This window comes from Pseudomonas sp. Tav-5-1A, assembly GCF_055755055.1.
Window position 1 is genome coordinate 3,943,674 of sequence record NZ_CM146901.1, and the last position, 112,686, is coordinate 4,056,359.

Here is a 112,686-nt window from a genome sequence, read left to right on the forward strand (position 1 = left end):
AAGCCGGTGGGCGAGATCGCGCGACTGTGCGGGTTCGCCGACGAGGCCTATTTTTCCCGGCGCTTCCGCCATATCCACGGCCTGCCGCCGGGGCAGTACCGGCGCCAGCAGCAGGCGGTTACCGGCCAGGCCGGCTAGCCCCTATACTGGCGGGCATCGCCCTAGCATCAAGGACAGTACATGCGCGTGATCGTCATCGGCGGGTTGGGCAACTTCGGCGCCCGCATCTGCCGCCGCCTGGCCATGGAGCCGGGCCTGGAACTGGTGGCCACCGGCCGCAACCCGGTCAGCGGCAGCGTCTTCTTCGGGCCGCTCAGCACCATCACGACGGCGCCCCTGGACATCGACAGCCCGCGGTTGCAAAGCCAACTGGCCGACCTGCGGCCACAACTGGTGATCCACTGCGCCGGCCCCTACCAGGGCCAGGACTACCGCGTGGCGCTGGCCGCCTGCGCGGTCGGCGCGCATTACCTGGACCTGTCCGACGGCCGCGATTTCGTCGCCGACTTCCGCGCCAACGTGCACACCGCTGCCAGCGCCGCCGGGGTGCTGGCGGTCAGCGGCGCCAGCACCCTGCCCGGCCTGTCCACCGCCGTGGTCGACCAGCTGAGCGCCGGCTGGACACGCCTGGACAGCGTGCAGGTGGCCATCGCCCCTGGCCAGCAGGCGCCACGCGGCGAAGCGACGATCAAGGCGGTGTTCGGCTACGCCGGCCAGGGCTTCAAGCGCTGGCACAACGGCCGCTGGGCCACCGTCCACGGCTGGCAGAACCTGCGCCGCTTCAGCTTCGAAGGCATCGGCCAGCGCTGGGGCGCAGCCTGCGACGTGCCCGACCTGGAACTGTTCCCGGCGCGCTACCCCGGCGTGCGCGAGGTGAGCTTCCATGCTGCCCTGGAGCTGCGCATCCAGCACCTGGGCTTGTGGCTGGTGGCGGCGTTGCGGCGGGTGGGCCTACCGCTGCCGATTGCCCAGCACGCCGCGCGCTTGAACCGCTGGGCCAATGTGCTGCTGGACCGCTTTGGCAGTGACCTGGGCGGCATGCGCGTGCGGCTCAAGGGCGTGGGCGCCGACGGCCGTGGCGTGGAGTGCACCTGGCAGCTGACTGCGCCGGGGGGCAATGGCCCGGAGATTCCGTGCATGGCCACGGTGTTGCTGGCGTGCAAATTGGCCCGCGGCCAATTGCATCAGACCGGCGCCATGGCGTGCATGGGGTTGCTGACGCTGGATGAGTTCGCACCGGAGTTTGCGCGGTGGGGGTTTGCGCAGAGGGTGGAGCACACGGTGACGTGATGCAACGAGGTGAAGCTGGTTTGTGAGTTGCTGTTGATCTTGCTTTTGATCTTGCTTGTGATCTTGATTGTATGCCCCGTAAAGCGCCCGGGCCGACTGGAGGCGTTGATCAAGCGGTCCCTGGCGTAGCCGGAGAAGACGGAACCGGAGGCGCTTCTATTCCGGGCCGTCGTCCGCTTGAGCGACGCCGGAGGGAGGGGACCCGTAGCGCAGCGGAGGGCCCAAGCAGGGGCGAGCCCTTTTTGCTTCCTTTTTGGGGCGACTGCCAAAAAGGGAGTCGCCGTAAGGGCGAAACGGTCGGTGATCGCACCGCGAAAATGGATATATCCAGAAACGTCAGAAGCGGGATCCGACCATCGTGAACATATCCATTTCCTAGGGCGATGCCACTTCACCTTTCCGCCCTTACGGCGGCTCACTTTTTGTCAAACGCCACAAAAAGTAAGCAAAAAAGGCTTGCCCCTGCTTGGTCCCTACGCTTCGCTGCGGGTCCCCTCCCTCCGGCGTCGCCCAAGCGGCCGACGGCCCGGAATAGAAGCGCCTCCGGTTCCGTCTTCCCCGGCTACGCCGTGGACCGCTCGGCCAACGCCTCCAGTCGGCCCTGGCGCTTTACGGGGCACACAATCAAGATCAAAGGCCTCACGGGATCAAGATCACAAGCGGTTCGCGGGGGACGCAGGTTACGCGCGCACAAGCGCGCAGTGTCACCGCGTACCCAACATCCGCAGCCACCTCCCCGGCGCCACCCCATACGCCTGCTTGAACAACCGGCTCATATGCGCCTGGTCATGAAACCCCGCCACCGCCGCCGCCTCCACCAGCGAACATCCCGCCAGCATCGCCCGCCGCACACCCTCCAGCCGCCGCTGCACGCTGTAACGGTAAGGGCTGGTGCCAAACAACGCACGAAAATCCCGCGACAGCCCCCAGCGATCACGCCCGCTGGCCCGCTCAAGGTCGGCCAGGCAGATGGCCTCGCCCAAGGTGGCATGGATGAACTGCCGCGCGCGCTCCGCCGCGACGAAATCCAGGGCGCCACGCGGGCGCTTCTGCCCGGCGGCGGCCGCCAGGGCCTGGGCCACGTCGAACAGGGCGTCGTCCTCGGCCAGCGGGTCGATGGCGCTGTGCATGTCGCCCAGCAGCACCTGGGTGGCCGCGAACAGCCGTGGGTCATTGCTCAGGCCGCCCTCGATGAAGGGCAGCGGCTGGCCACCCAGCACCTGCTGGATCAACGCCGGCTCCAGGTAGATCATGCGGTACTGGAACCCCGCCTCGGTGCCGGCCTGGCCGTCGTGCACCTCGTCCGGGTGCAACACCAGGGTGCCGCCCGGCAGGCTGTGGCGCAGGGCGCGGCGGTAGTTGAAGCTCTGCACCCCGGCCAGGGTGCGGCCGATGGCGTAGGTGTCGTGGCGGTGCGGGGTGAAGCCGTGGCCGGCGAAGCGCGCTTCCAGGCGCTCGAAACGCGTGGGGTGCGCGGCAGGCAGTACCCAGTCGGTGGTGGTCATGCTTCAGCTTCCTGCGGGTGATTCGCAACACTGCACGATCATACAAGACCCTGCCTGATGCCGCCCGCTAAGGTTCGCCCATCCACCACCAGAGCGAATCCAAGCATGCCAGCATCCATCAATTTCCAGCAGAAATTCAGCCTGTTCAGCGAGCAGTGGCAGCCCAAGGTGATTGCCGAGATGAACGACTACCAGTTCAAGATCGCCCGCCTGCACGGCGAATTCGTGTGGCACAGCCACGCCGACACCGATGAGACGTTCATCGTGGTCGAGGGCTGCCTGCGTATCGAACTGCGCGACGGCGCGGTCACCGTCAATGCCGGGGAGATGTACGTGGTGCCCAAGGGCGTCGAGCACAAACCCTGCGCTGCGCAGGAGGTAAAGCTGCTGCTGATCGAGCCGCGCGGCGTGCTCAACACCGGCGACCAGGGCGGCGACCGCACGGCCAGCAACGACGTGTGGGTGTAACCCGTAGCAGCTGCCGCAGGCTGCGTCCGCCGACACCGCGTTCTCCCAAGGCGACCGCGGTGGGGTGGGACGCGGCCTGCGGCCGCTGCTACGCGGAATTGTGATATTGAGATATATGAATATCTAGTTTACCCTATTGCCACTTTATCGCTGAACCACAGGCTCCCCCTTGAAAGACTCCGCGCTGTTCCGCCCCGCCACCCTCGGCCCGTTCACCCTGAAAAACAGCATCGTGCTGCCGCCCCTGACGCGCTCGCGCAGCAGCCAGCCGGGCAACGTCGCCAACGCGCTGATGGCCACCTATTACCGCCAGCGCAGCAGCGCCGGGTTCATGGTCACCGAGGGCACGCAGATCGAGCCCCGTGGCCAGGGCTATGCCTGGACGCCCGGCATTCACAGCGCCGAGCAGGTCGCCGGCTGGCGCCTGGTGACCGAGGCCGTGCACGCTGAAGGCGGGGTGATCTTTGCCCAGCTGTGGCACGTGGGCCGGGTGTCGCATACCTCGCTGCAACCCAATGGCGACGCGCCGGTAGCGCCGTCGGCCATTGCCGCGACAGGCGTCAGCGTGTTCGTGGAAACCGGCCCGGGCACCGGCGCCCTGTGCCCACCCTCGACGCCGCGGGCGCTGAGCCGCGAGGAAATTGCCGAGCTGGTGCAGCTGTACGCCAGCGCCGCGCGCAATGCCCTGGACGCCGGCTTCGACGGCGTGGAGATTCACTGCGCCAACGGCTACCTGATCAACCAGTTCATCTCCGCCCACAGCAACCAGCGCGACGACGAATACGGCGGCAGCCTGGCCAACCGCCTGCGTTTCCTGCGCGAAGTCACCCAGGCCGTCGCTGCGGTGGTGGGCAAGGAGCGCCTGGGCGTGCGCTTCTCGCCGCTGTTCGAAAGCACCGACGAGGCGCGGGTATACCTGGGGCTGGTGGAACAAGACCCGCGTGCCACCTACCTGCAGGCCATCCAGGTGCTGGAAGACATCGGCATCGCCTACCTGTCGCTTGCCGAGGCGGACTGGGACAACGCCCCGGAGCTGCCGGCGGACTTCCGCCAGGTGGTGCGCGACACCTTCAGCGGCGCCATCATCTACGCCGGCAAGTACACCGCCGAGCGCGGCAACCGCGTGCTGGACGCAGGCCTGGCCGACCTGATCGCCTTCGGCCGGCCCTTCATCGCCAACCCCGACCTGCCGCGCCGCCTGGCCTACGGCCTGGCGCTGAACCCGCTGGATGCGGCGAGCATGTACGGTGGCACTGAACGCGGCTATATAGACTATCCGGTCCATAGCGAGTAAACCCCTGACGCGCCAGGCACAAGTGTCGTAAAATCACGGGATTACCCGACTGTGTGATTTATGAGCATCGATATCAACGAAGCCCTCAAGGCGCTCGACAACCCGACCCGCCTGGCGATTCTTGGCTGGCTGAAAGAGCCGAGCAAGCATTTCCCCGAGCAACAGGTGAACCCCGACGAGGTGGGCGTGTGCGTGAGCATCATCCAGGCGCGCGCCAACCTTTCGCAGTCCACCGTGTCGCTGTACCTGGCGGCGCTGCAACGCGCGCAGCTGGTGACCTCGCAACGCATCGGGCCGTGGACCTACTACAAACGCCACGAACAGAACATCGAGGCGTTCCAGCAGGCGCTGCGGGCGTTGATCTGAATGGACGCGGCCGTCGTGTAGCAGCGGCCGCAGGCCGCGTCCCCAACCATCACCGCATCCGATACACCTTCACCAGCACCGCGTCCTTCGCCGGTTTGAGGCTAGTCAGGCTGCCCACGTACACCGCCTGGTTCAGCCACCCATACGGCCCGTCCGGCGCCTGGATATTCACCGTCGAATACGCATAGCGCCCGGCGCCACTGCCATGCACCAGCACCTGGTTGCGCACGGTCAGCACCGCGCCGTCGTCGGTCTGCATCTCATACAGCGCGTCCAGCTGCTTGACGCCATCGGCGCGCAGCAGCTGGCGGTCGGCGCCGCCGGCCAGGATCCTGCCCTTGAGCCCCGCGCCGTGGAACTCCCCGCCGGTGATCGGCACCCGAAAGCGCTCGCCCAACGGGCCCTTGCCCAGGGTTTCGCCCGGGGCGATGTCGATGACGGCCTCGTACACCGGTTCCAGCACCGGCGCGGTATCGGCGGCGTGGGCCAGGGTAACGGGCAGCAGCAGGCTTAAGGCGAGTAACAGCGAGTGACGGCGCATGAGTGCATCCTTTCGAGTTGTTGTAGGGAAGCGGCTTGACCAGCAAAGTAGTTAATAGTATTAACCATATTGCTCATTCCGCCACAACAACAAAAAGGATTTGCTCGTGAAACGACCTTTTGCCCCGACCCTACTGAGCCTGTGCGTGGTGGCTGGTGCTGCCCTGGCCGACGACGATGCCCAGCGCTGCGCGGCGCTCACCAGCAGCAGCGCCGACGTCACCCTGAGCCTGCACCAGTGGGTGGCCGCCGGCCAGCTACCCCAGGCCAACCCCGGCCGCGCGGCGCTGACCGGCGCCGCCCTGAGCAAGGCCGCGATGCCGGCCCACTGCCTGGTGCAAGGCGTGATCGGCGCGCGCACCGGTGCCGACGGCCAGGCCTACGGCAGCCACTTCGAACTGCGCCTGCCCAGCCCGTGGAACGGCCGCTTCCTGTTCCAGGGCGGCGGCGGCATGGACGGCGTGGTCGGCCAGGCCCTGGGCGCCATTCCGTTCCGCGGCGCCAGCGCCCTGCCCGCCCTGGACCGCGGCTACGCGGTGGTCAGCACCGACTCCGGGCACACCGGCAAGGACAACAGCGACTCGCGCTTCGGCGTCGACCAGCAGGCCCGCCTGGACTACGCCTACGCGGCCATCGGCAGCGTCACTGCCCAGGCCAAGGCGCTGATCCTCGCCTACTACGGCAAGGCCCCGGCGCACAGCGTGTTCATGGGCTGCTCCAACGGTGGCCGCGCGGCGCTGGTGGCCGCCCAGCGCTTCCCCACCCAGTTCGACGGCATCATCGCCGGCAACCCCGGCCTGCGCCTGAGCCGCGCCGCCGTGGCCCAGGCCTGGGACACCCAGGCCTTCAGCCGCGCGGCGCCGCGCACCGCCGACGGCCAGCCGATCCTGGCCCAGGCCCTGACCCAGGCCGACCAGGACCTGCTGGCCAAGGCCGTGCTGGACCGCTGCGACGCCCTGGACGGGCTCAAGGACGGCAGCATCGACGCCATGAGCCACTGCCAGTTCGACCCCGCCGTGCTCACCTGCAAGGCCGGCCAGGCCAGCGGCTGCCTCAGCCAGGCCAAGGTCGAGGCCCTGCACGCGGTGTTCAACGGCGCCCACGACAGTCACGGCCAGGCGCTGTACAGCGACTGGCCGTGGGACGCCGGCATCGCCTCCGACGGCTGGCGCGTGTGGAAACTGGGGCAGTCCACCACCGGCAAGGCCGACGCCCGCAACGCCACCCTCACCCCCGGCTCGCTGGGGCTGTACTTCATGACCCCGGCGCAGGCCAACCTCGACCTGGCCCACTTCAATTTCGACCAGGCGGTCGCAACCACCGCGCAGACGGCGGCGATCAACGACGCGGTCGCCACCCAGTACTCCAGCTTCACCCAGCGCGGCGGCAAGCTGCTGGTGGTGCAGGGCAACAGCGACCCGGTGTTCTCCGCCAACGACCTGCGCCGCTACTGGGCGCGCCTGACCAGCGACAACGGCGGCCGCCAGCAGGCCGAGCAATGGGCGCGGCTGTTCGTGGTGCCCGGCATGACCCACTGCGGCGACGGCCCGGCGCTGGATGACTTCGACCCGCTGACCGCCATGGAAACCTGGCAGGACAAGCAGCAGCCGCCGGCGCAACTGCTGGCCCGCGGCAGCGCGTTCCCCGGGCGCACGCGGCCGTTGTGCGCCTACCCGCAGGAGGCGCATTACCAGGGCCAGGGGGATGTGTTTGCTTGTCAGGAGCCTTGATGAGTGGGACGCGGCCGTTGGCCGCTGCTACAGGGGCGTAGCAGCGGCCAAAGGCCGCGTCTGCATTCAAAACAACTTGATCGGATACCCCACCGTAAACCGCGTCTCATCCAGGCTGCTCTGGAACGTCGACCGCAGGCTGTACAGGCTCAACGACAGGCTCAGATCCTTCCACTGCCCTGACTGAATCACATAGCGCACGTTGAAGTCGCGTTCCCACTCATGCCCGTCCACCGCGTTGCTGCGTTGCACGCCCCAGCCGTGCACGTACTTGGCCCCGGCCACCAGCCCCGGCACGCCGCTGGCGGCGAAGTCGTAGTCGTAGCGCAACTGCCAGGAGCGCTCGTGGGCGTAGCCGAAGATGTTGTTGACGTGGTTGGTCATCACCGTGGGGCTGTCCTGCAGGCCCACGAAGTCGTCCTTGCCGAACATTTTCTGCAGCCCCAGCAGGAAGGTATGGCCGCTCTGCCGCCAGCTAAGCCCGGCGTAGGCGGCGCGGTTATCGAGGTCGCCAGCCTTGGCCGCGCCCTGCTCGGTGCTCACGTACAGGCCGGTGTCCAGGCGCAGGATCCCGGTGCCCATGGGCTGGTCGTAGGTGAAGCGGTAGAGGTCCTGGGCGTAGATGTCCTTCAGCTCGGCGTGCCAGTAGGCCAGTTGCAGGCGGCCGTCCACCAGGCGGAATTCGCCGCCCAGATAATCGAAGTAATCACCGTCAATGCTGCTGCCGTGCATGTGCAGCTTTTCCTGGTTGGTGGAATCGCGGTTGCTGAAGCTGTCCAGCCGGCCGCCGTACAGCGTCGCCCATTTCACCGGGTCGGACACCAGGGTGGCGCCCACGTAGGTCTGCGGCAGCAGGCGCGCGTCGTTGGTGCGCACCACCGGCAGGCTGGGCATCTGCTCGCCCACCTTGACCAGGGTGTTGAAGCCCTTGAACTTCACCGCCCCGCCCAGCCGCCCGTATTCGCCGGGGGCGCCGCTGGCGGTCTTGGGCAACAGCCCGGAACCGGCGGTGCCGGGGCCGCTGTCCAGGCGTACCCCCCACTTGCCGATGACCTCGACACCAACGCCGACCACGCCGGGGGTAAACCCCGACGTGCCCTGCAGGATAAAGCCCTGGGCCCATTCCTGGCGCTTGTTCTGGGTGGCGTCGCTGTTCTTGAAATTGCCCTGGTAGAAGGCGTTGCGGGTGTTGAGGGTGGCGCTGGCGTCGTCGAAGAATCCTTCGGCCTGCACCCCGCTGGCCTGGGCCAGGCAGCCGGCACTCAAGGTGACGGCCAGGGTGCAGGCGCGACGCGGCCTGCGCGGCATGAAAGGCTGTGCCATGGGCAATCTGACTCCGTTTATTGTTTTTGTCGGAACACGTGCCGATATCCTTCGGCACACCCGGAGTATGACCAACCGGATAATATTATTAACCATTAAGAACATTAACTGTTCAATCATCGCCCGCTATGTGTTCGGCGCCTGCGAACCGGGCTGGTACACTGCCTCATCGTTTTTGCCCAAGGACCGCCATGATCCACATCCGCCCCATGACCGACGCCGATTTCGACGCGTTCTGGCCCACCTTCCAGGCCGTGGTCGCCGCCCAGGAGACCTACGCCTACGACCCCGCGGTAACCGCCGAGCAAGCCCGCCAGCTGTGGCTGGGCCTGCCGCAGCACACCCTGGTGGCCGAGGAAGACGGCGTGCTGCTGGGCAGCTACTACCTCAAGGCCAACGCCGCCGGGCCCGGCAGCCACGTGTGCAACTGCGGCTACATGGTCACCGAGGCCGCCCGCGGCCGTGGCGTGGCGCGGCTTATGTGCGAGCACTCCCAGCGCCTGGCCCGCGACAGCGGCTTCCTGGCCATGCAGTTCAATTCGGTGGTGGCCAGCAACGAAGTGGCCGTGGCGCTGTGGACCAAGCTGGGCTTCGACACCGTGGGGCGCCTGCCAAAAGCCTACCGTCACGCCCGCCTTGGGCTGGTGGATTGCCTGGTGATGTACAAATGGCTCGAGCCACAAAACCCGCAGGCCATGCTGATTGGCCGCAAGAACATCGAATCGGTGGTGTCGCGCCCGCGTCGCAAGCCTTCGGCCCGGTAAAAAACCACAAATTTGATAATCCACGGCATTGATGCCACTCTCGGGTTATCCGGTTTTTTCCATCATCGTCATCCGGTTCAAAGAGGAGGCTTTCTTCTGTCGTGCAGCAGTTCCGGCCCGTGCCAGGCCGGATTCACAACGTTTGAATGAAGCCAGCCGCGGGTTGGCTCCATTGCTCTCAAGGAATGTGCAATGACTCAACAACGACACGTAATCAATGCATCCGTCAGCCCCAAGGGCAGCCTGGAGACCCTGTCGCAACGCGAAGTACAGCAACTGAGCGAAGCCGGTTCCGGCAGCATCTATACCCTGTTCCGCCAGTGCGCCCTGGCCATCCTCAACACCGGCGCGCATATCGACAACGCCAAGACCATCCTGGACGCCTACCAGGACTTCGAAGTGCGCATTCACCAACAGGATCGTGGTGTGCGCCTGGAGTTGCTCAACGCCCCCGCCGACGCCTTCGTCGACGGCGAGATGATCGCCAGCACCCGGGAAATGCTGTTCAGCGCCCTGCGCGACATCGTCTACACCGAGAACGAGCTGGACAGCACGCGCATCGACCTGAGCACCTCCCAGGGCATCACCGACTACGTCTTCCACCTGCTGCGCAACGCCCGCACCCTGCGTGCCGGCGTCGAACCGAAGATGGTGGTGTGCTGGGGCGGCCACTCCATCAACAGCGACGAATACAAGTACACCAAGAAGGTCGGCCACGAGCTGGGCCTGCGTAAGCTGGACGTCTGCACCGGCTGTGGCCCGGGCGTGATGAAGGGCCCGATGAAGGGCGCCACCATCGCCCACGCCAAGCAGCGCATGAGCGGCGGCCGCTACCTGGGCCTCACCGAGCCGGGCATCATCGCCGCCGAGGCGCCGAACCCCATCGTCAACGAGCTGGTGATCCTGCCCGACATCGAGAAGCGCCTCGAAGCCTTCGTGCGCGTGGGCCACGGGATCATCATCTTCCCCGGCGGCGCCGGCACGGCCGAGGAGTTCCTGTACCTGCTGGGCATCCTCATGCACCCGGACAACGCCGGCCTGCCCTTCCCCGTGGTGCTCACCGGGCCGAAAAGCGCGGCGCCGTACCTGGAGCAGCTGCACGCCTTCGTCGGTGCCACCCTGGGCGAAGCCGCCCAGCGCCACTACCAGATCATCATCGACGACCCGGCCGAAGTGGCGCGGCAGATGACCCAGGGCCTCAAGGACGTGAAACTGTTCCGCCGCGAGCGCAACGATGCCTTCCACTTCAACTGGCTGCTGAAGATCGAGGAAGGCTTCCAGCGCCCCTTCGACCCCACCCACGCGAACATGGCCAGCCTGCAGTTGAGCCGCGCGTTGCCGCCCCACGAACTGGCGGCCAACCTGCGCCGGGCGTTCTCCGGCATCGTCGCCGGCAACGTCAAGGACAAGGGCATCCGCCTGATCGAGCAGCACGGCCCGTACGAGATCCACGGTGACCCGGCCATCATGCAGCCGCTGGACAAGCTGCTGAACGCCTTCGTCGAACAGCACCGCATGAAGCTGCCTGGCGGCGCGGCATACGTGCCGTGCTACCGGGTGGTGCAGTAAGCCCCGGACGCGGCCTGCAGCCGCTGCTACGCCCTGTAGCAGCGGCCGCAGGCCGCGTCACCCACCACCATCAATTCCATCGATAACCACCATCGCGCGCTTCGTCTTCCGCCTTTCCCCCAGCGGCGTAACATCCCCTGCATACACCACGTATCGGGAGGAACCGCCCCATGCTTATCCATCTGCTCACCTGCCTGGCCTTGACCGCCGTCACCCTGCACCTGTTCGTCCTCCCGGCCGTGGACATGGCGCGCGCCGCCGTTAGTAGCCAATAGCCATCAGCTTGTACATGCACAAACGTTCACTTGAGTTTCACCCGCCTGCGTTCGAAGCTCAGCCCAACGAATATCAACCACGTTGATGATTCCTACTGCCCCGGAGCCTGCCCCATGATCCGACCCGTGACCCTGAACGTCCGCTTCCCCCGTTTTGGCAAGAACTACTACGTGCAAGACGTGGTGTCGCTGAAAGCGCCGCTGCAACTGATCACCAACAACGGTTTCGACTCGGTGCTGATGCCCCAGGCCAGCCAGCACTTCAGCAACGAGGTGGTGGGCCTGAACGACCAGTTCCGTTTCCTCAACAACATCCTTGCCGCTCATCTGCTCGACGCGCCGCAGCCCCGTGGCAACGCCCGGTCTTGAGCCCTTGCCAGCATTTGTAGCATTCCAGATACCTTGATTAGCTTGCTATCTAACTAGTGGGTTCGCAGAATTGCGACTCTTTTCAACGAGTTAACGAAATGCGCATTCTTTCCGCCCTGGTACTTTCCCTGAGCCTCTGCAGCACCGCCGCCATGGCCAACGACGTCGTTGGCGCCGTGGTCGGTGCCGCCGGTGGCGCGGTCGTCGGCAATCAGGTTGGCGGCACCCAGGGCGCGGTCATCGGTGGTGTAGCCGGTGGCGTGCTGGGCGTGGCCGTTTCCAACCTGCTGGAGCATGATCACGGTGGCCACCACCACGATCACGGCGGCCCGGCCCCAGCGCCGATGCATGGCGGCCCAGGCCCAGGCCATGGCCCCGAGCACTTCCACCACGAAGGCGAAGGCGGCCCACGCCCTTGACGAAAAAACCCGGCGAATGCCGGGTTTTTTTATCGCTGCGCGGTAGCTTTTGACCTGGCTTTTGATCTGGCTTTTGCTTTTGATCTCGCTTTTGACCTGGCTTTTGATCTTGGCCCCGTTAAGCGCCAGGGCCGACCGGAGGCGTTGATCAAGCGGTCCCTGGCGTAGCCGGGGAAGACGGAACCGGAGGCGCTTCTATTCCGGGCCGTCGTCCGCTTGAGCGACGCCGGAGGGAGGGGACCCGTAGCGCAGCGGAGGGCCCAAGCAGGGGCGAGCCCTTTTTGCTTACTTTTTGGGGCGACTGCCAAAAAGTGAGTCGCCGTAAGGGCGAAACGGTCGGTGGTCGCGCCACGAAAATGGATATGTTCGAAATCGCCGAAGCGGGATTCGAAAGCCCTATGAATATCCAGCATTCAGGGTGATGCCACTTCACCTTTCCGCCCTTACGGCGGGTCACTTTTTTTCAAACGCCAAAAAAAGTAACCAAAAAACGCTTGCCCCTGCTTGGGCCCTCCGCTGCGCTACGGGTCCCCTCCTTCCGGCGCCGATCAACGGGCAGACGGCACCCGCTATAGAAGCCTGCGGGTTACCGTCTCTTCGGCCTGCGGCCTCGGCCCTTCGGGCAGCCCGTTGATCGACGCCTCCAGTCGGCCCGGGCGCTTTACGGGGCATACAATCAAGATCAAAAGCCAGATCAAGATCACAAACCAGAGCAAAAGCCAGAGCAAAAGCCAGAGCAAAAGCCAGAGCAAAAGCCAGAGCAAAAGCCAGAGCAAAAGCCAAGGCTAGCTGGGCCTTCCCCCCCCCGCGCAACTGCTGGGCAACCGCTGAAATCAGCGTTGCTGCGCAGGGCCCGCGCAGCCTTCAGCAGCGACCACGGGCCGGTCGCGCAGCTGTTTTTCCAGGGTGGCGATGGGCGGCGCGTAGAGGAAGCCGAACGACACGCTGTTGTGCCGGCCCTTGACCTTGTGGTGCATCAGGTGGGCCTGGTACAGGCGCTGCAGGTACGGATGCCGCGGGCTGGGGCGCACCGGCCAGTGGCGGTGGACGATGCCGTCGTGGAAGAACACGTAGACCAGCCCGTACCCCGCCACCCCGGCGCCAATGCACTGCACCGTGGCGCCGCCCAGCACCAGCAGGCCCACCGCCACCAGCGCCAGCACCAGCAGGAACAGGTCGTTGTGCTCCAGCGCGCCCAGTTGTGCCTCGTGATGGGAGCGGTGCAGCCACCAGCCGGGGCCGTGCATGATGTACTTGTGCGCCAGGGTGCCGACGGCCTCCATGGCGCACAGGGTACTGAGGAAGATGAGGAAGTGGGTGATCATGGGGTGGAAGAATACCTGTGCGCCAGGTAAATGTCCCGTGGGCGGCGCCCAGGAAGCAGCCTGCGGCAGCTGCTACGCATGACCTGTAGCAGCGGCGGCAGGCCGCGTCAGACGCGCCACCCCAGCCCCAGCGCCTTGTGCAACGCCGCGAAGTCCTTGAGCAGCTGCGCATCGCCGCTGATGCGGTTCTGCTCGGCATCGAAGCGCGTGCGCTCGGCGTCCAGCCAGTCCAGGGTGCTGGCGGTGCCGGCCTTGTAGCGCTCGCGGGTGAGGCTGGCGGCGCGGCCCGAGGAGGCTTCGATATCGCGCAGCAGCACCACGTTCTGGCGCTGGTGGCCGTAGCGCGCCAGGGCGGTGTCGGCGTCCTTGAGGGCTTGCAGCACCACGCTGCGGTAATGCGCCTGGGCTTCGTCGCGGCCGGCGGTGGCGCTGTCGACGCTGGCGGCCACGCGGCCGAAGTCCAGGGCGTTCCAGGTCAGGCGCGGCAGCAGCAGCCAGGTGCCGTTGTCCTTGCGCAATAGGTGCGAGGGTTCGGCGGCGCTGAAGCCCAGGTCGCCCATCAGCGACAGTTTGGGGAACCAGTCAGCCTTCTTCTCGCCGATCTGCGCGTTGGCCGAGGCCAGCTGGCGCTCGGCGGTGCGGATGTCCGGACGCGCCTTGAGCAGGGCCGCCGGATCCGCCACCGGCACCTGCGCCGGCACCTTGGGCAAGTCCTTGGGCTGTCCCAGTTGGGCGTCGAGCTGGCCCGGCTCCTGGCCACACAGCACCGCCAGTTCATCCAGCGACTCGACGATCTGCGCCTGCAATGGCAAGCGCTGGGCCTGAGTGGTCTGCAGCTGGGTGGTCACCTGCTCCAGCTGCAACTGCGAGGCCACGCCGCGGGCGCGGCGCTGCTGGGTGAGGTCGAGCACCTGGCTTTCGAGGTCGGCGGTGGCGTCCACCAGGGCCAGGCGCGCCTGGCGGTCGCGCAGGTCGACGTAGGCCTGCACCACTTCGGCGGCCAACTGCACCTGGGCGTCGGCGAGGTCGGCCATGGACGCGTCGGCGCTGGCCGACGCCGCCTCGATGGCGCGGCGGGTGCCGCCGAACAAGTCGACCTCCCAGCTGGCGTCGAAGTCGGCCAGGTAGAACTGCACCGGCCCACGGCCGCCGCCGCTGTCGCCACCGGTCAGCGACGACAGGTCCGGCGAGCGCATGCGCAGGCTGGTGGCGTTGGCGCTGAGCTTGGGCATGGCGTCGGCCTGCTGGCTGTGCAGGCCGGCACGCGATTCACGCAAGCGCGCCTCGGCCGAGGCGATATCGGGGCTGCCCTTCAGCGCGGCGTCCACCAGCGCGTCCAGCTGCGGGTCGCCCAGGCCGCGCCACCAGTCGGCGGCGGCAGGCATCGTCGCGGCACCGGCGTCGGCGTGGGGCAGCTTGCCGGCGGCCAGGGTCTTGTCGGCCACCGTGGGTGCGCCGTGGTAATCGGGGCCCACCGTGCAGCCGGCCAGCAGGGCCAGCGCCAGGGCGCCAATCAGGGTCTTGTCGAACTTGCCGCTGTCGCTCATGGATGGCTCGCCGGTTTTTTCAGAAGAAGCGCCAAGGGCACGCAGACCACCAGGGCAATGCCCAGCAGGTAGAAGCATTCGTTGAAGGTCATCACCGTCGCCTGGGTGGCGATGTTGCTGGCCAGCTGCGCCGAGGCCTTGAGCTGCGCCAGCGCCTGGTCGCCGGTCTGCGCCAGGAACGAGGCGGTCTGGCTGGCCATGTAGTCCTGGCCCTGCGCACTGTTGGCGGTCAGCGACTCGCGGATGACGTCGTCGTGGTAGGTGTTGCGGCGGTCAATCATCACCCCCATCAGCGCCAGGCCGATGGAGCCCCCCAGGTTGCGCGACATGTTGTACAGCCCCGCCGCATCCCCTGCCTCGTGGGTGGCCACCGCCGCCATGGACGCCTGGTTCAACGGCATCATTGCCAGAATCTGCGCGAAGCCGCGCAGCAGCTGTGAGCCGTAGAAGTCGTGGCCGACGCTGAGCGCCGTGAGGCCGACGTCCATGGCGCAACTGATGGCGAACATCACCAGGCCGATGCTCACCAGCCAGCGACTGTCATAACGCTGCAGCAGCGCCGGCAGCACCGGCATCAGCAGGAACGCCGGCAGCCCCGACAGCAGCATGATCGAGCCCGCCTGCTGGGCGTTGTAGCCGGCCACGGTGCCAAGGAACTGCGGCAGCAGGTAGGAGATACTGTAGATCGCCGCGCCCACCGTCGAAACGATGAGAATGACGCTGGCGTAGCGCGGGTTGCGCAGCAGATTCAAGCGCACGATGGGCTTGCTGGCCGTGACCTGCCCCACCGCCACCAGGCAGAAGCCCAGGAACGACAGCAGGCTCAGCCACACGATCATGTGCGACTCGAACCAGTGCTCGCGCTGGCCCTCCTCCAGCACCACGGTCAGGGTGCTCAGGCCCAGCGCCAGGCCGAGGATGCCGATCCAGTCAGCCTTGATGAATTGCTGCAGGTCGGCCTTTTCCGGACGCAGGCCGCTCCACAGCAGCGCCACCAGCGCCAGGCTGATGGGCAGGTTGAGGAAGAAGCACCAGCGCCAGCTGGCGTTTTCGGTCAGCCAGCCGCCCACCACCGGCCCCATCAGCGGCCCCAGCAGCACAGTCAGGCCGAAGATCGCCATGCCCGCCGACATCTGGTGCTTGGGCAGCCGGGTGCGGATGATGGTCTGCGCCGTGGGGATCATCGCGCCGCCGGCAAAGCCCTGGCCGATGCGCCCCAGCACCATGGCCAACAGGCTGGTGGACAGGCCGCAGTACATGGAAAACAGGGTGAAGATGATGGCGTTGCCCATCAGGAAGCGGCGCAGGCCGAACACCCGGGTCAGCCAGGCTGCCAGCGGGATCATGACGATCTCGGACATCAGGTAGCCGGTGGAAATCCACGTGCCTTCGGTGCCCGAGGCGCCGATCTGGCCCTGGATCTGCGGCAGCGCCGAGTTGGTGATCGAAATGTCCAGCGTCGCCAGCAGCGCGCCCAGGGAGCCGGCGGCCACGGCCACCCAGTCACTGAGCGAGGCGTTGGCCTCGCGCGGCGCCGCGGCCGGTGCAGCCAGTGCCTCAGCCATGGGTGCGCACGTCCACGTCGACGGTCACCGACAGGCCTGGCACCAGCACCTTGCGCACGTCATCGGGCACGTCCATCTGGATGCGCACCGGCACCCGCTGGACGATCTTGGTGAAGTTGCCGGTGGCGTTCTGCGACGGCAACAAGGCGAACTGCGAACCGGTGCCCGGCGACAGGCTGTCGATGTGCCCGGCCAGGTCCTGGCCCGGCAGCGCGTCGACGTGCACGGTGACCTTCTGCCCAGGGCGCATGTCGCCGATCTGGGTTTCCTTGAAGTTGGCGGTCAGGTACAGCGCCTGCACCGGCACCACGGTCAGCAGCCGCGTGCCCGGCTGGGTGAACTGCCCGACCCGCACGCTGCGGTCGGCCACGCGGCCGGCCAGGGTGCTGACCACGGTGGTGTCGTCCAGGTCCAGCTGCGACTGGCGGGCGCTGGCCTGGGCCACCACCAGTTGCGCACGGGCCTGCTGCAGCTGCGCCTTGAGAATGCCGGTGCGCGTCTGCGCCGACTCCAGCGCTGCCTGGCGCGCGGCCTGGCTGGTGCTGGCCTGGGCCAGTTTGTTGGTCAGCTCGGCCAGGCGTTCTTCGGTCTCGGCGCCGGACTTGGCCAGCGGCGCGTAGCGGTTGACCTCGGCGCGGGCGTGCTGGGTGTCGGCCCCGGCCCCGGCCAATTCGGCACGGGCCTGGGCGATGCTGGCGTCCTGCTGCACCAGGTCGGCCTGGGCCTTGGCCACGTCAGCCTCGCGCGAGGCCACGGTGGCCAGCGCCTCGTCCAGGGCCGCCTGGTATTTGCGCGCGTCCAGGCGCACCAGCGGCTGGCCCACGTCGACGGTCTGGTTGTCGGCCACCAGCACCTCGGTCACGTAGCCGCCCACCTTGGGCGCCACGGTCATGCTGTCGGCGGCCAGGTAGGCGTCATCGGTGCTTTCGATGAAGCGCCCGTGCAGCCACCAGTAGCCGCCCCACACCAGCGCGGCCAGCACAATCAGTAGCCCCAGGCCCAGCAGCACCTTGCGCGGGCCGGCGCGCTGGGGCTCCTTGGGGTCTTCGGCCACGGGGGAAAGTTGCTCTTGCGGACCGAGAGGGCGATCGACGGACATGCCAGGGGCTCCAAAATATTCCAGTCGATACAAAATGTGACGGTAGCGAATTTATGTCAAGTGATATATTTTGCACCTGACTCACTCAAGGCACTTCGACATGGCACGACATCGACCGGCTAAGGAAGGCGGCTACCAACGCGGCGAAGAGACGCGCTCGCGCATCATCGACGCCGCCCTCGGGCTGTTCGCCGAACGCGGCTTCGACGGCGCCTCCACCCGCGACATCGCCACCGCCGCCGGGGTCAACGCCCCGGCGCTGCAGTACTACTTCGACAACAAGGAAGGCGTGTACGTGGCCTGCGTGGACCACATCCTCACGCACATCTGGGAACAGCTGAGCGGCGTGGTGCTGCACGCCGAGGCGCTGCTGGAAGACGCCGACGCCAGCGATGAGGCGTTGATCGACGCCTACCTGGAGGTGCTGGGCGGCTTCGTCAGCTTCATCCACGACACCCCGCAAAGCAGCGACTGGCGCCGTTTCATGGCGCGCGAGCAGGCCGGCCTTGGCCCGCCGGCGGCGTTCGAGATGATGAACCAGGGCTTCAACCAGCGCCTCAGCGCGGTGACCCGCGGCATCCTCGGCCGCCTGACCGGGCGCAGCGCCGACGACGAGGTGACGATCATTCGGGCGATGGCCTTCAACAGCCAGGGCATGGCCTTCCGCGTGCTGCGCCGGCCAGTGCTGCGGGCGCTGAACTGGGACACCATCGACCGGGCGCGCATGGAGACCGTGCGCGACACACTGCTCTCGCAGAACCGCCTGACCCTGGAAGCGCTGGTGCGCGAGCGCAACGCTAGCCGATGACCACCTGGTTGCGGCCCTGGGCCTTGGCCTGGTACAGCGCCTGGTCGGCGACAGTGAAACTGTCCCGGGGCACGCTGGCCGGGGTGGCGAAGGCGGCGCCGATGCTGACCGTGACGTGGCCGAAACTTGAGCGCCGGTGTTCGATGCCCAGCTGCTGGATGCCCTTGCGCAGGGCCTCCAGCGCCTCCCGCAACGCGTCCGGCTGGGCGCTGCTGGCCAGCAAGCCGAATTCCTCACCGCCCAGGCGCCCGGCGATCATATGGTGCGCGTCAGCCACCGCCTGGATCACCGCCGCCACCTGGCGCAGGCAATCGTCGCCGGCCGGGTGGCCGTAGGTGTCGTTGTACTGCTTGAAGTAATCGATATCCACCATCACTGCGGCCAGGGGCTGGCCCGCCGGGGCTTCCTGCCATTTGCGCTGGATGCTCTCGAGCATGAAGCGGCGGTTGAACAGCTGGGTCAGCGGGTCGATGGCGGTGGCCGTGCGCAGGGTCAGGTCGTTCTCGATCATCGCGCGCAGGTGGCGGAACACCTCGCGGCGCGGCTCGTCCAACTCGCCCGGCTGCGGGTCCATGGCACACAGCGCACCCACCAGCTCACCGCCGGGGGCGCGCAGGGGAATGGCGGCGTAAAAGCGCACGAAAGGCGCGCCGCTGACCAGCTGGCACTCGGCGTAGCGGGCGTCCTCGCGGGCGTCTTCCACCACGAACACATCCTGCTGGCGCACCACGTGGTCGGCCAGGGAGCGCCCGCGGGGAATGCTGTCCAGCACCACCCCGGCTTCGGCGCGGTAATGCTGATGCTCGGCGTCCAGCAGAATCACCGCGCTGTAGGCAGTGCCCAGCACCGTCTTCAAAATCGCCACGGCGTGGCGGAAGCATTCGCGCATCACCTGGTCGTCGTGCAGCAGCCATTCGATGACCCCGTGCTCGGGCTCGGGCGGCGCGCTGGCGGCGGTGTGCACACGGCTGGCGGGGCGATCCAGGGAGGAGATGAGACTCACGACATGCCTCTGAACGGATGGGGATGTGATCGTATCGACATGCGTTCGACAAGCTTGAGTCCGGTGGTCGGGTATGGCGATGACGATACCGTCGAATCAACCACCCTGATCGCCTCTCCAAAAGGCAGACACATCGTGAAAATATAACGCGAAACAGCATATGCTGCGAAACGTTATAGTGCTACCGTATTCAATCAGGCACGGACCGATGATCAAGACTTTCAGGGACAAGCAAACCGAAGCGGTCGCCAGCGGATTGGTCGCCAGAAGATTGCCCCGGGACATTCAGCGCGTTGCCTTGCGCAAACTTCGCCAGCTGGAAGCCGCCAAGGCACTGGACGATTTGCGTGTACCACCGGGTAATAAGCTGGAGCCGCTGCATGATGATCGGGCGGGTCAACACAGCATCCGAATCAACGCTCAATGGCGCGTCTGTTTCCGCTGGATCGACGGCGATGCTTACGACGTGCAAATCGTGGACTACCACTGAGGACATAACATGACAATCCGCCCAGACCTGCTGGCCGAAACCTCTGGCGAGCAATTGCCCAACATTCACCCTGGTGAAATCCTGATGGAGGAATTCATCACGCCTCTGGGCCTTACCAAAAATGCAGTAGCTACCGCCATCGGCGTACCCGCCACTCGCATTGGCGAAATCGTTCGCGGCACCCGTGCCATCAGCGCCGACACTGATCTTCGGCTTTCACGGTTCTTTGGCACCTCGGAAGGCTACTGGCTGGCGCTGCAGTGCACCCATGACCTGGAGGCTGCCAAACGTGCGGGGCACTATGAAAACATTCCTCGCTATGCTGCGTAGGAGCGCACCTGATCGAATTCATTGCGACCCTGACGCAGCCTGCGGCAGCTGCTACGCCGACTTGTAGCAGCGGCCGCAGGCCGCGTCACGGCGTCAGCTCTCCCCTTCCACATCCTCAAGGCTGAACGTTTCGGTGTGGTCGTCGTAGGAGAAGATCTCCGCGTACCGCCCCCAGCTGATCACGCTTTCCAGGGTCTGCTCGACGAAGGCTTCGGTCAACGAATCTTCCAGCTCCTGCTCGAAACGCACGCGCGGGGCGTGGTGGCCGCGGCGTTCCTGCAGGATCAGGCGGATGCGCGCCGCCAGGGGTACGTTGCGCACCAGGTGCTCGGCGAACAGGGTCTTGCGCTCCTGGGTGCCGAAGTCGGCGAACAGCTTGCCCGGCTCGGTCAGGGTGATGTCCGCGCCCTTGAGCTCGACGAAGCCCAGGTGCTCGAGCATTTCCGCCACCGGGAACAGGTCGTCCACCTCCAGCAGCAAACGCTCGGCCACCATGGGCATGCCGGCGTGGCCGTGGTACGGCTCGGCAGCCAGGGCTTCCATCAAACCGGCCATGAGGTTGGTGGACACGTCGGGCAGCGGGCTGCCGACTTTCAGCTCGGCCCTGCCCTTGCTGGCGTCGGCGCTGCGGCGGTCGGTCATCAGCGCGTAGATGTCGTCGATCATATTGCGGAAGGTGGGGTCCAGGCGGTTGCGCGGGTGCGCGAACGGCACGCGGATCTGCGCCACCACGCGCCCGGGGTTGGACGACAGCACCAGGATGCGGTCGCACATCAGCACCGCTTCCTCGATGTTGTGGGTGACGATCAGGATCGACTTGATCGGCAGCTGCTTGTCGCTCCACAAGTCCAGCAGGTCGGTGCGCAGGGTCTCTGCGGTGAGCACGTCCAGCGCCGAGAACGGCTCGTCCATCAGCAGCAGCGTGGGGTTCACCACCAGCCCCCGGGCGAAGCCCACGCGCTGGCGCATGCCGCCGGACAGCTCGCGCGGGTAGGCGTTCTCGAAACCGTCCAGGCCGATCAGGTCGATGGCCGCCAGGGCCCGCTGGCGGGCTTCCTTGCGCGGCACCTTGAGCGCATGCAGGCCGGCTTCCACGTTCTCAAGCACCGTCAGCCAGGGGAACAGCGCAAAGGTCTGGAACACCATGGCCACGCCCTCGGCCGGGCCGGTCAGCGGCTCGCCGCGGTACAGCACCTCGCCCGCGCTGGGCTCGATAAGGCCGGCGATGATGCGCAGCAGGGTCGACTTGCCCGAGCCGGAACGCCCCAGCAAGCCAACGATTTCACCCTCGCGCAGGGTCAGGTCGACGTCGCTGAGCACCTGCAGGGTCTCCTTGCCCTTGCCGAAGCCGCGGCTGACGTTGCTCAGCGAGAAAATCTGCGCGGTGTTGCCCGGGTGTTGGTTCAAGGTATTCATCCACGGTTCCCCATTCAATTCATGCGCAGCTTGTTTTCAGCCATGGCGTACATCGGGCGCCACACCACCCGGTTGAACAGCACCACGAACAGCGACATCACCACCACCCCCAGGGTGATCTTGGGGAAGTCGCCGTCTGCCGTGGTTTGCGCGATATAGGCGCCCAGCCCGTGGGCCACGACCTTGTCCTGGCCCCAGGCGACGAATTCGGAAACGATGCTGGCGTTCCAGGCACCGCCCGACGCAGTGATCGCACCCGTCACGTAATACGGGAAAATCCCCGGCAGCATCACCGTGCGCCACCACTGCCAGCCGCGGATGCGGAAGTTCGCCGCCGCCTCGCGGAAATCGTTGGGGAAGGCACTGGCGCCGGCGATCACGTTGAACAGGATGTACCACTGGGTGCCCAGCACGATCAGCGGGCTCAGCCACACGTCCGGGTTCAGCTGGTAGCGCAAAATGACGATGACGAACACCGGGAACAGCAGGTTGGCCGGGAACGCCGCGAGGAACTGCGCCAGCGGCTGGACCTTCTCCGCCCACTTGGGCCGCAGGCCGATCATCACCCCCAGCGGCACCCAGATCAGCGACGCCACGACGATCAGCAACAGCACCCGCAGCAAGGTGATCAGGCCCAGGCCCACCACGTGCAGGCATTCATCCAGGCCCACTTCACTGCCCACGTACTCGACGATGTGCCACAGCGCATACAAGGTCAGCGCACCGATGGCCAGGTTCCACACCCAGTCCACCAGCCGCGACGCCGCCGGGTTGACGCTGGCCCGGCGTTGACGGCGTGGCAGGCTGAAGCGGCGGTTGCCCAGGCGGCCGATGGTGCGGGTGACGGGCCGCAGCATGCGCTGTACCAGGCGCGTGCGCTGGATCAGGTTGAGCACCCAGGACTCCGGCGCGCCGGCCTGGGAGGCGGTGTTTTCCATGCGGAACTTGTCGGCCCAGGCCACCAGCGGGCGGAACAGGAACTGGTCGTACAGCAGGATCACCACCACCATGGCCAAAATCACGTAGCCCACGGCCTTGAGGTCCTGCTGCAGGATGGCGGTGGCCAGGTACGCGCCCACGCCCGGCAGGGTGATGGTCTTGTCGCCCACGGTGATCGCCTCGGACGCCACCACGAAGAACCAGCCGCCGGACATGCTCATCATCATGTTCCACACCAGGCCCGGAATGGCGAACGGCACGTCCAGCTTCCAGAAGCGCTGCCAGGCCGACAGCTGCATGTTGCTGGCCACCTCGGCCAGGTCGTTGGGCACCATGCGCAGCGACTGGTAGAAGCTGAACGTCATGTTCCACGCCTGGCTGGTGAAGATGGCGAAGATGGCCGCGCACTCGGCGCCCAGCACCCGGCCGGGGAATAGCAACAGGAAGAAGGTCACGGTGAACGAGATATAGCCCAGCACCGGCACCGACTGGAGAATGTCCAGCACCGGCACCAGCAGCTTCTCCGCACGCCGGCTCTTGGCCGCCAGGGTGCCATAAATCAAGGTGAACACCAGCGACGCGGCCATGGCCGCAAGCATGCGCAAGGTAGTGCGCACGGCGTACTCGGGCAGGTCGGCCGGGTCCAGGGAAATCACCTGGGTCTGCAGGGTGGAGATCGGTGCCCAGGTCTGGTGGGCGCCAATGGAGAAGAACAGCAGGAAGCCCACCACCAGTGGCAGGGCCATGAGGTCCCAGCGGTTGGGCAGCAACCGTAGCGTCGACGCCGGAATGTAGTGACGCAGTACCTTGTTCATAGGGCAAGTTCCGGCATTAACCTGCGCGCACGCCGCACGGCCACGCGGACCGTTACAGCACAGCACAAGATCAGGGGTTGGTAAAATAATGTCGGCGCGGCGCCGGGTGGGCGCCGTCGCCGCGGAGTATAGGTAGGTGATTGTTACAATGGCGTAAAATAAGCGTCACGTTTGCCGTTCGTTCAGGTTCGGCGCTACCCCTGCCCTGCCAGGCTCGCCGCCAGCACCTCGACAATGCGCGCGGCGCTGTGGCCATCACCGTAGGGCGACACGCCACGGGCCATGGCGGCGTAGGCCTGGTGGTCGTCCAGCAACAGCTGCACCTGCTCCACCAGGTGCTGGGTGTCGGTGCCCACCAGTTTCACCACGCCACAGGCCACCGCCTCCGGCCGCTCGGTGTCCTCGCGCAGCACCAGCACCGGCCGGCCCAGCGCCGGCGCCTCCTCCTGCACGCCGCCCGAGTCACTGATGATCAGGTAGGCGCGCTGCATGGCGGCCACGAACGAGGCGTAGTCGAGCGGGTCGCACAGCACAATGTTCGGGCAGTCGGCGAGCATGCCATAGGCCACTTCGCGCACGTTGGGGTTGGGGTGCACCGGGTACAGGAACTGCAGGTCGGCATTGCGCTCGGCCAGCAGTTTGAGCGCCGTGCAGATCGCCACGATGGGCGCACCGAAGTTTTCCCGGCGGTGGGCCGTTACCAAAATCATCCGCGCCCCCGGCGCCAGCTTGACGTCGAGGGTTGGTTGACGAGCGCTGACGGCCAGCAAGGCGTCGATCACCGTGTTGCCGGTCAGGGTGATGGCCGCCCGGTCCACCCCCTCGGCCACAAGGTTAGCCACTGCCCCGTCGGTGGGCGCGAAGTGCCAGCGCGCCAGGCGGCTGGCCATCAGCCGGTTGGCCTCCTCGGGAAACGGGCTGTCGAGGTCGAAGGTGCGCAGCCCAGCCTCGATGTGGCCGAACGCAATGCGCTGGTAGAAGCTGGCCATGGCGGCGCTCAACACCGTGGTGGTGTCACCCTGGGCCAGCACCACGTCGGGGGCTTCGTCGCGCAACACCCGGTCCAGCTCCAGCAGCAGCCGGGCGTTGAGGCTGGCCAGGGTCTGGTTGGGCTGCATGATGTCCAGGTCGATATCGGGCTGGATGTCGAACAACGCCAGCACCTGGTCCAGTAGCCCGCGGTGCTGGGCGGTGGCCACCACGCGGCAGTCGAACCGTGGATGTTGCTTCAATTGATTGATCACCGGCGCCATCTTGATGGCCTCCGGGCGCGTGCCGATGACGCAGACTACCTTGTGCCGAATCCTGTCCACTGTCATATCCCTATGCCATCTGCACCGCGCAGGATGCCAGAGCGGGCAAGCGCGTCAATTGCCCCGCCGCAGCCAGGGCCGGCCGCCAATGGCTTGCCACCCTGCAACGTCCTGCACAACCCGTTGAATTTTATGCAAAATATTTCAAAAAAAGCTTCTTCGGCGAATATGTCGTCATTTGGCTAAACTTAGTAGCAAAATGGATACATTCAAGTATTTATTCTATTGTTGATCCAACGCACTTGCGCAGCCTCGCGGCTCGGCTAACATGGCGGCCATGTGTGCGGGACGCATGCTCCAAAGGGTCGGCTTCAATGATTGAAGAGTTGCAGGCAGGGATGTTCAGCAGCCCATGGCGGCACCGCGAATTGCTGGTGGCGATGATCAGGCGCCAGGTCAGCGGCCGCTATCGCGGCTCCATCGCCGGCACCTTGTGGTCGCTGCTCCACCCCATCTTCCTGTTGTCTATCTACACGCTGGTGTTCAGCGCCCTGTTCAAGGCGCGCTGGCAGGGCAGCGACTCCAACGCCAGCTTCGCCCTGATCGTGTTCGCCGGCTTCCTGGTGTTCAACCTGTTTGCCGAGTGCGTCAACGCCGCCCCCGGGCTGGTGGTGGGCAACGCCAACTACGTGAAGAAAGTGCTGTTCCCGCTGGAGATCCTGCCGTGGGTCAGCCTCGGCGCGGCGCTGTTCCATACCGTCGCGGGCCTTGCGGTGTGGCTGCTGTTCCACCTGTGCGTGGCCGGTTGGCCACCGCTGACGGTGCTGGCCCTGCCGGTGCTGTTGCTGCCGCTGGTGCTGTTTACCCAAGGCCTGTGCTGGGCCCTCAGCTCGCTGGGGGTGTTCCTGCGCGACATTGGCCAACTGACCGGGGTGCTGACCACCGCGCTGATGTTCGTCTCGGCGATCTTCTACCCGCCTTCTGCCCTGCCCGGCAGCTGGCAGCACTGGCTGTTCCTCAACCCCATGGCGCTGTTCATCGACCAGGCACGGGCCGTGCTGATCCAGGGCCAGCTGCCCAGCCTGCAAAGCTGGTGCATTGAACTGCTGGCGTGCACGGCCGTGGCCTGGCTGGGCTTCCTGTGGTTCCAGAAAACCCGCAAGGCGTTTGCCGATGTCCTCTGAACTGCTGATCGACGCCCAGGCACTGAGCAAGTGCTACCAGATCTACGACCGCCCCAGCCATCGCCTGCTGCAATTGCTGCTGCGCAACCGCAAGCGCTTCTACCGCGAGTTCCATGCGCTGCACCAGGTGTCGCTGCAGATTCGTCGCGGCGAGACGGTGGGCATCATTGGCCGCAACGGCAGCGGCAAGTCGACCCTGCTGCAGCTGCTGTGCGGCACCCTCACGGCCACCAGCGGCAGCGTGCGCCGCCAGGGCCGGGTGGCGGCGCTGCTGGAGCTGGGCTCGGGCTTCAACCCCGAGTTCACCGGCCGCGAGAACGTCTACATGAACGCTGCGGTGCTGGGCCTCAGCCGTGCGCAGATCGACGCGCGCTACGAGGAAATCTGCGCCTTCGCCAACATTGGCGAGTTTATCCACCAGCCCACCAAGACCTACTCCAGCGGCATGCTGGTGCGCCTGGCCTTCGCCGTGTCGGTGTGCGTGGAGCCCGACATCCTGATCATCGACGAGGCCTTGTCGGTGGGTGACGCCTCCTTCCAGTTCAAATGCCTCAACCGCCTGGAAAGCCTGACCGCCAGCGGCGCCACCCTGCTGTTCGTGTCCCACGACATGAGCATGGTCAAGCGCTTCTGCCAGCGCGTGTATTACCTGCGCGACGGCCAGTTGCTGGCCAGCGGGCCGGCGGAGGAAATGGCCGAGCTGTACCTGCTGGACATGCGCGACGAGCAACGGCGCTGGGCCAGCGGTGGGGGCACGCCGGTCACGCGCAAGGCCTTTCTCGACACCCGCGACGGCATGGCCTTCGGCACCGACGAGGGCCACATCAGCGCGGCCTGTTTCACCGTGACCGGGCAGTTGTTCTGCAGTTACCGCCACGGCGACGAGATCGAGCTCCAGGTGCAGGCGCGGCTGCGCGCCAGCGTGGCACGGCCCAACCTCAGCGTGACCATCCAGGAAGCGCGCCTGCTGGTGATCGGCGGCGCCAATTTCGCCCTGCGCCCTGGCCCCGAGGAAGACGGCTGGTACCCGGCCAGCCTGACCGTGCGCTTCCCGGCGCGCCTGGGGCCGGGGCGCTACCACATCACCCTGAAACTGATGAACGGCTTCACCGAAGACAGCTCGCAACTGATCGAAAAACAGGTCGGCCTGCTGGCCTTCGACGTGCTGCCCAACGACAAGCATTTTCTCGGCGTGGTCGACCTGGGGCTGCAAGGCCACGACGGCGCGAGCACCGGCAGTAAACGCCTGGACGAGGTAACCCCCCTGTGACTGAAGCGACCCGCCACATCGCCATCGTCGGCACCTTCGACGTGCAGAATTACGGCGACCTGCTGTTCCCGCTGCTGGCCGAGGCCGAGCTGCGCCGGCGCCTGGGGCCGATCCAGCTGCACCGGCTGTCCTACCACGCACGTGATGCGCAAACCTGGCCCTTTGCCGTGACCCCGCTCAGCGACCTGCCGGCGCTGGCCAGCTCGTTGGACGGGCTGCTGATTGGTGGCGGCTTCCTGATTCGCTTCGACAAGCTGGTGGCCCCCGACTACCTGCCGCCCCACCCCGGCATCCACCACCCCACCGGCTACTGGCTGACCCCGGCGTTGATTGCGCTGCAACAGGGTATCCCGGTGGTGTGGAACGCCCCGGGCATGCACTGCAACCCCATCCCGGACTGGGCCGCACCGCTGCTGCGCGTGGCCTTGGCGCACAGCGCCTGCGTGCGGGTACGTGATGCGCTGTCGCGCGATGCACTGCAGGCCGTATGCCCCGATGCCGCCATCGAGGTGCTGCCCGACACCGCGTTCGCCCTGCCCCGGGCGCTGGACATCGAGCAGCCCAGCGCCGCCTTCCGCCAGCTATGCGCCGAGGTGGGCCTGGGCCCGCGCTACATCGTCATCCACGCACTGACGCTGGCCGAGCCCTACGTTCGCCTGCTGGAAAGCGCCCCCCAGGCCTTCGCCCACCTGCAGGTCGTGCTGATTCCCATCGGCCCGGTGCTGGACGATGACTCGGCCCTGCTGGCCGCGCGGCTGCCCCAGGCCATTCGCCTGCCGTACTGGCCCGAACCGCTGCTGCTGGCCGAGATACTGGGCAACGCCCAGGCGCTGATCGGCTACAGCTACCACCTGGCGATCACCGGCCTGGCCTTTGGCGTGCCGGTGTTCTGCCTGGCCGACCTTGCCGGCGGCAAGTACACCGCCCTGGCCCCCTACTCGGGCCTGCATGCGCTGGCGCCCGGGCAGGCAGCGACGACGGCCTGGTTCCTGGCGCGCTGTGGCAAAACCCGCCCCAGCGCCCAGGCCCAGGCGGCCATGCAGGCGCTGGACCGCTACTGGGACCACGTCGCGCACCTGCTGCGCCAGGGCCGCAGCCGCCCGGCGCCGGCCCTTGGCGCGCTGTGGCAGGACCTGCCCAACCTACTCGAAGACCCGAGCCAGGCCACCGTGGCCAGCTTGCGAGCACAGCTGGCCCACAGTGAAGCCAGGGTCCGCCACCTGCAGGGGTCCAGGTCGTTGCGCCTGACCGCGCCCCTGCGCGCCATTGCCCGTGCACTCAGACACCTACGGAAAAATCGGGGGACCCATGCTCAATATTGACCGCATCCGCACTGCCGAACTCAACGCCCAGCCCTACGCCTGGGCGCAGATCGACCGCCTGTTTGCCGTGCACGACGCCGAGGGCCTGGCCCTGACCTTCCCGCGCGACCACTTCAAGACCGTGAAAGGTTACGGCGGTGAGAAAGACTACGAATACGAGGCCCGGGCGCTCAAGCCCATGGGCAGCGACGCCATCGCCCACGCCGAGCACTTGAGCGAGGCCTGGCGGGCGCTGGCCCGCGACCTGGGCTCACCCGCCTACCGCGCGGCGCTGTCGCACCTGACCGGCCGCGACCTGAGCAACGCGCCCATGGAGGTCAACGTCTTCCACTATGGGCCCGGCGCCAGCCTGGGCGCCCACCCCGACCTGGGCGACAAGGTGGTTACCCACATTCTCTACTTCAACGCCACCTGGGAACGTGCCGACGGCGGCTGCCTGAACATTCTGCACAGCAAGGACATCAACGCGGTAAGCGCTGTCATCGAGCCACGGGTGGGCAACTCGGCGGTGCTGGTGCGCTCCGATGACTCCTGGCATGCCGTGTCGCCCGTGGTGGAGGGCTGCAGCCATTCCCGGCGCAGCATGACCGTGACCTTCTACCGGCCCGGCTCGCTGAGCTCCATGTGGCCGGAAAACGACCCAAGCCCCCTGCACGAGTACCACCATGGCTGAGCAACACCCGCCTGTTTCCCTGGAAATCCTCGAGGCCGAACTCGCGTTGGCGCGCAGCGAGCGCGATGCCGCCCGCGCCCAGGTCGAGGACCTGCTGGGCAGCCACACCTGGCGCCTGGGCGAACCGCTGCGCAGGGTGTCTCGACGGGTGCGCCATGGTGTCTGGCGGTACCCTGAGCTACCCGTACGCAACCCGTTGACGGCCGCTGCCAGCCAACGCCTCGCCAACCACCCCGGGCGCGCGGCCCAACCGACCCTGCTGTGCTTCGCCAACATCCGCTGGGAGGCGCGCTACCAACGCCCCCAGCAGTTGATGGCGCAATTTGCCGACAACGGCTGGCGGGTGTTCTACATCGTGCCCTCAACCGAAGACCTGCGGGGCCAGCCCTACGAACTCGAACACCCGCGCACCAACGTGACGCAGGTGCGCCTGGACTGCCCCGTGCCCCACGACTACTACACCCAACTGCCAGACGCGGCGCTGTGTGGCCACTTCCACGACACCCTGCAAGCGCTGTACGCCGACCAGCAGATCAGCCACGCCTGGGCGGTGGTGCACCTGGCCTACTGGACGCCCCTGGTGCTGGGCCTCGGTTGGCCGGTGGCCTATGACTGCATGGACGACTGGGATGGCTTCCCCAATATCGGCCCGCAACTGCTGGCCGCCGAGCAACAACTGGTCACGGCTGCCGAGCTGACCAGCGTCTCGGCACGCCTGCTGCTGGAAAAGTGGCAGGGCCGCGCCCAGGCCTGCACCGTGGTGCGCAACGGCGTGGACTTCGGCTTCTTCCAGCAGCACTGCCAGCCCAACACCCTGCTGCCGGCCTTCCCCGGCCCGGTGATCGGCTATTACGGCGCGCTCGCGGCCTGGTTCGACTTCGGCCTGCTGGCCGAGGTAGCGCGCCAGCGCCCCGACTGGACCTTCGTGCTGGTGGGCGATGTGTTCGTCGATGACCTGGGCGGCCTCGACCAACTGCCCAACGTCAGGCTGGAAGGCCCCCGGCCCTACGCGCAGATGCCGCTGTACCTGCACCACTTCGACGTGTGCCTGATTCCCTTCCGGCTCTACAACGTGACCCACGCGGTGGACCCGGTGAAGCTGTACGAATACCTCAGCGCCGGCAAGCCGGTGGTCAGTGTGCCGCTGGAGGAGATTCGCCATTATGGCGAGCACGTCTATTTCGCCAGCGACGCCCCGGCCTTCGTCGAACAGATCGCCCGCGCCCTGGAAGAACCCGCCAGCCATCGCGCCGCCCGGGTGGCCCTGGCGCGGGACAACACCTGGCAGCAGCGCCGCCTGGCGTGCGAACAGGCCATGCAGGTGCAGGCGCCGAAGGTGTCGATCATCATCGTCACCCACGGCAACCTGGCCCTGACCGCCCAGTGCCTGGACAGCGTGGCGCGCAACAGCCACTGGCCGGCGTTGCAGGTGATCGTGGTCGACAATGGCTCCCAGGATGCCACCCCCACCTACCTGGCGGCCCTGCGCGAGCGCATGCCGGGCCTGGAGGTGATCCTCAACCCTGACAATCGTGGCTTCGCCGCTGCCAACAACCAGGGCTTGCGCCGAGCCGACGGCCAGGTCCTGTTGTTGCTCAACAACGACACCGTGGTGCCGCGCGGCTGGCTCAAGCCGCTGCTGCGGCGCCTGCAGGACCCCACCGTGGGCCTGGTGGGGCCGGTCACCAACAACGTCGGCAATGAAGCCAGGGTCGCGGTGGACTACACCGACATCGCCCAGCTACAAGGTTTCGCCGACCGCCACCAGGCCGCCCAGGCCAACGCCAGTTTCGACATTCCCATGCTGGCGATGTTCTGCGTGGCCATGCGCCGCGAGGTGTTCGAGCAGGTAGGCGAACTGGACGAGCAGTTCGGCATCGGGCTGTTCGAGGACGACGACTACAGCCGCCGCGTGCAGGCCGCCGGGTTGCGCACGGTGTGCGTGGAGAACGCCTACATCCACCATTACGGCCAGGCCACCTTCAAGCAGCTGATCGCCACCGGCGAATACCAGGCCTTGTGGGACCGCAACCAGGCCTACTTCGAAAGCAAATGGGGCGCCTGGCAGGCGCACCGGCCGCGTGGCGCCGAGCCCGCCGGCCCGTCGGCGGCCGAGCCCCTGCTACCGCCTCCGCCGCCCCGGCAACTGTTGCGCCAGCTCTATTACCGCTTGCCACTCTCGCCCAGCGCCCGCTATCACCTCGGCACCCTCTACCGGCGCCTGGTAAAGCCCGCGTTGCGCCCGGTGCGCCAGGTGCTGGAAGCCCGCACGCCGCCGGCCGACCTGCCCGCGCTGGCCCCGGCCGTGGCGGGCAGCCCCGACTACTTCTTGTGGGGCGTGATCGACTGGCACTTCCGCCACCAGCGCCCCCAGCAGCTGGCCAAGGTGCTGGCCAGCCAGGGCCACCGGGTATTCTACGTGTCCAGCGAGCTGCTGGACCGCGACGAGCCCGGCTTCCAGGCCGAGGCCCTGGACACCCAGGGCCGCCTCGTGCAGATCAAGCTCTTTGCCCGCCGCGCGCCGAACATCTACCGCGACGCCGCCAGCGCGGCGCACCTGCGGCAACTGCACCAGGGCCTGGGGCAATTGCTGCAATGGGCCGACGGCCAGGCCTGCGTATCGCTGGTCAACCACCCCTTCTGGACCGGGGTGGCCCAGGCCCTGCCCGACCATTGCCTGGTCTATGACTGCATGGACAACCACGAAGGCTTCGGCAACGACAACGCCCACCTGCTGGCCATGGAAAAAGCGCTGCTGGCCAGCGCCGACCTGACGCTGTTCACCTCGACCTGGCTGGAGCAGGCCTGGGCCGGCCAGGCCCGGCAAACGTGCGTGGTGCGCAACGCCGCCGACTATGATTACTTCGCCCAGGTACCCGCCCAGCGCTACCAGGACCCCGGCCAGCGGCGCATCATCGGCTACTACGGTGCCATCGCCGAGTGGTTCGACCTGACGGTGGTGGCGGCCATCGCCGAGCATTTCCACGACTGCTGCATCCTGCTGGTGGGCGCCGACACCGTGAACGCCGCGGCGCACCTGCGCGGCCACGCCAACGTGGTGTTCACCGGCGAGGTGCCGTACGCGCAGTTGCCCTATTACCTGCATGCCTTCGACGTGTGCCTGCTGCCGTTCCAGGTCATCCCGCTGACGCTGGCCACCAACCCGGTAAAAGTCTACGAATACCTGAGCGCCGGCAAGCCGGTGGTGGCCACCGACCTGCCCGAGCTGCAGCAGTTTGCCGGCCACGTCAGCACTGCACGGCAAATTCCCGAGTATCTGGCGGCCATCCACGCCGTGCTGGGCACCCCCGACCTGCCCCAGGCCCAGGCCGCGCGCCAGGCTTTTGCCCGCCAGCAGACCTGGGGCCATCGCGCCCAGACGCTGGTGCAGGCAGTGCAGGCTGCCACCCACCAGCCCAGCCTGAGCGTGATCGTGGTGACCTACAACAACCTGGCGCTCACCCGCCAGTGCCTGGCCAGCCTGGAAGGCGACGACGCGGTGCTGGAGGTGATAGTGGTGGACAACGCCTCCAGCGACGGCACACCGGCCTACCTCAGCCAATGGGCCGGCCAGGGCCAGGGCCGGCACATCGTGCTCAACGCCGACAACCGCGGCTTCTCTGCCGCCAACAACCAGGGCCTGGCCCTGGCCCGGGGCGCCTACCTGATGCTGCTCAACAATGACACCCAGGTGATGCCCGGCGCCCTGCGCACGTTGCAACAGCACCTGCGCCGCGACCCGGGCATCGGCCTGATCGGGCCGGTGACCGACAACATCGGCAACGAGGCCAGAGTCACCCTGCCCATGGCCCCCGGCGATGACCTGCGGCAAGCGGCGGCGCGCTACACCCGTGGCCACTGTGGGCAGCACTTTGACCTGCGCACCCTGGCCTTCTTCGCCGTGATGATGCCGCGCAGCACCTACGACACCCTCGGCCCGTTGGACGAAATCTTCGGCCTGGGTTTTTTCGAGGACGATGACTACTGCCGCCGGGTGGAACAGGCCGGGCTCAGGTGCGTGTGCGCCGAAGACGCCTTCATCCACCACCACCTGTCCGCCTCGTTCGACGCCATGCAGGCGCCCGCGCGCCAGGCGCTGTTCGAGCGCAACCGCAAACACTACGAAACCAAGTGGGGCCCATGGCAACCGCACACCTACCGCCCCTGAAACCAGAGCAACCGCACCCTGCGGGGCTGCACGAGCGCATGGTCTACCTGGCGCCCATCGCCTGGCAGAGCGTCACCCAGCGGCCCCACGAGATGGTCGCCTGCTTCCACCGGCAAACCGGCGGGCAGGTGCTGTGGGTAGACCCCTACCCCACCCGCCTGCCCAACCTGGACGACGTGCTCGGCCCGCCCCAAGCCGCCCTGCCACACGTGCCCGTGCCGCCCTGGCTAAAGGTGATCAAGCCGCTGGCGTTGCCCATCGAACCCCTGCCACTGTCCGCCTGGCTGAACCGCTGGCTGTGGCGAGGCACAGTGCGCGCCGTGCAGGCCTTCGCCCGCCAGCCTGCCTTGCTGGTAGTGGGCAAGCCCTCGCATCTGGCCCTGCAACTGATGGCCTGCCCGCTGCTGAGCGACAACTGCTACGACGCCATGGATGACGTGTCGCTGTTCTACAAAGGCTGGTCACGATGGGCCATGGCCCGCCGCGAGCAGCAGACGGTGCTAGCGGCGCGCAGGGTCTGGTGCTCGTCCAGCGCCCTGATGCAGCGCGTCCAGCAGTTGGGGGCAACGCCACAGTGGGTGGCCAATGCCTGTGCTGCGGAGCGCCTGCTGGCACCTTCCAGGTCAGCGCGGGCCGCGGGCACCGCACCGCTCATCGGTTACGTGGGGGCTATCGCCAAGTGGTTCGACTGGTCGTTGGTCATTGCCTTGGCCCAGGCGCGCCCCGACGCCTGCGTGCGCCTGATAGGCCCGGTGTTTGGGCAGGTGCCGGCACATTTGCCCGCCAACATTCACCTGCGCCCGCAGTGCAGCCACACCGACGCCATGCGCGCCATGCGCGACTTCGACGTGGGGCTGATCCCGTTCAAGATCGACACGCTGACCGAGTCGGTCGACCCGATCAAATATTACGAATACCGGGCCTTGGGCATTCCGGTCATCAGTTCGGCGTTTGGTGAAATGCGCCAGCACGCCAAGGCCGATGGTGTGTTTCTGGCCGACCCTGGCCAGCCATTGGGGCCGACGCTTGCGCGCGCCCTGGGCTACCGCGAGCCGCTGGCCAGCGTGCAGCGCTTTCGCGCCGCCAACGCCTGGTCGACGCGCTTTGCCCAGGCGCGGTTGTTCGTGCGGGCGCCCGCTACGGCTGACGCTTGCGCGCCTCGGCCTGCGTCGCTCGATACTGTTTGAGCTCGCCCAGGCGCAAGTCCTCGGGCAGTTCGCCGGCACGCCGCTTGCTGTGGCCCACGCGCTGGGCGTTGTAGATCCCGGTGTGCCCCGACACCAGGTAGCTGGCGATGCACGCCACCGCTGCCAGCGGCCCGATGTCGGCGCCGAACAGCTCCATGGCCATGATGATGGTCGCCAGCGGCGTGTTGGCGGCGCCGGCGAACACGGCGACGAAACCGATGCCCGCCAGCATCGCGAACGGCAGGTGCAGCAGCGGTGCCAGGGCGTTGCCCAGGGTGGCGCCGATGTAGAACAGTGGCGTCACTTCGCCGCCCTTGAAACCCGAGCCCAGGGACGCCACGGTGAACACCAGCTTGTTGGCCCAGTCCCACGGCGCCACGGGCACCTGGAAGGCCTGGACGATGCCGGGAATGCCCAGCCCGATGTAGTCGTAGGCGCCCAGCGCCCACACCGCCAGGGCAATGACGATGCCGCCCACGAACGGCCGCAGTGGCGGGTAGCCGATCAGGCGTTTCACCAGCGCGCCCAGGCGGTGGGTGGCGCTGGCGAACAGCAGCCCGGCGAGGCCGAAGATCACCCCGGCGATCAGCACTGCCACCAGGCTCCAGGCACCCACCGGGACGATCTCACCGATGGCGTAGTGCACGTGGTGCACGCCCCACAGCAGGCCCACCTGGTCGGCGACGATGGCCGCAACCATGCACGGGAACAAGGCGTCGTAGCGCATGCGCCCGATGGCCAGCACCTCCAGGCCGAACACCGCGCCGGCCAGCGGCGTGCCGAACACCGAGGCAAAGCCGGCGGCAATGCCGGCCATGAGGATGATGCGCCGGTCTTCGCGGCGCAGGCGCAGCAGGTGCGTGAGTTGGTCGGCCAGCGCCCCACCCATCTGCACCGCCGTGCCCTCGCGGCCCACCGAGGCGCCGAACAGGTGCGACACCAGGGTGCCGCCCAACACCAGCGGCACCATGCGCAGCGGCACAACGTTTTTCGGGTCGTGGATTTCGTCGATCAGCAGGTTGTTGCCCGCCTCCACCGACTTGCCCAGCCGGTAGTAGATCCAGCCCACCACGAAGCCAGCCACGGGCAGCAGCGCGATCAGCCAGCGGTGGCTTTCGCGGGTGCCGGTGACGTAGTCCAGGGCAAACAGGAAAAACGCCGAGGCACTGCCGGCCAGCACGGCCACCAGGCTTGCCAGCAGCAGCCATTTACCCAGGTAGGGCAGCAGTTGCAGTTGTTCGAAACGCTTGAATCTTGACATGAAGGGGTCAGCCACAAGGAAAAGAAGGTGCCTGACCAAGAGGGATTTGTTGCGCGTACGCCTACAGCCCCTGTGATCAGGTGTCTGTAGGCATCATCAGCTGCGGCCAGCGCGGCGGTTCAAGGAGGAATGCCATCTCCGGAGCGGCATCATAGCCAAAGAGCCCAGCCGCACACAACAGCGACCCCACCGCTCCCTACGGAATATTCACCCCCGTAGCAGCGGCCGCAGGCCGCGTCCCAGGTACCGCACAGGGCCCAGGACGCGGCCTGCGGCCGCTGCTACGGTGTTATAGGGCGGCGATGGGGACGGTTTCCCACACCGCGCGGCGCGCGGCGCCGAGGTAATCGCTGGCCACGCTTACCGGAGTGTCGAAGCGCAGGTAGGCCAGCGCCTGCGGCTCATGCCGTGGCCAGGTGGGCAGCGCCGCGGTCTGTGGGCTGCCGGTGTGGGCGAAAGCGATGAAGCTGTCGCGCATCTGCTCGGACAGCCTCTGCTCGGCCGCGGTGAAACTGCCACGCCCCTTGCCCGGCTGGCCCAGGCCAAAGGTGTAGGGAATATCGCTGCCATGGCACGGCCCGTAGGGCCCGGCATTGGCGTAGTCGAAACGATACGCCCACACCGGCGCACCCGCGGCGGCCAGGCGGTCGGCCAGGCGCAGGGCCGGCACGCCGACGAAGATGTCGCTGAACAGCTCACGCTGCCAGTCGCCCCCGGCGCCCGTGCTCTGCTGGTAGGTCTGCTCGACCTGCGCCCAGGTGGCCTCGCCGACCTTGGCGCGCACCCGCGCCGGCAACCCCTCCAGCAGGTTCACCGCCTTGCCGGCGACGAACAGCCCGCTTTCGTCGCGGCAGTGGCCAATCAGCGTCGGCACCGCGTGGAGCGCCTCCAGCGGGTGCACAGGCAGCAGGCTGCCGTCCACCGCCGGGTGGTAGGCCTCGCCGCCCAACAGCGGCGTATTCGACTGCTCCGCCACCTTGATGAACAGGTTGTTCAGCTCGGCCACCGGCATCTGCTGCAACTGCGCGGCATCCACGCCGCCCGCCTGCAGCACCTGGTGCAGCACCTGCGCGGCCTCGTCGGCCTGGAACAACGGCCGCGCGCCGCCGCTCTGGATAATCGCGCGAGCGAACAGGCCCTTGGCCGCCGGCACGCCCAGCAGGCAGCCGATGGACATGGCCCCGGCCGACTCGCCCATCACCGTCACGTTGTGCGGGTCGCCGCCGAAGGCGCTGATGTTGTCGCGCACCCAGCGCAGCGCGGCGACCTGGTCCTGCAGGCCAAGGTTGGCGGCGCCCGGCTCCGCATGCACGCCCAGGTAGCCAAAGCCGCCCATGCGGTAGTTCACCGTGACGAAAATCAGGTCACCCCGACGGGCATAGTCGCTGCCATCGAAGCGCGGGTCGCCACCACTGCCCAGCACGAACGCGCCGCCATGCAGCCACACCAGCACCGGGCGCACGTGCACTGCCGGGCTGGCGGGCGCCCAGACGTTGAGGTACAGGCAGTCCTCCTCGCCCTTGGGCTTGTCCTGCAACACCGGCGGATAGGGTTGCTGCACCGCCCAAGGGCCATAGGCCTCGGCCTTCAGGGGTGCGTACCAGGCCTGCAGCGGCTGCGGTGCCTTGAAACGCAACTTGCCCACCGGTGGCCGGGCGAAGGGCACGCCCTTCCAGCTGCGGGTGCCGTCGGCCTGCTGCTGGCCTTGCAGCACGCCCTGGGCGACGGTCACCTGGGTAGGCGAAGCCAGGTCGGCGAGGGCGAACGGCGGCAACAGGGCGGCGGTGGAAACGCTGAGGCAGTGCTGGAGAAATCGGCGACGGGATGATTCGAGTGGCATCAAGACCTTCCTTGGAGCGTCAGCTCCTTGCTTGTTGTTATGCGCCGACGAGCGGCCCTGGAAGAATAGATAGTGAGCTAATGACTCGACAGAAAATAAAACGGCAACGGGGCGATCAGCGCACGCTTTAGGCGCCGTAGGAATTTTCTTCAAATCTTTGGGAAACGTCCTACGCAACTGATGGGGTTGCGCCGTTACCGTCCCCTTGCGCCGCCTGTTCAAGCGCGCAAGCCCGTCAGCCACGGATGCTGCCGGCCCGATGACCCCAAGGGAGTTACCCATGCGCCTGCTGTTCGCCCGTCTCTACGCCCCGCTGTTTTTCTTCGGTTTCCTCGCCGCCGGCCTGTGGCTGGTCGGCGACGGCTTGCCGCTGCCCCTGCTGCTGGTGCTGCTGGCCGCGGCCGTCATCGTCGCCACCCTGGCCGAACGCTGGCTGCCCTACCGCCCGCAATGGAACGCCAGCCACCAGGACGAGCCGCGCGACCTGCTGCACGCGCTGGTCAACGAGGGCATCAATGGCCTGGGCGTCATCACCATTCCGCTATTGGCGTTCCTGTTGCCCAACCCCGGGCTGTGGCCCAGCCACTGGCCACTGTGGCTGCAACTGGCGCTGGCGCTGCCGATCGCCGACCTGGGCATTACCCTGGTGCATTTCGCCAGCCACCGCTTGCCGGTGCTGTGGCGCCTGCACAGCGTGCACCACAGCGTGCCGCGCATGTACGGTTTCAATGGGTTGATGAAACACCCGCTGCACCAGACCCTGGAAGCGCTGGGCGGCGTGCTGCCGTTGCTGTTGCTGGGGCTGCCGCCGCAGTTGGCGGCGTTGCTGGGCTTTGCCGTGGGCATTCAATTGCTGCTGCAGCACAGCAATGTCGACATGCGCATCGGTGCGCTGCGCCATGTGTTCGCCTGGGCGCCGGTGCACCGCCTGCACCACCTGAAATACGGGCGTGTGGGGGACGTGAATTTCGGCCTGTTTTTCACCTGCTGGGACCGGCTGCTGGGCACGGCGCTGTACCTGCCCGGCTACCGCCTGGGCGATGACGTGGGCATTGGTGACCGGCCGGATTACCCGGTGGGGTATGTGGCCCAGTGCGTGGAGCCGTTTCGGGCGCAGCGCAAGCAGGACGCCGCGGTGGTGCCGGACGCATTGCGCGCGGCGTTGGGTGGGCGGCGCAACTGACACGCCTTTGTGGGAGCTGGCTTGCCAGCGAGATGTTCAGGCCCTGAAAGCTCGCTGGCAAGCCAGCTCCCACATAAAACGTCAGGCGGTCAGCGTTGCCCCGCCGTCCACCACCAGGTCCTGCATGGTCACGTGGCTGGCCAGGTCCGAGGCCAGGAACAGCACCACGTTGGCGATCTCGTCCGGCGTGGCGATCTTGCGCAGCGGGATGCCCAGCTTGTACTGCTCGGGCAGGCCGGCCACCAGGCGCGTGAAGCCCTGGGGGCCGCCGACCATGTCGCGCAGCATCGGCGTGTCGGTGCTGCCTGGCGACACCAGGTTGCAACGCACGCCGTGTTCGGCCAGTTCCAGGCCGATGCAGTTGTTCAGCGCCACCATGGCCGCTTTCGACGCGCAGTAGGCGGCCATGTTCAGGCGCGGCACGTGGGCGGCGTTGGAGGCGATGCTCACCACCGCGCCCTGGCCCTGGGCCTTGAACACCGGCACCAGCTGGCGGAACAGGTAGAACGGCCCGGAGACGTTGACGTCGAAGCAGGCCTGCCAGTCGTCCACCGACAGCGCGTCGCTGTTGCCCAGGCGCAGCACGCCGGCACCGTTCACCAGCACGTCGATACGCGGCTGCTGGCCGAGCATTTCCTGGCACACCTGCTCCACGGCGATGGGGTCGGTGACGTCCAGCACCACAGTCCGGAAGGAGTAAGCGGGCTCATTGAAGGCGCGGTCGAAACCGATCACCTGAGCGCCGGCGGCCTGGAAACGCAACGCCACCTGCAAGCCAATGCCCTGCCCCGCGCCCGTCACCCATACGCACTTGTTGGTAAAATCCATTGCAGCTACTCACGGCAAGCCGCCCCACACTCGGGGCGGCGAATCAAAGGGAAATCAGGCCGCCTGGCGCTTGGCCGACAGCACCGCCAACCAGCCGGCCAGGGTCGGCTTGCTCGCCAGCTCGGCGAAGCTGACGTCCAGGCCGTCGCGCTGCCAGTTGCCGATCAGGGTCATCACCTGCACCGAGTCCAGGCCGTAGTCCATCAGGTTGTCGTCGGCGCCCGGCTCGCCGTCGTCGGCGTCCAGGAACGGCGTGAGCTGGGCCAGCAGCCAGGCCTGGTCCAGCGCCTGGCCCTGCTGGCCAATGATGCTCTGCACGTCGGTGACGAAGCCCGAACGGGTGGCCACGTAGCGCAGGGCCATGCGGTGCTCGTCCTCGGAGAAATCGGCCAGCGCGTCGCCGACGAAGAACGGCTTGATGTCACGCATGAACGCCTCGGTGGCGCTGACCATGCAGCCGATGTGGGCGTACACGCCGCAGATGATCAGCTGGTCGCGCCCGCCTTCCTTGATCATCTGCTCCAGCGGCGAGCGAATGAACGCGCTGTAGCGCCATTTCACCAGCACCGTGTCCTGGGGCAGCGGGCGCAGCGGCGCCACCACCTGCTGCACCTGGCGGCTGGCCGTGGTCAGGCCCGGGCCCCACATGTCGTTGAGCAGCGCACGGTCCTGGGGGCTCTGCTCGGACGGCTGGGCGGTGTACACCACCGGGATGCCCTGGGCGTGGCACCAGGCGCGCAGGGCCACGACGTTGGCCACCAGCTGGGCCACCAGCGGGCTGTCTTCGCCGTAGAAGTCGAGGAAGTATTCCTGCATGTCGTGAATCAGCAGCACCGCCCGCGACGGGTCGAGGGCCCAGTTGACCTTGTTGGCCGGGAAGCTGGCGACCGTGGGCATGGGGTAGCTGGCGAGTTTCGGGATAGCCATGGGTAAAGCCTTATGCGGATGCGTTGTCGAGGGCTGCGCGCAGGGTCTCGCGCAGCTGCTTCTTGTTGATCTTGCCGACGGCGGTCAAGGGCAGCTCGGCCATGAACTGGAAGCGGTCGGGCAGCTTGTAGTCGGCCACGCCCTGGGCGCGCAGGTACTTGCGCAGGTCCGAGGGTTTCAGCGCAGGGTCGTTGGCCACCACGCAGGCGCAGCTCTTCTCGCCCATCAGCTCGTCGGGGATGGCCACCAGGGCCACGTGGGTCACGGCCTGGTGGTGCAGCAGCAGGTTCTCGATTTCCTCGGCGGCGATTTTCTCGCCGCCGCGGTTGATCACGTCCTTCACCCGGCCGACTACTTTCAGGTAGCCGTCGGCGTCCTGCTGCACCACGTCGCCGGAGTAGTAGAAGCCTTCGGCGTCGAACACCTGGGCGTTGTGCTCGGGGGCCAGGTAATAGCCGCGGAAGGTGTACGGGCCACGGGTGGCGAGCATGCCCGGCTCACCCGGCGGCACGGCGCGGCCCTCTTCGTCGAGCACACGGACCTCGTCGTCGGCGCTCATCGGGCAGCCCTGGGTGGTGAACACCCGCTCGCTGTCGTCGTCCAGGCGGGTGTAGTTGACCAGGCCCTCGGCCATGCCGAACACCTGCTGCAGCTGGCAGCCCAATTCTTCAGGCACGCGACGCGCCAGGGCCTCGGAGAAGTTGGCGCCGCCCACCTGCAGCACCTTCAGGCTGTGCAGGCGCGCGCGATGCTCGGGCGCGGCGCGCAGCCACAGGGCCACCGCCGGCGGTACCAGCGGCACCCAGTCGACGCCATGGCGCTCGATCAGCGCGAAGCAGTTCAGCGGCTCGGGGTCGCTGGCCATCACCACGCAGCCACCAGCGATGAACACGCCCAGGGCGCCGGGCGAACTCATGGTGTAGTTGTGGCCGGCCGGCAAGGCGCTGAGGAAGCGCGTGGCCGGGGTCAGGCCGCACAGCTCCACGCTGCGGCGCAGGCTGTAGTAGTAGTCGTTGTGGGTGCGCGGGATCAGCTTCGGCGTGCCGGTGCTGCCACCCGACAGCTGGAAGAACGCCACCTGGCCGCCTTCGCTGGGGCTGGCGACGAAGTGGCGCGCTGGGGTTTGCAGGTGCGTCTGCAGGTCGGCGCCGTCGAGCACCACGGTGGCCAGGCTCGGTGCCACGCCACGCAGCTCGTCGAGGAACACGTCGTTGGCGAACAGGGCGTGGCGGCTGGAGGCGATCAGCAGCTTGGGCTGGATCTGCCGGGCGTAGGCCAGCAGTTCCTGGCGCTGGTGGCTGAACAGTGCGTTGACCGGCGCCACGCCCAGTTTCAACAGGGCGAAGAAGGTGACGTAGAACTCGGCGATGTTGGGCAGCTGCACCAGCGCCGCGTCGTGAGTGCGCAGGCCGCTGGCGTGCAGGTAGGCCGCGAGGTTGTCGGACTGGCGGTCCAGCTCGGCGTAGCTGAGGGTACGCTCGCCGCAGATGATGGCCGGGGCGTCCGGGCGCGCCTGCACCTGCTGGGCAAGAATGTCGGTCATCGGCCGGTCCAGCCAGTGGCCCTGGGCGCGGTAGTGGGCGGCCAGGTCGGCCGGCCAAGGCGAGAAGGCGATGCTCATGCGCAGCCCGCCTGTGCGTCGAGGCCGCAGGCGGCCAGCATGGTGCCGAGCTTGGCCTGGGTTTCCTTCCATTCTGATTCGGGGCACGAGGCCTCGACGATGCCGGCACCGGCGAACAGGCGAATGCGGTCATGCTGCACGGTGCCGCAGCGGATGGTCACCACCCACTCGCCGTTGCCGTGGCTGTCGCACCAGCCCACCATGCCGCTGAACAGGCCGCGGGTCTCGGGTTCCACCAGGTCGATCAGCTTGCGCGCCAGTTGCGTGGGCGCGCCGCACACGGCCGGCGTGGGGTGGATCTGGCAGGCCAACTGCAGCGCCGAGGTGTTGGGGTCGCGCAGTTGCCCCTGCAAAGCGGTGGACAGGTGCCACATGGCGGCGGTGCTCAGCAGCGACGGGCCAGGCGGCACGTCCAGCTGGCTGCACACCGGTTCCAGCACGCGGCGGATGTCGTCGATCACCAGGCTGTGCTCGTACTGGTCCTTCTCGGACACCAGCAGCGCCTCGCCCACTTCGCGGTCCTGCACCGGGTCGACGCGGCGCTTGGCAGAGCCGGCCAGGGGGTTGGTGAACACCTGGTCGTCGGTCTTGCGCACCAACAGCTCGGGGCTCACGCCGATCAGTTCGGCGCCGTCGGCCATGGGCACGCGGAAGTGGTAGCCCGAGGGGTTCTGGGCGGCCAGGTTGGCCAGCACCTGCTCGACATCCACCGGCTGGGTCAGCTGCACGTCGAGCTGACGCGACAGCACGGCCTTGCGGATGGTGCTGGAGCGGAAGTTGGCGATGGCCTGGTTGACGGCGGCCTTGAAGCCGGCTTCGTCGGGAATGCTGCGCTGGTTCAGCACCGCCGGGCGCGCGGCCTCGGCCTGGGTAGCAGCCGCTGGCTGCTCGTCGCGCCAGGCGCACTGGCGGGGAATGTACAGGCAGGACGGCTGGGTGGTGTCGAAGGGAATCGCGCCCATCACAATGGGGTTGTCGATGCCGGCCTCGCGGGCCCGCGCCAGCGCGGCGCCGACTTCGGCGAGGAACGCGCTGGAGGACACGCCGCCGCTGCCGGCCGCGCTATTGATACGGCTGAAGATACCTTGGCCGCGCAGGCTGCGCGTGCCGGAACGGAAGAGGAACTGCGCCTCTTTGCTACCGTCTGGCGTACGGTATCGCTCGTTTTCCAGGTGGTGTGTCGTCATGACGTTCGCCTCGTGACTCGTAATGAGAATTGCTATCAATCATGTTAAGGTTATGGATAGCAGGAAACGTTGTCAACGAGACCTCGGTCTCACAGCCGGTACAAACCCACCCTGTAGCAGCGGCCGCCAGGCCGCGTCAGGGCCGCCACGATTTCCATTCCGGGCCCGGACGCCGCCCGGCGGCAGCTGCTACGGGGCGTGTATCGGCGGCGATACGTGCTTGTGGTTGCAGGCACACACCTCATTGATAAAAATGAGATTTATTCTCCACCAGGGACGCCTATCTTCATGCCCATCCGATTCCCCCGCCCTTCCCTGCGCGCCGGCCTGTGCCTGCTGGCCGCCTGCCTGCCGCTGCTGGCCGGCAGCGCCTACGCCGACGCCGGCTGGCCGCGCACCATTAACGGCGAGCACGGCAGCGTGGTGCTCAACCACGCGCCCACGCGCATCGTATCCACCAGCGTGACCCTCACCGGCGCGCTGCTGGCCATCGACGCGCCGGTGATCGCCAGCGGCGCCACCACGCCCAACAACCGCGTCGCCGACGACCAGGGCTACCTGCGCCAATGGGGCGCGGTGGCCAAGGCGCGCAACGTGCAGCGCCTGTACATCGGCGAAGCCAACGCCGAAGCAGTGGCGGCCCAGGCCCCGGACCTGATTTTGATCAGCGCCACCGGCGGCGATTCGGCCATTGCCCTGTACGACCAACTCTCGGCCATCGCCCCGACCCTGGTGGTGAACTACGACGATAAAAGCTGGCAGCAGCTGGAAACCCTGTTGGGCGAGGCCACCGGCCATGAAGCCCAGTCCGGCCAGTTGATCGAAGCCTTCGCCGAGCGCCAGGCGCAGCTGCGCAACAGCCTCAAGCTGCCGCCGCAGCCGGTGTCGGCGTTCGTCTACAACCCAGCCGCGCGCCAGGCCAACATCTGGACCGCCGCCTCGCCCCAGGGCCAATTGTTGGCGCAGCTGGGCTTCGAACTGGCCGAGCCGTCGCCGGCCCTGGCCAACAGCCAGAACATGGGCAAGCGCAAGGACATCATCCAGGCCGGCGGCGAGCACATGGCCGACGCGCTCACTGGCCAGAGCTTCCTGATGTTCGCCGCGGAACCGGCGGACACCAAGGCCATCCTCGGCAACACGCTGCTGGCGCACCTGCCGGCCATCGATAGCCAGCGCGTGTACGCCCTGGGCGCCGACACCTTCCGCCTCGACTACTACAGCGCCAACCACCTGCTCGACCGCCTGCAGGCGCAGTTCGGCACGCCCGGCGCTCAGGCCGCCACGGCGTCGAACTGAACCCGGCGCAGCTGGCGCATGCCCAGCGCCAGCACCAGCCCCACCGCCATCGCCGCCAGGCCGAACGCCAGGGCGGCGTTGGCCGGTAGCAGCCACGAGCCCAAGCCACCCAGCAACGCCGCGCCCAGGGCGTCACCACTGACGTTCTGCGCGGTCCACAGGCCGTTGACCCGGCCCAGCAGGTGGTCCGGGGTCTGCGCCTGGATCAGCGCGTACTGCAGCAGCGCGTTCACCGCACTCAAATAACCAAAACCGGCCAGGCACAGCAGCGCCAGCCAGAACGACGGCGCCACGCTGAACCCGGCGATGGCGGCAAACGCCAGCAGCGCCGTGGCCAGCATGCGCTTGCCCGGGCGCGGCGTGGCCGCCAGGCGGCCGCTGGTGATGGCACCGATGGCCGCGCCCAGCGGCGTGGCCGCGTACATCAGGCCCAGGTGCGCGGGGTCCAGCTGCCAGGCCAGGCCCAGCGCCGGGTACAGCACGCGCACGGCGCTGGCCAGGGTCAGCAAGGCGCCAATCAGCGCCACGGTGCCCACCACGCGGTTTTCGAACAGGAAGCCGATGCCGGTGGCCAGCGCCTTCAGCGGGTGCTCGCGCGGCACCGGCGGTGGCGGCAACGCCGGCAGGCGCAGCAACAGCAGCACCGTAATCAACGTGCCGAACGCCGCCAGGCCATAGTTCCAGGCCACGCCCCCGGCGCTGATCAACAGCCCGCCCAGCAAGGGCGAGAGAATCGAGCCGATGCGCACGGTGAGCATGCTGATGGCCCCCGCCTGCACCATGTGCTCGCGGCCCACCAGCGCCGGCGTCGCCGCCAGCAAGGCGGTGACGCCAATGGCGCCGAAGAAGCCGTCCCACAGCGATAGCGCATAAATAGCCAGCAGCGACGGCTGCGCCAGGCACGCATTCAGGCACAGGCCGACAAAGGCGATGCCGCAGGTGGAACGCGCCAGCAGAATCAGCCGGCGTCGCTCATAACGGTCGGCCAGCACGCCGCCGAACATCAGGCCGACGAACATGCCGGTGCCGGCCAGTGTCACGGCCAGGCCAACCTGCAGGGGGGAATGGGTGAGGGCCTGGATCTGCACCGGCATGGCAATCGCCAGCAGGCCCAGGGAGATCAGTGACAGCAGGCGGGCAAGGAACACTGCGCGGAACGCAGGGTGGCTGCGCAGCAGGCTGAGGTTGAGAAAAATCGACGGTCTGGCCATGAAACTCCCTTGTATCGACAGGCCTGTATCGATAGGCGAACTACCTATCAAGCGGGCCACATGATAGCATTCGCCAATCAGTCGTATAAACGAATGCTTCGTATTTGTATCGATACATTAAGGCGATTCACGATGTTCGCACCGCTCCGGCAGGGCCGCCCATGAGAGCTTCCCTGCGCCTGCCCCTCACCGCCCTGGCGCTGCTGGGCGCCGTGCTGGCCAGCCTCCAGGTGGGCGCCCACCTGGCCCCGCTGTCACAGGTACTGGACGCCCTGACCGGCGCCTGCACCAGCGTCGATTGCGTGGTCATCACCGACGCACGCCTGCCGCGCACCCTGGCCGGGCTGCTGGCGGGCGCGGCGCTGGGGGTGGCCGGGGCGCTGATGCAGACCCTGACCCGCAACCCCCTGGCCGACCCCGGCATCCTGGGTATCAACGCCGGCGCCAGTTTCGCCCTAGTGGTGGGCATGGCCTGGCTGGGCGTCAACGGCCCGGACCAGTACGTGGTGTGCGCGGTCATCGGCGCGCTGCTGGCCAACCTGCTGGTGACCCTCAGCGGCTTCACCGGCGGTGGCCGCGTGAGCCCCATGCGCCTGACGCTGATGGGCGTGGCGCTGACCGCGGTGCTGGAAGGCATCGGCTCAGGCATCACCCTGCTCAACCCGCTGGTGTTCGACCAGATCCGCTACTGGCAGGCCGGCTCCCTGGACGTACGCAACCTTGAGCTGATCAAGGCCGCCGCCCTGCCCATCGGCACCGGCGTGCTGCTGGCGCTGGGCCTGAGCCGCGCGCTGGACAGCCTGGGCATGGGCCTGGACATGGCCGCTGCCCTTGGCACCCGGGTGCTGCGCACGCAACTGCTGGGGCTGCTGGCGATCACCCTGCTGTGCGGCGCGGCCACGGCGATGGTCGGCCCCATCGCCTTCGTCGGCCTGATGATGCCGCACCTGGCGCGCTGGCTGGCCGGGCCCGAGCATGGCCGGCAGCTGCCGTTCACCCTGCTGCTGACGCCCACTGTGTTGCTGCTGGCCGACACCCTGGGCCGGCTGATCACCGCTGGCGAGCTGCGGGTGTCGGTGATGACCGCCTTTATCGGCGCGCCGGTGCTGATCTGGCTGGCGCGCCGCCAGCGCCTGGGGGCCAACTGATGAGCCGCTTGCACAGCAGACGCCCGCTGTTCACCGCCACTGCCCTCGCCCTGCTGTGCCTGGCCTTGGCCGCCTGGGCGCTGGCCAGCGGCAGCCTGGCGCTGAACCTGGGCCAGGTGCTGGACGCCCTGCGCGGCCAAGGCGCGCCGGGTACGCAACTGATCGTGCTGCAATGGCGCCTGCCGCGGGTGGTGGCGGCGCTGGTGCTGGGCGCGGCGCTGGCGGTCAGCGGCGCGATCTTCCAGTCGCTGATGCGCAACCCGCTGGGCAGCCCCGACATCATGGGTTTCAACACCGGCGCCTACAGCGGCGTGCTGGTGGCCCTGGTGCTGTTTCACGGCAACACCCTGGGCAGCGCCTCGGCGGCGCTGATTGGTGGCCTGCTGACTGCCGTGGTGGTCTACCGCCTGGCCTGGCGCAACGGCATCAGCACCTTGCGGCTGATCATTATTGCCCTGGGCGTGCGCGCCATGCTGGTGTCGTTCAACACCTGGGTCGTGGTCAACGGCTCGCTGGAGGCCACGCTGTCGGCGGGCCTGTGGAACGCCGGCACGCTCAATGGAATCACCTGGGCCAAGACCGTGCCGGCGTTGCTGTGCATCGCCATGGCGCTGGCCGGCAGCCTGGTGCTGAGCCAGCGCATGCGCCTGCTGGAAATGGGCGATGACACCGCCAACGCCCTGGGCGTGCCGGTGGAGCGCTCGCGCCTGCTGCTGCTGTTGATGGGCGTGATACTCACCGCCGCCGCCACCGCCGTGGCCGGGCCTATTTCATTCCTGGCCCTGGCGGCGCCGCAGATTGCCCGGCGCCTGAGCCCCTCGCAACACCTGACTCTGCCGCTGGCGGCGCTAACCGGCGCGGCCTTGTTGCTGGCCGCCGACCTGGCCGCCCAGCGCCTGTTCCTGCCCTACCAACTGCACGTCGGGCTGATTACCGTCAGCCTCGGCGGGCTCTACCTGATTGGCCTTCTGATTCGGGAAACCCGCAAGCGATGACCGCCCTGCCCGCCCCTTCGCGCCTCTGGGCCGAGCAACTGACCCTGGGCTACGACGACAAGGTCGTGGCCCGCGACCTGTCCGTGCACATCCCCGACGGCGAACTGACCGTGATCATCGGCCCCAACGCCTGCGGCAAGTCGACCTTGCTGCGCACCTTGAGCCGCCTGCTGCAGCCGGCCGCCGGCCAGGTGTGGCTGGACGGCCAGGCCATCAGCCGCTACCCCACCAAGGAGGTGGCACGGCGCCTGAGCCTGCTGCCGCAAAGCTCCACCGCGCCCAGCGACATCCTGGTGCGCGACCTGGTGGCGCGTGGGCGCTACCCGCACCAGACCCTGTTCAACCGCTGGAGCGCCGCCGACGAAGCCGCGGTGCAAGGCGCCATGGCCGCCACCGGCGTCGCCGAGTTTGCCGAGAAAGCGGTGGACACCCTGTCCGGCGGCCAGCGCCAGCGCGTGTGGATCGCCATGGTGCTGGCCCAGCAGACGCCGCTGGTGCTGATGGACGAACCCACCACCTGGCTCGACATCACCCACCAGATCGACCTGCTGGAACTGCTGCGCGAGCTCAACCGCGACCAGGGGCACACGCTGGTGGTGGTGCTGCACGACCTGAACCACGCCTGCCGCTACGCCACGCACCTGATCGCCATGCGCGGGGGCAAGGTGCTCGCCAGCGGCAAGCCGGCCGACATCGTCACGCCCGAGTTGATCGAAGCGGTGTATGGATTGAAGTGCGTGATCATCGACGACCCGGTGGCGGGCACGCCGATGATCGTGCCGCTGGGGCGCTGATGGGTTAGGGGTGACCTCAAGGCGCATGTCAGGAGATTTTTAGCGCACATGAAATCGAGCGCCGCCCGCGCGGCGCATCGCGGGCAAGCCCGGCTCCTACATCTGTTTCTGGCCAGTCATGGCTTTAAGGTCACCTCGACCGCCTTCCTGCACCACCACAAATCCGCAGTGAACAAACAAGGCGTGCCAGGTGATTTCACAGACAAAATTGGCCCGAAACAAACGGTAGGAGCCGGGCTTGCCCGCGATGCGCCGCGCGGGCGGCGCTCGATCTCAAGACCGCTACAAAAACAAAGACAGGCACCTTCCCACCATCACAACCCCTTCAACGCCCGGTTGATCAACGGCCCCACCTGCGCCATCGAGGCCGGCGAGATGATGTCCACGTGCGCGCACGGCAGGCGGTGCACCTTGAGGCTACCCACGAACGGCCCCCAGGTCTGCTGCACGTCCATGCCTTCGGGCAGGGTTTTCTCGGCCACGAACAAGGTTGCCTCGCCGCTATAGGCCGAGCTGCGCGCCGTGGCCAGCAGGCGCACGGAGTCGGCGTAGTTGGCTTCGATGTCGTCGAACATGCCGCCACCGCCTGCCGCCATGGCCGCATCCTGCAGGCCCTGCTGGGCCGCCAGGAACAGCTCGCGCTCGCGGTTGACCTCGTCCAGCACCTCCTGCTTGAGCACGTTGCGGCCCTGGCGTTCGTCCCAGTTCTGGGTCTCCGGCGGGTAGGTGTCGAGCAGGCCCAGGAAGGCCACCTGCTCGCCCTCTGCCTGCAACCGCGCGGCCACGCCCTGGGCCAGGGTGCCGCCCAACGAATAGCCGGCAAAGTGGTACGGGCCGTGGGGCTGCAAGGCGCGCAGGGTGAGCAGGTGTGCGTCGCAGGCAGCGTCGAGGTTGGCGCAGCTGTGCAGCGGGCCATTGCCGCGCGGCGACTGGATACCCACCAGCGACCAGTGCGGGTCGATGTAGCGCTGCAGCACGCTGAACTGCCAGGCAAACCCCGAGGCCGGGTGGAAGCAGAACAGCGTCGGGCCGTTGCCCTGGCGCAGTGGCAGCACGCTCTCGAAACCGGCGCGGCGGGTTTCATCTTCGCTCTGCTCGCTGGCCAGCAGTTGGGCCAGGCGCTCCACGGTGGAGGCGATCATCACCTGCCCCACCGCCACCGGCCGCTGCAGTTCGCGGCGCAAGGTGGCGGCCAGGCTCATGGCCAACAAGGAGTGGCCGCCCAAGGCGAAGAAGTCGTCCTCGGCGTTGACGCCGTCGCGCTCCAGCACCCGGGCGAAAGCCTCGGCGATCTGCGTTTCCAGGCCTTCGGCCGGGGCGCGCCCGCAGGCCTTGGCGCTGGCCTGCGGCAACGGCAACGCCTTGCGGTCCAGCTTGCCGGTGGCGCCCAGCGGGAACTCATCCAACTGCACCAAGGCCACCGGCACCATGTGCGCCGGCAGGCGGTCCACCAGGGCCATGCGCAGGGCGACCAGGTCCAGCTCGCGGCTGCCCTGGGCGATCACATAGCCCACCAGTTGGCGCGCATCCCCACCGCCCACCTGGGCCTCGCCCAGCACCCGGGCGTGGGTCACGGCCTGCTCGACGCCCGGCAAGGCCAGCAGCGCGTGGTCGATTTCGCTCAGTTCGATGCGCTGGCCGCGAATCTTCAATTGGTCGTCGCTGCGGCCCAGGTATTCCACCGCGCCGTTGTCCAGCCAGCGCGCCACGTCGCCGGTGCGGTACATGCGCCCGCCGTTGCCGTAGGGGTCGGCGACGAAGCGGCTGGCGGTCAGGTCGGCGCGGCCCAGGTAGGCGTGGGCCAGCTGCACGCCGGTCAGGTACAGGTCGCCGGCAACGCCGGGCGGCACCATGCGCAGGCGCCGGTCGAGGATGCGCAGGCCGGTGTTCCACACCGGGAAACCGATGGGCACGCTGGCGCCCTGCACGCCGGCCAGGGCGTCACCGTGGGCCGGGTACCAGCTGACGTCGACGGCCGCTTCGGTGGGGCCGTAGAGGTTATGCAGCGGCACGCCAGTGCGGCGCTGCCACAATTGCGACAGATCGGTCGGTAGCGCTTCGCCGCTGCAGAACACCTGGCGCAGGCTGCGGCAATGCGCGATGGCGGCGTCGTCGCTCAAGGCACTGACGAACGCCGCGAGCATCGAGGGCACGAAGTGCGTGGTGGTCACGCCCTGCTCGCTGAACAGCCGCTGCAGCGCTTCCGGGTCACGGTGCGCCTCGGGCGGCGCCATGTGCAGGCGCGCGCCGGTGATCAGCGGCCAGAAGAACTCCCACACCGACACATCAAAGCTGCACGGGGTCTTCTGCAGCACCACGTCGGTGCTGCCCAGGGGGTACTGGTGCTGCATCCACAGCAGGCGGTTGACGATGGCCTGGTGGCCGACGATCACGCCCTTGGGCCGGCCGGTGGAGCCGGAGGTGTAGATGATGTAGGCGGCGTGCTCGGGCGTCGGCTGGGCGAACTGCAGCGGGCCGTGCGGGTCCAGCTGCAGCGGCGCTTCCAGCAGCAGCGCCGGGCAGCTGGCCACGCCGACGAAGCGCGCGGCCTGGGCGGTGTCGGTGATGATCAGGCGCGGCGCGGCGTCCTCCAGCATCAGCTGCAGGCGATCGTCGGGGTAGCCGGTGTCCAGCGGCAGGTAGGCGGCGCCCACCTCCAGGATCGCTATCAACGCCAGGGACAGGAACACCGAGCGTGGCAAGGCCACGGCGACGATATCGCCAGGCTCCACGCCCTGGGCCACCAGCCGTTGGGCCAGGGCCAGCACCTGTTCGCGCACCTGTTGATAGTCGAACTGATACTGGGCGTCCGACAGCGCCGGCGCGTCGGGCGTCAGCAGCGCCTGGGCGGCCATCAGACTGACCAGGGTGTCGTCGCTCAGCGGCTGCTCGGTGGCGTTGGCGCGGGCCAGCAGCGCCAGGTCCTGGATGTCCAGCAGGTTGGCGGCTTCGCAGCGCAGCTGCGGGTTGGCGCCGAACTGCGTCATCAACAGGCTCAGGCGGCGCAGGTGGCGGGCCAGGGTGGCGTCGTCGTAGCGCTCGGCGTTGGCCAGCAGCTCCAGCGACAGCTCGCCGCGCGGGGTGAGGAACAGCGCCACCTCCAGGTCGCGCACCGGGCCCGAGGCCAGGGTGTGGGTGACGCCGGCGATGCCGTCCAGGTCCAGGGCAAAGTCGAACAGCTTGAGGTTCTGCACCACGCCGTACAGCGGCTCGGCGTCGCCGATGCGGCCCAGGTCGCGCTGGATCTGTTCGGCGTCGTAGCGCTGGTGCTTGCGCAGGCGCTTGAGCTCGGCGGCGATGCTCTGCGCCAGCTCCGCCAGGGTGGCCTGGGGCTCGACCTTGACCTGCATGGGCAGCACGTTGATCACCGCGCCACTGGCGCTGGCGGCGGCCGAGCCCATGCGGCGCATGAAGATGAAACCGGCGGTGAAGGCGTCCTGGCCGCTGAGGCGCGACAGCCACAGGTTGACCAGCGCCAGGGCCATGTCGGCGCGGCTGATGGCGGCCGGCTGGTCGGCCATCAGGCGGTCGAAGGCCTGGGTGTCGAAGCTCAGGGTGTGGCGCAGCACGCGGCTGCTGGCGCTCTGGCCGCCCAGCGGCTGGCTCGACAAGGTGGCCGGCGGCGGCAGCTGCCGGCCTTTCTCCCGCCAGAACTGCGCGTCGCGCTCGCACGTCGCGCCCTGGCGGTAGGCCTGGTACTCGGCCACCACCTGGCTGAACGGGGTGAACGGCGTGGGGCCGGCGGCCTCGCCACGGCGCAGGGCGTTGTAGTGTTCGGCGATGCGCCGGGTAATGGCGGCGAAGCTGTAGCCGTCCACGGCCAGGTGGTGATAGCGCTGGTACCAGAACCAGCGGCCCTCGCCTACCTGCATCAGCCGGTTCACGCACTCAAGCCCACCGCTGGCCACGCGCAGGTCGCCCTGCAGGTCCTGGCGCATCCACGCCAGTGCGGCGGCCGCCGGGTCGGCCGCGCCGCGCAGGTCGGTGCAGGTGGGGCATGCCGGGGCGCGGCTGAAGTCGAACCACTGCAGCGGCTGGCCGTCGCGCTCGGCGACGTGCAGGTGCAGGGTGTCGACCTCGGCCAGGCCCGCCTCGATGGCTTGCAGCAGCAGGTCGCTGTCCAGCGCGCCGGCCAGTTCCACGTAGTGGGCCACGGCGTAGGCGTTGTGGTGCGGCGACAGTTGGTCGGCCATCCAGATGCCCGGCTGGGCAGCCACCAGGGGCATTTCGTGGCGGGTAGCGACCAGGGGGGTCACAGGTGCGGGGTTTGACAGGTTCATCCGTGACTCCGGTTCAGGAAGCGTTGGCGCCCAGGGCGCGGCGCAGGGAAGCGGGACGCAGGTCGCGCCAGTGCAGTTCCAGCCACTGCCCGCAGGCTTCGCGGCTGGCGGGGCCGTGGACGATGGTCCAGCCCGGTGGCACGGCGCAGAAGTCCGGCCACAGGCTGTGCTGGCCCTGGTCGTTGATCAGCACGTGACAGCCCTGTTGCGGGTCGTCGAAAGGGTTGAGTTGCTCCACGGAATGTTCCTTGTCGTGAGAGGGTCGCGGCGGTTCAACCCGCTGCGCAAAAGTCGGCCCACAGTGCCACCAGGCCATCGAGCAGGCCCTGGCGCCAGCACAGGGCATCGTGGCCGCCGTTGACCACGCGGTACTGCGGGGCAAGGCCGGCGTCACGCAGCGCTTGCACCATGCGTTGGTTGGCGCGGTGGATCACCGGTTCGCGCAGCCCGGCTTCGATAAACAGTTTCAGTGGCTGGCCGTGGCCAAGCCCGGCGTCGACGCGCTGGGGCAACTGCCGCGCAAGGTCATCGCGGGGCCACCAGAACGAGCCGGACTGGGCCAGCACGCAGCCAAAGCGCCGGGGCCACTGCAGGCCGGCGTACAGCGCCGCCAGGCCGCCGAAGCTCTGCCCGGCGACCACGGTGGTGGCGGGGTTCGGCGAGTGGGCCTGCCAGTTCATCACCTGCGGCAGCAATTCTTCCTGCAGGGCTTCCCAGAAGGCCGGGTTGCAGGCCAGTTCGGCGCTGCGGTGGGCGGTGTCGATGCTGTCGACGAACAGGTACACCGCACCCGGCAACGTGCCGTTGGCGGTCAGCGCCTGCAACGGCTCGGCCAAAGGCAGGCTGGCGGTCCAGAAGGCGCCGTCCAGCAGCACGGCCAGGGGCCGGCTGGGGTCCTGGGCGCGGCCGGTACTCAGCAGCCACACCCGGCGGCTGTTGCCCAGGCGCGGGCTGTGCCAGTGGTATTGCTGCAGGCTGGCGGCCGGCGCCTGGCCGGCGTCCACCGGAAGCCAGGCCGGGTGCGCGGGTGCCTGTGGCATGTGCAGGCCGGACACGCCCAGGCCGCGGCCGCCGATCCAGGGGCGCATGGGGTTCAGGGGGTCGTGCTGCGCGCGCGGGAACATGGCCCGCCACCAGGGGCGCAGCGCGTTCAAATCGGGCTTGCCGTGGGCGTCGACGGCGTCGAAATCGCGGTCGTCGTCGCAGGGCATGAAACTGTAGCTGCCGCGCCAGTTCGCGTCGATGCGCGTCTGCCAAAGCCAGATGTCGGTGCCGTCGATGCGCGCCAGGCTTTGCGGCGCGCATTGGCGGTGGTGGTCGGTGAGACCGGTGATGTTGATCCAGACGCGTCGGGTAGCCGACGTCGCGGCCGTGCCGCGGGGGTCACGCCAGACGAAGGTCACGGCGTGCTCCCCGGCCTGCGCCGGGCCGACCAGGGGGGTACCCTGCTCGGCCAGCGCCTGCCACCACGACTCGCTGCCCAGGTCCTTGCGTGCCAGGAGCTTGTCCATGGGGACCTCTTAGAACTCGTACCGGGCGCCGACGCTGAAGGCGCGGGACTGGCCGAGGAAGTTGAAGGTGGCCGCCGAGCCGACGCGCGAGTAGTAGTCGCGGTTCAGCAGGTTGGTACCGTCCAGGGTCGCGGTGAGTTTCTTGGTGATCGGGTAGGACAGCTTGGCATCCACGGTGGCGTAGCCAGGCGCGGCCACGGTGTAGGTGCTGGTGGTCATGTAGAAGTCGCTCATGGCGGTCACACCGCTGCCGATGGCCAGGCCTTCCAGTGGGCCGCTGGCGACGGTGTACTTGTTCCACAGCGAGGCGGAGTGCTTGGGCATGGTCTGGAAGGTGCTGACCGCGTCGCCGCTGAGCACCTGGGTGTCCATGTAGGTGTAGCCGGCCAGCACGTCCCAGTTGGGCAGCAGCTTGCCGCTGACTTCGAACTCGGCGCCGCGGATGCGGGTCTTGCCGGACGCTACGTCATAGGTCGCGGTCGGGTCATCCTCGGGGGTGGTCGCACGGTTCTTGTCGGTCAGCTGGAACACCGAGACGCGGGTGTTCAGGTCGCCGCCGAAGTAGCTGCCCTTGATACCAGCTTCATACTGCTCGCCGGTGCGCGGCTTGAGCACGTTGCCGGCCTGGTTGGTCTCGGTCTGCGGCTTGTACACCTGGGAGTAGCTGAAATACAGCGAGTTGTTGGCGTCCAGGTCGTACACCGCGCCGCCGTACGGGGTGACGTGGGCGCTGATGGTCTGGTCGTAGTCGGTCTGCGCGCCGGTCTTGAGGGTGGTGGTGTAGCCACTGCCCTTGTAGTAGCTCAGGCGCGCACCGCCGATCAGCGCCAGGTCGGCGATGGGGCGGAAGGTCAGCTTGGAGTACAGGCCGTATTCTTCGGACTGGGTGCCGACCTTGGTGGCGGTGCTGCTGGCGTAGATGTCGGTCGGCTTGGCGAACGACGTCGGGTCGTAGCTGTTGACGTTGATGGTGCCCAGGGTGCCGGCGGCGTTCTTGTAGTAGTTGTGGTAGTTCTTGTAGTCGGTGCCCACCACGAACTCGCTGACGTTGCCCATGGCCTCGAACGGCTGGCTGTAGCTGGCGTCCATGGACACGGTGTTCTCGGTGAACTCGCGGCCGGTGTAGCCTTCGGTGGCGGTGCCGGTGCTGGACACGCCGCTGCGGGTGAAGGCGTACAGGTAGTCGGCGTCGCGGTCCGAGGTGCGCAGGGCAACGCGGCCGTTGCCACCGTTGTCGAAGTGGTGGGTCAGCTCGGCAGTGAAGTCGGTGGTCTTGCCGTCGAAGTAGTTCCAGTCGGCGCCCAGGAACTTGGAGCGGCTGAAGTCCAGCAGGTTGCCCTTGGTGTCGGTCGGGTAGCCGTTGTTGGGCGTGATGTTCTTCACTTCGTGGTTCAGGCCGAACGACAGCTGGGTGGCGTCGTCGAGGTCAATGTCCAGGGCGCCGTAGTAGGTTTCGCTGTCGCTGGCGTTGTAGTCGACCATGCCGTTGCTGGCGTCACGCGAGGCGATGAAGCGGCCCCGCACGCGACCTTCGGAATCCAGTGGGCCAGAGACGTCGACCTGCTCGTGGTTGGTGTCGAAGGTGCCGTAGCTGGCCTCGACGCTGCCCTGGAAGTCGGCGGTGGGACGCTTGCGCACCATGTTGACGATGCCGCCCAGCTCGCTGGTGCTGCTGAACAGGCCGGCGGGGCCGCGCATCACTTCCACGCGGTCGTAGGCGACCAGCGACGGCACGGTGCCGAAGATGCTGGTCATGGGCGCCGGCAGGCCGTCGATCTGGTATTCGTCGTACTCGTAGCCGCGCGAGTAGATGGACGAGCGACCGCTGTCGTTGGTCAGCACGCGCAGGCCGGCGGTGTACTTGGCCAGGTCATCGAGGTGGACGAACTTGCGGTCCTTGATGTACTCGCTGGTGTAGGTGGAAATGGATTGCGGAATGTCCTTGAGCGGTGCCGGGGTCTTGGTGCCCACGGTGGCGCCCTGCACGGTGTAGCCGCCGGTCTGTTCGGACGGTGGCATGTCGTAGAGCTTGTTGCCCTCGATGGTCAGGGTGTCCAGCTCCAGCGGCGCGCTGGCCTGGGCCTGGGGCTGGGCAACGGTCTCGGCCAGGGCACTGAGCGGGAATGGCGCCAGCAGGCCAACCAGTACCAACCCATGGGTGCGTCGCAGGGCACCGCTACGTTTACTTCCGTTCATACCACTTCCTTTGCATGATCTGTTCGACAGATGTCTTTTTCCTGCGCCCCGGGCGCAGCCTTTGTGATGCCGCGTCATGCAGCCCTCAGGTACCCGCCCTGCCCCGCTTCGCCAGTGGCCCCCGCCACTTTTTCTGGGCAAACGTCTGCCGGCCAGGCTTTTGCAGGCGTGAGCGAGACGATTGGGCGAAGCGTCGGGGGCGGTTACCCGCGCCTGGTGAGGCGCTGTGAAACGAGGTGCGGCATGGTGCGGCGCGTTGATGGTAATAACTCTCAATAACAATCGCAAACGCAATTGGTAGTATTTCTTGATTGTTACATTGACGTAGATGGGTTACGCGGCGAGGCCGCGTGGTGCGCGGGGGGTGGTGGGTGCGTATCAGGACCAATACGGCCGGCCTGCCGTCACCTCGTGCGCAACCCGCTGATCGCGGCGGTTTCCGTAGCAGCGGCCACAGGCCGCGTCACCTGGCACACCGCGCAAGGCCCGGACGCCGCCTGCGGCAGCTGCTACAGGGGCGCGCGTAACGCGTTGATCGCGGCGTCTGGGGAGGGAAAAGGAAGCGTAGCTGCGGTCACAAGACGAGCCAGGGAATACCAAGCAAGCTAATGGCTTTTAGCCATTACCTGTGCCATCTTTGCCGCCCTCGAACCAACCGCGTCGAGGGTGATCACGCCTGCCCCATAACCCATATGCCTACCTGATAATAATTCCAGCAAAAAGCATTGCCCCGAGCATTTCGTACCATGAGCATTGGAATACTGTCGTCGCGCAAGAACAAATACCGAGCGATGATCAGCCTCACCCTCTTTATCGTCACGCTGGTCGCAACACCCATGATCCACACCCACTGCGTGGCGGAACGCAAGGCGCGCAGGGCGCTGCGCCCGCAGCTGTTGCCGGTCGTCACCCAACAGGACCTGGGGAACGCCGCTACGCTCACCCGCTTTGCGGCAAAAGGTGCGTCGAAGACGATCGTCATCGCCACGCCCACAGGCCTGGAGCTTGACGCAAAGGCATTGAGAAAGCTGAGCTTCGATGCCACCGCCAACATCGTCGAGCTGCACTTGCCCGTGGCTGGCGGCCAGGCCTCCAGGGCCGAATTTGCCCAGCAGCTGCAGCCGTTCGCGGCCGATACCAAGGTGGTCGTCGGCATCAACGAGCTGGGGGCGCTGGCGCAAGCCTGGCAGCCGCCCGCACAACAGGAAGGCGTGACCGCCATTGCCCTGGACGTCGATGGCACCACCGCTTCGGCGGCCACCCTCGACACCCTACGCAAGCTACTGGGCGTGGTGCAGGGCAAGGACTTCAAGCGCTTCCCATTGATCGAGCTGCCGGCACACACGCCAAGCGGCACCTTGGCCATCTTCTACTCGGGGGATGGGGGTTGGCGCGGGCTGGACAAATACGTCTCGGAGAAGTTTGGCGATAGCGGCATCTCGGTGGTGGGCGTCGACAGCCTGGAGTACTTCTGGGACACCAAGCCCGCCGAACTGGCGGCCACGGACCTGGCGGAAATCATGCAGCATTATCGCCAGGCCTGGGGCATCAAGCGTTTCGTGCTGATTGGTTATTCGTTTGGCGCCGATGTGATGCCGGCCCTGTATAACCGCCTGCCGGTTGCCGACCAGGAGGCCGTGGGCAACATTATCCTGCTGTCGCTGGCGCGCCAGACCAACTTTGAAATTCACATAGAAGGCATCATGGGCAAGGACGTCGGCCGATATGCCACCGGCCCTGAAATAGCCAAACTGCCCGCCGACAAGGTCACCTGCCTGTACGGCACGGACGAAAGCCGCAAGAGCGGCTGCACCGACACCAGTATCGTCGGCAATGTGATGGCGTTCGCCGGCAACCATCATTTCAACGACGATTACGAGACCGTCTCGGGGAAACTGCTGGGCGTTATCAACCGCCCCTGAACCGCGCTGCGACCGCTCCGTGGGAGCCGTCGCAGCGCTGCACCGTCAGTCGAAACGGTCGAGGTTCATGACCTTGTCCCAGGCCGCCACGAAGTCGCCGACGAACTGCTGCTGCGCATCCGCGCTGCCGTAGACTTCCGCGTAGGCGCGCAGCTGCGCGTGGGAGCCGAACACCAGGTCAACCCGGGTGCCGGTCCATTTCACCGCGCCGGTCTTGCGGTCGCGGGCCTCGAAGGTGTCGTTGTCGGCCGACAGCGGCCGCCACTCCACGCCCATGTCCAGCAGGTTGACGAAGAAGTCGTTGGTCAACGTCCCCGGCCGCTGGGTGAAGACCCCGTGCTTGCTCTCGCCGACGTTGGCGCCCAGCACCCGCAGGCCGCCCAGCAGCACGGTCAGTTCGGGGCCGGTGAGGGTCAGCAGTTGCGCCTTGTCCACCAGCAGGTGCTCGGCCGATACCCGGTATTTGCCTTTGAGGTAGTTGCGGAAGCCATCGGCGATGGGCTCCAGGAAGCCGAACGATTCGACGTCGGTCTGCGCCTGGGACGCGTCCACGCGGCCCGGCCGGAACGGCACGGTGACGCTGTGGCCGGCGTTTTTCGCCGCCTGCTCGACACCGGCGTTGCCGGCCAGCACGATCAGGTCGGCCAGGGATACCTGCTTGCCCCCCGCCGCCGCGCTGTTGAAGTCACGCTGGATACCTTCCAGGGTGCCCAGCACCTTGGCCAGCTGCTGCGGCTGGTTGGCTTCCCAGTCCTTTTGCGGCGCCAGGCGCAGGCGGCCGCCGTTGGCGCCGCCGCGTTTGTCCGAACCGCGGAAGGTGGACGCCGCCGCCCAGGCGGTGGACACCAGCTGTGCAACGCTCAGGCCCGAGGCCAGCACCTTGGCTTTCAGTGCGGCCACGTCGTTGTCGTCGACCAGCGCGTGGTTAACAGCTGGCAGCGGGTCTTGCCACAGCAACTCTTCGCTGGGCGTTTCCGGGCCCAGGTAGCGGGCCAGCGGGCCCATGTCGCGGTGGGTGAGCTTGAACCAGGCACGGGCGAAGGCGTCGCTCAGCTGGTCGGGGTTGGCCAGGAAACGGCGGGCGATGGGTTCGTAGACAGGGTCGAAGCGCAGCGCCAGGTCCGAGGTCAGCATGGTCGGCGCGCGGCGTTTGCTGGGGTCGTGGGCGTCGGGGATCTTGCCGGCGCCAGCGCCGTTTTTCGGCGTCCACTGGTGGGCGCCGGCCGGGCTCTTGGTCAGCTCCCACTCGAAGCCGAAGAGGTTCTCCAGGTATTCGTTGCTCCACTTGGTGGGGGTGGAGGTCCAGGTCACTTCCAGGCCACTGGTGATGGCGTCGCCGCCCTTGCCGCTGCGGAAACTGTTGCGCCAGCCCAGGCCCTGCTCTTCCAGGCCGGCGGCTTCGGGCTCTGGCCCGACGTTGTCGGCGGGGCCGGCGCCGTGGGTCTTGCCGAAGGCGTGGCCACCGGCGATCAGCGCCACGGTTTCCTCGTCGTTCATGGCCATGCGGCCGAAGGTCTCGCGAATGTCCAGCCCCGACTTGACCGGGTCAGGCTGCCCGTCCGGGCCTTCGGGGTTGACGTAGATCAGGCCCATCTGCACCGCGGCCAGGGGGTTTTCCAGGTGGCGGCCGCCGTCGGTGCGGCTACTTTCGCTGCCGTGCAGGTCAGGCTCGGCCACCAGGGTGCCGTCGCCGGGCGGCTGGGCCTTCTGCTGTTCGTTGCCGTAGCGCACGTCGCCGCCCAGCCAGGTTTTCTCGTTGCCCCAGTACACGTCCTCGTCCGGTTCCCACACGTCGGCGCGGCCGCCGGAGAAGCCGAAGGTCTTGAAGCCCATGGATTCGAGGGCGACGTTGCCGGTGAGCACGATCAGGTCGGCCCAGGAGATCTTGCGCCCGTACTTCTGTTTCACCGGCCAGATCAGCCGGCGCGCCTTGTCCAGGCTGACGTTGTCGGGCCAGCTGTTGAGCGGTGCGAAGCGTTGCTGCCCGGCCCCCGCGCCGCCGCGGCCGTCACCGGTGCGGTAGGTGCCGGCGCTGTGCCAGGCCATGCGGATGAACAGCGGGCCGTAGTGGCCGAAGTCGGCCGGCCACCACTCTTGGGAATGGGTCATCACCGCCAGCAGGTCCTGCTTCACCGCGGCGAAGTCCAGGCTCTTGAACTCCTTGGCGTAGTCGAAGCCATCGCCCATGGGGTCGGACTTGACGGTGTGCTGGTGGAGGATTTTCAGGTTCAGCTGGTTGGGCCACCAGTCACGGTTGGTGGTGCCGCCGCCGGCGGCATGGTTGAACGGGCATTTCGATTCGTTTGCCATGATTGCTTTACCTTATTGTCGATGTAAATCAATGACATGAGGTGCTGGCCAGGTGAATGGGAAAAGCGCTGACGATCAACGGGTTGGCGGGGCCACCTGGCTCATTATTATCTCCCTATCAGGTTCCGGCCGGTCGACGGGCGACGGCGGTAGAGACAGCCTAGACGGGTGTGGGCGTTAGGGCTAATAGCCTGGGTCTTGGGGGGCGATAGAGCCGCGCTCTCACACCGGGTGGAACAGGTAGTCGACCGTTTCGCGGTCATCCAGGGCGACGCCCATGCCGGCCAACCGTGTGCGCAACTCGGGCGCCTGCGCACGCACTTGCCAGCTGGCCGTGGCGGCTACCGTGGCCGGGGTATCCAGCGCATCAAGGGCACCCTGCAGGGCCTCGCGGGCGGGGAAATAAATGGCCAGGCCATTGCCCTTCCAGGCCGCCGTGGTCAGGCCCAGCGCCACACAAGCGGCGACCTTGCGCGCCGCGTCGGCGCGGTCGGCCTGGCGCGAATGCTCGATGGCGCGGTTCAGCTCGGCGTCGCCGTCAGTGGCCAGCAGGCCTTGCGGTGCCCAGGCCGGTGGCGGGCAGTCCTTGTCGCCGGTGCGCAGCTCAATGAACGGGTTGATCTCCATGGGGTAGATGCGGCACACCTGCGGGCGCTCGGCGTAGATGCCGCACAGGTCGTCCTCGCGCAGGTTGGGGCAGCGCGGAATGGCCTGGCCGGCGAAAATCGCCGTCACCTGCAGGGTCTGGCCGCCACATTCGACCGGCGCGGCGCGGCGCACGTTGTAGGCGTAGGCCTCGGCCGACTGCGGCCAGGTGCCCTGCTCGAACGCTTCCAGCAGCACCGCCACGTCATGGCCGCGGCGCAGCCAGTGGCGGGCCTCGTCCAGGGTCAGGGGGATGAAGCGGCCCTTGCAGCAGGCGCCACACCCCACGCAGTGAAAGGGCGGGTGTACAGGGGTTGGGGCAGGCAAGGTCATACAGGTGGGCACGATCCAGACAATTGTGTCGCAAAGCATACACACCTGACACGATTGCGTTAATGAAACTCCCTTTATGCACTGCTGAGTTGGTTTCATCGGTCACCGCGCCTACAGCCCGGCCAGCGCCTCGCGCAGGTAGGCCAGGCTGCGGGTGATGGCCGCTTCCTCAGGGCCATGGTCGGGGTGGAGGAAATCCAGTTCCAGCGCCAGCAGGCCGTCGAAGCCGTGGTCGCGCAGCACCGCCAGGGTCCGTGGGATGTCGATCAGGCCCTGCCCCAACGGCACGCTGGGCCAGAAACCGAACTCCCGCGGGCTGCCGCGCCAGGCGCAGATGTCCTTGAGGTGGGTGGCCTTGGCGTGGGGCGCCAGTTGCTCGACCACCCGCTGCGGGTCGTCGAACAGGCGCAGGTTGTTGGCGGTGTCCAGGCACACGCCCAGGGCCGGGTTGGCCACGGCGGCCAGCAGTTCCAGGATTTCCGGCGCGTGCAGGTCGACGTGATTTTCCATGGCCAGGGTCACGCCCCGCACCCCGGCGTAATCGGCCGCGGCTTCGAGCAGCGGGATCAAGCCGGCCTTGTGCTCGGCCCACGAAGCGGGCCGGGTGCGCCGCCCGCCGGCGCAGATGCGCATCACGCGCGCGCCCAGGGTGCGGGCGATATCGACGTGGGCCTTGAGGTCGGCCAATGCTTCGGGGCGGCTGCCCGAGCCCAGGCCATGGGGGTGGCCCCAGGCCCAGACCAGCTCCTGCCCGGCGTCTTGCAGTTGCCCGGCCAGGCTGGCCAGCGTTTGGGGCGAGGCGTCGGTCAGCATGAACGACTCGATGGAAACCCCTTGTACATTGTGGTTGTGCGCGCGCTGAATGAAATCTGCGAGGTTCATGCGAACCCCGGGGTCGGTTTCGAGGTCTGGATAGACTTCGCCGAAGAAACGGTGATAGCAGTAGGAATCGATGGCGACTTTCATCAGGGCGCTCCTTATTGTTCTGGACACTGAACATGCGCCAAAGTGGAATGAAATTCCAATTTCCTTCTTCATTCTTTGTTTAAAAATGTGCGGTAAACGACCACTCAGTCTCGACTTGCGGTTACGCTAGAATCGTCTATTGCTGCTTGACCATGGAGAACACCATGCCCGCTTTGTCACCTGCCCTGCGCCTGGCCACCCTGTCCCTGGGCCTGACGCTGGCTGCCCACGCCGCTGCCAGTGACGAGTCGCTGCTCATGGACTCGATCAACCAGTTTCGTGGCCAGGTGCAACGTTGCGACGGCCAGGCGTCCCATGAGCTGCCGCCCCTGAACCAGGACCCGCGGCTGGTACTGCCTGCCAGCGGCGGCGGCGACCTGCGCGACGCCATGGCCCGCGCCGGCTACCCCATGGTCAGCGTGCAGGCCATCAGCCTGTCGGGCCCGCGCGACGCGCCAGCGGCCATGGCGGCGGTGCAGGAAAGCTTCTGCAAGGTAGTGCTCGACCCGCAATTCATCGACATTGGCGTGAGCCACGAGGGTCGCGACTGGCGCATCGTGGTGGCGCGGCCGTTGCTGGCCGGCGGCCTGGGCGACTCGCCCGCCGAGGGCCAGAAGCTGCTGGCGCAGATCAACAGCGCCCGCGCCCAGGCCCATACCTGCGGCGCCCAGGCGTTCAACCCGGCGCCGCCCCTGGCCTGGAACGCCACCCTGGCCGGCGCGGCCCAGGCGCACGCCCAGGACATGGCCAACCGCAACTACTTCGACCACCTGGACCGCGACGGCCACACCCCCGGCGACCGCGCCGAGCTGGCCGGCTACAGCGCCCAGGCGCTGGGCGAGAACATCGCCGCCGGCCAGGACAGCGTGCGCAAGGTGGTGGCCGGCTGGCTGGCCAGCCCAGGCCACTGCGCCAACCTGATGAACCCGCAGTTCCGTGACCTGGGCGCCGCCTACGCCACCGACCCTAAGAGCGACGCGGGTATCTACTGGACCGGGATGTTCGGCAGCCAGCAATAACGCCTGGCGCTACACCGACTGCACCTGCACCCAGCGCTGTTCACGGGCCGCCACGCGAATGGCGGCGGCCAGGCGCTCCACCGCCAGCGCCTCGGCGAAGTCGGTGCCCACCTGCCCTTCCCCGGCCAGCGCCATGATCAGCGCGTGCACTTCCAGGGTCTTGAGTTCGTTGTAGCCCAGCTGGTGGCCCGGCGCCGGGCTGAACGCCGCGTAGCCTGGCAGCGCTGGGCCCGCCAGCAGCCGCTGGAAACCGGCCTGGCCGGCGCGGCACAGTTGCAGTTCATTCAGGCGTTCCTGGTCGAACTTCAGGGTGCCCAGGGTGCCGCTGATTTCGAAACTGAGGTGGTTCTTGTAGCCGTGCTTGAGCCAGCTACTGCTGACCGTGCCGCGCGCGCCGTTGGCAAAACGCAGCAGCGCCTGGGTATGGTCGTCGACGACGATGGGCTTGAGTTCAGCGCTGCCGGCCAGCGCCGGGCGCTGGCGGTGCACGGTCTGGCTGTCGGCGCACACTGCCTGCACGTCACCGATCAGGTAGCGAGCCATGGCCAGCAGGTGGCTGCCCAGGTCGGCCAGCGCGCCGCCGGCGTGCTGCGCTTCGCAGCGCCACGACCAGGGGGATTGGCCGTCGGCCATGAAGTCTTCGCAGAACTCGCCGTCGAAGCTGATGATCTGCCCCAGCTCGCCGTCGCGCACCATCTGCCGCGCCCACTCGATCATGGGGTTGTGCTGGTAGTTGTAGCCCACCCGCGTCACCACCCCGGCAGCCTTGGCGGCCTGGTGCATCTGCTCGGCCTGCTCGAGGCTGACCGCCAGCGGTTTCTCGCAATACACCGCCTTGCCCGCCGCCAGCGCGGCCATGGCCATGGGGAAATGTAGGTGGTTGGGGGTGGTGATGGCGACGACGTTCACCGCCGGGTCATCGATGAGTTTTTGCCAGTCGCTGTGCGCCGTGGCAAAGCCCCAGGCCTGCGCGCACTGGCTGGCCCGCTGCGGGTCGGCGTCGGCCAGCGCCGCCAGGCGCAGGGAAACGGGCAGCTCGAACGCTGCGCTGACATTGCGAAACGCCAGGGCGTGGGCACGCCCCATGAAGCCTGTGCCAATGAGACCGATGCCGAGTTCGCGCATGAAGGGGTGCCTGTTGTTGTTTTTGGGATGAGCTAGTTATGGAATATAAATTCTGTTTAATCAAGGACAGAATTTTTATTTTTAAACCCATTCCCTTGGCATGCAACCCAGGCTGGCAACACAAACCCATCAGGCAATCAAACAAAGGCTGGCAACGCCTATCTGTCAGGCCATGGCACGGTGCAACAAACGTGGGAGGGGGTTCTACCCCCGAAGCGCCGCGCGGGCGGCGCTCGATCTCAAGCGCGCCAGAAGCCTCAAGGCATGCACTCCAGAGCCATCACGCGATCATCCGACATGCCTATCAGATCCACAACAATCCGCGTAGCCGCTGCCGCCAGGCTGCGCTGGGCCTTGTGTACACGGGAAATCTCCAGCGCACGCCAGGGCCAGCGCAGCCTGGCGGCAGCGGCTACGCGGGTTGTGGGGTGGCTTGCAGGTGCTTGTCTTGGGTTAGGCGGCGCGCTGGCGATCGAGCGCCGCCCGCGCGGCGCGACCCGGCCTTATGGCCGGTGCTACATATTTGCACCGTCCCAAGCTGAGCCCGCTGGATCGACGTTGCCACCGTTGCTGCCCGGAACCGTATTGTTTTGACATACGTCTGTAGGACCAAGCGTAGGACGATTCTGATTTGCTCGGGTAAGGTTGTGGGCCCCGGGCAGCGGTACTAATCTGCGCCGGTTGTTGAATCCTCAGCAGCCGGGTGTGGTAGCCCGAAGGAAATTACGCAGCGCCCCGTTATGGTGGCATGCGTAGGGCACGTTCGCGTGCGCCGGATCATTTCCCCGGTCTACCAACCTGCGTATTGCCACCTCCTTTCGTTTGGTAGCGAGGGGTTTATCCATGATGGAATAGGAAATGACATGAATTTCGAAATCCCCAGCCGCTTGCCCACCACCACCGCTACCCCTTTCGGCGCGTGCGACGCCCAGGACCAACCCTTCTACCTCGTACGCGCTGGCATCTCGCTGGAAGACACCTTGGTGCAAATCTCCCAGTTGCTCAAATCCGCGCACGAAGCCGCTTACGAACTCACCGACAGCGACTTGCCACAACGAGGGCTCGTGTGGTCGGCGTTGCATCAGATTGAAACGGCGAAAGGTCTTGCAGATGCGCTGATCAATGGCTTGGCCGAGCACGAACGCAGCGCTCGGTAACGCGGTATGGACGTAGCCGCTGCCGCCAGGCTGCGCTGGGCCTTGTGTACACCGGAAATCTCCAGCGCAGCCTGGCGGCAGCGGCTACGCGGGTTGCGGGGTGGTTTGCAGGTGCTTGTCTTGGGTTAGGCGGCGCGCTCGAGATCGAGCGCCGCCCGCGCGGCGCTTCGGGGGTAGAACCCCCTCCCACGTTTGTTGCACCGTGCCATGGCCTGATGGGTCGGCGTTGCCAGCCTTTGGCACAAGGCCCTCATCCTCTGTAGTCCCCTGTGTAGGACCAATCTGATTTGCTCTGCCTGGGTTGCCCCTTCCCAAGGCGGGCCTGGGCCGTTCACGACCGCGACGCTCCGTAACGCGGTATAGGCGTAGCAGCTGCCGCAGGCTGCGTCGGGCCTCGTGTACACCGGAAATCTCCAGCGCACGCCAGGGCCAGCGCAGCCTGTCGGCAGCGGCTACGCGGATTGCGGGGTGGCCTGCGGGCGCTTGTCTTGGGTTAGGCGGCGCGCTGCAGCCTGCGGCAGCTGCTACATCCTGTGGGAGCTGGCTTGCCAGCGAGCTGTTGGGGCCTAAAAGCTCGCTGGCAAGCCAGCTCCCACAAGACAGTTGCTGCTACATCTGTTGAAACGTGCCATGGCCTGATGGGGCGGCGTTGTCAGCGACGCAGCCTGCGGCAGCTGCTACGGGCCGCGTCACCCTTCGACGATGACGATGAAGTCCATGCCCGGGATGTTCACGCCATCCTGGGGCAGCTGCACGGGGATGCCCATGAACTCGCCGTCCACGTATTCCTTGGCCTTGGTGACCGCGTCGGCGGCGGCCTTGGACCACAGGTGCAGCTCTACCACTTTTTCGCCATCACGACGGTGCTGGGCGATTTCTTCGACGATGCGTTGCTTCACGATGATTCCTTGTCTTTACAGAATGCCGGCGGCCTTGGCGCGCGCCGCGTGCAGTTTCTTGTAGCTTTCCACCAGGCGCAGGTGACGGTCCAGGCCTTCGAGCTGCATGTTGGTAGGGGCCAGGCCATGGAAGCGCACGCTGCCGTTGACCGTGCCGATGACCGCGTCCATGCGCTCGTTGCCGAACATGCGACGGAAGTTCACTTCGTAGTCTTCCAGCGCCAGGTCGCTGTCCATCTCCACTTCCAGCACCACGTTCACGGCCTGGTAGAACAGCCCGCGCTCGACGGTGTTGTCGTTGAACTGCAGGAAGGTTTCCACCAGTTCCTTGGCTTCTTCGAAGTTCTTCAGCGCCAGGTGGATCAGCAGCTTCAGTTCCAGGATGGTCAGCTGGCCCCAGGCGGTGTTTTCATCGAATTCGATGCCGATCAGGGTCTTGATGTCGGTGTAGTCATCCAGCTCGCTTTCTTCCAGCAGCCCCACCAGGTCGCGCAGGCCGTCGTCATCCTGCTGGTGCAGGTTGAGGATGTCTTCGCGGAAGAACAGCGCCTTGTTGGTGTTGTCCCAGATCAGGTCTTCCACCGGGTAGATCTCGGAATAACCGGGCACCAGGATGCGGCAGGCGGTGGCACCCAGGTCGTCGTAGACGGCCATGTACACTTCCTTGCCCAGGCCTTCGAGGATGCCGAACAGGGTGGCGGCCTCTTCCTCGTTGGAGTTTTCGCCCTGGCCGGAGAAGTCCCACTCGACGAACTCGAAGTCGGACTTGGCGCTGAAGAAGCGCCACGACACCACGCCGCTCGAGTCAATGAAATGCTCAACGAAGTTGTTCGGCTCCATCACCGCGTGGCTTTCGAAGGTCGGCTGCGGCAGGTCGTTCAGGCCTTCGAAGCTGCGGCCTTGCAGCAGTTCGGTGAGGCTGCGCTCCACCGCCACTTCCAGGCTTGGGTGGGCGCCGAAGGAGGCGAACACGCCGCCGGTGCGCGGGTTCATCAGGGTCACGCACATCACCGGGAATTCGCCGCCCAGGGACGCGTCCTTGACCAGCACCGGGAAGCCCTGGGCCTCGAGGCCCTCGATGCCGGCGACGATGCCCGGGTACTTGGCCAGCACCTCCTGGGGCACGTCCGGCAGCGCCAGCTCGCCTTCGAGGATCTCGCGTTTCACCGCGCGCTCGAAGATCTCCGACAGGCACTGCACCTGGGCTTCGGCCAGGGTGTTGCCGGCGCTCATGCCGTTGCTCAGGAACAGGTTCTCGATCAGGTTGGACGGGAAATACACCGTCTCGCCGTCCGACTGGCGCACGTACGGCAGCGAGCAGATGCCGCGCTCGATGTTGCCCGAGTTGGTGTCGTACAGGTGCGAGCCGCGCAGCTCACCGTCGGCGTTGTAGATGGCCAGGCAGTGCTCGTCGAGGATTTCCTTGGGCAGCGCGTCCTTGCGGCCGGGCTGGAACCAGCGCTCGTTGGGGTAATGCACGAACGGCGCGTTGGCGATGTCCTGGCCCCAGAACTGGTCGTTGTAGAAGAAGTTGCAGTTCAGGCGCTCGATGAACTCGCCCAGGGCCGAGGCCAGCGCGCTTTCCTTGGTGGCGCCCTTGCCGTTGGTGAAGCACAGCGGCGACTGCGCGTCGCGGATGTGCAGCGACCAGACGTTGGGCACGATGTTGCGCCACGAGGCGATTTCGATCTTCATGCCCAGGCCGGCGAGGATGCCGGACATGTTGGCGATGGTCTGCTCCAGCGGCAGGTCCTTGCCGGCGATGTAGGTGCTGGTCTGCGCCGAGGCGTCCAGCATCAGCAGGGCCTGGGCGTCGGCGTCGAGGTTCTCGACTTCCTCGATGATGAACTCGGGGCCGGTCTGCACCACCTTCTTCACCGTGCAGCGGTCGATGGAGCGCAGGATGCCCTGGCGGTCCTTGGCGGAGATGTCGGCGGGCAGCTCGACCTGGATCTTGAAGATCTGGTTGTAGCGGTTTTCCGGGTCGACAATGTTGTTCTGCGACAGGCGAATGTTGTCGGTGGGGATGTTGCGGGTTTCGCAGTACAACTTCACGAAATAGGCCGCGCACAACGCCGACGACGCCAGGAAGTAGTCGAACGGGCCGGGGGCCGAGCCGTCGCCCTTGTAGCGGATGGGTTGGTCGGCCACCACCGTGAAGTCATCGAACTTGGCTTCGAGACGGAGGTTGTCGAGAAAGTTGACCTTGATTTCCATGCGGAATTACCATAATTACGAGCGATACAATATGGCCCGCATTATCCGGTGTTCCACGCCAAAAGTCTTGGCCAATCCCCGTCCCCCGCCCCGCTTCATCGCTTTTTCGTCACGCCTGCGGCGGGCGGATCTCCACCCGCTCGAAGCGCCCGGCCAGCACCACGTAGGCGAAGATACCCAGCACGCCGTGGGCCGCCACGAACCACAGGGCCTTGTCGAACGAGCCGGTGGACGCCACCACGAAGCCGATCACCACCGGGGTGACGATGCCGGCGATGTTGCCGATGCCGTTGAACACCCCGCCGCTCAGGCCGACCATGCCCTTGGGCGCGGTGTCCGACAGCACCGCCCAGCCCACCGCCGCCAGGCCCTTGCCGAAGAAGGCCAGGGCCATCAGCGCGATCACCAGCCAGTTGGCGTCGACGAAGTTGGCCGACACCAGGCTGGCGGCCAGGGTCATGCCGATCACGAACGGCGTCTTGCGCGCGGTGGAAGGGTGCATGCCGCGGCGAATCAGGTAGTCCGACACCACCCCGCCCAGCACGCCGCCGGAGAAGCCGCAGATGGCCGGCAACGCCGCCACCCAGCCGGCTTCCATGATGGTCAGGCCGCGGCCCTTGATCAGGTAGATGGGAAACCAGGTGATGAAGAAATACGTCAGCGCGGTGATGCAGTACTGGCCCAGGTAGATGGCCCACAGGGTGCGGTTGGTGAACAGCTGCGCCACTTCGGCGAAGGTGAACTTCGGCTTGCTGGCCTTGCGCGTGGCTTCCAGGTCCACCAGCGCGCCGCCTTCGCGCATGTCGTCCAGCTCGGCGCGGCTCAGGTGCGGGTCGCTGTGGGGCTCGCGGTACAGCAGGAACCAGCACACCGTGGCCACCAGGCCCAGCGCGCCCATCCACAGGAACACGTGTTCCCAGCCCAGGGCGTGGGTCAGCCAGGCCATCAGCGGCGCGAACACCACCACGGCCATGTACTGCGCCGAGTTGAACAGCGCCGAGGCGGTGCCCCGCTCACTGGTGGGGAACCAGCAGGAGACGATGCGGTTGTTGGCCGGGAACGCCGGTGACTCCACCAGGCCCAGCATGAAACGCATGCCGAACAGGGTGATGGCGGCGCTGGAACCGACCACGCCGAACCAGCCCACGGTGCCCTGCATCATGGTGAACAGCGACCACAGCAACAGGCTGCAGCCGTACACCCGGCGCGCGCCGAACTTGTCCAGCAGCCAGCCGCCGGGAATCTGCCCCAGGGCGTAGGCCCAGGCGAACGCGGAGAAGATCATGCCGAGCATCACCGGATCCAGGCCCAGGTCCTTGACCACGCCGGTGCCGGCGATGGACATGGTGGCGCGGTCGGCGTAGTTGAGCACGGTGACGATGAAGATCAGCGAGAGGATGACGAAGCGGCGGCGGCCCACCCTGGCCTCGGCAATGGGGGTTGCCAACGAAGCGGTCTTGACGTTCATGGGTCTCTCCGGCCTCCTCGGTGGGAAGCTTTATTGTTGGAATAGAGCGGTAGGAACGGGGTGGCTTCAGGGTAGGAAATTCATCGATGCGCGTCTAACATAGAGACTGAATCGACCCATACAAGAATTGAATCGTGGAACTGCACCAACTGCGTTGTTTTGTCATGGTGGCCGAGGAGCTGCACTTCGGCCGCGCCGCCCAGCGCCTGTTCATGACCCAGCCGCCGCTGAGCCGGCAGATCCAGCTGCTGGAGCGATCGCTGGGGGTGACCCTGTTCGACCGTGGCAACCGCCAGGTCAGGTTGACCACCGCCGGCCAGCACTTTTTGCGCGACGCCCGCCATGTGCTGGCCTACACCGAGCAGGCCGCCGACAGCGCCCGGCGCCTGGAGCACGGCGAGCTGGGCCAGCTGCTGCTGGGCTTCACCGCCGTGAGCGGCTACCGGCTGATCCCGCAGTTGCTGGAGCACGCCACCCAGGTGCTGCCCAACGTTGGCGTGGACCTACGCGAGATGGTCTCCGGCGCGCAGATGGAGGCGCTGGAAGCCGGCATGATTGACATCGGCTTCGTGCGCCGCGCCGCCGCCCGCCCCGGTATCGACTACCAGTTGATCAGCCAGGAGCCGCTGCTGGTGGCGCTGCCCGAACGCCACCCGTTGGCGGCCCAGGCAGAGATCGCCCTCGGCGACCTTGATCGCCACCCGTTCGTGATGTATTCCCAGGACGAAGGCGGCTATTTCTACGACCGCATTGCCGGGCTGTTCAGCCTGGCCGGGGTGTGCCCCGACTACCGCTACTTCCTGGGCCAGACCCACTCGATCCTGGGCCTGGTGAAAGCCGGCCTGGGCCTGGCCATCGTGCCGGCGGCGGCGCGCGAGCTGTACCTGGGGCACTTGCAGTTCCGGCCGCTGCAAGGCACCCAGCCCCACGCCGAGGTGTACATGGTGGTCCGCCGCGACAACGCCAACCCGGCGGTGGGGCCGTTCCTGCGCATGGCCGCGACCTACTTCGCCAATCCCTGACACCCCTCCCCCTGTAGCAGCTGCCGCCAGGCTGCGTCTTGCACCTGCGGTGCGCCAGGCACAACGCGCTGCCCGTGACGCGGCCTGGCGGCCGCTGCTACGGAATGCACGCTATACAGGACTTATACAAAAACCTATATTGGTATAAGTTTTCAACCAGCGACCACCACCATGACCACCCGCCGCCTCTGCCTGGTACTGGGCGACCAGCTGTCCTTCGACCTGCCCTCGCTGCAGGGCATCGACCCCCGGCACGACTGCATCCTGCTGGTGGAAGTCATGGAGGAAGCCACCCACGTCCCCCACCACCCACAGAAAATCGCCCTGGTGTTCAGCGCCATGCGCCACTTCGCCGACGCCTTGCGCCAGCGCGGTTTCACGGTGCAGTACGTGCAACTCGAAGACGCCGACAACAGCGGCTCGATACCCGGCGAACTGCTGCGCTGGCAGGCGCTGACCCAGGCCGCCGAGGTGCACGTCACCGAATGCGGCGACTGGCGCCTGGAGCAGTCGATGCGCGACTGCGGCCTGGCCCTGCAGTGGCACGACGACAGCCGCTTCCTGTGCAGCCGCGACGAGTTCCGCCGCTGGGCCAAGGGCAAGCAGCAGCTGCGCATGGAATTCTTTTACCGCGAGATGCGCCGCAAGAGCCGGCTGCTGCTCAACGGCGACGGCAGCCCGGTGGGCGGCGCGTGGAATTTCGACGAGGACAACCGCAAGCCGCTGCCGAAAAAGGTGGTGGCGCCCTACCCGCTGCACGTGCCCCGCGACGCCATCACCGAAGAGGTGATCAGCCTGGTGGCGCGGCGCTTCGCCAGCCATTACGGCAGCCTGGCCAGCTTCGACTACCCGGTGACCCACGCCGAGGCGCAGGCGCTGTGGGCGCACTTCCTCGACTTTGGCCTGGCCGCGTTCGGCGACTACCAGGACGCCATGGCCAGCAATGAGCCGTACCTGTTCCACGCGCGCATCAGCGCGGCGCTGAACATCGGCCTGCTCGATCTGCGCCAGCTGTGCAGCGACGTCGAAGCCGCCTACTGGGCCGGCAGCGTGCCGCTGAACGCCGCCGAGGGTTTCATTCGCCAGTTGATCGGCTGGCGCGAATACGTGCGTGGCGTGTACTGGCTGCAGATGCCCGAGTACGCCCAGGGCAACCTGTTCGGCAACAGCCGCCCGCTGCCCGAGTTCTACTGGACTGCCGACACCCGCATGCACTGCATGCGCCAGGCCATCGGCCAGAGCCTCACCCACGCCTACGCCCACCATATCCAGCGGCTGATGGTCACCGGCAACTTCGCCCTGCTGGCGGGCATCACCCCCAGCGAGATCTGCGAGTGGTACCTGGCCATCTACATGGACGCGTTCGAATGGGTGGAGCTGCCCAACACCCTGGGCATGGTGATGCACGCCGACGGCGGCTACCTGGGCTCCAAGCCCTACTGCGCCAGCGGCCAGTACATCAAGCGCATGTCCAACTACTGCGGCGACTGCGCGTACAAGGTCAGCGAGAGCACCACCGAGGACGCCTGCCCGTTCAACGCGCTGTACTGGCATTTCGTGATCCGCCACCGCGACCGCCTGGGCCACAACCCACGCATGGCCATGGTCTACAAGAACCTGGCACGGATGAGCGAGGAGAAACAGCTGGCGCTGTGGGACCGCGGGCAGACGCTGCTGGCCCGGCTGGATGCCGGCCAGCAGCTGTAGGGTTTAAACGCTGACGACCACCTTGCCCACCTGCTGGTTGGCTTCCAGGTAACGGTGCGCCTGCTGGATCTCGTCCAGGGTGAAGGTCCTGGCGATGATCGGCGCCAGCTCACCCGATGCTAGCCCGGCGAGGATAAAGGCCTTGGCGCGGGCCAGCGCCGCCGGGTCGCTGACAATTTCCGCGTACAGGTAACCCTTGAGCGTCAGGCTCTTGCCCAGCACGGTGAACAGCGGGAACGGCGTCGGCTCGGGGCTCAGGGCACCGTATTCGAGGAGGATGCCGCCGCGGGCCATGCTCTGGGTCAGCGCCTCGAAACCGGGGCCGCCGATGGGGTCGAACACCACACGGGCGCCCTCGCCGCCGGTCAGGGCCATGACCCGCGCGACGATGTCTTCTTCATCGCTGACAATCACCTGGGCCGCGCCGGCGTCCAGCAGCGCCTGGGCCTTGGCGCGGGTGCGGGTGATGGCCACCGCCGTGGCGCCGACCCTGCGCGCGATTTGCAGGGCGGCCAGGCCGACGCTGCTGGAGGCCGCGGTCACCAGCACGGTGTCGCCGCGCTGCAGGTTTGCCTGCTCGATCAGCGCGCCCCAGGCGGTGACGTACTGCATCCACGACGCGGCCGCCTGCTCGAAACTGAGGGTGGCCGGGTGCTTCACCACCAGGTACGCCGGCACGTTGGCCACCTCGCCGTAGGTGCCCCAGCGGGCGATGTCCAGCGGCGGAATCAGGCTGACCGCGTCGCCCACGGCCACGTCGGTTACGGCGCTGCCCACCGCGACAACAATGCCGGCCGCCTCGTAGCCCAGGCGCGAGGGAAACTCGGCTTCCTGTAAATAAGCGTGGTTGCGGAACATCACTTCCGCGCGGTTCAGGCCGATGGCCTTGACGTTGATCTGCACCTCGTCCGCCGCCGGCGCCGGGACGTCCAGTGCTTCCAGGGCGAGGACGCTGGCGTCGCCGTATTGATGAATCCTGACAATGCGTGCCATGGGCTTAACTCCAGATGATGGGTGACATGGCCGCCAATCTAGTGGTTGGTGGCAGCGGGATAAAGGCCTAGGATAGGCCGACACTAGAAACAAAAGGTTTGGAATGGACCGGTTGACCCAAATGGCCACCTTCGTCAAGGCCGTGGAGCTGGGCTCCTTCAGCGCCGCCGCGGACGAGCTCAAGCTGTCGCCGCAGCTGGTGGGCAAACAGGTGAAACTGCTGGAAGAACACCTGGGGGTGTCGCTGCTCAGCCGCACCACCCGGCGGCAGAGCGTCACCGATTTCGGCCGGGCCTTCTACCAGCGGGCCAAGCTGATCCTGGCCGACATGGAGGCCGCGGAAAACCTGGCGGCGGTGACCCGTGGCGTGCCCAGCGGGCGCCTGCGCATCAACGCGCCGGTGACTTTCGGCATGCGCAGCCTGTCGCCGCGCCTGCTCGAATACATGGTGCGCTACCCGCAGGTGGCCGTGGACCTGGCCCTGGACAACGACATGGTCGACCTGGTGGACGGCGGCTACGACGCCGTGTTCCGCATCGGCGAGCTGCCCGACAGCGGCCTCAAGGCCATCCCCCTGGCGCCCTACCGGCTGGTGCTGTGCGCCGCCCCTTCGTACCTGGGGCGGCGCCCGGCGCTGACCAGCCCCTGGGACCTGCAACAGCACGAATGCCTGGGCTTCGCCTTCGCCGATGGCCGCTCGCACTGGAGTTTCGAAGGCCCGGAAGGCCTGATCGATGTGCCGATTACAAGCAGATTGACCATCAATCAGGGCGACCCGCTGCTGGCCGCCGCCATTGCCGGCCTGGGCGTGGTGCTGCAACCCCAGGAGCTGGTACGCGATGCCCTGCGCGATGGCACCCTGTTGGCGCTGCTGCCGCAATACCAGGCCCCCGCCTCGCCAATGCACCTGCTGTACGCCCCGGACCGGCAGCTGACGCCCAAGCTGCGCAGCTTCCTGGACTTCGCCACGGCGGCGTTCAGGGAGTATTGAGCGCCGTCATTGCTTCAGCGCGTCATACGCCTCCAGCGCGTGCAGCGAATAGATATACGCAGCGCCGGCATTCAGGGAAATCGCCGTGGCCAGGGCCGCGGCAACCTCTTCGCGGGTAGCCCCGGCGGCAATGGCGGCTGCCGAGTGGCTGCCGATACAACCGTCGCAGCGCGTGGTGATGGCCACCGCCAGGGCAATCAGCTCGCGGGTCTTGGCGTCCAGCACGTTGTTTTCCGCCGCGGCGTCGCCAAGGGCCATGTAGGCCTTGACCATCTTGGGGTTGGATTGCGACAGGGCACCAAAGGATTTTTTGACAGTGGCGAGCAGGTCTGGCCAATGGCTGAACATGGTGGTATCTCCTGAGGTCGGCGCGGGGTTGCGCCGCGAGCACCTCAGTGTCTACCTGCTGCTGGGTACGGTCTTGTCCCAGTGGTCCGATTTATTGTCCAGGCGTCGCAGGCGCGCACTGCGTCACTCAAGCACCGGCCGCAAGAAGCTGCGCTCATAGCTCAGGATAAACTTGAGCTCGGTCGCCTCTTCCACCAGCCGCACGCACTCCGCGTCCTCGGCCGCCGCCTGGCGGTAGCGCTCGTAATCGGCAAGGCTGGGGAAGCTGAACAGGCAATAGGCGATGTTGTTCGCGCCTTCGGCCGGCAGGAAATAACCGTGGTGCTGGCCGCCCAGGCGGGTCACCAGGCCGATCCATTGCCGCGAGTAGCGCTCGAACGCGGCGAGCTGGTAGGGGTCGATGACGTATTTGACGTGGCAGGTGATCATGGCAACAGTCCCTTGAATAAACCGCCATTGTACCCGCCCCCGTAGCAGCGGCCACCAGGCCGCGTCACCGGCGCCGCAGGATCGCAGGCACACCGTGTCGGGCCTCTGACGCCGCCTGCGGCAGCTGCTACGGGGCCCCGCGCACCCCGCCGATCACGATGCACACGACGCGGTTTCTGTAGCAGCGGCCGCAGGCCGCGTCACCGGCGCCGCGCTTTTCCCGACATACTGCGGTGAGCCTGGACGCGGCCTGGCGGCGGATGGCCGCCCCGCCGCTGCTACAGGGGCAGGTGCATGTGAGTGGTTTGCCAGACGGGGTCAGGGTCGACGCGGAGCAGCTCGAACCCCTGGCGCTGCCAGAAGTCTACCGCCCCGGCGAGGAAAGGATGGGTGTGCAGGTACATCACCTGCACGCCGGCCTGCCGGGCGGCCTGCTGCAGCTCGGCGTACAAGGCCCTGGCCAGGCCGACCCGGCGGTACGGCGGCAGCACGAACAGGCGCACCACCTCCACCACCTGCTGCCCCGGGTAATCCAGCGCGGGGAAACGGCGGTCGTACGGCAGGTAGCCAATGGCACCGACAATGCGCCCCTGGTCGCGGGCCAGCAGGAACCGCCCTGCCCCGTTGACATAGACCGCCTCGAACGCGGCCAGGTCGCCGGGCATGGCGCTGTCGCGCAGCTTGGGGAACATCTGCTCGCGCGCCGCCAGCACGAAGTCCAGCGCGGCGGGAATGTCCGCGCTGCGCACGCCTGCAATCTCAAACGGGCACGTCATTACGCCTTGCTCCTGCTTCAATGAATACTCACGACCTATCGGAAACCTGCCGCCATGACCCGACCCCGCTTCGCAACGCTCTATCTTGCCCTATCGCTCACCGCCTTGGCAGCGCCTGCCGCCTATGCCGCCCCCCAGAACAGCGCCGAGCAGAACCGCGCGCTGGTGGTGGACTTCTACAACCGCTTCTTCAACCAGCACCAGGTGGCCGAGGCGTCGACGGTGGTTGCCCCGCAATACAAGCAACACAACCCGCAGGTGCCGGACGGCAAGGCGCCCTTCGTGAACTATTTCACCGGCTACTTCAAGCAGTACCCCCACGCCAGCTCGCGCATCCTGCGCAGCGCGGTGGACGGCGACCTGGTGTGGCTGCACAACCACTCGCAAAGCGGGCCGGATGACCGCGGGCGGGCCATCGTCAACATCTTCCGCGTGAAGGATGGCCAGATCGTCGAGCATTGGGACGTGATCCAGGCCGTGCCGCAGCATGCGGCGAACGACAACACCATGTTCTGAACCCGCCGCTGCTACACCGGGTTGGGGCTGTGTTGCAGGGCCTGCAGCCGGCCCTGCAGGTAATGGATCTGCCCCGCATCGTCGGGGTCGACCTGCCGCACGATCTGTAGGGCCTTGGTGTAGGCCGCGCTGGCTTTGGACCGGTCGCCTTGCGCCTCGTAGACCCGTGCCAGGTTGCTGTAGCGCAATATTACCTTGGGGTGGTTTTCCCCGAAGGTCGCCAGGTCGCTGGCCAGCGCCTTGCTCAGGAACACTTCGGCCTGGTCATACTGGCCGAGCCCACGGTAGGCGTCACCCATGTTGTTCCAGCGAATCGCAACCGTGGGGTGCGAGGGGCCGTGCAAGGCCATGTCGATATCCAGCGCCTGCTGGAACAATGGCAGGGCCGAGCGGTAATCGCCCTGCTGGGCATAGGCGTTGCCCAGGTTGTTCAGGGCGACGGCGACGGTAGCGTCGTGCTCACCCAGCAAGCGTTGGCGCAAGGCCAGGCTTTTGCGCAGGTTGGCGAACGCCTCGGCATTGCGCCCCAGCTTGCTCAGGGTGGTACCCAGGTTGTTGTAGCTGTCGGCGGTCTGCAGATCGTTGGCCCCCAGGGCGGCCAAGCGCATCTTCAAGGACTTCTGATAGCAGTCCAGCGCGTAGTCGAAGTTGCGCTGACGCTCATTGAAATAACCGAGGTTGTTCCAGTAGGTTGCCTGTTGGACGACGGATGCCCGGCCGGTTTTGCCGGCCGCCTCAAGTGCCTGGGTGACGAGGCGTATGGCGCTGCGGTCATCGCCCAGCACGGACACCGCGCGGGCCTTAATATTCAGCGCCTCGCTGTCGGCCGGGTCTATCGCCAACACGCGGTCGGCCTCCTCGATCGCTGCCTGATAGTGCTCTGCTGCAAACAGTGCCTGGGCCTGGTCGCTGGTGGCCAAGGGCGCCGCCTGGCAGCACAGCATCATCAACAACAGTGGCAACGCCATTAAGGTTTCAAAGCGGATAATGCGCATGGTGGTCCTTTCCATGGGGGGGGTGATCAGCCAGCCAACTGCTTCAGCGCCGCTACCAACGCCTGGATATCCGCCACGCTGGTATTGAGCCCCGGCGTGACGCGAATGCACGGCCCGCACGCCGAGCCGCTGCGGGCCACGGTAAAGATACCGAATTCGTTCAGCAGCCGCGCGGCCATGGCCCCTTGATCGGCCGCCTGGGTGAAGCGCAATGATGTGATGCCGCAGTACAGCCGCGGGTCATCCGGGGTCAGCACCTCGAGGTTCGGCAGTTGCCGCGCCTCGCCCACCCACAGGTCGCGCAGGTAGCGCAGGCGCGCGCCCTTCACCGCCCAGCCGCCGATGGCGGCATGCTCGGCGAACACCTCGGGCAGGGCCATCAGCGCCGGCACGTTGGGGGTGCCGTAGGGCGACAGGCAGCGTATGTCGTCGGCCGGGTAGCTTTGGCTGCCCATGTCCGGGTCGAAGGCCTGCAGGCGTTCGCGGCGCACGTGGATCACGCCCAGGCTCAGCGGCGCGCCGATCCATTTCTGCAGGTTGAAGCCGGCGAAGTCGATGCCAATGTCGGCCAGGTCGACCTCCAGCTGGCCGAGGGAGTGCGCGCCATCGAACACCACGTCGATACCCTGCGCCCTGGCCGCTTGGGCGATGGCCTTGACCGGCATGATCAGCCCGGTGCGGTGGGTGACGTGGGTCAGCGCCATCAGCTTGAGGCGCGGGTGGGCGGCGAAGGCGTCGGTGTAGGCACTCACCAGTGCGTCGTGGCTGGCGGGGTGCGCGTGGCGGATCTCGATCACCTCCACGCCACGCGCCTTGGCCAGCCAGCGGAAGGCATCCTGCACCGCGTGGTAGTCCAGGTCGCTGATCAGCACCTGGTCGCCCGGTTGCAGGCGGTTGTAGTTGCGGATCAGCGAGAACAGCGCTTCGGAGGCGCTGCGGGCGAACGCCAGCTCGCCGGCAGGCAGGCCCATCAGCTCGGCCAGCTGCTGGCGGATGGCCAGGCTTTCACGGGTGTCGAACAGCTCGCGCACGTGCACCGCGTTGCTGCGGTTGACCTGGTCGATGGCCTGCTTGTAGGCCTCGACGACACCCTGGCTCATGCGGCCGAAGTAGCCATTGTCGAGGTTGATCACCTGCGGGTCGCGGGGGTAACGGCGGGCGATGTCGGCCCAGAAGGCCTCGTCGCTGGCCAGTTCAAACGGGGTGGGCATGGGATCTCCTTGAAAGGCGGACGCCGCCTGGCGGCAGCTGCTACGGGGCCAGGGGGAAGGCGCAAGGAGTATACCTGATGGGTGGGGGTGGGCCGTGACGCGGCCTTGCGGCCGCTGCTACAGGTGTAGCAGCGGCCGCAGGCCGCGTCCTGTCAGGCCAAACGCTTGAGCAGCGCGTGGGCCACGGCTTCGGAGCTGGCCGGGTTCTGGCCGGTGATCAGCAGGCCGTCCTCGATGACGAAGGGCTGCCAGTCCGGGCCTTTCTCATACAGGGCGCCCAGGGCCTTGAACTCGTCTTCGACCAGGAACGGCACCACGTCGGTCAGGCCCACGCCCTCTTCTTCCGAGTTGGTGAAACCGCTGACGCGACGGCCCTTGACCAGCGGCTGGCCATCGGCGGCCTTGACGTGGCGCAGCACGCCCGGCGCGTGGCAGACGAAGGAAATCGGCTTGCCGGCGCGCTCGAAGGCTTCGATCAGGGCAATGGACACCGGCGACTCCGCCAGGTCCCACAGCGGGCCGTGGCCGCCGGGGTAGAACACCGCGTCGAAGTCGCCGGCCTTGACGCTGTCCAGCTTCACGGTGCCAGCCAGCGCCTGCTGGGCGGCGGGGTCGGCCTTGAAGCGCTGGGTGAGCGCGGTCTGGAAGTCCGGCTCGTCGCTTTTCGGGTCCAGCGGCGGCTGGCCGCCAGCCGGCGAGGCCAGCACCACGTGGGCGCCAGCGTCCTTGAAGGCGTAATAGGGAGCGGCGAATTCTTCCAGCCAGAAGCCGGTCTTGCGCCCGGTGTTGCCGAGCTGGTCATGGGAGGTCAATACCATCAGTACTTTCATTGCCGTAGCCTCGCAAGGTGGGGAGCTGTTGAAGTGAATGGTAGGGCGGGCGGATGACACTCACAATGTCGTATCCGCAAGGATTCCGGACATCTGACAAAGCCGTTGCCAGTCCGTGCCCTGCGGCCGACAATCAGGCCTTTGCCCCGCCCTCCCGGAAGCCGGCCCATGCACAGCGTCGCCCTTGTGGTTTACCCCAATTTCCAGCCGCTGAGCCTGTCCATCGGCTCGGTGTTCGAGTGCGCGAACCTGCTGCGCGGCGAGCCGGCCTACGCCTTTCACCTGGTATCGGAGCACGGCGGCGCGGTCATGAGCTCCCAGGGATTCTCGGTGAACACTACGCCCATGCGCGCCGAGGGCTACGACACGCTGATCGTCAGCGGCTACCTGGACTTCCGCCTGCCCGAGGCCAGCCTGCCGGCGCTGGTCAAGGCCGCGTCGGTGCATTCACGACGCGTGGTGTCGCTGTGCATGGGCGTCTTCGTGCTGGCCGAGGCCGGGCTGCTGGACGACAAGCGCATCACCACCCACTGGCTGCACGCCCCTACCCTGCGCAAGCGCTACCCCCACCTGCAACTGGAAGAAGACCGCCTGTACGTGGTGGATGGCAACCTGTGGACCTGCGCCGGCATGAGCGCCAGCCTCGACGTGGCGCTGGCCCTGGTGGAAAGCGACCTGGGCCACGACCTGGCCCGCCAGGTGGCGCGCAAGCTGGTGATTGCCCAGCGCCGCGGCAGCGAGCAGTCGCAGCTGTCGGCGCTGCTGGAGCTGGACCCGCGCTCCGACCGCATCCAGCTGGCCCTGGCCTACGCGCGGGAGAACCTGCGCGACGACCTGTCGGTGGACGCCCTGGCGGCCGTGGCGCGGCTCAGCCCGCGGCAGTTCAGCCGGGTGTTTCGCGAAGAGACCGGGCGCACGCCGGCCAAGGCCATCGAGGCGTTGCGCGTGGAAGCGGCGCGGGCGCTGATGGAAACCAGCCGCCACCCGGTGGAGGTCATTGCCCGGGAAACCGGCTTCGGCGACCGCGAACGGCTGCGCCAGGCTTTCCTGCGCGCCTTCGGCCAGCCGCCGCAAGCCTTGCAAAAACGCCTGGCCACACCGTAATCACCGGATGCCCCCCCGTAGCAGCGGCCGCAGGCCGCGTCACGGTTTTGCAGGGTAGCCAAAGCTCACCTCATCGAAACGCACACCCTGCGCGCCATCAACCTGCACCGCCGCCGGCCCGCTGAAACGCACCCGCTCGAAACTCAAGTCCCGGTGATAAACCCCATGGGCACTGTCGCCCTTGATCTCGATGCCAACGCCATGGTTGCCCTCGACGCTGACGTCACTCACCCGCACGTCGCGAAACTGCGCCGCCACCGCCGAGCGCCGATAGTCGAGGATGGCGTTCGGGTCGTTGTAGTCCAGGGTAATGATGAACGCCTGCCTGGCCATGTCGCGCAGGGCCGAGTCACGGAAGATCACGTCGCGCCCGCCGCCGCCCATGAAGGTGGTGCTCTTCATCCGCAGCCCGGCGTCGGTGCCGTCGCCAATGTTGTCCTCGGCGACGATGCCCTCGATCCAGGCGCCAGTATGGCTGCCGACCACCACCATGCCATGGCCATGGCGGAAGTAGTTGTTGAAGATCCAGGCGCCCTGCTGCGGCGGCTGGTGCACCGCGTCGGCGCCTGTGCCGGCGGCGAAGTTGACGCAGTCGTCGCCGGTGTCGAAGACGTTGTTGAAGACCATGGCGCCGCGGCTGTTGGCGAACTCGATGCCGTCGCCGTTGTTGGCGTCGTAGGTGCGCTGGGTGGTGTTGGCCAGCACCACGTTTTCCGTCTCCAGGTTCATGATGCCGTGGTACGCCGGGTTCACCGCGGTGAAGCCGCCATAGAAGACGTTCCTGACGTTGCGCAGGGTGATCAGCGACGAGCGCATCTGCCCATAGGCGTCCTTGACGTTCATGCCGCGCGCCACCGCCTGCTCCACCTGGGCCTTGGCGAGGATGCCGTCCTGGGCATAGCGGCTGTTGTTGCTGGCCACATAGACGCCCTCGGGGTGCTGCTTCCAGCCGTTGCCGTCGACAGTACCCAGGCCGACGATGCGGATGTTCTCGAACCGCTGGTGCTGGCTGGGGTCACGGGGCAAGGCGTTGAGCAGCGAGGCCGGGCGCAGCGTGGTCGAGTACGGGTACTGGCGGTAGCCGGCCAGCGGGTAGTCCTCGGCCCGCTCGGAGCCCAGCAGGGTAGCGCCCTGGGCGATCTCCAGGGTCATGTTGCTTTTCAGGTAGAGCGCGCCGCTCTTGTAGGTGCCCCGGGGCAGCAGCACCTTGCAGCCGGGGGTGCAGGCGTCGATGGCGCGCTGGATGGCCTGGGTGTCCAGGCTATTGCCGTCACCCTTGGCGCCGTAGCGCTTGACGTCGAACACCGGCGCCACCGCGGTGGTGCGCTGTTCCAGCACCGGGCTGTCCGCCGACTCGTGGCCGCCGGCGTCCACCGCGCGCACCGTGAAGCGGTAGGCGGTGTCGGGTTTCAGGCCCTGGGCGGTGTAGCTGTGCAGGCCGATGCGGGTGTGGAACTGGCCGCTGTCCTGGGCGTAGAAGCGGTCCATGAGCGGCTTGGCCGGCGACACCTGGTCATGGTTGGCGTTGACGCTGCCCAGCAGCGTGCCGTTGGCGTACACCCGGTAGTCGCGGATGGCGGCGTGGCCGGCGGGCTTGTGCCACACCAGGATGACGCTGTGGTCGTCGTAGGCCAGGGTCGGCACTTGCAGGTCAGCCGGGGCGTCCAGCGCCCAGGCCGGCAGGCTGCACGCCAGCGCCAGGGTCGCCAGCAGGCAGCGGGGTATCGGGTTGCAGGGCATGTGAGGTTCCTTGGGCACGGTAGCGATTAGTTCGATCAACCGGCGAGCTGGCTGAAGTCACGGCTGGCCTGCACCAGCAGGCGGGTGTAGGCATGGCTGGCCAGGTCCTGGCCCAGCGCCTGGCAGTCCAGCTGCTCGACGATGCGGCCCTGCTGCATCACCGCCACGCGGTCGCACAGGTGGGTCACCACGCCCAGGTCGTGGGTGACCATCAGGTAGGTGAGTTTCTCGCGCCGGCGCAAATCCGCCAACAGGTTGAGAATCTCCGCCTGCACCGACACGTCCAGCGCCGAGGTCGGTTCGTCGAGCAGCAGCACCCGCGGTTCGAGGATCAGCGCGCGGGCAATGGCCACGCGCTGGCGCTGGCCGCCGGACAACTGGTGGGGGTAGCGGTAGCGGAAACTCTCGTTGAGGCCGACCTTGAGCAACAGCTCGTGGATGCGATCGTCCTTGTCGGCCACCTTGTGGATCACCAGCGGCTCGCGCAGCGCAGTGTCCACCGTGTGCCGCGGATGCAGGGAACCATAAGGGTCCTGGAAGACCATCTGCACGTGGCGAAAGTGTGCCTTGGGCAGCGTGTGCTGCAACGGCACGCCGGCGATGCTCAGCGCCCCCAGCCAATGCCGGTATTGCCCGGCCAGGCAGCGCAGCACGGTGGTCTTGCCCGAGCCGCTCTCCCCCACCAGGCCGAAGGCCTCGCCATCGGCGACGCTGAGGTTGACGTCGTGCAGCACCTGATTGGCGCCGGCGCCGGTGCCGAAGCTCAGGTTCAGGGCGTGTGCGTGGATCATGGACATGGACGGCTCCTCAGTTGGTCAGCCAGAGCGGGTCGCGTTGCAGCACCGGCAGCCGCTCGCGGCGGTTGTCCAGGCTCGGCAAGGCGGCCAGCAGGCCACGGGTATAGGGGTGTTGGGCATTGTGCAGGTCGCTGGCGGCGAGCGACTCCACCACGCGCCCGGCGTACATCACCAGCACGCGGTCGCAGTAGTTGCGCACCAGGTGCAGGTCGTGGCTGACGAAGATCAGGCCCATCTCCTGCTGCTCCACCAGCTCCTGCAGCACGCTGAGCACCTGCTGGCGCACCGACACGTCCAGGGCCGAGGTCGGCTCGTCGGCGATGATCACCTCGGGGCGGGTGATGACCATCATCGCGATCATGATGCGCTGGCCCATGCCGCCGGACACCTCGTGGGGGTACAGGTGATAGACCCGCTGGGGGTCGCGAATGTGCACCTTGGCCAGCATTTCCAGCACCCGCTCGCGGGCTTCCTGGCGGCTGGCCTTGTGGTGGGCCAGGTAGGCCTCGGCAATCTGCTCGCCCACCTTCACCACCGGGTTCAGGGAGTACTTGGGGTCTTGCATGACCATGGACATGCGCCGGCCACGAATGCCCTGCATGGTCTTTTCGCTGGCGGCCAGCAGGTCCACCTCGCCGAACTGCAAGGCCCTGGCGCTGATGTGCGCGCTGGCCGGGTGCAGCTTGAGCAGGCTGCGGCCCACGGTGGACTTGCCCGAGCCGGACTCGCCGACAATGGCCAGTTTCTCGCGCCCCAGGGTAAACGACACGTCGCGCACCGCGTGGGTGTGCCGCTGGCCGTTGACGAAGCGCACGTCCAGCCCTTCGACCTTCAACTTGATGTCAGACATACCGCCTCCGTTACTCGCTGCGCGGGTCAAGAATGTCCCGCAGGCCGTCGCCCAGCAGGTTGAACGCCAGGCTCACGAGCATGATCGCGGCCCCCGGCACGGCCACCAGCCACCAGCACTCGAGCATGTAGCGCCGGCCCGTGGAGATCATCGCGCCCCACTCCGGCGACGGTGCCTGGGCCCCCAGGCCGAGGAAGCCCAGGGCGGCGGCGGTCAGGATGATGCTGGCCATGTTCATGGTCAGGCGGATGATCACCGACGACAGGCACATCGGCACGATGTGGCGAGCAATGATGCGCGCCGCCGAGGCGCCCTGCAGCTGCACCGCCACGACGAAATCGGCCTGGCGCAGCGCCAGGGTCTCCGCCCGCGCCAGGCGCGCGATGGGCGGCCACGACGTCAGCGCGATGGCCACCACCGCGTGCTCCAGCCCGGGGCCCAGGGCCGCGATGAAGGCCAGGGCCAGCACCAGGCTGGGGAACGAGATGAAGATGTCGGTCAGGCGCATGAACACCGTGTCCACTGCCCCGCCGAAATAGCCGGACACCGTGCCGACCAGCAGGCCGATAGGGCCGACCACCACCGTCACCAGGGTGATGATGTACAGGGTGATGCGTGCGCCGTAGACCAGCCGGCTGAAGACATCGCGGCCGTATTCGTCGGTGCCCAGCCAGTGCCCGGCGCCTGGCGCCTGTAGGGCGGCGGCCAGGTCCTGGGCGGCGGGATCGTGGCTGGCCAGCCAGGGCGCGAAGGCGGCCACCAGCACCAGCACCAGCGCCACCAGCAGGCCGGCCAGGGTCATGGGGTCGCGCAGCAGTTGGCGCAGCAGTTTCACGCCGCGCTTGCAGGCCGCGTCGAAGCTGGAGCCTGGGGTGCCCAGCCGCGGGGCGGCGGGGACATCGGTCGAGGACAGATTGCTCATGAACAGGTTCTCGTTCAGGGAATGAGGATCGCCCGGCGCACCGGGCAGCCGTCAGCGTTGCTTGTACACGCCCAGGTAGCGCGTGGCCTCGGCGTCGTCGCCGGCGAAGCCCTTGACGTCGGCGGCGCTGACCACGGTGTCGGTCATCTGCGAGATCATCAGGATCGGCCCCACCTGCTGGTCGTACAGCGCCTGCGCCTGGTGGTACAGGCCCAGGCGCCTGGTGCTGTCGCGCTCGCGGCCGGCCTGGTCGATCAGCTGGTTGAGCGCCGGGCTGTAGAACGAGGCACGCCAACCCTGGAAATTCGCCAGCCCGGCGTCGTCGCTGTTGTCGGGGTTGTAGGCGAAGGTGCGCAGGCTGAAATACGGGTGCGGGTAACGCTCGGCACCACGGGCGACAATGATGTCGAAGGTGCGTGCGCGCATGGCGCCGTACACCTGGTTGCCGGTGCCAGTGACGATGCTGGCCTTGATCCCGCCTTCGGCCAGGGTGGCCTGCAGGCGTGCGGCGATGTCGATGTAGGGCGGCTCGGACAAGGTGCGGATGGTGGTACTGAAGCCGTTGGGGTAGCCGGCCTCAGCCAGCAGTTTTTTTGCCTTGGCCACGTCCAGGTGGTAGCCCGGGTCCGGCAGGCGTGCGGCCAGGCCCAGTTGCATGGGCTGCTGGTTGAGGGTGCCGTAGTACGGCATCACGCGCTGGTCCAGGCCCTGGTAGTCGATCAGGTCGCGTACCGCCTCGCGCACCTGGGGCTTGGCGAACTCGGGCTGCTTCATGCTCATGGCCACGTAATACATCGTGCCGCGCGCCAGCGACTGCACCTGCAGGCGGTGCTCGGCGTCAAGGGCGCGGATATCCGGCGCGGCCATACCGAACGCCAGGTCGAGGTCGCTGCGCTCCAGCATCAGCCGCAGGGACTGGGACTCGGTCATATTGCGCACCACCACGCGCTTGAGCCGCGGGGCGCCGCCCCAGTAGCCGTCGAAGCGGGTCATCAGCAGCACGTCGTTGGCGTTCCATTTGCCCAGCACGAACGGCCCGCTGCCCGCCTCGTTGGTCACCAGCCAGCTGGCGCCCAGGTCGCCGTTCTTCTCATGGGCCAGGGCCGCCTGGCGGTCCACCACCACGGCGCTGGGCGAGGTGGCCAGGGAGTCGATCACCAGCAGCGGGTCCATGGCCCGCGGCAGCTCCACTACCAGGGTCAGGTCATCGCTGGCGCGAATCAGCGCCTGGATGTTGTCGACGCTGTAGCCGTAGGCTTTCCAGGTGGTGGCCAGGCCGTAGTTGAGTTTCATCACCCGGTACAGCGACCAGGCCACATCGTGCGCGGTGAGCGGGTTGCCCGAATGGAACTTCACCCCTGGGCGCAGGTGGAAGGTCACCTGCTTGCCGTCCTCGCTGACCTCCCAGCGCTCGGCCAATTGCGGCAGGTGCTGCTCCGGGTTGCCGCGGTCGCGCTTGATCAGCGTGTCGTAGAGGTTGGCGTTGATGCCCGAGGCGTCCAGGCCGGGGGCGTTGGCGGGGTCCAGGGAAAACAGGCTGACCAGGCTCATGCCTACGATCAACTGGTCCACCGGCGTCTTGGCGGTAGCCGCGGCCACGGGCGCCAGGGCCAGCACGGTGGCCAGCAGGCAGCGGTTCATACAGGCAGTCTTCATATCAAGCATCCTTGTTTTTATAAGGGCCAGCCCGGCTCAGCGGGTGCGTGGGTCGAACACCTTGTACAGCGCGTCGCTGATCAGGTTCAGCACCACGAAAATCAGGCCGATCACCAGCACGCAGCCCATCACCGCGTTCATGTCGCCCAGCATCAGGCTGCTGGTGAGGTACTGGCCGAAGCCAGGCCAGGCGAACACCGTCTCGATCAGCACCGCGCCTTCCAGCAGCGCGCCGTAGGCCAGGGCCACCACCGTCAGCAGCTGCACGAGGATGTTGCGAAAGGCATGGCCCCACACCACCTGGCGGCGCGACAAACCCTTGACCCGGGCAGTGACGATGTATTCCTGGGACAGCTGTTCGAGCATGAAGCTGCGGGTCATGCGGCTGATATAGGCCACCGAGTTGAGGCCCAGGATCAGCGCCGGCAGCACGATGTGGCTGAGGGCACTGGCGAACGCCTCCCAGTCCCCGGCCAGGCTGGTGTCGATCAACAGCAGGCCGGTCACCTCGGGCACCAGGCCGTCGTAGGCCAGGCCGATGCGCCCGGCGCCGCCGGCCCAACCCAGCCAGGCGTAGAACACCAGCAGGCCCATCATGCCCAGCCAGAAAATCGGCGTGGAGTGGCCGAACAGGCCGATGACCCGGGCCAGGTGGTCGCCCGCGCGGCCCTGGTTGCTGGCGGCGCACACGCCCAGCGGCAGGCCGATCACCACGCCGAACAGGATGGCCAGGGTGGCCAGTTCCAGGGTGGCCGGAAACACCCGGCGGATGTCGTCCAGCACCGGGTGGCCGGTGAGCAGGGCGTTGCCGAAATTGCCGTGCAGCAGGTCGTTGAGGTACAGGCCGAACTGCATCCACAGCGGCTTGTCCAGGCCCATGGCCTGGTACACCTGGGCGTAGGTGGAGCGGTCGGCGTCAGGCCCGACCACCGCCAGCACCGGGTCCAGCGGCATCACCCGGCCAATGAAGAAGGTCAGCAGCAAAAGGCCCAGCAGGGTCACCAGCACGGTGCTGGCGCGCCGGGCGGTGGAGGACGCGCGAGCGCCCAGGGCAGAGGCAGTCATGACAAACATTGTGAGCTCCTGATAATCCGCACCGGGGCAGCCGGCGCGCCAGTTCCATCCGTGCCGCTCAGCGCAGCTTGTAGACATCCTTGTAGCGGGTGGTGGCGGCCGTGTGGCCCTGGTAGCCGGCGACGTCGGCGTGCACCAGCACGGTGTCGGTCATCTGCGACACCGGCAGGATGGCGCCCACCTGCTCATCGAGTTGCGCCTGGATGCGCTGGTAGTCGGCGGTCTGTCGCGCGGGGTCGGGCTCGACCTCGGCGCGCTCGATCTGCTGGTTCAGCGCAGCGCTGTAGAAGCTGGTGCGCCAGCCCTGGAAGTTGCTCAGCCGTGCCTGGTCACGGTTGTCCGGGTTGTACACCAGGGTGCGCAGGCTGGAGTGCGGGTGCCGCTCGGCGCCGCCACCGCCACGGCCGACGATGATGTCGAAGGTGCGCTCGCGCATGGCGCCGTAGACCTGGTTGCCGGTGCCCGTGAGGATGCTGGCCTGGATGCCGGCCAGGGCCAGGGTGGCCTGCAGGCTGGAGGCGATGTTGATGAAGGGCGGCTCGGCCAGCACCCGCACGGTGGTCTTGAAGCCATGGGGGTAGCCGGCCTGGGCCAGCAGCGCCTTGGCCTGCGCCACGTCCAGGCGGTAGCCGGGGTCAGGCAGGCGCGCGGGCATGCCCAGGGGCAACGGCCGCTGGTTGAGCACGCCGTAGTACGGCATGACCGTGCGGTCGATGCCCTGGTAATCGATCAGCAGGCGCACCGCCTGGCGCACGCGCACGTCGGCGAACATCGGTTGCTTCAGGCTCAGGGCCACGTAATACAGGGTGGCGCGCGGCACGCTCTCGGTGCGCACCTGGGTGTTGCCCCGCAGGGCGGCGATGTCGGGCGCGGACATGCCCTTGGCAATGTCCAGGTCGCCGCGCTCGATCATCAGGCGCAGGGTCTGGGACTCGCTCATGTTGCGCATCACCACGCGCTTGAGCCTGGCGGGGCCACCCCAGTAGCCGTCGAAGCGGCTCATCAGGATCACGTCGTTGGCGCGCCAGTCATTGAGCACGAAGGCGCCGCTGCCGGCTGCGTGGGTTTTCAGCCAGGCGGCGCCCAGGTCGTTGCCCTGCTGGTGTTGCAGCACCTGCTGGCGGTCGAGGATGAACGCGCTGGGCGAGGTGGCCAGGGTGTTGAGCACCAGCAGCGGGTCGCTGGGCCGCGGCAACTCCAGCACGAAAGTGCTGGCATCGGGTGCGCGCAGGTAGCGCCCGGCGTTGTCGGCGGTGAAGCCGTAGGCCTTCCAGGTGGACGCCAGCGCCAGGTTGAGCGTGAGCACCCGTTGCAGCGACCAGGCCACGTCCTGCGCCGTGAGCGGGTTGCCGGACTGGAAGCGCACGCCCGGGCGCAGGGTAAAGGTCAGGGTGGTGCGGTCGGCGCTGACCTGCCATTGCTGCGCCAGGGCGGGCAGCAGCCGATCGGGCTGGGCGGCGTCCTGCACCAGCAGCATGTCGTAGAGGTTGGCGTTGACCTCGGCCACGTCCAGGCCCGTGGCCCCGGCCGGGTCCAGGGACAGCAGGTTGGCCATGCTCATGCCGACGATCAACTGGTCGGCGGGCGTTGCGCCGTGGGCTGCCGGCAGCGTGGTAAGCGCCAGTGCGGCCGCCAGCAGCCGTGGCCACAGCGAAGCAAGAATAGTCATGACGAGAGTGCCTTTTTTATAGTTATAGGGCCCTGGGGCAACCGGCTTGCGCCGGGCGCCCGCGTGCAACTCAATAGTGGTTGAGCGTGTGCGTCTCGATGAAGTCGAAGTCGATGTCCTCGCCCAGCCCCGGCAGGGCCGACAGGTGCACGAAGCCGTCGCTGTCCATGGGGTCGACCAGGCGCTTGAGGTAGGCCGGCACCTCGTCGTAGTCCAGGTACGGGTGCAGCAGGCCGCGCTCGTACCAGGTGCAGTTCTTGATGGCGCCGACCACCGCCAGGTTCGCCGCGCCGTTGCCGTGGATCTCGCAATCCATGCCGAACGACTCCGCCAGGTGCGCCACCTTCAGGCACGGCGTAATGCCCCCGACCCCGGCCACCCCGGCGCGCAGGATGTCGCACACGCCGTGCTTGACCCAGCTGGCGCGGCTCAGGTGCTTGCCGGCCAGGGTCTCAGGGCCCAGCACCGGGATGTCCAGTTGCCCCGCCAGCCAGGCGTAGGACTCGGCCGACTCCTCCATCATCGGTTCCTCGAACCAGGCGAAGTCGAGCTTCTGCAGTTCACGGCCGATGTACAGGGCATCGGTGCGGTTGTACCAGTGGTAGCCATCGAGCATCAGCGCGATGTCCGGGCCCACCGCTTCGCGCACGGCTGCGCAGGCCTTGACGTCGATGCGCGGGCTGGGGGCGAAGGACACCGGCGGCATCCAGGTGTGCAGCTTGATGGCCTTGTAGCCGCGCTGCACCAGGGTCTCGGCAAAGCGCCCGTAGTCTTCCGGGGTGGCCAGGCCGCCGGGCAGTTCGTCGCCGCACATGGTCGAACCGTAGGCCGGCACCTTGTCGCGGAAACCGCCGATCAGCTTGTGCACCGGCACCCCCAGCTTGCGCCCTGCCCAGTCCCACAGCGCCTGCTCCACCAGGGCCAGGGCGCGGTCGGTGAGCTGGCTGGCGCTGCCCCGCTGCCAGTGCGCCAGGTCGTGCCAGATCTTCTCGCGGTCGAAGGCGTTCTGGCCGATCAGCACCTTGCGCACGAAACCATCCAGCACGTAGGGGCGGATCAGTTCCGGGGCGCCGAAGGCATAGCCCTCGTCGCCGCCTTCGGTGCGGATGCGCAGCAGGGCCATCTGCGCCTGGGTGACGTCACCGGGGTGGGCGTGGCCGGCGCTGTCGACGGCGCGGCGGGTGGGGTAGGCAAAAACCTGGACGTTGACTGCTGTGATTCTCATGGGCGTCTTCAGCCTTTTTTTATTGGATTTGTGGAAAAGCTTGCATCTGTTGGCGGCGAGCATATGTCATCGTACAACACTTGAAAAGCCCCTGAAAAAACCCGGCCACCTCGACAAAAACCTGTGCATTTGCCGATTTAGTCCAGCATTCGCAATAACTTAGCCGCTGGAAGGTGCGCCTGTAAGCCCCATTGCAGATATGTATCAGAAAAAAAATAGTGAAAAATCGTGGTTTATTCGTAGACGAGTCATCTTGTCGTACGATAACGTATTTCTAAGCCACAAATGAGATCCAAACGCAACACCTTGCTGTGAGTAGTGCTAGTCAACGCCCCCAACAAAAACAAAAAAGAAGACCGTATGAACACCACCCTACGCACGCTTGCCACGCTTGCGGCCCTGGGCTTGCCCTTCGCCGCCAGCGCCGATACCGCCAGCATCGACTACCGCCACCAGTACACCGACAGCGACCGCGCCCATGCCGACCGCATCAAGCTCAACTACCGGCTTGCCAGCGGCCTGGGTTTCGAAGCGGAGATGAAGTACCGCACCGCGGGTGACCGCCAGGACGTGGCCTACGACAACATGGTCAACAACGGCGAAGAGTTCACCGTAAGCTACAACTACACGCTCAACCCCCAGGCCACCCTGACCCCGGCCTTCCAGATGGACAGCTCCAGCGACGCCACCACCTACAAGTTCGGCCTCAAGTACAAGTACCGGATCAACGACCGCTACTACGTGGCCACCCGCTACCGCCTGGACACCAAGAAGCTCAACCGCGACGCGATTGACGAGGACATGGCCGACAACGCCAAGAACGACCAGCACGTCAACCGCTTCGAGGGCTGGCTGGGCTACACGCCGGCCAGCAAGTGGGCCTACGAGTACCAGTTCATCTACTTCAAGACCGACTACATCCGCTACGCCAACAAGAAAGACGACTACGAACAGAACCTGATCATCAAGTACGCACTGACCAGGCAATGGGTGCCGTTCATGGAAATCGGCGACATCAAGGTCGATACCACCTCCGACGATCGCCAGGTGCGCTGGCGCCTGGGGGTCGTTTACAACTTCATGTAAGCCCCCTTCCCTCCCGCAGCTCAATGGACGAACTGACCATGACCACGCAAGCCGCCACACCCAAACCTTTCCAGCGCATCCTGCTGACCGGCGCCGCCGGCGGCCTGGGGCAGATACTGCGCGAAGCCCTGCAGGCCCACGCCGACGTCGTGCGCGCCACCGACATCAGCCCCATGGCGCCCAGCCGGGGCGCCCACGATGAAGTACTGCCGGGCAACCTGGCCGACAAGGCCGGGGTCGCCGCGCTGTGCCAGGGGGTGGACGCCATCGTGCACCTGGGCGGGGTGTCGGTGGAGCGGCCGTTCGAGGAGATTCTGGAGGCCAACATCCGCGGCACCTTCCATGTGTACGAGGCAGCGCGGCAGCACGGCATCAAGCGCGTGGTGTTCGCCAGCTCCAACCACGTCACCGGGTTCTACCCCCAGGGTGAGGAACTGGATGCCCATTCGCCGCGGCGCCCGGACGGCTACTACGGCTTGTCCAAGGCCTATGGCGAAGACCTGGCCACCTTCTACTTCCACCGCTATGGCATCCAGACCGTGAGCCTGCGCATCGGCTCATCCTTCCCCGAACCGCGCAACCGGCGCATGTTGTCCACCTGGCTGAGCTACCCGGACCTTGAGCAACTGGTGGCGCGTGCGCTGCTGACCAGGGACGTGGGCCATACCGTGGTGTACGGCGTTTCCGCCAACCGCGACCTGTGGTGGAGCAACCGCCATGCGGCCCACCTGGGCTATGCGCCGCAGGACAGTTCGGAGAAGTTTCGCGGGAAAATCGAGAGCCAGCCGCTGCCCGCCGTGGCCGAGGCCGGCAGCCAGTTCCAGGGCGGGCCGTTCACGGCCGCCGGGCCCTTCGAGGACGGCGCCGGGCGCTGAGGTTCAGGCGTTCGACGCCTCGGCGTCGGCGGCCTCGTAGGCACGGCGCATGCGCTCGCGGCTGTTGGACAGGTGCAGGCGCATCGCCGCCCGGGCGGCGTCGCCGTCACGACGGGCGATGGCCTGGTAGATGTCTTCGTGCTCGCGGCTCAGGCGCTCCAGGTAGGGCTCGGTCTTGTCGTTGACCACCCGCGTGGAGTGCCGGCGCGCCCGCGGCAGGATGCTCACACCCAGGTGCAGCATGATGTCGGTGAAGTAGGCGTTGCCGGTGGCCAGGGCGATCTGCTGGTGGAACTGGAAGTCTGCCGCCACCGCGTACTCGACGCTGATGACCCGCGAGTTGAGGGCGTCGAGGGATTCGCGCATCAGTTGCAGCTGTGCCTCGGTGCGGCGCGCGCAGGCCAGGCCGGCGGCCTCCACTTCCAGGCTGATGCGCAGTTCCAGCACCGCCAGCACGTCCTGCAGGGTGACCACGCTCGCCGGGTCGATGATAAAGCCGGTGGGACTGGGCAGGTCGAGGACGAAGGTGCCGATGCCATGGCGGGTTTCCACCAGGCCTGCGGCCTGCAGCCGCGAGATGGCCTCGCGCACCACCGTGCGGCTGACCCCGTGCTCGGCCATCACCTGGGATTCGGTGGGCAGCTTGGCCGCCGGCTTGATCTCGCCGCTGTGGATGCGCCGCGACAGCTCGGCGACCAGGTCCTCGGCCAGGCTGCGGTGCCGGGCGCGAACACTGGTGGGGGCATCTTGATAATCCATCGGCGGCAAACATCCCGGTAGGCGAATGAACGCGCATCATAGCTCATTTGGTTGTACGACAACGATCCCACCGCGCCACCGCGTCATCGCCCAGACGCCGCCCCGTAGCAGCGGCCGCAGGCCGCGTCACCGGCAACACCGCGTCATCGTTCGGACGCCGCCTGGCGGCAGCTGCTACAGGCGTTGCGCAGGCCGCGTCATCGGGGCAGCCGCAGCACCGCCCGCAACCCACCGCCGGCGGCGTTGGCCAGCACCAGGCTGCCGCCGTGGGCGCCGGCCACGGTGTTGGCGATGCTCAGGCCCAGGCCGTAGCCGCCGGAGCTGGCGTTGCGCGAGCCTTCCACGCGGTAGAAGGGTTCCAGCACCTGCTGCAACAAATGCTCGGGAATGCCCGGGCCATGGTCGCGGATGGTGATGCTCAGCTGTTGGTCGCTGTCTTCCACCAGCACCTGCACCTGGCCGCCATAGCGCACGGCGTTCTCCAGCAGGTTGTGCACGCAGCGCTTGAGGCTGCGGGCGAACGCCGGGATCGGCTGCTGGGCGCGGCCCTGCACCTCGATGTGTTCACCCAGGTCGTCGAAGTCGGCCTGCAGGCTCAGCAGCAGCGAGTTGATGTCCAGCGGCTGCCGCTCCTCGCTGACCTGGCCGCCGGCGACGAACTCCAGGGTGCTGGCCACCATCTGTTCCATGTCATCGAGGTCACGGCGCAACTGCGCCTGCAGCTCGGGCTCGGCGACCTTCTCGGCGCGCAGGCGCAGGCGCGTGATGGGCGAACGCAGGTCGTGGGATATGGCCGCCAGGAAGCGCGTGCGCTCGGCCAGGTTGGCGATCAGCCGCTGCTGCATGGCGTTGAACGCCTCAGCCGCGCGGCGCACCTCCACCGGGCCGGTCAACAGCAGCGGCGCCCGATGAATGTCGCGGCCCAGGCGCTGGGCCGCTTCGGTGAGCTGGGTCAGGGGGCGGATGGCCAGGCGCACCGCCACCATGGCGATCAACACCAGCACCACGATGCGCAGCAGGTAAATGCGCAGGATGTAGTCCAGCACGATGTCCTGGGGCGTACGGCTGCTCCAGCCCTGGTCTTCCAGGGCCTGCACCTGCAGCCAGCGGTTGTCGGGCAGGCGCACGTCAATCAGGTAGCGCCCCGCCGCCGGGTGCCCGGCCATCAGCTGGGTCCAGCCCACGCGTTTGTTCTCGCCATCGACCATGTCCAGGCGCAGCAGGTGCAGGGTTTCCACGTAGCCGGTGCGCTGCGACACCACCTTCTCCAGCAGGCGCTGGGTGGGCTCGTCGCTCTCGGCCAGGCGCTCCTGCCGGGTGCTGGCGCTGTCGCTGAGGCTGAGGTGGAAGCGCGGCGAGTCGAGCATGGCCACCAGCGCCTCCACCTGCGCCGGGTCGCGGTGGGCCTGGCGGACGATGTCGGCGACCCGCGCGGCGATAAGCCGCGTGGGAATCTCCAGCACCTGGCTGTGGCGCACGTCGAACCAGATGCTGCTGGTGAGCAGCTGCGCCGCCAGCATGCCGGCCACCAGGATGATCACCAGCCGCCCGAACAGCGTGCGTGGCCACAGCCTCATGACGGCTGTGCGTCGACGTCGACGGTGAGCATGTAGCCCTCATTGCGCACCGTCTTGATCAGGCCGGGGTCCAGCTGCTGGCGCAGGCGGCTGACGCACACGTCAATGGCGCGGTCGAACGGCGTGCTGGCCTTGTCGAATACATGGTTGAGCAAAAACTCGCGGCTCAGCGGCCGGTTGGGGTGCTGCAGCAGCAGGCGCAGCACGCGGAAATCGGAGTTGCCCAGGTTGATCACCACCCCCGCCGGCGACAGCACGTGGCGCGCGCGGGTGTCCAGCTGCCAGGCGCCGAAGCGGATCAGCGCCACGTCGTCCACCCGCGCCCGGTCAGGGAAGCTCTGCACCCGGCGCAGCACTACCTTGATGCGCACCAGCAGCTCGCGCGGGTCGAACGGTTTGGGCAGGTAGTCGTCGGCGCCTATTTCCAGGCCGACGATGCGGTCGACCAGGGTGCCGCGGGCGGTGAGCATGATCACCGGGGTGTTGGCCGTCACGCGCAGCTCGCGGCACAGGCTCAGGCCGTCCTCGCCGGGCAGCATCACGTCCAGCACGATCAGGTCGATGACGTTCAGCTCCAGGCGCCGGCGCATCTCGCGGCCGTCGGCGGCGGTGGTGACCTGGTAGCCGGCGTCGCGCAGGTAATCGCCCAGCAACTGGCGGATTTCGGGGTCGTCGTCGACGACCAGCAGGTGGTCTTGCTTGCTCATCAAAGGTGCTTTTTATCTCGGCGTATGAAAGCCCGCCCCGTACAGGCCGAGGACAGGCGGCTACCAATAGTCAAAATTCGCCGCCCTGGCGGGCGCAAATGTAATGGAATGTGTTGGAACGCAATAACGCTGCGTTTTCGATACAAAGCCCCGCCTTGCAGGCCGGGAGCGCTCATTAGACTACCAATCTAAATAAGATCGATTCCAATTTAACACAAGGTAGTACAAATGAAGTCGTCCCCTTCACCGGCCGCAGGCCTCACCCTGCAACGCACCCTGGCACCGCTGCTGGGCATCGCCACCCTGGGCGTGGTGCCCACCCCTGGCTGGGCCGACACGGCCCAGGCCAGCGGGGCCATCAGCCTGCCCGACATCAACGTCGACAGCGACCGCCCCAGCCTCTACAAGACCGACCGCGCGTCGTCGGCCAAGATCGGCGCGCCGCTGCTGGACGCCCCGCAGAGCGTCACCGTGGTGCCGCAGCAGGTGATCACCGAGCAGAACGCCCAGAGCCTGCAGGAAGTGCTGCGCAACGTGCCGGGCATCACCTTCATGTCCGGCGAGGGCAACCTGGGCTGGGGCGACCTGTTCTCCATCCGCGGCTTCAGCTCGGAGCAGAGCCTGACCGTGGACGGCGTGCGCGACGCCGGCATGTCCACCCGCACCGACACCTTCAACCTGGCCCAGGCCGAGGTCTACAAAGGCACCGGCTCGGTGGAATCGGGCGTGTCGGCGGTGGGCGGCAGCGTCAACCTGCTGAGCAAGGAAGCCCACTTGGGCAACGCCAACAAGGTCTCGGCCGGCATCGGCACCGACGCCTACAAGCGCGTCACCGGCGACTTCAACTACCAGCTCAACGACACCAGCGCGGTGCGCGTCAACCTGATGCGCCACTACAACCAGGTCAGCGAGCGCGACAACGTCGACTACGACCGCTACGGCCTGGCCACCTCGTTCGCCACCGGCCTTGGCACCGACACCCGCTACTTCCTCGACCTGTTCTACCAGAAGGACGACAACACCCCCGACACCGGCCTGCCGATCCAGCGCGGCACCAACGGCGATACCATGCCGGGGGTCAAGCGCAGCAACTGGTACGGCTCCGACCTGTACACCCAGCAGACCAAGACGATGTCGCTGACTGCCCGCGTGGAGCACGACTTCGACAACGACTCGCACCTGCGCAACCAGCTGCGCTGGGAACGCACCGACAGCTTCTCGGTGCTGTCGCCGGCGCGCTTCTTCGCCAGCGACGCCAGCGGCAACAAGACCTGCAGCGGCACCCGCTGCGCCAACCTGGGCTACACCGGCGTGGGCGCCGTGAGCCAGGTGCCCAACAGCACCGTCAACGCCTACACCGACTACGTCAACAACAGCAACACCGCCTACGGCATCCTGCGCGGCAACAACTACGGGCAGTCCAAGCGCTACACCATCCTCGACAACCAGACCGACTACAGCTTCAGCTTCAACACCGGCGCGCTGCAGCACTCGATTGTCAGCGGCCTGGAGTTCTACCACGAGACCTACGGCGGCCTGGCCCGCGACGCCGAAGTACCGACCGGCAATATGGTCTTCGACATGGCCGACCCGTCCCATGACTTCCCCAGCACCTGGACCGTGGAAGGCTCCGGCGACCCGCGCTCGGTGGTGGACGACTCGGCGGTCTATTTCGGCGACACCATCAACCTCAACGAGCAGTGGCAAGTGCTGGGCTCGCTGCGCTATGACTACTGGAAAGCGCAGACCACCCAACGCGACGTGGCCACCATCAGCAGCAGCGACGGTGCCCTCAGCGGCCGCGCCGGCATCGTCTACAAACCGCTGCCCAACGGCAGCATCTACGCCTCCTACAGCTCGGCGGCGCAACCCTCGGCGGTGGGCGCGTCCACCAACAACCAGATCTACGGGGCCGCCACCACCAGCAACTACACCCCGGCCCGCGCCAAGACCTACGAGGTGGGCACCAAGTGGGACCTGGCCCACGACCGCCTGAACCTCACCGCCGCGCTGTTCCGCACCGAGCTGGACAACTCCTGGGAATACGCCGAGGGCGAGACCTCGCCCGTGCGTGCCCTGCCCGCCAAGCGCGTGGACGGCGTAGAGCTGGGGCTGTCGGGCAACATCACCGACCGCTGGACCGCCTTCACCGGCTTCTCGGCCATGAAGAGCGTGCAGACCAAGGGCGCCAACAAGGGCAGCGAGGCCAAGAACGTCCCCGACCTGACCTTCAACCTGTGGACCACCTACGACGTCACCGATGACCTGAGCCTGAGCTACGGCGCCAACTACGTGGGCCGCCGCCGCTACACCGACAACAAGTACGTGGGTGGCCAGAGCAACAACAGCAGCTACGCCAGCGGCGCCTCGGGCGTGTACGCGGTGTACGTGAAGGACAACGAAAAGGCTCCCGGCTACTGGCTGCAGAACCTGGCCGCGCAGTACAAGGTCAACGCCCAGACCACCGTGCACGTCAACCTCAACAACATCTTCAACACCTTCTACTACAGCCAGATCGGTGCCTCGCTGGACGGCTTCCAGCTGTATGGCGTGCCGGGTGCCGGGCGCACCCTCACCGCCAGTGTCGACTATAGCTTCTGAGGCCTGGCCATGCTGATCGAGATCCCTTCGCTGTTTAGCGCCGATGAACTGCAGCAACTGCGCCAGCAACTGCTGGCCCAGCCCTGGGGCGACGGCAAGGCCACCGCCGGCGTGGGTTCGGCGCGGGCCAAGCACAACCGCCAGCTGGCCGAGGACAACCCCCAGGCCATCCATCTGGGGGGGCAGATCCTGGCGCGGCTGGGCGACAACGCGCTGTTCATGTCGGCCGCCCTGCCGAAGAAGATCTACCCGCCGTTGTTCAACCGCTACGGCGAGGGGGAATCGTTCGGCTTCCATATCGACAATGCCATTCGTGGCCTCAAGGGCGTGCGCGAACGGGTGCGCACCGACCTCTCGGCGACGCTGTTCCTCAGCGACGCCGACCGCTACGACGGCGGCGAGCTGGTGATCCGCGACACCTTCGGCGAGCGCCGGGTGAAGCTGGCCGCCGGCAGCCTGGTGCTGTACCCCGGCACCAGCGTGCACCGCATCGAACCGGTCACCCGTGGCGAGCGCCTGGCGGCGTTCTTCTGGGTGGAAAGCCTGGTGCGCGAGGACAGCCAGCGCAGCCTGCTGCTGGACATGGACGTGGCCATCCAGCGCCTCGACCAGCAGCAGGCCGACGCCGAATCGCTGCTGCAACTGACCGGCGTGTACCACAACCTGCTGCGCCGCTGGAGCGACGTTTAACCACCTGTGGGAGCTGGCTTGCCAGCGAGCTGTTGTGCCCCCGAAAAGCTCGCTGGCAAGCCAGCTCCCACGCCCCCCCCTTCAAAGGAGCTTATTGCCCATGTTCACCCCCAAAGCGCTGTTGCGCTGCGTCCTCCCCCTGCTGCTGGCCCTGGCCGGCCAGGCTGCCCAGGCCCACGAGGTCACCGACGTGCTCGGCCGCCACGTGCAGGTGCCCGACCACGTCAACCGCGTGGTGCTGGGCGAAGGCCGCCTGATTGGCGCCCTGGCCCTGCTGGACAAGGACGCGCCGTTCGCCCGCGTGGTCGGCTGGCAGAACGACATGCGCCTGCTGGACGCCCACACCTATGACGTCTATGCGGCGAAATTCCCGCAGATCAAGGACATCCCCCTGATCGGCCAGGCTTCCGAACAAAGCGTCAGCGCCGAGCAGATCCTGGCGCTGAAACCCGACCTGGCCATCTTCAGCATTTCCGGCCACGGCCCCTCCGAGCACAGCCCGGTGGCCGATGTGCTGGCCAAGGCCGGCGTCGCGGTGCTGTTCGTCGACTTCCGCATCAACCCGGTACAAGGCACCGAGACCAGCCTGACCGCCCTGGGCCAGGCCCTGGGCCGCGAGCCGCAAGCCCAGGCCTACCTGGACTTCTACCAGCAACACATCAAGCACATCACCGACGTGGTCGGCGACCCGGCCCTGGCCCAGCGCCCGAAAGTGTTCCTGGAGCTGCTGGCCGGCGTCTGGCAGGCCCCTGGCCACACCACGGGCAAGAGCGGCCTGGGTGAGATCATCCAGCTGGTCGGCGGGCGCAACATCGCCGCCGACGTGGTGCCCGGCGCCCTGGGCGACGTCAGCGTGGAATACGCCCTGCAGGCCGACCCGGACGTGTACGTGGCCAGCGGCAACCACCAGCCGGGGCTGATCCTGGGGGCCGGCGTCACCCCGCAGCAGGCCGAAGCGTCACTGCACAAGGTGCTCGAGCGCCCCGAGTTCAAGCCCCTGCGCGCCATCCAGGCCGGCAACGCCCACGGCCTGTGGCATGACTTCTACAACTCGCCGTACAACCTGCTGGCCATCGAAGCCCTGGCCAAGTGGGTCAACCCCCAGGCCTTCAAGGACCTCGACCCGGCCGCGACCCAGGCGCAGATCAACCAGCAATTCCTCAGCATTCCGATGCAAGGGCAGTACTGGGTGGACGCCCGCTGATGGCCGTGCCACTGCCTGACCTGGCCAGCGTCAGCCTGGCCTACCGGCGGCGCCTGGCACGGCGCTGCCAATTGATCGGCGGCCTGGCCCTGCTGTTGCTGGTGGCGCTGCTGATCGACCTGGCCAGCGGCCCGTCGGGCATGGGCCTGGCGACCCTGCTGCGCGGCATCGTCCAGCCGCAGAACCTGGACGCCATGCAGCAGGTGATCCTGTGGAACGTGCGCCTGCCCTACGCCCTGATGGCGGTGCTGGTGGGCGCCGCGCTGTCGCTGGCCGGCGCCGAGATGCAGGCCATCCTCGACAACCCGCTGGCCAGCCCCTTCACCCTGGGCGTGTCCTCGGCGGCGGCGCTGGGCGCCTCGCTGGTGATCGTGTTCCCGCTGGCCACGGCGTGGCTAAGCAACGACAGCGCCATTTCCCTGGCCGCGTTCGTGTTCGCCTGCGCCTCGGTGTTCCTGCTGCAGTTCATGTCGCGGCTACGTGGCGCCGGGGTGCAGAGCCTGGTGCTGTTCGGCATCGCCCTGGTGTTCAGCTGCAACGCGCTGGTGTCGCTGCTGCAACTGCTGGCCACCGAGGACGTGCTGCAACAGCTGCTGTTCTGGACCCTGGGCAGCGTCACCCGGGCCAACTGGAACAAGCTGTCGATCCTGGCGGCGGTGCTGGCCGTGGTGATGCCGTTCAGCTTCGCCGCGGCGCCGCGCCTTACCCTGCTGCGCATGGGCCAGGACCGCGCCATGAGCTTCGGCGTCAACGTCAGGCGCCTGCGCTTTCTGGCGCTGCTGCGCATCAGCCTGCTCAGCGCGGTGGCCGTGGCCTTCGTCGGCACCATCGGCTTCATCGGCCTGGTGGGCCCGCACATCGCCCGCCTGCTGGTGGGTGAAGACCAGCGCTTCCTGCTACCGGCCAGCGTGCTGGTGGGCGGCCTGCTGCTGTCGCTGTCGTCCATCGCCAGCAAGCTGATTCTGCCGGGGGTGGTGGTGCCGGTGGGCATCGTCACCGCCCTGGTGGGCGTGCCGGTGTTCGTCTTGTTGGTGTTCAAACGTGGAGCGCGCTCATGAATCGCCTGCCCGGCCTTGCGGTCAACCAACTGTCGGTGCGCTACGGGCGCCGGCAGGTGGTGCATGAACTGAGCCTGCCGCTGCTGCGGCGCGGCACCCTGACGGCGCTGATCGGCCCCAACGGCGCCGGCAAGTCGACCCTGCTGCGGGCCATGGCCGGCCTTGAACCGTGCAGCGGCGCACTGCTGCTGGACGGCCACGACCTGGCCCGCCTGGCGCCGTCCGAGCGCGGCCAGCGGGTGACCTACATGCCGCAGACGCTGCCGCCGAACCTGGCCTTGAGCGTGCTGGAATGCGTGCTGGCCGCGGTGCGCGCCAAGGACCCCAGCCTGCGCGGCGACCCCGCCCTGCAACAGGCCCTGGCCGCCCTGCAGCAACTGGGCATCGCCCACCTGGGCGACGTGGCCCTGGACAGTTTGTCCGGTGGCCAGCGGCAGCTGGTGAGCCTGGCCCAGGTGGTGGCGCGCACGCCCCAGGTGATGCTGCTGGACGAACCCACCAGCGCCCTCGACCTCAATTACCAGCTCAAGGTGATGGAGTGCGTGCGCGCGCAGGTGGTGACGCACCAGTTGATCGGCGTGGTGGTGCTGCACGACATCAACCTGGCGGCGCGCTTCGCCGACCAGCTGGCCGTGCTCGACCAGGGCCGGCTCTACGGCTGCGGCACCCCGCACCAGGTGCTCAACCCCACGCTGTTCCAGGACGTGTACAACGTGCAGGCGCGGGTGGAGCGTTGTTCGCGGCAGTCGTTGCAGGTGGTGGTGGACCACGCGCTGTAGGGGCAGCCTGATTATCGCTCACACACCGTAGCGCGCCGCCGGCAAGGCATGGCTGAACTTGCTCGACAGCGCGCGGCGGCCCTGCTCCCACGCCTGCCACTCGTGCTCCTCATGCAGGCCGGGGATGGTCACCGCCTCGCCCCGGTCCAGCCCCACCAGTGCGGCATCCACCAGGTGTGCGGCCGTCATGGTGTTGGCCCCGGCCTTCTGCGCCGCGTAGCCGGCCACGTCCCAGAACTCGGTGGCCGTAGCGCCGGGCAACACGGTCTGAATACGCACGCCCTTGTCGCCCAGGTCCCGTTGCAGCGCGTGGCCGAAACTGAGCACGTAGGACTTGGAGGCGCTGTAGACGCCGTTGAGCATCTCCACGGCAATGCCGACCACCGAGGAGATATTGACGATCGTGCCTGCGCCGCGAGCGACAAAGGCCGGCGCCACCGCGTAGGTCAGGCGCGTGAGCGCGGTGATGTTGAGGCCGATCATGGCCTGCATGGCGTCTGCATCACCCTTGAGGATCGACGCCACCGAGCCGACGCCGGCGTTGTTCACCAGCAGGGTGATGTTGGCGTCGTCGCGCAGCACGGCTTCGACCTTGGCTAGGTCGGCCAGGTCATTGAGGTCGGCCGCCAGCGGGGTGATGGTGCGGCCGGTCTCGGCCTGCAGTTTTTCCGCCAGCGCGGCCAGACGTTGCTGGTTGCGGGCGACCAGGATCAGGTCGTAACCGCGCCTGGCCAGGCGGTCGGCGTACACGGCGCCGATGCCGGTGGATGCGCCGGTGATCAGGGCGGTGCCTTTGGGGGTTGGGGTGGTCATGGTGGCTCTCCGGGATTGTGGGTGGGTGTGGGGGGAGAGTACGATGGGTGGCAATGGCGCGAATGTCGTATATCCACCTTTTTAGGACAAGGCATTCAATCGGCGCTAACTGCCGGTGATCTCGATCTGGCTTTGGCTTTGGCTTTGGCTTTTGATCTTGATCTTGATCTGGCTTTTGATCTTGGCCCCGTTAAGCGCCCGGGCCGACTGGAGGCGTCGATCAAGCGGTCCTCGGCGTAGCCGGGGAAGACGGAACCGGAGGCGCTTCTATTCCGGGCCGTCGTCCGCTTGAGCGACGCCGGAGGGAGGGGACCCGTAGCGCAGCGAAGGGCCCAAGCAGGGGCAAGCCCTTTTTGGTGACTTTTTGGGGCGACTGCCAAAAAGTGGGCCTGTCCCATGACAACGGACGCCAAGAAGCGATACTTACATTGCCATCCTGGAGGTTGCCATGTACCCAAGTACTCGCCGTAACTATACCGATGAATTCAAAATGCAGGCTGTAGCCCTCGCGGAATCGGTGGGCCGAACCGAAGCTGCCCGTCAGCTCGACATCTCCGTCAAGACGTTGGACAACTGGGTTGATGCAGCACGAAAGGGGCTTGCGCCAAGCTCCCCCAATCGTCGCCCCATCTCCAAGGAAAGCAGCGAACTGGCACGGCTCCGGGCCGAAAATGCCGAGCTCAAATTGGAGCGCGAAATCCTAAAAAAGGCGGCAGTATTCTTCGCCAAAGAGTCCAGGTGAGATACGCCTTCGTCGCTGCAGAACGGGCTCAATTCCCTGTCCGCACACTGTGTCGGGTCATGGGTGTCTCCGTTTCAGGGTTTTACGACTACCGGCATCGGCGCAACCGTCCTGACCCTGATGCAGAGTTACGTCTTGAACTGCATAAGGTCTTCACTGCCAGCCGTGGAACCTACGGACGGCCCCGACTGGTTCAAGCGCTACGCCAGAAGGCTTACGCCGTGGGCCCTAAACGGGTTAGCCGCCTCATGCATGAAGAGGGCATCCAGAGCAAAGGCAGAGCCAGGTACGTGCCGTGCACCACCGATAGTCATCACTTTCAGCCTGTGGCAAACAATCTGCTTGATCGTCAGTTTTCGGTGCATGGCGCCGTGCCCGCCTGGGTCAGTGATATTACCTACATCCCAACTAAAGAGGGCTGGATGTATTTGGCAGTGGTGTTGAGCATCCAAACCCGTCAGGTACTGGGTTACAGCTTCGCTGACCGGATGCCAGACGAACTCGTTGAACGGGCTTTTATCAACGCCTGGAACGCCTGCCTGGGGGCTTGCGGAGTGATTTTTCATTCTGATCAGGGACGTCAATACGCCAGCGGAAGGTTCCGCCAGACCTTGGCTGCGAAAGGCGTGACGCAGAGCATGAGTCGCAAGGGAAACTGCTGGGACAACGCGGTGGCCGAAAGCTTCTTCGCTACACTCAAGCGAGAGGAGGCTTGCGGGACCTATCCCAGCAAACAGCAGGCGTATGTATCGATCGCCAGCTACATCCATGGGTTTTACAATGCCGTCCGACTGCACTCGGCACTGGGGTATCGTTCACCGAACGACTACGCGAAAGGGTTGAGACGGACGGCGTGATGAACAGCTTCTTGGCGTCCGTTAACGGGGGACAGGCCCAAAGTTACTCGCCGTAAGGGCGAAACGGTCGGTGGCATCCCCGCGAAAATGGATATGTTCGAAATCGCCGAAGCGCGATGCCGAATCCGTGACCATATCCATTACCGAGGGTGATGCAAAATCACCTTTCCGCCCTTACGGCGGGTCACTTTTTTTCAAACGCCAAAAAAAGTAACCAAAAAACGCTTGCCCCTGCTTGGGCCCTACGCTGCGCTACGGGTCCCCTCCTTCCGGCGCCGCTCAACGGGCAGACTGATCTGGTCAACCAATCCCGGACATTTGTTTAGGAGCTACGCCGCCAGCCTTTCATGCTCCACCGGCGTGCGGTACTCGTTATGGCTGTGAAGCCGGACCTGGTTGTAATGATGGATCACGTAGCGAAGTACATCCGGCCTGGCCTTCGCCTCGTCCTGGTAACCTTTCTTGGGTATCCACTCTGACTTCAGGCTGCTGAAAAAACGCTCCATCGGTGCATTATCCCAGCAGTTTCCACGCCGGCTCATGCTTTGCCTCATCCCGAATCCTTCAAGCTTGTCGCGAAACAGCTCACTGCTGTACTGACAGCCTTGATCCGAATGAAACATGACCTTGTCGGGCATTCCGCGGGCCTGATAAGCCAGCTCCAATGCCTTGCACGCCAATGCCGAATCGGGGCTTTTGGAGATGGCCCAACCCACGATCCGCCGGGCATACAGATCGAGGACAGCCGCCAGATAGAGCCAATGCGTCCCCGCCCAGATATAGGTGATATCACCACACCAAACCCGATTGGGCGCCGACACTTCGAACTGGCGCTCCAATAGATTGGGTGCAAATTTTGCCTCCACCGTGGCCAGGCGATAAGGGTTTGGCCGACGTTGAATGCTCCGCAAATCAGCCTCGGCCATTAACCGCCCGGCCAAAAAACGCCCCACCTGCTCTCCCTGGGCCTTGAGTGCCGCAGACAATACCCGTGCGCCCATGGAGCCTCGACTTTCGGCATGCAGCCCTGTGGCCAACGTTTTCAGCCGCTCCCGATCTGGATCGGGGCAATTGCGGCGCTTGAGATGCTCGTAATAGCCGCTGCGGCTTACCCCAAAAACACGACACAAGTCAGTTACCGTGAAACGCTCACTTAACGCATCGATCAAAGCCTTCGATCGAGGGAATCGTTCATCAAGAGAGCGGTAGCCTTTTTTAAGATTTCCTTCTCCAGCTCGAGCTTGCGGATTTTTACCTGCAGCGCCTGGATTTGCTGTTGTTCAGGCGTCATGGCTGAAGCCGTTTCGGGGGTGATTCCGAAACGCTCTTGGCGGAGTTGTTCCACCCACCGACGCAGTGCGGTTGGGCCAACGCCCATGGCTTTGCAGGCTTCTGGGGTGGTGTAGCCACTATCAAGGACAAGGGCTGCTGCCTCTTGCCTGAACTCTGTCGAAAAATTACGTCGGGACATCGAACACCTCTTGGTTGAGCGGTAGATTACCGCTCCTTTGGGCGTGTCCGGGATAATTAGGCCACATCAGACGGCACCCGCTATAGAAGCCTGCGGGTTACCGTCTCTTCGGCCTGCGGCCTCGGCCCTTCGGGCAGCCCGTTGATCGACGCCTCCAGTCGGCCCGGGCGCTTTACGGGGCATACAATCAAGATCACAAGCCAGATCAAAAGCCAGATCAAAAGCAGATCAAAAGCAGATCAAAAGCTTCATCACCGGCATCCCGACCCAGCATCTGGAACCCACCACCATGACCACCATCGCCCTCCTCATCTACCCCGGTTTCCAAATCCTCGGCCTCGCCGTCTCCACCGTCTTCGAAACCGCCAACGACCTCCACGGCCCGCACTACCACCTCACCCTGCTCTCCGAACACGGCGGCATCGTGCCCTCCTCCCTGGGCTTCGGCATCCAGACCGATACCTTCAAGGACACCCACCACGACACCCTCATCGTCATCGGCAACAACCACATCGACAACGCCCCACCCGCCCTGCTGGACTACCTGCGCAGCGCCGCGCACCAGTCCCGGCGCATCACCGCCGTGTGCACCGGCGCCTTCGTGGTGGCTGCCGCCGGCCTGCTGCAGGGCCGCCGGGCCACCACTCATTGGGCCCACGCCCGGGCGTTCCGCAGCGCCTACCCCGGCGTGCAGATGGACGAGGACCGGATTTTTGTCATCGACGGCAACGTCTGGACCTCGGCCGGCATGACCGCCGGCCTCGACCTGGCCCTGGCCATTGTCGAGCAGGACCTGGGCACCGCGGTGGCCAGGCAGGTGGCGAAAAAACTGGTGGTACACCACCGGCGCTCGGGGGGCCAGTCGCAGTTTTCCGCGCTGCTGGACATGGACCCCAAGACCGACCGTATCCAGGGCGCGCTGCTGTATGCCCGCGAACACCTGGCCACCGACCTGTCGGTCGACACCCTGGCCGACGTCGCGCACCTGAGCCCCCGGCAGTTCAGCCGGCTGTTCCGCGAGGAAACCGGCCAGTCGCCGGCCAAGGCCATCGAGCACCTGCGCGTGGAAGCCGCGCGCATCATGATGGAAGCGGGCCGCCATTCCCTCGACGTCATCGCCCGGGAATGCGGCTTTGGTGACCGCGAACGCATGCGCCGGGCCTTTCTGCGCGCCTTCGGGCAGTCGCCCCAGGCGATCAAGCGGGTGACCGAGACGCAGCTGGCGAGTTTTCCGCAGGCCTGAGTCCAGGCCGCTGATTCAAGTCATCCGCCCCGATAGTGCTCCTTGATCAATTAACCCACGCCAATGATCAGACGCGCGTTAAGGCGCCATAACTTTAACGCCGCCCGAGCCAGTTTTTTTGACACTTTACATAGTCAATAAAACCATAAGCAGGCTACCTAACACCGCGTATCGCAAATTTTACAAATCACCCTTCCCGTCAGTTGACAGGTACAACCTCTTCGACGATACATATACCCACAACGCGCAGAGGGAGGCCTGAAAAATGGCAAGTCATATCATGCAAACACCTTACCTACAGGCTAATGCCCGAGCAGCCGAACCATGAATAACAACTCCCCTGCCCCGCTCGTCAGTATTGTTTGCCCCACTTATAACCATGAAGTTTTTATTACCGCCACCCTGGACAGTTTCATCGCTCAACAGACCAACTTTCCTTTTGAAGTTCTGGTTCACGATGACGCCTCCACCGACGCCACCGCGCGGATACTTGCGGACTATGCCACCCGCTATCCCGATATTATCCGGCCGTTTTACCAGACAGAAAACCAATTCCAACAAGGCAAGGAATGCATCCCCGAGATATTCAAGCACGCCCGCGGCCGTTATATCGCCTACTGCGAAGGCGATGACTACTGGACCGACCCGGCCAAGTTGCAGATCCAGGCCGATTTCCTCGAAGCCCACCCCGACTATGTGTTGACCTTCCACGACGCCATGGCCTTCGACATCAATGGTGAACGGGGCCTGCAACTGCAAGGCAAGCTGCGCCGCGATGCCAGCGCCCTCGAGTTGCAGCAAGGCCGCCAGCTGTCCACGCTGACCGTGTGCTTTCGCAATGTATTCCATGAGATGCCACGGGAGTTGCAGGGCGCGCCACTCAGCGACATGTGCTGGTGGTCGCTGCTGGGCGCCCACGGCAAGGGCAAGTTTCTTGCGCAGATAAAACCAGCCGCGTACCGGGTGCACCCCGGCGGCATCTTTTCCATGCGCTCGGAAAAACGCAAGCTGCACATGAGTTTGCAGACTTGCCAGGCGCTGTCCAATTATTATTACCGCTTGGGCAACCAGCCCTTGTATGAATACTTCCTGATCCATGTTTTTACTTTTTCCCTGGCCGCCATCTCGCCGCTACAAAAACTACAAGCCTTGATGCTGCTTGGCCGGAATATCGGCGTCAACCTTTATAAGCGCCTGACCACCTCTGCCACTTGAACCCTGCCGCAACGGCTGCCCGACAGACAATTCAAATAATTGAGGACACCTGAATGTTCACGTCAATCGCCATGATGCAGCCGTATTTATTCCCTTATCTGGGATACTTCCAACTGATTGCCGCCGCCGATGTATTTGTGCTGGGCGACGACTTGCAATATATCAAGTCGGGTTGGGTCAACCGCAATAACGTACTCGTCGGCGGCCAGGCGCGGCTGCTGACCTTCCCGCTGAAACGTGGCAGCTTCGAATTGGCCATCAATCAACGCGAGACCAGTGACAACTTTGCCGACGAAGCGCAGCGGTTGTTGAACGTCATCAGGAGCAACTACGCCAAGGCACCTTGCTTTGCCCAGGTGATGGCAATGCTGGAGGCGCTAATCCTGCACCCCGAGCGCAACCTGGCGCTGTACATCGAACACAACCTCAAGCAGCTGTGCTCCTACCTGGGCATTCACACGCCATTCTTCCGCGCCTCCGACCTTGCGCTGCCGGCACCACTGGACAAGCAGGACCGGGTCATCCGCACCGCCCGGCAGTTTGGCGCCCGGCGCTGCATCAATTCCATGGGCGGCACCAGCCTCTACGACCCCCGGCATTTTGCCGAACATGGGCTGGAACTGAAGTTCCTAGCCATGGACGACGACATCAGCTACCGCCAGTTCAAGCACCCCTTCGTCGGCAACCTGTCCATCATCGACGTGATGATGTTCAACGACGCCGAGGCGCTGGCGGCGCTGCTGCAGCGCTATTCGCTGCACACCGTGGAGACGCCCGTGCAGCCGGCGGTGCTACAGGAACGGCGCCGCACCCCGCGGGCAGTCAACCACGCCTGAAACACGCCGCCTGGCGGCAGCTGCTACGGGGTCACCGGGGTTGGGGCCGGTGGTTTGTTCATCTGGGCGATCTCCTGCTGCGCCTTGGCCAGGTCAAGGGCGCCTTCCCATTTGGCGATGGCCAGGGTGCCGATGCCATTGCCCAGCAGGTTGGTGACCGCCCGCGCTTCGTTGAGGAAGCGGTCCACCCCCAACAACAGCACCAGGCCCACCAGCGGGATCTGCGGTATCACCGACAGGGTCGCGGCCAGGGTCACGAAGCCTGCGCCCGCCACGCCCGCCGACCCCTTGGAGGTCAGCAACAGCACCCCCAGCACCACCAGCTGGTCCGCCAGGCTCAGTGGCGTGTTGGTGGCCTGGGCCACGAAGATCGCCGCCATGGTCAGGTAGATGCAGGTGCCATCGGAGTTGAACGTGTACCCCGTGGGCAGCACCATGCCAACCACCGATTTGCGGCAGCCCAGCTTCTCCAGCTTGATCATCATGCGCGGCAGCACCGCTTCGGTGGAGCAGGTGCCAAGGGTCACCAGGATCTCGTCCTTGAAGTAGCGCAGGAAGGTCAGCAGCGGAATGCCGGACCAGCGCGCGATCGCGCCCAGCACCACCACAATGAACAGCAGCGTAGTGAGGTACAGCGCCAGCATCAGGTGCCCCAACGACAGCAACGTGCCGATGCCATATTTGCCGATGGTGAACGCCATGCCCGCCCCCGCACCGAGGGGCGCCAGGCGCATGACCATGGCGACGATGCGAAACAGCCCCTGCAACAACAGGTCGATGACGTTGATCAACGGCTGGGCCGGCGCGCCAATCTGTACCAGGGCGATGCCCAGCAGCACCGAGATGAAAATCACCTGCAGCATCGCCCCCTTGGCGAACGCATCGACGAAGGTGGTGGGGATGATGTTCATGAAGAAATTGATCGCGCCGCCCTGCTCGTGGGCCGCCTGGGCATAGCCCTTGATGGCTTCGCCGTTGAGCGCGCTGACGTCGATGTTCATGCCCACGCCGGGCTTCATGACGTTGACCACCACCAGGCCAATGACCAGGGCAATGGTGGACACCACCTCGAAATAGAGCAGCGCCTTGCCACCGATGCGCCCCACTTCCTTGATACTGCCCATCTTGGCGATACCCACCACCACAGTGCCGAAAATGATCGGCGCCAGCAGCATCTTGATGAGTTTGATGAAACCGTCGGCCAGGGGTTGCAGCTTGGCGCCGAAGTCGGGGACCAGGTAACCGATCGCCCCGCCCAGCAGGATGCCGATCAGCACCTGCACATACAACAGCTTGTACCAGCGCGTGGTCGTGTTCATGGTTGTACCTCAGTGTTGTTTTTGTAGTGAGGACAAGCACGGCCCCGTGCAGGGGCCGCCTTACGGCAAAACTCGAATCAGCCCTCGCCCAGCTCGCGCATCACCTGGTACAGCGCGGCCTTGGCCTCGAAGCCCACGCCCGGAATGTCCGGCAGGCCCACGTAACTGTTTTCCACGCGGATGCCGTCGGCAAAGCCGCCGAAGGGCTGGAACACGTCCGGGTAGGATTCGTTGCCACCCAGGTGCAGGCCGGCGGCGATGTTCAGCGACATCTGGTGGCCGCCGTGGGGCACCACGCGGCGGGACGACCAGCCCAACTCCTTCATCACCTCAAGAGTACGCATGTACTCCACCAAGCCATAGGACAACGCGCAGTCGAACTGCAGATAGTCGCGGTCCGGGCGCATGCCGCCGTGGCGCAGCAGGTTGCGCGCGTCCTGGTGCGAGAACAGGTTCTCGCCAGTGGCCATGGGCAGCTCGTAATGGTTGGCCAGCTCGGCCTGCAGGGCGTAGTCCAGCGGGTCGCCGATCTCTTCGTACCAGAACAGGTTGTACGGCTTGATCGCCTCGGCGTAGGCCAGGGCGGTGGGCAGGTCGAAGCGGCCGTTGGCGTCCACCGCCAGGCGCCGGCCGTCGCCCACCACCTCCAGCACCGCCTCGATGCGGCGCAGGTCTTCGTCCAGGGGCGCGGCGCCGATTTTCATCTTCACCACGTCGTAGCCGCGGTCCAGGTAGCTCTGCATCTCGGCCTTGAGCTTGCTCTGGTCCTTGCCGGGGTAGTAGTAGCCGCCCGCGGCGTAGACCCACACCTTGTCGTCGGCCACGCCGTTGCGGTAACGGTCGGCCAGCAAGCGATAGAGCGGCTTGCCCTCGATTTTCGCCACCGCGTCCCACATGGCCATGTCCAGGGTGCCCACCGCCACCGAGCGCTCGCCGTGGCCGCCGGGTTTCTCGTTGGTCATCAGGGTTTTCCAGATGGCGAACGGGTCGAGGTTGTCGTTGGCCTGGTCCACCAGCGTGTCGGGGTCGGCCTCGGTAATGCGCGCCAGGAAGCGGTCGCGCATCAGCGCGCCCTGGCCGTAGCGGCCGTTGGAGTTGAAGCCGTAGCCGATTACCGGCTTGCCGTCGCGGATCACGTCGGTGATCACCGCGACCACCGAGCAGGTCATTTTGGAAAAGTCGATGTAGGCATTGGCAATGGGCGATGCGATGGAAACCGTCTTCTCGCGGATGTCGACGATGCGCATGGAAAGCGTCCTCTCTGATTGTCTTGCCTGGCAGGCCAGGGGTGCGAGGGGACTCTACGACTGGACGGGAAAAACGGGCCAATGCTATTAATGGGGAACCCTATGCG

General features: G+C 66.6%; 95 protein-coding genes and 1 riboswitch (1 of these 96 cut by a window edge). Of the genes, 44 read left to right on the plus strand and 51 right to left on the minus strand.

Features of this window, described 5'->3' with window-relative positions; all coding sequences use genetic code 11:
- On the plus strand, positions 1-138 hold the final stretch of the coding sequence (locus tag AC0J42_RS17890) for a helix-turn-helix transcriptional regulator (RefSeq protein WP_416424902.1). The gene continues 783 nt to the left of window position 1, outside the view; 138 of the gene's 921 nt are visible here — the last part of the coding sequence; the start codon falls outside the window, past its left edge; it ends in the stop codon at positions 136-138.
- Between the two features lie 42 nt (positions 139-180).
- Positions 181-1,290 (plus strand): saccharopine dehydrogenase family protein, encoded by a 1,110-nt coding sequence (locus AC0J42_RS17895; protein ID WP_473002769.1) that lies wholly within the window; start codon positions 181-183, stop codon positions 1,288-1,290.
- A gap of 704 nt (positions 1,291-1,994) precedes the next feature.
- Here the strand turns inward: AC0J42_RS17895 and AC0J42_RS17900 are convergent.
- Positions 1,995-2,795 carry an AraC family transcriptional regulator gene (locus tag AC0J42_RS17900; protein WP_473002771.1) on the minus strand — a complete coding sequence of 267 codons (801 nt, stop codon included), beginning with the start codon at positions 2,793-2,795 and terminating at the stop codon, positions 1,995-1,997.
- Positions 2,796-2,900: 105 nt separating this feature from the next.
- Between AC0J42_RS17900 and AC0J42_RS17905 the strand changes: the two genes are divergently transcribed.
- The 3 genes from AC0J42_RS17905 (at position 2,901) to AC0J42_RS17915 (ending at position 4,923) form a co-directional block, all read left to right on the plus strand.
- Positions 2,901-3,263, plus strand: coding sequence for a cupin domain-containing protein (locus AC0J42_RS17905; protein WP_416424905.1), 363 nt, complete (start codon positions 2,901-2,903; stop codon positions 3,261-3,263).
- A gap of 169 nt (positions 3,264-3,432) precedes the next feature.
- Entirely contained in the window at positions 3,433-4,557 is a 1,125-nt protein-coding gene (locus tag AC0J42_RS17910; RefSeq protein ID WP_473002773.1) for an alkene reductase, read from the plus strand.
- Positions 4,558-4,617: 60 nt separating this feature from the next.
- Positions 4,618-4,923: an ArsR/SmtB family transcription factor gene (locus tag AC0J42_RS17915; RefSeq protein WP_416424907.1), complete on the plus strand. Its 306-nt coding sequence runs from the start codon at positions 4,618-4,620 to the stop codon at positions 4,921-4,923.
- A 49-nt stretch (positions 4,924-4,972) separates the two neighbouring features.
- Here the strand turns inward: AC0J42_RS17915 and AC0J42_RS17920 are convergent, their stop codons facing one another.
- Positions 4,973-5,464: a DUF3237 domain-containing protein gene (locus AC0J42_RS17920; protein WP_473002776.1), complete on the minus strand. Its 492-nt coding sequence runs from the start codon at positions 5,462-5,464 to the stop codon at positions 4,973-4,975.
- 106 nt (positions 5,465-5,570) lie between these two features.
- Between AC0J42_RS17920 and AC0J42_RS17925 the strand changes: the two genes are divergently transcribed.
- Positions 5,571-7,193 carry a tannase/feruloyl esterase family alpha/beta hydrolase gene (locus tag AC0J42_RS17925; RefSeq protein ID WP_473002778.1) on the plus strand — a complete coding sequence of 541 codons (1,623 nt, stop codon included), beginning with the start codon at positions 5,571-5,573 and terminating at the stop codon, positions 7,191-7,193.
- Between the two features lie 66 nt (positions 7,194-7,259).
- Here AC0J42_RS17925 and AC0J42_RS17930 read toward each other — a convergent pair whose 3' ends face one another.
- Complete coding sequence (locus tag AC0J42_RS17930) at positions 7,260-8,516, minus strand: OprD family outer membrane porin (RefSeq protein ID WP_416424910.1); 1,257 nt, start codon at positions 8,514-8,516, stop codon at positions 7,260-7,262.
- A 191-nt stretch (positions 8,517-8,707) separates the two neighbouring features.
- Here AC0J42_RS17930 and AC0J42_RS17935 point away from each other — a divergent pair, with 191 nt between their 5' ends.
- The 4 genes from AC0J42_RS17935 (at position 8,708) to AC0J42_RS17950 (ending at position 11,912) form a co-directional block, all read left to right on the plus strand.
- Positions 8,708-9,280 (plus strand): GNAT family N-acetyltransferase, encoded by a 573-nt coding sequence (locus AC0J42_RS17935; protein WP_416424911.1) that lies wholly within the window; start codon positions 8,708-8,710, stop codon positions 9,278-9,280.
- A gap of 192 nt (positions 9,281-9,472) precedes the next feature.
- Positions 9,473-10,849 carry a nucleotide 5'-monophosphate nucleosidase PpnN gene (ppnN, locus tag AC0J42_RS17940; protein WP_416424912.1) on the plus strand — a complete coding sequence of 459 codons (1,377 nt, stop codon included), beginning with the start codon at positions 9,473-9,475 and terminating at the stop codon, positions 10,847-10,849.
- Positions 10,850-11,238: 389 nt separating this feature from the next.
- The gene (locus tag AC0J42_RS17945) at positions 11,239-11,493 is read left to right on the plus strand and encodes a hypothetical protein (protein ID WP_416424913.1); all 255 of its coding nucleotides are present in this window, start codon (positions 11,239-11,241) and stop codon (positions 11,491-11,493) included.
- A 98-nt stretch (positions 11,494-11,591) separates the two neighbouring features.
- Entirely contained in the window at positions 11,592-11,912 is a 321-nt protein-coding gene (locus AC0J42_RS17950; protein ID WP_416424914.1) for a glycine zipper domain-containing protein, read from the plus strand.
- An 833-nt stretch (positions 11,913-12,745) separates the two neighbouring features.
- Here the strand turns inward: AC0J42_RS17950 and AC0J42_RS17955 are convergent.
- The 4 genes from AC0J42_RS17955 to AC0J42_RS17970 all read right to left on the minus strand — a co-directional run bounded on the left by AC0J42_RS17955 (position 12,746) and on the right by AC0J42_RS17970 (position 17,448).
- Positions 12,746-13,237, minus strand: a complete 492-nt coding sequence (locus AC0J42_RS17955) for a sterol desaturase family protein (protein ID WP_473002780.1) — start codon at positions 13,235-13,237, stop codon at positions 12,746-12,748.
- Between the two features lie 107 nt (positions 13,238-13,344).
- Positions 13,345-14,784, minus strand: a complete 1,440-nt coding sequence (locus AC0J42_RS17960; RefSeq protein ID WP_416424917.1) for an efflux transporter outer membrane subunit — start codon at positions 14,782-14,784, stop codon at positions 13,345-13,347.
- Positions 14,781-16,349 carry an MDR family MFS transporter gene (locus AC0J42_RS17965; RefSeq protein ID WP_473002781.1) on the minus strand — a complete coding sequence of 523 codons (1,569 nt, stop codon included), beginning with the start codon at positions 16,347-16,349 and terminating at the stop codon, positions 14,781-14,783. The genes AC0J42_RS17960 and AC0J42_RS17965 overlap by 4 nt, the downstream gene beginning before the upstream one ends.
- On the minus strand, positions 16,342-17,448 hold the full coding sequence (locus tag AC0J42_RS17970) for an HlyD family secretion protein (protein ID WP_416424919.1): 1,107 nt from the start codon (positions 17,446-17,448) through the stop codon (positions 16,342-16,344). Before AC0J42_RS17970 ends, AC0J42_RS17965 begins: the two co-directional genes overlap by 8 nt.
- 100 nt (positions 17,449-17,548) lie before the next feature.
- Between AC0J42_RS17970 and AC0J42_RS17975 the strand changes: the two genes are divergently transcribed.
- Positions 17,549-18,256, plus strand: coding sequence for a CerR family C-terminal domain-containing protein (locus tag AC0J42_RS17975; protein WP_473002783.1), 708 nt, complete (start codon positions 17,549-17,551; stop codon positions 18,254-18,256).
- On the opposite strand, the gene AC0J42_RS17980 is transcribed toward AC0J42_RS17975, so the two are convergent.
- Entirely contained in the window at positions 18,246-19,259 is a 1,014-nt protein-coding gene (locus AC0J42_RS17980) for a sensor domain-containing diguanylate cyclase (RefSeq protein WP_473002784.1), read from the minus strand. The genes AC0J42_RS17975 and AC0J42_RS17980 overlap by 11 nt on opposite strands.
- A 208-nt stretch (positions 19,260-19,467) precedes the next feature.
- On the opposite strand from AC0J42_RS17980, the gene AC0J42_RS17985 reads away from it, so the two are divergent.
- Positions 19,468-19,749, plus strand: a complete 282-nt coding sequence (locus AC0J42_RS17985) for a type II toxin-antitoxin system RelE/ParE family toxin (RefSeq protein WP_416424922.1) — start codon at positions 19,468-19,470, stop codon at positions 19,747-19,749.
- A 9-nt stretch (positions 19,750-19,758) separates the two neighbouring features.
- Entirely contained in the window at positions 19,759-20,079 is a 321-nt protein-coding gene (locus AC0J42_RS17990) for a HigA family addiction module antitoxin (protein WP_473002787.1), read from the plus strand.
- 93 nt (positions 20,080-20,172) lie between these two features.
- Here AC0J42_RS17990 and AC0J42_RS17995 read toward each other — a convergent pair whose 3' ends face one another.
- The 3 genes from AC0J42_RS17995 to wecB form a co-directional block, all read right to left on the minus strand.
- The gene (locus AC0J42_RS17995; RefSeq protein ID WP_416424924.1) at positions 20,173-21,495 is read right to left on the minus strand and encodes an ABC transporter ATP-binding protein; all 1,323 of its coding nucleotides are present in this window, start codon (positions 21,493-21,495) and stop codon (positions 20,173-20,175) included.
- Positions 21,496-21,509: 14 nt separating this feature from the next.
- The gene (locus AC0J42_RS18000) at positions 21,510-23,249 is read right to left on the minus strand and encodes an ABC transporter permease (protein WP_473002789.1); all 1,740 of its coding nucleotides are present in this window, start codon (positions 23,247-23,249) and stop codon (positions 21,510-21,512) included.
- Positions 23,250-23,443: 194 nt separating this feature from the next.
- Positions 23,444-24,553 (minus strand): non-hydrolyzing UDP-N-acetylglucosamine 2-epimerase, encoded by a 1,110-nt coding sequence (gene wecB / locus AC0J42_RS18005; protein ID WP_473006877.1) that lies wholly within the window; start codon positions 24,551-24,553, stop codon positions 23,444-23,446.
- Positions 24,554-24,876: 323 nt separating this feature from the next.
- On the opposite strand from wecB, the gene AC0J42_RS18010 reads away from it, so the two are divergent.
- The 6 genes from AC0J42_RS18010 to AC0J42_RS18035 are packed head-to-tail and all read left to right on the plus strand — an operon-like array spanning position 24,877 to position 34,306.
- Complete coding sequence (locus AC0J42_RS18010; protein ID WP_473002790.1) at positions 24,877-25,686, plus strand: ABC transporter permease; 810 nt, start codon at positions 24,877-24,879, stop codon at positions 25,684-25,686.
- Positions 25,676-26,956: an ABC transporter ATP-binding protein gene (locus AC0J42_RS18015; RefSeq protein ID WP_473002792.1), complete on the plus strand. Its 1,281-nt coding sequence runs from the start codon at positions 25,676-25,678 to the stop codon at positions 26,954-26,956. Before AC0J42_RS18010 ends, AC0J42_RS18015 begins: the two co-directional genes overlap by 11 nt.
- Entirely contained in the window at positions 26,953-28,278 is a 1,326-nt protein-coding gene (locus AC0J42_RS18020; RefSeq protein WP_473002794.1) for a polysaccharide pyruvyl transferase family protein, read from the plus strand. The genes AC0J42_RS18015 and AC0J42_RS18020 overlap by 4 nt, the downstream gene beginning before the upstream one ends.
- Complete coding sequence (locus tag AC0J42_RS18025) at positions 28,265-28,951, plus strand: 2OG-Fe(II) oxygenase (protein WP_473002795.1); 687 nt, start codon at positions 28,265-28,267, stop codon at positions 28,949-28,951. Before AC0J42_RS18020 ends, AC0J42_RS18025 begins: the two co-directional genes overlap by 14 nt.
- The gene (locus AC0J42_RS18030; protein WP_473002796.1) at positions 28,944-33,119 is read left to right on the plus strand and encodes a glycosyltransferase; all 4,176 of its coding nucleotides are present in this window, start codon (positions 28,944-28,946) and stop codon (positions 33,117-33,119) included. The genes AC0J42_RS18025 and AC0J42_RS18030 overlap by 8 nt, the downstream gene beginning before the upstream one ends.
- The gene (locus AC0J42_RS18035) at positions 33,092-34,306 is read left to right on the plus strand and encodes a glycosyltransferase family protein (RefSeq protein ID WP_473002797.1); all 1,215 of its coding nucleotides are present in this window, start codon (positions 33,092-33,094) and stop codon (positions 34,304-34,306) included. Before AC0J42_RS18030 ends, AC0J42_RS18035 begins: the two co-directional genes overlap by 28 nt.
- Here the strand turns inward: AC0J42_RS18035 and AC0J42_RS18040 are convergent.
- A complete protein-coding gene (locus tag AC0J42_RS18040) occupies positions 34,257-35,567 on the minus strand; it encodes a voltage-gated chloride channel family protein (protein WP_473002799.1) in 1,311 nt (436 codons plus the stop codon). The two genes, AC0J42_RS18035 and AC0J42_RS18040, sit on opposite strands and share 50 nt — an antisense overlap.
- Before the next feature lie 80 nt (positions 35,568-35,647).
- Positions 35,648-35,716, minus strand: a riboswitch (Fluoride riboswitch).
- 140 nt (positions 35,717-35,856) lie between these two features.
- A complete protein-coding gene (locus AC0J42_RS18045) occupies positions 35,857-37,407 on the minus strand; it encodes a carboxylesterase/lipase family protein (RefSeq protein WP_473002801.1) in 1,551 nt (516 codons plus the stop codon).
- Positions 37,408-37,687: 280 nt separating this feature from the next.
- On the opposite strand from AC0J42_RS18045, the gene AC0J42_RS18050 reads away from it, so the two are divergent.
- Positions 37,688-38,590 carry a sterol desaturase family protein gene (locus tag AC0J42_RS18050; protein WP_473002803.1) on the plus strand — a complete coding sequence of 301 codons (903 nt, stop codon included), beginning with the start codon at positions 37,688-37,690 and terminating at the stop codon, positions 38,588-38,590.
- An 81-nt stretch (positions 38,591-38,671) separates the two neighbouring features.
- On the opposite strand, the gene dhbA is transcribed toward AC0J42_RS18050, so the two are convergent.
- The 4 genes from dhbA to AC0J42_RS18070 are packed head-to-tail and all read right to left on the minus strand — an operon-like array spanning position 38,672 to position 43,153.
- On the minus strand, positions 38,672-39,418 hold the full coding sequence (dhbA, locus tag AC0J42_RS18055) for a 2,3-dihydro-2,3-dihydroxybenzoate dehydrogenase (RefSeq protein WP_473002805.1): 747 nt from the start codon (positions 39,416-39,418) through the stop codon (positions 38,672-38,674).
- Between the two features lie 54 nt (positions 39,419-39,472).
- Positions 39,473-40,345 carry an isochorismatase gene (locus AC0J42_RS18060; RefSeq protein ID WP_473002806.1) on the minus strand — a complete coding sequence of 291 codons (873 nt, stop codon included), beginning with the start codon at positions 40,343-40,345 and terminating at the stop codon, positions 39,473-39,475.
- A 10-nt stretch (positions 40,346-40,355) separates the two neighbouring features.
- On the minus strand, positions 40,356-41,966 hold the full coding sequence (locus AC0J42_RS18065; protein ID WP_473002808.1) for a (2,3-dihydroxybenzoyl)adenylate synthase: 1,611 nt from the start codon (positions 41,964-41,966) through the stop codon (positions 40,356-40,358).
- Positions 41,963-43,153 carry an isochorismate synthase gene (locus AC0J42_RS18070; protein ID WP_416424932.1) on the minus strand — a complete coding sequence of 397 codons (1,191 nt, stop codon included), beginning with the start codon at positions 43,151-43,153 and terminating at the stop codon, positions 41,963-41,965. The genes AC0J42_RS18065 and AC0J42_RS18070 overlap by 4 nt, the downstream gene beginning before the upstream one ends.
- A 288-nt stretch (positions 43,154-43,441) precedes the next feature.
- On the opposite strand from AC0J42_RS18070, the gene fepB reads away from it, so the two are divergent.
- Positions 43,442-44,449: a Fe2+-enterobactin ABC transporter substrate-binding protein gene (gene fepB, locus AC0J42_RS18075; RefSeq protein WP_473002810.1), complete on the plus strand. Its 1,008-nt coding sequence runs from the start codon at positions 43,442-43,444 to the stop codon at positions 44,447-44,449.
- On the opposite strand, the gene entS is transcribed toward fepB, so the two are convergent.
- Positions 44,425-45,660, minus strand: a complete 1,236-nt coding sequence (entS, locus tag AC0J42_RS18080; RefSeq protein WP_473002812.1) for an enterobactin transporter EntS — start codon at positions 45,658-45,660, stop codon at positions 44,425-44,427. The genes fepB and entS overlap by 25 nt on opposite strands.
- A 161-nt stretch (positions 45,661-45,821) precedes the next feature.
- Here entS and fepD point away from each other — a divergent pair, with 161 nt between their 5' ends.
- From fepD to AC0J42_RS18095, 3 genes are read left to right on the plus strand one after another with little or no spacing between them, the layout of a single operon-like run.
- Complete coding sequence (gene fepD, locus AC0J42_RS18085; RefSeq protein WP_473002814.1) at positions 45,822-46,808, plus strand: Fe(3+)-siderophore ABC transporter permease; 987 nt, start codon at positions 45,822-45,824, stop codon at positions 46,806-46,808.
- Positions 46,808-47,803: an iron-enterobactin ABC transporter permease gene (gene fepG / locus AC0J42_RS18090; protein WP_473002816.1), complete on the plus strand. Its 996-nt coding sequence runs from the start codon at positions 46,808-46,810 to the stop codon at positions 47,801-47,803. Before fepD ends, fepG begins: the two co-directional genes overlap by 1 nt.
- A complete protein-coding gene (locus AC0J42_RS18095) occupies positions 47,800-48,597 on the plus strand; it encodes an ATP-binding cassette domain-containing protein (RefSeq protein WP_473002818.1) in 798 nt (265 codons plus the stop codon). Before fepG ends, AC0J42_RS18095 begins: the two co-directional genes overlap by 4 nt.
- Before the next feature lie 314 nt (positions 48,598-48,911).
- Here AC0J42_RS18095 and AC0J42_RS18100 read toward each other — a convergent pair whose 3' ends face one another.
- The 4 genes from AC0J42_RS18100 to AC0J42_RS18115 are packed head-to-tail and all read right to left on the minus strand — an operon-like array spanning position 48,912 to position 56,584.
- Positions 48,912-52,877 carry an amino acid adenylation domain-containing protein gene (locus AC0J42_RS18100; protein ID WP_473002820.1) on the minus strand — a complete coding sequence of 1,322 codons (3,966 nt, stop codon included), beginning with the start codon at positions 52,875-52,877 and terminating at the stop codon, positions 48,912-48,914.
- 13 nt (positions 52,878-52,890) lie between these two features.
- Entirely contained in the window at positions 52,891-53,115 is a 225-nt protein-coding gene (locus tag AC0J42_RS18105) for an MbtH family protein (RefSeq protein WP_416424939.1), read from the minus strand.
- Between the two features lie 34 nt (positions 53,116-53,149).
- A complete protein-coding gene (gene fes / locus AC0J42_RS18110; protein WP_473002822.1) occupies positions 53,150-54,388 on the minus strand; it encodes an enterochelin esterase in 1,239 nt (412 codons plus the stop codon).
- A gap of 9 nt (positions 54,389-54,397) precedes the next feature.
- The gene (locus AC0J42_RS18115; RefSeq protein WP_416424941.1) at positions 54,398-56,584 is read right to left on the minus strand and encodes a TonB-dependent siderophore receptor; all 2,187 of its coding nucleotides are present in this window, start codon (positions 56,582-56,584) and stop codon (positions 54,398-54,400) included.
- A gap of 746 nt (positions 56,585-57,330) precedes the next feature.
- Here AC0J42_RS18115 and AC0J42_RS18120 point away from each other — a divergent pair.
- Entirely contained in the window at positions 57,331-58,506 is a 1,176-nt protein-coding gene (locus AC0J42_RS18120) for an AcvB/VirJ family lysyl-phosphatidylglycerol hydrolase (protein WP_473002824.1), read from the plus strand.
- 45 nt (positions 58,507-58,551) lie between these two features.
- On the opposite strand, the gene katG is transcribed toward AC0J42_RS18120, so the two are convergent.
- The 3 genes from katG to AC0J42_RS18135 all read right to left on the minus strand — a co-directional run bounded on the left by katG (position 58,552) and on the right by AC0J42_RS18135 (position 62,760).
- Positions 58,552-60,816: a catalase/peroxidase HPI gene (gene katG / locus AC0J42_RS18125; RefSeq protein WP_473002826.1), complete on the minus strand. Its 2,265-nt coding sequence runs from the start codon at positions 60,814-60,816 to the stop codon at positions 58,552-58,554.
- A 222-nt stretch (positions 60,817-61,038) separates the two neighbouring features.
- Positions 61,039-61,794: a YkgJ family cysteine cluster protein gene (locus tag AC0J42_RS18130; protein ID WP_473002828.1), complete on the minus strand. Its 756-nt coding sequence runs from the start codon at positions 61,792-61,794 to the stop codon at positions 61,039-61,041.
- Between the two features lie 111 nt (positions 61,795-61,905).
- The gene (locus tag AC0J42_RS18135) at positions 61,906-62,760 is read right to left on the minus strand and encodes a sugar phosphate isomerase/epimerase family protein (protein WP_473002830.1); all 855 of its coding nucleotides are present in this window, start codon (positions 62,758-62,760) and stop codon (positions 61,906-61,908) included.
- Between the two features lie 164 nt (positions 62,761-62,924).
- On the opposite strand from AC0J42_RS18135, the gene AC0J42_RS18140 reads away from it, so the two are divergent.
- On the plus strand, positions 62,925-63,779 hold the full coding sequence (locus AC0J42_RS18140) for a CAP domain-containing protein (protein ID WP_416424946.1): 855 nt from the start codon (positions 62,925-62,927) through the stop codon (positions 63,777-63,779).
- Between the two features lie 9 nt (positions 63,780-63,788).
- Here the strand turns inward: AC0J42_RS18140 and AC0J42_RS18145 are convergent, their stop codons facing one another.
- Entirely contained in the window at positions 63,789-64,904 is a 1,116-nt protein-coding gene (locus AC0J42_RS18145; RefSeq protein WP_473002831.1) for a Gfo/Idh/MocA family protein, read from the minus strand.
- Positions 64,905-65,767: 863 nt separating this feature from the next.
- Here AC0J42_RS18145 and AC0J42_RS18150 point away from each other — a divergent pair.
- Positions 65,768-66,061 (plus strand): DUF3077 domain-containing protein, encoded by a 294-nt coding sequence (locus tag AC0J42_RS18150; protein WP_416424948.1) that lies wholly within the window; start codon positions 65,768-65,770, stop codon positions 66,059-66,061.
- A 689-nt stretch (positions 66,062-66,750) separates the two neighbouring features.
- On the opposite strand, the gene AC0J42_RS18155 is transcribed toward AC0J42_RS18150, so the two are convergent.
- The 3 genes from AC0J42_RS18155 to AC0J42_RS18165 all read right to left on the minus strand — a co-directional run bounded on the left by AC0J42_RS18155 (position 66,751) and on the right by AC0J42_RS18165 (position 70,645).
- The gene (locus tag AC0J42_RS18155; protein WP_416424949.1) at positions 66,751-66,960 is read right to left on the minus strand and encodes a hypothetical protein; all 210 of its coding nucleotides are present in this window, start codon (positions 66,958-66,960) and stop codon (positions 66,751-66,753) included.
- 15 nt (positions 66,961-66,975) lie between these two features.
- Complete coding sequence (locus AC0J42_RS18160) at positions 66,976-69,177, minus strand: OsmC domain/YcaO domain-containing protein (protein WP_473002834.1); 2,202 nt, start codon at positions 69,175-69,177, stop codon at positions 66,976-66,978.
- A gap of 109 nt (positions 69,178-69,286) precedes the next feature.
- Entirely contained in the window at positions 69,287-70,645 is a 1,359-nt protein-coding gene (locus AC0J42_RS18165; RefSeq protein ID WP_473002836.1) for an MFS transporter, read from the minus strand.
- A gap of 134 nt (positions 70,646-70,779) precedes the next feature.
- Here AC0J42_RS18165 and AC0J42_RS18170 point away from each other — a divergent pair, with 134 nt between their 5' ends.
- Both AC0J42_RS18170 and AC0J42_RS18175 read left to right on the plus strand, forming a co-directional pair.
- Positions 70,780-71,667: a LysR family transcriptional regulator gene (locus AC0J42_RS18170; protein WP_473002838.1), complete on the plus strand. Its 888-nt coding sequence runs from the start codon at positions 70,780-70,782 to the stop codon at positions 71,665-71,667.
- A gap of 171 nt (positions 71,668-71,838) precedes the next feature.
- Positions 71,839-73,374, plus strand: a complete 1,536-nt coding sequence (locus AC0J42_RS18175; RefSeq protein WP_473002839.1) for a cryptochrome/photolyase family protein — start codon at positions 71,839-71,841, stop codon at positions 73,372-73,374.
- Positions 73,375-73,377: 3 nt separating this feature from the next.
- Here AC0J42_RS18175 and AC0J42_RS18180 read toward each other — a convergent pair whose 3' ends face one another.
- Positions 73,378-74,367 (minus strand): zinc-dependent alcohol dehydrogenase family protein, encoded by a 990-nt coding sequence (locus tag AC0J42_RS18180; RefSeq protein ID WP_473002840.1) that lies wholly within the window; start codon positions 74,365-74,367, stop codon positions 73,378-73,380.
- Positions 74,368-74,470: 103 nt separating this feature from the next.
- Here AC0J42_RS18180 and AC0J42_RS18185 point away from each other — a divergent pair, with 103 nt between their 5' ends.
- Positions 74,471-75,358 carry a LysR family transcriptional regulator gene (locus tag AC0J42_RS18185; RefSeq protein WP_416424955.1) on the plus strand — a complete coding sequence of 296 codons (888 nt, stop codon included), beginning with the start codon at positions 74,471-74,473 and terminating at the stop codon, positions 75,356-75,358.
- Between the two features lie 6 nt (positions 75,359-75,364).
- On the opposite strand, the gene AC0J42_RS18190 is transcribed toward AC0J42_RS18185, so the two are convergent.
- The 3 genes from AC0J42_RS18190 to AC0J42_RS18200 form a co-directional block, all read right to left on the minus strand.
- Complete coding sequence (locus AC0J42_RS18190; RefSeq protein WP_473002842.1) at positions 75,365-75,706, minus strand: carboxymuconolactone decarboxylase family protein; 342 nt, start codon at positions 75,704-75,706, stop codon at positions 75,365-75,367.
- A 123-nt stretch (positions 75,707-75,829) separates the two neighbouring features.
- Entirely contained in the window at positions 75,830-76,135 is a 306-nt protein-coding gene (locus tag AC0J42_RS18195; protein WP_473002844.1) for an NIPSNAP family protein, read from the minus strand.
- A gap of 278 nt (positions 76,136-76,413) precedes the next feature.
- Positions 76,414-76,911 (minus strand): GNAT family N-acetyltransferase, encoded by a 498-nt coding sequence (locus AC0J42_RS18200; protein ID WP_473002846.1) that lies wholly within the window; start codon positions 76,909-76,911, stop codon positions 76,414-76,416.
- 54 nt (positions 76,912-76,965) lie between these two features.
- Here AC0J42_RS18200 and AC0J42_RS18205 point away from each other — a divergent pair, with 54 nt between their 5' ends.
- Positions 76,966-77,427 (plus strand): nuclear transport factor 2 family protein, encoded by a 462-nt coding sequence (locus tag AC0J42_RS18205; RefSeq protein WP_473002848.1) that lies wholly within the window; start codon positions 76,966-76,968, stop codon positions 77,425-77,427.
- Positions 77,428-77,438: 11 nt separating this feature from the next.
- On the opposite strand, the gene AC0J42_RS18210 is transcribed toward AC0J42_RS18205, so the two are convergent.
- The 3 genes from AC0J42_RS18210 to AC0J42_RS18220 form a co-directional block, all read right to left on the minus strand.
- On the minus strand, positions 77,439-78,422 hold the full coding sequence (locus AC0J42_RS18210; RefSeq protein WP_416424960.1) for a tetratricopeptide repeat protein: 984 nt from the start codon (positions 78,420-78,422) through the stop codon (positions 77,439-77,441).
- A gap of 26 nt (positions 78,423-78,448) precedes the next feature.
- Positions 78,449-79,633 (minus strand): aminotransferase class V-fold PLP-dependent enzyme, encoded by a 1,185-nt coding sequence (locus AC0J42_RS18215; RefSeq protein WP_473002850.1) that lies wholly within the window; start codon positions 79,631-79,633, stop codon positions 78,449-78,451.
- A 152-nt stretch (positions 79,634-79,785) separates the two neighbouring features.
- A complete protein-coding gene (locus tag AC0J42_RS18220) occupies positions 79,786-80,463 on the minus strand; it encodes a type 1 glutamine amidotransferase domain-containing protein (protein WP_473002851.1) in 678 nt (225 codons plus the stop codon).
- Between the two features lie 168 nt (positions 80,464-80,631).
- Between AC0J42_RS18220 and AC0J42_RS18225 the strand changes: the two genes are divergently transcribed.
- A complete protein-coding gene (locus tag AC0J42_RS18225) occupies positions 80,632-81,567 on the plus strand; it encodes a GlxA family transcriptional regulator (protein WP_473002852.1) in 936 nt (311 codons plus the stop codon).
- Positions 81,568-81,606: 39 nt separating this feature from the next.
- Here the strand turns inward: AC0J42_RS18225 and AC0J42_RS18230 are convergent, their stop codons facing one another.
- The 8 genes from AC0J42_RS18230 to AC0J42_RS18265 all read right to left on the minus strand — a co-directional run bounded on the left by AC0J42_RS18230 (position 81,607) and on the right by AC0J42_RS18265 (position 91,500).
- Positions 81,607-83,307 (minus strand): glycosyl hydrolase family 28 protein, encoded by a 1,701-nt coding sequence (locus AC0J42_RS18230; RefSeq protein WP_473002853.1) that lies wholly within the window; start codon positions 83,305-83,307, stop codon positions 81,607-81,609.
- Positions 83,308-83,342: 35 nt separating this feature from the next.
- Positions 83,343-84,104: an ABC transporter ATP-binding protein gene (locus tag AC0J42_RS18235; RefSeq protein WP_473002854.1), complete on the minus strand. Its 762-nt coding sequence runs from the start codon at positions 84,102-84,104 to the stop codon at positions 83,343-83,345.
- Positions 84,105-84,114: 10 nt separating this feature from the next.
- Complete coding sequence (locus AC0J42_RS18240; RefSeq protein ID WP_416424966.1) at positions 84,115-84,954, minus strand: ABC transporter ATP-binding protein; 840 nt, start codon at positions 84,952-84,954, stop codon at positions 84,115-84,117.
- A 10-nt stretch (positions 84,955-84,964) separates the two neighbouring features.
- Complete coding sequence (locus AC0J42_RS18245; RefSeq protein ID WP_473002856.1) at positions 84,965-85,876, minus strand: ABC transporter permease; 912 nt, start codon at positions 85,874-85,876, stop codon at positions 84,965-84,967.
- 51 nt (positions 85,877-85,927) lie between these two features.
- Positions 85,928-87,532, minus strand: a complete 1,605-nt coding sequence (locus tag AC0J42_RS18250; protein ID WP_473002858.1) for an ABC transporter substrate-binding protein — start codon at positions 87,530-87,532, stop codon at positions 85,928-85,930.
- Positions 87,533-87,568: 36 nt separating this feature from the next.
- On the minus strand, positions 87,569-88,597 hold the full coding sequence (locus AC0J42_RS18255) for an ABC transporter permease (RefSeq protein WP_416427410.1): 1,029 nt from the start codon (positions 88,595-88,597) through the stop codon (positions 87,569-87,571).
- 67 nt (positions 88,598-88,664) lie between these two features.
- The gene (locus AC0J42_RS18260; RefSeq protein WP_473002861.1) at positions 88,665-90,275 is read right to left on the minus strand and encodes an ABC transporter substrate-binding protein; all 1,611 of its coding nucleotides are present in this window, start codon (positions 90,273-90,275) and stop codon (positions 88,665-88,667) included.
- Between the two features lie 70 nt (positions 90,276-90,345).
- Positions 90,346-91,500: a mandelate racemase family protein gene (locus tag AC0J42_RS18265; protein WP_473002864.1), complete on the minus strand. Its 1,155-nt coding sequence runs from the start codon at positions 91,498-91,500 to the stop codon at positions 90,346-90,348.
- Positions 91,501-91,860: 360 nt separating this feature from the next.
- On the opposite strand from AC0J42_RS18265, the gene AC0J42_RS18270 reads away from it, so the two are divergent.
- Entirely contained in the window at positions 91,861-92,586 is a 726-nt protein-coding gene (locus tag AC0J42_RS18270; protein ID WP_473002866.1) for an oligogalacturonate-specific porin KdgM family protein, read from the plus strand.
- A 38-nt stretch (positions 92,587-92,624) separates the two neighbouring features.
- Positions 92,625-93,461 carry an NAD-dependent epimerase/dehydratase family protein gene (locus tag AC0J42_RS18275; RefSeq protein WP_473002868.1) on the plus strand — a complete coding sequence of 279 codons (837 nt, stop codon included), beginning with the start codon at positions 92,625-92,627 and terminating at the stop codon, positions 93,459-93,461.
- 3 nt (positions 93,462-93,464) lie between these two features.
- Here AC0J42_RS18275 and AC0J42_RS18280 read toward each other — a convergent pair whose 3' ends face one another.
- From AC0J42_RS18280 to AC0J42_RS18290, 3 genes are all read right to left on the minus strand, one after another.
- The gene (locus tag AC0J42_RS18280; protein WP_416424973.1) at positions 93,465-94,220 is read right to left on the minus strand and encodes a FadR/GntR family transcriptional regulator; all 756 of its coding nucleotides are present in this window, start codon (positions 94,218-94,220) and stop codon (positions 93,465-93,467) included.
- Positions 94,221-94,417: 197 nt separating this feature from the next.
- Positions 94,418-95,797 (minus strand): ATP-binding protein, encoded by a 1,380-nt coding sequence (locus AC0J42_RS18285; protein ID WP_416424974.1) that lies wholly within the window; start codon positions 95,795-95,797, stop codon positions 94,418-94,420.
- Positions 95,794-96,504 (minus strand): response regulator, encoded by a 711-nt coding sequence (locus AC0J42_RS18290; protein ID WP_473002872.1) that lies wholly within the window; start codon positions 96,502-96,504, stop codon positions 95,794-95,796. The genes AC0J42_RS18285 and AC0J42_RS18290 overlap by 4 nt, the downstream gene beginning before the upstream one ends.
- A gap of 228 nt (positions 96,505-96,732) precedes the next feature.
- Here AC0J42_RS18290 and AC0J42_RS18295 point away from each other — a divergent pair, with 228 nt between their 5' ends.
- The 5 genes from AC0J42_RS18295 (at position 96,733) to AC0J42_RS18315 (ending at position 102,836) form a co-directional block, all read left to right on the plus strand.
- Positions 96,733-99,105, plus strand: a complete 2,373-nt coding sequence (locus AC0J42_RS18295; RefSeq protein WP_473002874.1) for a TonB-dependent receptor — start codon at positions 96,733-96,735, stop codon at positions 99,103-99,105.
- A gap of 9 nt (positions 99,106-99,114) precedes the next feature.
- Complete coding sequence (locus AC0J42_RS18300) at positions 99,115-99,795, plus strand: Fe2+-dependent dioxygenase (protein ID WP_473002875.1); 681 nt, start codon at positions 99,115-99,117, stop codon at positions 99,793-99,795.
- Between the two features lie 100 nt (positions 99,796-99,895).
- A complete protein-coding gene (locus AC0J42_RS18305; protein WP_473002876.1) occupies positions 99,896-100,999 on the plus strand; it encodes an ABC transporter substrate-binding protein in 1,104 nt (367 codons plus the stop codon).
- Positions 100,999-102,057, plus strand: a complete 1,059-nt coding sequence (locus tag AC0J42_RS18310) for a FecCD family ABC transporter permease (RefSeq protein ID WP_473002878.1) — start codon at positions 100,999-101,001, stop codon at positions 102,055-102,057. Before AC0J42_RS18305 ends, AC0J42_RS18310 begins: the two co-directional genes overlap by 1 nt.
- On the plus strand, positions 102,054-102,836 hold the full coding sequence (locus AC0J42_RS18315; protein WP_473002881.1) for an ABC transporter ATP-binding protein: 783 nt from the start codon (positions 102,054-102,056) through the stop codon (positions 102,834-102,836). The genes AC0J42_RS18310 and AC0J42_RS18315 overlap by 4 nt, the downstream gene beginning before the upstream one ends.
- Before the next feature lie 18 nt (positions 102,837-102,854).
- Here the strand turns inward: AC0J42_RS18315 and AC0J42_RS18320 are convergent, their stop codons facing one another.
- Entirely contained in the window at positions 102,855-103,649 is a 795-nt protein-coding gene (locus tag AC0J42_RS18320; RefSeq protein WP_473002884.1) for an SDR family NAD(P)-dependent oxidoreductase, read from the minus strand.
- 448 nt (positions 103,650-104,097) lie between these two features.
- On the opposite strand from AC0J42_RS18320, the gene AC0J42_RS18325 reads away from it, so the two are divergent.
- On the plus strand, positions 104,098-104,391 hold the full coding sequence (locus AC0J42_RS18325; RefSeq protein WP_473002674.1) for a transposase: 294 nt from the start codon (positions 104,098-104,100) through the stop codon (positions 104,389-104,391).
- Positions 104,388-105,248, plus strand: coding sequence for an IS3 family transposase (locus tag AC0J42_RS18330; protein WP_473002672.1), 861 nt, complete (start codon positions 104,388-104,390; stop codon positions 105,246-105,248). The genes AC0J42_RS18325 and AC0J42_RS18330 overlap by 4 nt, the downstream gene beginning before the upstream one ends.
- A gap of 329 nt (positions 105,249-105,577) precedes the next feature.
- Here AC0J42_RS18330 and AC0J42_RS18335 read toward each other — a convergent pair.
- Positions 105,578-106,719 (minus strand): IS3 family transposase gene (locus AC0J42_RS18335; RefSeq protein WP_473002887.1). Its coding sequence is split into 2 segments (ribosomal slippage): positions 105,578-106,470 and positions 106,470-106,719, totalling 1,143 coding nucleotides; the frame shifts between segments, so codons are not numbered across the junction.
- A gap of 289 nt (positions 106,720-107,008) precedes the next feature.
- Here AC0J42_RS18335 and AC0J42_RS18340 point away from each other — a divergent pair.
- From AC0J42_RS18340 to AC0J42_RS18350, 3 genes are all read left to right on the plus strand, one after another.
- Complete coding sequence (locus AC0J42_RS18340) at positions 107,009-107,962, plus strand: GlxA family transcriptional regulator (RefSeq protein WP_473002888.1); 954 nt, start codon at positions 107,009-107,011, stop codon at positions 107,960-107,962.
- A 324-nt stretch (positions 107,963-108,286) separates the two neighbouring features.
- Entirely contained in the window at positions 108,287-109,177 is an 891-nt protein-coding gene (locus AC0J42_RS18345) for a glycosyltransferase family 2 protein (RefSeq protein ID WP_473002890.1), read from the plus strand.
- A 53-nt stretch (positions 109,178-109,230) separates the two neighbouring features.
- Positions 109,231-110,013 carry a WbqC family protein gene (locus AC0J42_RS18350; protein ID WP_473002891.1) on the plus strand — a complete coding sequence of 261 codons (783 nt, stop codon included), beginning with the start codon at positions 109,231-109,233 and terminating at the stop codon, positions 110,011-110,013.
- Positions 110,014-110,036: 23 nt separating this feature from the next.
- Here the strand turns inward: AC0J42_RS18350 and dctA are convergent, their stop codons facing one another.
- Both dctA and AC0J42_RS18360 read right to left on the minus strand, forming a co-directional pair.
- Complete coding sequence (dctA, locus tag AC0J42_RS18355) at positions 110,037-111,332, minus strand: C4-dicarboxylate transporter DctA (RefSeq protein WP_416424985.1); 1,296 nt, start codon at positions 111,330-111,332, stop codon at positions 110,037-110,039.
- A gap of 77 nt (positions 111,333-111,409) precedes the next feature.
- Positions 111,410-112,579: a mandelate racemase/muconate lactonizing enzyme family protein gene (locus tag AC0J42_RS18360; protein ID WP_416424986.1), complete on the minus strand. Its 1,170-nt coding sequence runs from the start codon at positions 112,577-112,579 to the stop codon at positions 111,410-111,412.
- Positions 112,580-112,686 lie beyond the last annotated feature (107 nt).

Excerpts from the sequence above, each read along its gene's own strand:
- AC0J42_RS18040 (WP_473002799.1), bottom strand. The coding sequence starts at position 35,567 with ATGTCAAGATTCAAGCGTTTCGAACAACTGCAACTGCTGCCCTACCTG.
- AC0J42_RS18200 (WP_473002846.1), bottom strand. The coding sequence starts at position 76,911 with ATGACGTGCCCGTTTGAGATTGCAGGCGTGCGCAGCGCGGACATTCCC.
- AC0J42_RS18270 (WP_473002866.1), top strand. The coding sequence starts at position 91,861 with ATGAACACCACCCTACGCACGCTTGCCACGCTTGCGGCCCTGGGCTTG.
- AC0J42_RS17950 (WP_416424914.1), top strand. The coding sequence starts at position 11,592 with ATGCGCATTCTTTCCGCCCTGGTACTTTCCCTGAGCCTCTGCAGCACC.
- AC0J42_RS18195 (WP_473002844.1), bottom strand. The coding sequence starts at position 76,135 with ATGATCACCTGCCACGTCAAATACGTCATCGACCCCTACCAGCTCGCC.
- AC0J42_RS18300 (WP_473002875.1), top strand. The coding sequence starts at position 99,115 with ATGCTGATCGAGATCCCTTCGCTGTTTAGCGCCGATGAACTGCAGCAA.
- AC0J42_RS18350 (WP_473002891.1), top strand. The coding sequence starts at position 109,231 with ATGTTCACGTCAATCGCCATGATGCAGCCGTATTTATTCCCTTATCTG.
- AC0J42_RS18230 (WP_473002853.1), bottom strand. The coding sequence starts at position 83,307 with ATGCCCTGCAACCCGATACCCCGCTGCCTGCTGGCGACCCTGGCGCTG.
- AC0J42_RS18165 (WP_473002836.1), bottom strand. The coding sequence starts at position 70,645 with ATGAACGTCAAGACCGCTTCGTTGGCAACCCCCATTGCCGAGGCCAGG.
- AC0J42_RS17945 (WP_416424913.1), top strand. The coding sequence starts at position 11,239 with ATGATCCGACCCGTGACCCTGAACGTCCGCTTCCCCCGTTTTGGCAAG.
- AC0J42_RS18175 (WP_473002839.1), top strand. The coding sequence starts at position 71,839 with ATGACCACCCGCCGCCTCTGCCTGGTACTGGGCGACCAGCTGTCCTTC.
- AC0J42_RS18180 (WP_473002840.1), bottom strand. The coding sequence starts at position 74,367 with ATGGCACGCATTGTCAGGATTCATCAATACGGCGACGCCAGCGTCCTC.
- AC0J42_RS18015 (WP_473002792.1), top strand. The coding sequence starts at position 25,676 with ATGTCCTCTGAACTGCTGATCGACGCCCAGGCACTGAGCAAGTGCTAC.
- entS (WP_473002812.1), bottom strand. The coding sequence starts at position 45,660 with ATGGCCAGACCGTCGATTTTTCTCAACCTCAGCCTGCTGCGCAGCCAC.
- AC0J42_RS18100 (WP_473002820.1), bottom strand. The coding sequence starts at position 52,877 with ATGAACCTGTCAAACCCCGCACCTGTGACCCCCCTGGTCGCTACCCGC.
- AC0J42_RS18035 (WP_473002797.1), top strand. The coding sequence starts at position 33,092 with ATGGCAACCGCACACCTACCGCCCCTGAAACCAGAGCAACCGCACCCT.
- ppnN (WP_416424912.1), top strand. The coding sequence starts at position 9,473 with ATGACTCAACAACGACACGTAATCAATGCATCCGTCAGCCCCAAGGGC.
- AC0J42_RS18030 (WP_473002796.1), top strand. The coding sequence starts at position 28,944 with ATGGCTGAGCAACACCCGCCTGTTTCCCTGGAAATCCTCGAGGCCGAA.
- AC0J42_RS17960 (WP_416424917.1), bottom strand. The coding sequence starts at position 14,784 with ATGAGCGACAGCGGCAAGTTCGACAAGACCCTGATTGGCGCCCTGGCG.
- AC0J42_RS18190 (WP_473002842.1), bottom strand. The coding sequence starts at position 75,706 with ATGTTCAGCCATTGGCCAGACCTGCTCGCCACTGTCAAAAAATCCTTT.
- AC0J42_RS18275 (WP_473002868.1), top strand. The coding sequence starts at position 92,625 with ATGACCACGCAAGCCGCCACACCCAAACCTTTCCAGCGCATCCTGCTG.
- AC0J42_RS18290 (WP_473002872.1), bottom strand. The coding sequence starts at position 96,504 with ATGAGCAAGCAAGACCACCTGCTGGTCGTCGACGACGACCCCGAAATC.
- AC0J42_RS18120 (WP_473002824.1), top strand. The coding sequence starts at position 57,331 with ATGAGCATTGGAATACTGTCGTCGCGCAAGAACAAATACCGAGCGATG.
- AC0J42_RS17955 (WP_473002780.1), bottom strand. The coding sequence starts at position 13,237 with ATGATCACCCACTTCCTCATCTTCCTCAGTACCCTGTGCGCCATGGAG.
- AC0J42_RS17990 (WP_473002787.1), top strand. The coding sequence starts at position 19,759 with ATGACAATCCGCCCAGACCTGCTGGCCGAAACCTCTGGCGAGCAATTG.
- AC0J42_RS18280 (WP_416424973.1), bottom strand. The coding sequence starts at position 94,220 with ATGGATTATCAAGATGCCCCCACCAGTGTTCGCGCCCGGCACCGCAGC.
- AC0J42_RS18245 (WP_473002856.1), bottom strand. The coding sequence starts at position 85,876 with ATGAGCAATCTGTCCTCGACCGATGTCCCCGCCGCCCCGCGGCTGGGC.
- AC0J42_RS17905 (WP_416424905.1), top strand. The coding sequence starts at position 2,901 with ATGCCAGCATCCATCAATTTCCAGCAGAAATTCAGCCTGTTCAGCGAG.
- AC0J42_RS18325 (WP_473002674.1), top strand. The coding sequence starts at position 104,098 with ATGTACCCAAGTACTCGCCGTAACTATACCGATGAATTCAAAATGCAG.
- AC0J42_RS18315 (WP_473002881.1), top strand. The coding sequence starts at position 102,054 with ATGAATCGCCTGCCCGGCCTTGCGGTCAACCAACTGTCGGTGCGCTAC.
- AC0J42_RS18255 (WP_416427410.1), bottom strand. The coding sequence starts at position 88,597 with ATGACTGCCTCTGCCCTGGGCGCTCGCGCGTCCTCCACCGCCCGGCGC.
- AC0J42_RS18310 (WP_473002878.1), top strand. The coding sequence starts at position 100,999 with ATGGCCGTGCCACTGCCTGACCTGGCCAGCGTCAGCCTGGCCTACCGG.
- AC0J42_RS17975 (WP_473002783.1), top strand. The coding sequence starts at position 17,549 with ATGGCACGACATCGACCGGCTAAGGAAGGCGGCTACCAACGCGGCGAA.
- fes (WP_473002822.1), bottom strand. The coding sequence starts at position 54,388 with ATGGACAAGCTCCTGGCACGCAAGGACCTGGGCAGCGAGTCGTGGTGG.
- AC0J42_RS18025 (WP_473002795.1), top strand. The coding sequence starts at position 28,265 with ATGCTCAATATTGACCGCATCCGCACTGCCGAACTCAACGCCCAGCCC.
- AC0J42_RS18285 (WP_416424974.1), bottom strand. The coding sequence starts at position 95,797 with ATGAGGCTGTGGCCACGCACGCTGTTCGGGCGGCTGGTGATCATCCTG.
- AC0J42_RS18360 (WP_416424986.1), bottom strand. The coding sequence starts at position 112,579 with ATGCGCATCGTCGACATCCGCGAGAAGACGGTTTCCATCGCATCGCCC.
- AC0J42_RS18345 (WP_473002890.1), top strand. The coding sequence starts at position 108,287 with ATGAATAACAACTCCCCTGCCCCGCTCGTCAGTATTGTTTGCCCCACT.
- AC0J42_RS17970 (WP_416424919.1), bottom strand. The coding sequence starts at position 17,448 with ATGTCCGTCGATCGCCCTCTCGGTCCGCAAGAGCAACTTTCCCCCGTG.
- AC0J42_RS18135 (WP_473002830.1), bottom strand. The coding sequence starts at position 62,760 with ATGAAAGTCGCCATCGATTCCTACTGCTATCACCGTTTCTTCGGCGAA.
- AC0J42_RS18070 (WP_416424932.1), bottom strand. The coding sequence starts at position 43,153 with ATGACGACACACCACCTGGAAAACGAGCGATACCGTACGCCAGACGGT.
- AC0J42_RS18095 (WP_473002818.1), top strand. The coding sequence starts at position 47,800 with ATGACCGCCCTGCCCGCCCCTTCGCGCCTCTGGGCCGAGCAACTGACC.
- AC0J42_RS18320 (WP_473002884.1), bottom strand. The coding sequence starts at position 103,649 with ATGACCACCCCAACCCCCAAAGGCACCGCCCTGATCACCGGCGCATCC.
- AC0J42_RS17915 (WP_416424907.1), top strand. The coding sequence starts at position 4,618 with ATGAGCATCGATATCAACGAAGCCCTCAAGGCGCTCGACAACCCGACC.
- AC0J42_RS18130 (WP_473002828.1), bottom strand. The coding sequence starts at position 61,794 with ATGACCTTGCCTGCCCCAACCCCTGTACACCCGCCCTTTCACTGCGTG.
- AC0J42_RS18260 (WP_473002861.1), bottom strand. The coding sequence starts at position 90,275 with ATGACTATTCTTGCTTCGCTGTGGCCACGGCTGCTGGCGGCCGCACTG.
- dhbA (WP_473002805.1), bottom strand. The coding sequence starts at position 39,418 with ATGGATTTTACCAACAAGTGCGTATGGGTGACGGGCGCGGGGCAGGGC.
- AC0J42_RS18210 (WP_416424960.1), bottom strand. The coding sequence starts at position 78,422 with ATGCGCATTATCCGCTTTGAAACCTTAATGGCGTTGCCACTGTTGTTG.
- AC0J42_RS18250 (WP_473002858.1), bottom strand. The coding sequence starts at position 87,532 with ATGAAGACTGCCTGTATGAACCGCTGCCTGCTGGCCACCGTGCTGGCC.
- AC0J42_RS18220 (WP_473002851.1), bottom strand. The coding sequence starts at position 80,463 with ATGAAAGTACTGATGGTATTGACCTCCCATGACCAGCTCGGCAACACC.
- fepB (WP_473002810.1), top strand. The coding sequence starts at position 43,442 with ATGCCCATCCGATTCCCCCGCCCTTCCCTGCGCGCCGGCCTGTGCCTG.
- AC0J42_RS18295 (WP_473002874.1), top strand. The coding sequence starts at position 96,733 with ATGAAGTCGTCCCCTTCACCGGCCGCAGGCCTCACCCTGCAACGCACC.
- AC0J42_RS18150 (WP_416424948.1), top strand. The coding sequence starts at position 65,768 with ATGAATTTCGAAATCCCCAGCCGCTTGCCCACCACCACCGCTACCCCT.
- katG (WP_473002826.1), bottom strand. The coding sequence starts at position 60,816 with ATGGCAAACGAATCGAAATGCCCGTTCAACCATGCCGCCGGCGGCGGC.
- AC0J42_RS17935 (WP_416424911.1), top strand. The coding sequence starts at position 8,708 with ATGATCCACATCCGCCCCATGACCGACGCCGATTTCGACGCGTTCTGG.
- AC0J42_RS18140 (WP_416424946.1), top strand. The coding sequence starts at position 62,925 with ATGCCCGCTTTGTCACCTGCCCTGCGCCTGGCCACCCTGTCCCTGGGC.
- AC0J42_RS18060 (WP_473002806.1), bottom strand. The coding sequence starts at position 40,345 with ATGGCTATCCCGAAACTCGCCAGCTACCCCATGCCCACGGTCGCCAGC.
- AC0J42_RS17900 (WP_473002771.1), bottom strand. The coding sequence starts at position 2,795 with ATGACCACCACCGACTGGGTACTGCCTGCCGCGCACCCCACGCGTTTC.
- AC0J42_RS18340 (WP_473002888.1), top strand. The coding sequence starts at position 107,009 with ATGACCACCATCGCCCTCCTCATCTACCCCGGTTTCCAAATCCTCGGC.
- AC0J42_RS18010 (WP_473002790.1), top strand. The coding sequence starts at position 24,877 with ATGATTGAAGAGTTGCAGGCAGGGATGTTCAGCAGCCCATGGCGGCAC.
- AC0J42_RS18235 (WP_473002854.1), bottom strand. The coding sequence starts at position 84,104 with ATGTCCATGATCCACGCACACGCCCTGAACCTGAGCTTCGGCACCGGC.
- AC0J42_RS18160 (WP_473002834.1), bottom strand. The coding sequence starts at position 69,177 with ATGGAAATCAAGGTCAACTTTCTCGACAACCTCCGTCTCGAAGCCAAG.
- fepD (WP_473002814.1), top strand. The coding sequence starts at position 45,822 with ATGAGAGCTTCCCTGCGCCTGCCCCTCACCGCCCTGGCGCTGCTGGGC.
- AC0J42_RS17895 (WP_473002769.1), top strand. The coding sequence starts at position 181 with ATGCGCGTGATCGTCATCGGCGGGTTGGGCAACTTCGGCGCCCGCATC.
- fepG (WP_473002816.1), top strand. The coding sequence starts at position 46,808 with ATGAGCCGCTTGCACAGCAGACGCCCGCTGTTCACCGCCACTGCCCTC.
- AC0J42_RS18065 (WP_473002808.1), bottom strand. The coding sequence starts at position 41,966 with ATGAGCATCGCCTTCTCGCCTTGGCCGGCCGACCTGGCCGCCCACTAC.
- AC0J42_RS18225 (WP_473002852.1), top strand. The coding sequence starts at position 80,632 with ATGCACAGCGTCGCCCTTGTGGTTTACCCCAATTTCCAGCCGCTGAGC.
- AC0J42_RS18185 (WP_416424955.1), top strand. The coding sequence starts at position 74,471 with ATGGACCGGTTGACCCAAATGGCCACCTTCGTCAAGGCCGTGGAGCTG.
- AC0J42_RS17930 (WP_416424910.1), bottom strand. The coding sequence starts at position 8,516 with ATGGCACAGCCTTTCATGCCGCGCAGGCCGCGTCGCGCCTGCACCCTG.
- AC0J42_RS18045 (WP_473002801.1), bottom strand. The coding sequence starts at position 37,407 with ATGCCACTCGAATCATCCCGTCGCCGATTTCTCCAGCACTGCCTCAGC.
- AC0J42_RS17965 (WP_473002781.1), bottom strand. The coding sequence starts at position 16,349 with ATGGCTGAGGCACTGGCTGCACCGGCCGCGGCGCCGCGCGAGGCCAAC.
- AC0J42_RS18050 (WP_473002803.1), top strand. The coding sequence starts at position 37,688 with ATGCGCCTGCTGTTCGCCCGTCTCTACGCCCCGCTGTTTTTCTTCGGT.
- AC0J42_RS18205 (WP_473002848.1), top strand. The coding sequence starts at position 76,966 with ATGACCCGACCCCGCTTCGCAACGCTCTATCTTGCCCTATCGCTCACC.
- AC0J42_RS18000 (WP_473002789.1), bottom strand. The coding sequence starts at position 23,249 with ATGAACAAGGTACTGCGTCACTACATTCCGGCGTCGACGCTACGGTTG.
- AC0J42_RS18145 (WP_473002831.1), bottom strand. The coding sequence starts at position 64,904 with ATGCGCGAACTCGGCATCGGTCTCATTGGCACAGGCTTCATGGGGCGT.
- AC0J42_RS18305 (WP_473002876.1), top strand. The coding sequence starts at position 99,896 with ATGTTCACCCCCAAAGCGCTGTTGCGCTGCGTCCTCCCCCTGCTGCTG.
- dctA (WP_416424985.1), bottom strand. The coding sequence starts at position 111,332 with ATGAACACGACCACGCGCTGGTACAAGCTGTTGTATGTGCAGGTGCTG.
- AC0J42_RS18240 (WP_416424966.1), bottom strand. The coding sequence starts at position 84,954 with ATGTCTGACATCAAGTTGAAGGTCGAAGGGCTGGACGTGCGCTTCGTC.
- AC0J42_RS18265 (WP_473002864.1), bottom strand. The coding sequence starts at position 91,500 with ATGAGAATCACAGCAGTCAACGTCCAGGTTTTTGCCTACCCCACCCGC.
- AC0J42_RS17985 (WP_416424922.1), top strand. The coding sequence starts at position 19,468 with ATGATCAAGACTTTCAGGGACAAGCAAACCGAAGCGGTCGCCAGCGGA.
- AC0J42_RS17995 (WP_416424924.1), bottom strand. The coding sequence starts at position 21,495 with ATGAATACCTTGAACCAACACCCGGGCAACACCGCGCAGATTTTCTCG.
- AC0J42_RS17920 (WP_473002776.1), bottom strand. The coding sequence starts at position 5,464 with ATGCGCCGTCACTCGCTGTTACTCGCCTTAAGCCTGCTGCTGCCCGTT.
- AC0J42_RS18215 (WP_473002850.1), bottom strand. The coding sequence starts at position 79,633 with ATGCCCACCCCGTTTGAACTGGCCAGCGACGAGGCCTTCTGGGCCGAC.
- AC0J42_RS18115 (WP_416424941.1), bottom strand. The coding sequence starts at position 56,584 with ATGAACGGAAGTAAACGTAGCGGTGCCCTGCGACGCACCCATGGGTTG.